Source organism: Rathayibacter sp. CAU 1779 (assembly GCF_054551755.1).
Genome location: NZ_JBTOLK010000003.1, coordinates 269536 through 384878 on the forward strand (window position 1 = coordinate 269536; position 115343 = coordinate 384878).

A 115343-nucleotide genomic window follows, 5' to 3' on the forward strand; every position below is an offset into this window, starting at 1 on the left:
GCGCTCCCGCTCCGTCGTGCGGGCTGCCGCGCCGGCTCTCGGCGATCGCGCCAGGAATCGTGGCGCGATCGCGGAAACCTGGCGCGATCGCGCGGGCGCCCGCAACGGGCTCCGCTCAGAGCGCCTTGATCGGAACCGTCGGAATACCCTCGGTGTGGCCTGCGACCGGCAGTCCTCGCGCGGCGCGGACCCGATCGAGGGTGAAGGATCCGATCGCGAGCAGCAGCCCCAGTGCCGTCAGCACGAGGCCGACCCACACGGGTGCCCGGTATCCGAATCCGGCGGCGATGACCACTCCGCCCAGGTACGCGCCGAATGAGTTGCCGATGTTGAGCGCCGAGTGGTTGAGTGCTGCGGCGATCGACTGGCTGTCGCGCGCGACATCCATCAGCCGGGTCTGGATGGCGGGCGAGATGGCCGACGCGGACGCCCCAACCAGGAACACGCCGACAGCGAGCGCGACCCAGTTCTGCGCGAGCGCACCGACACCGATCAGCGCGGCCATGAGCACCACGAAGAAGGTCAGCATGGTGCGCTTCACGCTGCGGTCCGCCATGGCACCGCCCACGAGGTTGCCGACGGTCATGCCGAGGCCGCAGCACACGAGCATGAGCGGCACCGCCCACTCCGGAAGGCCTGCGACGTCGGTCACGATGGGCGCGATGTACGTGTAGAGGGCGAAGAGTCCGCCGAATCCGATGGCACCGATCGCGAGGGTGAACCACACCTGGGGCCTCGTGAACGCCTTCAGCTCGCGGCGCATCGTCGCCTCGGCGTTCCCCGCCTGCCACGGGACGGCCAGCATCACGGCGAGGAACGTGAGCGCGAAGATCCCGGCGACGGCCAGATACGCGATACGCCAGCCCGCCTGCTGTCCGATCCACGTGATGGCCGGAACCCCGACGACGTTCGCGATCGTCAGGCCGGAGAGCACGAACGCCACGCCCCTCCCACGCTTGCCGGGACCCATGAGGGATGCCGCGACCAGGCTCGCAATGCCGAAATAGGCTCCGTGCGGAAGGGCGGCGACGAACCGCGCGACGAGCACCAGGCCGAATGTGGGCGCCACCGCCGCGGCAACGGTGCCGAGGGTGAACGTCACCAGCAGCCAGAGCAGCAGCCGCTTGCGCGGCCAGCGTGCCGCGGCGGCCGCGATCGTCGGCGCACCGACCACCACGCCGAGCGCGTATGCGGAGATGATCCAGCCGGCCTGCGCGTTCGCGTCGGCCGGATTCGCCGCGTAGAGCTGCGGCAGCAGATCCGAAGCGATGTTCGGAAGCAGCCCCATCGCCACGAACTCGGTCGAGCCGATGCCGAATCCGCCCAGCGCGAGCGCGAGCAGGGCAAGACGAGTGCGGGCCGGCGAGAGCGCCGGCCCGTCGGTGTGGTTGGCCATGTCGTCAATGCTAGGGGTCGGACGTGACATTCTCGAATCGATTCGATGACGAATGGACGTCGGGTTTCAGGTCCTCGGGCCCGGTGCGCGTGCCGCTGTGCCGGCGTCGGGTGTGCCGGAGGCCGGGCGTCCCGCGGATCCCTGGGATCCGCGGTGAATCCGTCAGTCCTGCTGGGCGTCCAGCGCCGCCTCGAGCCGGTCCACCTTGCCGGTGAGCTCGCCGGTGTGGCCGGGACGGATGTCTGCCTTCAGCACGAGCGAGATCCGCGAGCCGTAGGCGCCGACGGCATCGGTCGCGCGCTTGATGACGTCGAAGACCTCGTCCCACTCCCCCTCGATGGTCGTGAACATCGAGTCGGTGCGGTTCGGCAGGCCGGAGTCGCGGACGATCCGCACGGCCGCCGCCACGGCGTCGTGCACGGAGTCGCCATCGCGGCCGGTTCCGCTGGGTGCGACGGAGAATGCGACGAGCATGATGGGGTCCTTCCGATCGGTGGGTGAAGCGTGCAGTGTCAGTCTGCGACGGTGGCCCGGGACGGAAGGCACGTCATCCGTCCCGCTGCGCGAAACGCGTCAGAGCTGCTGCGGGAAGAGCTCGTCGGCCGAGGGGCTGACTCGGGCTGCCGGCGCCTCGACGGGCAGGTCGTCGCCGGGGGCGGCATCCGGTCGGCTCAGCGGCCACACCCGACTGTCGGATGCCTCCGCCTCCGACACGCCACCGCGCGCGGCCCGCCCGCTGCCGGTGCGCCACAGTGCCACGACGGACCACCCGAGCACGACGAACAGCATCACGTTGCGCACGGTGACGATGGTCAGGATCCAGGCGTTGAGGTTGAGCAGCTCGAGATACAGATACGGGTAGAAGAGCTGGGTGAGGCCTGCCGTCACGCCGACGAGGATCGCAGGCGTGAGGAACCGGCGTCCGGACATGAGGATGCCGAGCACGACGGGTGCCGCAAGCCACGCGATGTACTGCGGCGACCCGACCTTGTTGAAGGCGATGAGGGAAGTCACGATCGCGAGCGAGAGCTGAGGCAGCACGAGGGATGTCGGTGCCTTGCGCATCACGGCGCGCAGCCCGATCAGCACGACGACGATCACGGCCACGGCGAGCGCGATCGTCATCGCGGCGCTGGCGACGTCGATGCCACGACCCATCACCTGGAACGTCAGCAGCGTCTGGTCGTAGTAGATGAAGCTGCCGGGCACGTGCAGCGCCGCCGCCCAGAACCAGGGCGCGCTGATCGGGGCCTCGATCTGGAGTCCGCGTCCCGTCTGCTGCGTCACGAAGCTGAACAGGTCGGTCAGCCCGCCGAACGCCGCCCCGATGATCACGATCACTGCACTCGTGGCGAGCACGTATGCGAGCATGCGCCACCGGCGGCGGGATGCGATCACGACGGCGAGGATGATGCCGGCCGGCCACACCTTGATCCAGGTCGCCACCGCCAGCAGCACCGCGGCCACGCGCGGCCGTGCGGCGAGCCAGACCAGCGCAACGATGACGATGGCGACGGACACTGCATCCAGGCGTCCGAGTGCGACAGGACCGAGGAGCAGCAGGAACGCGAGCCACCACCATGCTGCGGCCGTCGCACGGCTCCGTCGGCGGGTGATGAGCACGGCGAAGGCAATCACGTCGAACACCGTCACCATGGCCAGCCAGGCCATGACGTAGTTGTCCGGTCCCGCGATGAGCGGAATGAGGATCGGAACCATCGCCACGAGCGGATACACCCACGGCGCCGTCACGCCCATGAACTGATGGCCCAGCAGCGCCTCCTGCGCCCAGGGCCGGTAGACGATCGTGATGTCGCCGAGCGGCATCCCTGCTCCGTACAGGCCGCACAGCCAGAGCACGACGTGCACGAGGAGGAACGCACCCCACTGCGCGTAGGTGTTGCGGCTCAGCCGCAACAGGGTTGCGCGCGCGCCGGGCGTCCCGTCGGACGCAGTGCCGGACGACCCCTCGGTCGCGGTGTCGGTCGCCATAGTCGTAAATGCTACCGACCCGGAGCCATCGCTCCTGACGCGGGCCGGCATGGTGTCATCGGGGAGATCACGCCGCCATCAGCCCGCCATCAGCCTCCGGCCACGGTGGGATCAGCGTGCGAGCGCTGTCCCGATCGCCGTCGAGACCGCGTCCGCGACGTCCAGGGCGGCGATCGGCCCGCCGGCCTGCCGAGAACTCGCGAGGGCAGCCGCCGCACCGTGCAGAGCTGCGGCCGTCGCTGCCAGGCGGGCCAGAGCATCCGCTCCGCCGTCGGCGACGGCATCGGCCTGGGTGGCGACGAGCGCCCCGAGGATGCCGCCGAGCACGTCGCCGCTTCCCGCGGTGGCGAGCCAGCCGGCATCCGGTCCTGTGCTGACGTCCACCACCTCGCCCGACGGGGCGGCCACGTGCGTCACATGTCCCTTGAGCAGCACGACCGTTCCGGTCGCGCGGGCGGCGCGCGCTGCCCAGGCTGCGGGATCCGCCGCGATGTCGGAGGCGGATGCCGTCACACCGCCGTCCGCGAGCAGTCGGGACAGCTCGCGATAGTGCGGGGTGACGACGACCGGACCGCGTGCCTCCGACACGAGATCCAGGGCTCCCGCATCGATGACGGCCGGAACGCCTTCGGCGAGCGCCGAGCGCAGGCGGTCGGTGGCGGCAGGGTCGCGGTGAGCGGCATCCATGCCTGATCCGAGCAGCCAGGCCTGCACTCGCCCGCCGACCGTGACGACCTCGGGCCGACGCTGCAGGATCAGCGCGGCCGGAACGTCGTCGCCGACGTAGCGGATCATTCCCACGCCCGTGCGCGCCGCCGCCTCGGCCCCGAGCACCGCAGCTCCCGGATACCGATCGGATCCGGTGACCATGCCGAGCACCCCGCGCGAGTACTTGTCGTCGTCGACGCCCGGCACGGCGATCCAGTCCCGACAGTCGTCGAGCGTCCAGCGCTGACGTGCTGACTGGCGGCCATCGTGCTCTGCGTCGGTGTCCATGCCATCACGATAGGTTTTCAACGCACGTCGACGAAAGGCTTCCCATGCCCATCTCCCTGCCAGGCCGCGTGGTCATCTTCGATTACGGCGAGGTGATCTCCCTCAGCCCGAGCGAGGCGGACCGGGAGGCGCTCGTGGAGGTGGCCGGGGTCGATCCGGACGGGTTCTGGGCGTCGTACTGGCGGCATCGCGAGGGTCTCGATCAGGGCACGGTGAGCATCCACGACTACTGGCGCCGGATCGAGGCCGACACCGGCGCGCACTGGTCGGAGAGCACGCTGCACCTGCTCTGGGTCACGGATTTCCGGGGCTGGCTGAGCGTGGATCCCGGCACGATCGACGTGCTCGTCGACCTTCGCGACGGCGGCACCCGCCTCGCGCTCCTCTCGAACGCGGGCGCCGACTTCGGCAGCTACTTCCGGCAGGGGCTGATCGGGTCGCTCTTCGAGCGCGTCTTCGTCTCCGGCGAGTTGCTGTTGGTCAAGCCGGATGCCGCCATCTTCCGCCACGCGCTCGACGAGCTGGGCGTGGACGCCGCGCACGCGGTCTTCATCGACAACAAGCCGGAGAACGTCGAGGGCGCGGAGGCGATCGGCATCACGGGACACGTCTTCACGGGGTCGGCCGACCTCCGGGCCTTCCTCTCCTCACTCGCAGACTGATCGCAGGGAACTTCCATGTCCGAACTCTTCGATCCGATCCAGATCCGCGGAACCCGACTGCGCAACCGCATCTTCACCGCGCCGATGTGCCAGTACTCGGCCATGGCACGCGACGGCGTCCCCACGTCGTGGCACCTCGTGCACCTGGGATCCATCGCAGCAGGCGGCAGCTCCCTGGTCGTCGCCGAGGCGACAGCGGTCTCGCCCGAGGGTCGCATCTCCGACCGGGACACCGGCATCTGGAACGACGAGCAGGCGGATGCCTGGCGTCCGATCGCCGCGTACGTCGCGTCCCAGGGCGCCGTGCCCGGCATCCAGCTCGCGCACGCGGGACGCAAGGCGTCGACGTGGGCGCCGTGGGGCGAGGACGGCCGACACGGATCCATCCCCGCGGAGCACGGCGGCTGGCAGACCGTCGCGCCGTCGCCGATCGCGTTCGACGGGTTCGCCACGCCGACCCAGCTCGATGCCGTTGGCATCGAGCGGATCGTGTCCGACTTCACGGATGCCGCGACTCGCGCCGTCCGCGCCGGCTTCGGCATGGTGGAGCTCCACGCCGCGCACGGCTACCTGCTGCACGAGTTCCTCTCCCCCGCCAGCAACCAGCGAACGGACGCCTTTGGCGGGAGCCTCGAGAACCGGGCGCGCCTGCTGCTGCGGGTCGTGGCATCCGTTCGGGCGGTCATCGGTGAACTGCCGCTCTTCGTGCGGTTCTCGGCCAGCGATTGGGCGCCGACGGGATGGGACGTCGACGCCTGCGCGACGGTCGCCCGCTGGTGCGCGGAGGCCGGCGCCGACTTCTTCGACATCTCGTCGGGTGGCAACGTGCAGGCCGACATCCCGATCGGTCCCGGCTACCAGGTACCGTTCGCCGAACGGATCAAGCTCTCCACGGGCCTGCCGGTGTCTGCGGTGGGCATCATCACGGAGCCGGCTCAGGCAGCGGAGATCGTGCGATCGGGGCGAGCGGATGCCGTGTCCTTGGCCCGCGAACTGCTGCGCGACCCGCACTTTCCGCTCCGTGCGGCGCACGAACTGGGGGTCGACCTCGACTACTGGCCGCCGCAGTACCTTCGCGCCCGCTGGCGGTGAGCAGCGGTCGTGCCCGCTCCCTGGCCGGACATGGCCGCACGATTCTCAGTGCGTGGAGAAACCGCCGTCGCTCTTGATGAGCTGGCCGGTGACCCAGCTCCCCTGATCCGACAGCAGGAAGCTCACGAGGTTGGCCGCGTCGTGGGGCGAGCCGAGCCGTCCCGTTGGCTGCATGGCGGTCAGGGCAGCTCGGGTCTCGTCGTCCATCCAGCCGGTGTCGACGGGGCCGGGGTTGACGAGGTTCGCCGTGATGCCGAGATGTCCGAGTTCACCGGCGGCAGCGACGACGAGCCGGTCCAGGGCGCCCTTGCTGGCGCCGTACGGCATGTTGTGCACGACGTGGTCGCTGGTCAGAGCGACGATGCGTCCCGAGACGCGCTCCAGCCTGGCGAACTCGCGGATGAGCAACCACGCCGCACGCACGTTGACCGCGAAGTGCTTGTCGAAGCTCTCCACCGTCGTGTCCAGGATCGAGGAGTCGACGCTCTGTGAATGCGAGAGCACGAGAGCGTCGAGTCCACCGAACGAGTCGGCGGCCTCGCGAACGACCCGTGCGGGGACGTCGGGATCGGCGAGATCCGCGTCGATCAGGCACACACGAGCTCCCGCGGAAGTCAGGTCGGCGACGAGGTCCGCGACGTCACGGCTGCCACCCCCGTATCCGGCGGTGTCGTCGTACCTCGTCCACGTGGTCAGCGCGAGATCCCAGCCGTCGGCCGCGAGCGTGCGGGCGATGCCGTGCGCGATGCTCGAGGATCGTCCGACGCCGGTCAGAAGCACGGAGCTGCGTGAGGTCATCACGCCAGTCTGCTGCATGCCGCTTCCTTCCCCAGCTCTCCGATCGGCTCAGCGCAGAGAGGGCTGCCGGGATCACTCTCGCCGAGTCGCGTCCTGCACCTCGCCCACGAGCTCCTCGATGATGTCCTCGAGGAACACGACCCCGACGGTCTCGCCGTCCGGGGCGACACTGCGGCCGACGTGTCCGCCGGAGCGCCGCATGATGCCGAGCGCGTCCTCGATGTCTGCGTCGGGCTCGAGCGCGATGAGCTGGCGGAACCGTTCGGGCGGGATGGGGTCGGTGTAGCCGTCATGTTCCAGGTCGAGCACGTCTTTGAGGTGGAGGTATCCGACGGGCTCGTCCGCGGCATCCACGATCACGTAACGAGAGAAGCCGTGCTTGGCGACGGCGCGCTCGAGATCGGCAGGCGTGGCCGTTTCGGGAAGGCAGACGAGCGTCTGCAGGCCGAGAGCGACATCCCGCACCTTCTTGGCGGAGAACTCGAACGCGTTGCTGAGTGTGCCGGTGCGGTCGGTGAGCACGCCCTCGCGCGTCGACTGGTCGACGATGGTGGCGACCTCGTCGAGCGTGAACGTGCTGACCGCTTCGTTCACGGGCTTCACGCCGAACAGCCGAACGATGCCGTTGGACGTGCTGTTGAGCGCGACGACGATGGGCCGGAAGACTCTGGCGACGCCGACGAGCGGCGGAGCGAGCATGATGGCAGCCCTGTCCGGCATCGAGAACGACAGGTTCTTCGGCACCATCTCGCCGAAAACGACGTGCAGGAACGTGACAAGCACGAGCGCGATCGCGAACGCGATGCCGCCGATCCAGGCATCCGAGAGCCCGGTGAGCTTCAGCGGCGCCTCGAGAACGTGATGGATCGCGGGTTCCGACACGTTGAGGATCAGCAGCGAGCAGACCGTGATCCCGAGCTGCGTGGTCGCGAGCATGAGCGTCGCGTGCTCCATGGCCCAGAGCGCCGTGCGCGCGGCGCGGCTGCCCTGCTCGGCCTTCGGCTCGATCTGCGAGCGCCTGGCGGACATGACGGCGAACTCGGCGCCCACGAAGAACGCGTTGCCGGCCAGCAGGATGACGAGCAGCAGTATCCCGATCCAGTCAGCCACGGTTACCCTCCCGTTCAGACCGTTCAGACCGTTCAGACCGCTCCGAGCGTTCCGACCGCTCCGAGCGTTCCGACCGCTCCGCGTCCGCGTCGCCCGCACGGCGCGACTCGCGGTCCGGATCAGGGGTGAAGCGGAGCGTGTCGACGCGGCGCCCGTCGAGACGCTCGACGCGCAGCACCCCGCCGTCCACGTGCACCGAGTCGCCGACGACGGGCAGCCTGTCCAGCTCGTTCATCACGTAGCCGGCGACGGTCTCGTACGGTCCGTCGTCCGGAATGCGAATGCCGGTGCGGTCCTCGAGCTCGTCGGGGCGCAGCATCCCGGAGATCGTGATGGATCCGACCCCGCGGACGATGTCCGCCTTCGTGCGGTCGTGCTCGTCGGCCACCTCCCCGACGAGCTCCTCGACGAGATCCTCGAGAGTGGCGACGCCCGCCGTTCCGCCGTACTCGTCGACGACGATGGCCAGCTGGTAGCCCTTGCCGCGCAACTCGCCGAGCAGGGTGTCGAGCGTCATCGTCTCCGGCACGCGCACAGCATCCGTCTGCAGAGCGGATGCCGGCACCAGCGCCCTGCGCTCGATCGGCACCGCGACCGCCTGCTTCACGTGCACGACTCCGACGATGTCGTCGATGTCGTCGTCGATCACCGGGAACCGTGAGAACCCGGTCTGCCTGGCGAGCGCCAGGATCTCGGTCGCCGGGTCCGACCGATGCACGCTCGCGACCCGCGGCCTCGGCGTCATGACGTCGGATGCCGTGTGTTCCGAGAAGCGCAACGTGCGTCCGAGCAGAGTGGCGGTGTCCGACTCGAGCACCCCGGCCTTCGCAGATCTGCGTACGAGGGATGCGAGTTCCTCCGCACTGCGCGCCCCCGAGAGCTCCTCTTTCGGCTCGACCCCGAACATCCGCAGCACGCCGTTCGCGCTCGCGTTCAGCACGAACACCGCCGGACGGAACACCGCGGTGAACGCGGTCTGGAACGGGATCACGATCTTCGCCGTCGCGCGCGGCAGGGCGAGCGCGAAGCCCTTCGGCACGAGCTCGCCGAGGATCATCGACACCAGCGTGGCGATGACGATGCCCACGATCGTGCCGATCGGCGGCACGGCCGCGGCCGGAACCCCGATGCCGGCGAGCGGACCGGCCAGGAGGGACGAGATGGACGGCTCCATCAGATAACCGGTGAGCAGGGTGGTCAGCGTGATGCCGAGCTGCGCGCTGGAGAGATGGGTCGAGGTGATCTTCAGCGCGGCGATCGTCATGCCGAGGCGCGTCTCACCGCGATCCCTCCGGGCCTCGAGATCCGCCCGGTCGAGGTTGACGAGCGCGAACTCGCTGGCGACGAAGAATCCCGTTCCGACGGTGAGCACGACGCCCGCTGCGAGCATGAGCCATTCGGACAGCACGGTCACCGCCCCCTGGCTGGGATGGTGGAAGACGCGGACGGCGTACTGGGAGGGTCATCCATCGTGGCACAAGGCTATACCGGGGCGACTGTGCGGAAGCGGAGCGCCTCGGTGTGAGAACGCGTGACGAGGTGCCGCCCGGATGCGATACACGGCTGACCCTCGTGACCATTCGCCAGACGTCGATATCCACGTCGCATCCCTTGACGTTGAAAATGTAGTCACGTAGACTGACGTCGATATCGGAGTCGGAGGTGGCAATGGCGTACACGGGTGCAGTGACCAGCGCCGAATCGCTCGGGCGCATCCTCCAACAAGCACGCCTTCTGGCCGGATTGAGCCAGCGAGAGCTTGCACGCCGATTGGGGACCACCCAGAAATACGTCTGGGAGCTCGAATCGGGCAAGCCCTCCATCGTCATGGAGCGGTTGTTCGCCGCCATGCGCGAAACCGGAATGACGCTGTCGGCGACCATCACGCCGAACGACGATCATGACTGAGCTCACTGTCGAGCTTTACGGTTCACAGGCCGGGGTGTTGACCGGCAGTTGGCGCGACTTCGACTTCGTCACCGCTCCGGCTGCGGTCGAACGCTTCGGGATCGACAGCCAGATGCTGTCGCTCGCGATCCCCTTCACCGCGGTGGCTGTGCGAGCGCGAAAGCAGCGGCGGCAGACATTCTTTCGTGAGCTGCTGCCGGAGGGCAGGATGCTCGCCGCGATGGCACATGAGGCGACAGTGGCTGAATACGACGTGCTCGGGTTGCTCCGGGCCTACGGCCGCGACGTCGCCGGCGCACTTCAGATCTGGGATCCTGACCGTCCAGGTGAGCCGAGACAGCCATCTATCGAACTCCTCGACGACGCCGGTGTGGGAGACATGCTTCGGCACGTACGCGCCAATCCGCTCGGCAACAAGCCCTTCGGCGGAAAGACGTCGCTTGCGGGTGTGCAGGACAAGATCGTGCTGGCCACAACCGACGCCGGCTGGAACCGGGTCATCGACGGATGGCCGTCCACCCACATACTCAAGCCGCAATCCGACGACCAGCCGACATCCATCTACGACGAAGAATTCGGCGCCCGGATAGCACGCGCGAGCGGGCTCACCGCCTACCAGACCCTTATCGAAGAGTTCGACGGCATCCCGGCCCTTGTCATCGAGCGATACGACCGGGCACCGAATGCTCCGCAGGGACGTATCCACCAAGAAGACTTCAGTCAGATCCTCGGTGCGACCGGCAACGAGAAGTACCAGAAGTACGGAGGCAGAGTGAGCCTGGAGCGGATCGCACGGGTCTTCTCGGGTCAGGGTGATCGCGAGTCGCTCGAGCGGTTGTTCAGACTCGTCGTGGTCTCGGTCGCGATCGGCAACCTCGATCTCCACACCAAGAACATTTCGGTGCTGCATCCGCTGGACTCCGCGGTGACGCTCGCACCGGCATACGATGTTGTACCGCAGTCGCATCAGCCGAACGACGGGGAACTCGCACTCGCCGTCGGTGGCGAATATCGGCACGCCGTGATCACTGCTGCACATCTCGAAGCCGAAGGGCGTAGCTGGGGTCTTGCTGACGCGGGCCGCCATGCCGCGGAGACGCTGCAGACGGTGCTCGACACCGTCCGCGACGAAGTCCCCCACCCGCGAGCACACCGCGATCTCGTCGCAGACATCGAACGATTCACCTCCAATCTGCTTGCGGGGGCGGAGGTGGGCCTTCCACTCGTGCGTCGGTGATCCGTCACGATCCTCGCGGCAGTGCACTTGGTGCGGTGTGCCGCGGATCCGGCCGTGGGCGTCGCACACTCGTCAACACCATCTGGCCCACGCCCGGCCCTCCGGCTGGCGCAATCGCCGGTGCACCCCGGCGTCGTCCTACGTCCGTGGAACGATGAAGGGATGAGCTCCGCCAACCTCACGCGCGCCGAGACCACCACCCGCTCACGCGACATCACGGTCCGTTCGTATCTCGTCGAACTCGATCTGACGAGCGCGTCGGATGCGGCGACGACCGGCTTCACGACGTCGACGACCGTCGAGCTCGACGCGAGAGTCTCCTCGACCTGGCTGGACTTCGTCGGCAGCGCCGTCGAATCCGTCTCCGTGAACGGTCGGGCGATTCCCGTTCGCTACGACGGCGCACGCATCCTCCTCGACGGGCTGACGGCGTCCAGCGCTGTGGTCATCCGGGCAACGGCCGACTACAGCCGCTCCGGCGAGGGCATGCACCGGTTCGTCGACCCCGTCGACGGCGAGACCTACCTCTACACGCAGTACGAGCCGGCGGATGCCCGTCGCGTTTTCGCCTGCTTCGAGCAGCCCGATCTGAAGGCGCCTTTCGTCTTCACGGTGCACGCCCCCGAGCCGTGGACGGTGCTCTCCAATCGGAACGCGATCGCCAGGGATGCCGCGGACGGCACGCAGACCGTCACGTTCGGCCCCACGCTGCCGATCTCCACCTACATCACGGCCGTGATCGCAGGGCCATACCACCGCGTCGAGGGCGGATGGAGTGGCAACGGTCTCGACGTTCCGCTCGGTGTCTACTGCCGGGCGTCGCTGGCCGAGCACCTGGATGCGGACGAGATCCTCGAGGTGACCCGCCAGGGCATGGACTTCTACGCGGAACACTTCGGATATCCGTATCCGTGGGGCAAGTACGACCAGGTCTTCGTGCCCGAGTACAACCTCGGTGCGATGGAGAATCCCGGATGCGTCACCTTCACGGAGCGCTACGTCTTCCGCGGCGCGGCGACCAGGGCGCAGCACGAGGCTCGCGCGACGACGATCCTGCACGAGATGGCACACATGTGGTTCGGCGACCTGGTGACCATGCGCTGGTGGGACGACCTGTGGCTGAAGGAATCCTTCGCGGACTTCATGGGCACGCTCGCGACGGCGGAGGCCACCGAGTTCACGGATGCCTGGGTCGCGTTCGCGAACCGGCGAAAGGCCTGGGCATACCTGCAGGATCAGCTGCCGACGACGCATCCGATCGTGGCGGACATCGTGGACCTGGAGGCGGCGAAGCTCAACTTCGACGGGATCACCTACGCCAAGGGCGCTTCCGTGCTGAAGCAGCTCGTCGCGTATGTCGGCAGGGACGCGTTCTTCGAGGGCGCGCGTCGATACTTCCGTGCCCACGCCTTCGGGAACACCACCCTTGCGGACCTGCTCAGGGCGCTTGAGCAGACCTCCGGTCGCGATCTCGGCGCCTGGTCGAAGGCTTGGCTGGAGACGACGGGGATGACGACGCTCGAGCTCGAACGAGACGTGCGGGATGTCCGGCTCGTGCCGTCGGACGATCGTCCGCACCGACTCGCCGTCGGCTGGTATGACGCCGACGCCTCAGGTGCGATCGTGCGTGTGCGCCAGCACGGCGTCGACCTGTCCGGCGAGCCCGTGGCGCTGAACGGCGGCGCCGAGCTCGTGCTGGTGAACGACGACGACCTCACGTACGCCAAGGTCCGGGTCGACGACGAGTCGCTGCGCACGGTGCGCCACTCTCTGAGTCGCGTGGCCGACCCACTCGCTCGGGGTCTTCTGTGGTCGTCGCTCTGGAACGCCACCCGCGACGGCGTGCTGCCGGCCGACGTCTACCTCGAGATCGTCGGCGCCCACGCGACGGCCGAGACCGATGTGGCGCTGCTGACCGCCGTGCTGGGCAACGCCCTGTTCACGGTGCAGCACTACGTGCCCGATGAGGACCGGGCGAGCCGTGCATCCGACTGGCTGGAGACGACGTGGTCGAACCTCCTGGCCTCTGCGCCGGCGAGCGACCGGCAGCTGGCGTGGGCGCGAGCGACGGCGGATGCCGCTGCCTACGACGGCGCGCACGCGCAGGACATCCGCGGCCTGCTGCTCGGCACGACGCCCGCTCCGGACGGCCTGCCGTTGGATCCCGACCTGCGCTGGTCGTTCTGGACGGCCGTCTCCGCCACCGGCGACGCGACCGAGGCGGAACTGCGAGGCGAGCTGGAACGCGACGACACGGCATCCGGGCGCACGGCGCTCACCGGCGCCCTGGCGGCACGGCCCGACCGAGACGTGAAGGATGCCGTCTGGCGCTCCGCCCTCGACGACCTCACCCTCAGCAACGACGAGCTCGACGCGACGATCGCGGGTTTCCGCGCCGGTGCGACCCGGGATCTGACCGTCGCCCACGACCCGGAGTACTACGCGTCGCTGACCGACGTGTGGGCAACCCGGAGCATCGAGCTCGCCGAACGCATCGTCGTCGGCCTGTTCCCGAGGTCGGAGTCGACGGATGCCGTCGACTCCTGGCTCGCCGACAACCAGGAGGCGCCCGCCGCGCTGCGCCGCCTCGTGCTCGAGCGTCGCGACCACCTGGCCCGCGACCTGCGGGTGCGCGCCGCGAATGCGACCGCCGGCTGACCGGCTGCTACCAGCTGACCGGGAGCGCCTTGCCCTCCTCGTAGCCGGCCGCGGACTGGATGCCCACCAGCGCGCGGTCGTGGAATTCCTTGAGCGTGCGCGCCCCCGCGTAGGTGAACGAACTGCGCAGGCCGGTGGTGATCATGTCCAGCAGGTCCTCCACCGACGGCCGCAGCGGGTCGAGGTAGATGCGCGAGCTGGAGATGCCCTCGGCGAAGAGCTCCTTGCGTGCCCTCTCGTACGGGTCGAGCCGTTCGAATCGCTGCTGAACGGCCTTCGTCGACGCCATGCCCCAGCTCTCCTTGTAGAGGCCGCCCGCCTCGTCGCTCTGCAGACGTCCCGGCGCCTCGACGGTTCCCGCGAACCACGATCCGATCATCACGGATGCGCCGCCCGCGGCGAGCGCGAGCGCCACGTCGCGCGGATACCGCACTCCGCCATCCGCCCACACGTGCGCGCCCAGCTCGCGGGCCGTCGCGCTCGTCTCGAGCACGGCGGAGAACTGCGGACGTCCGACGGCGGTCATCATGCGCGTCGTGCACATGGCGCCGGGCCCGACTCCGACCTTGAGGATGTCCGCACCCGCCGCGACGAGATCGCGCACCGCCTGCTCCGTCACCACGTTCCCGGCCACGAGCGGCACGCCGAGCCCGAGGCGCGCGACCGTGTGGATCGCGCGACGCATGCCGTCCTGATCGCCGTGAGCGGTGTCGAGCACGAGCACGTCCACGCCGGATGCGACGAGAGCGCGGGCGCGTCCCTCGACGTCGCCGTTGATGCCGATGGCTGCTGCGACCCGGAGCCGGCCGTGAGCGTCGAGGGCCGGCCGGTAGATCGTGGAGCGCAGCGCGCTGGTGCGGCCGACCGTGCCGATCACGCGACCATGGTCGAGCACCGGTGCGAAGTCGAGGTCCGCAGCGGCCAGCAGGTCGAAGGCGGCGCGGGCGTCCGGCACGTCCTCGGCGTCGATGGAGGCGAGAGAGCCGTGCAGCAGTTCGCCGAGCCGCGCGTCGGGAAGGGCTGCGGCGAGGTCGACTGCGGCGAGGCATCCGACGTATCTGTCGTCCGCGTCGTGCAACACGATGCCGTGCCCGGCCAGCGGCGGTACGACCTGAAGCGCGTCTGCGACGGTCTCGTCGGGGCTCATCACGAACGACGAATCGAAGACCACCGGCTGCGCCTTGACCCAGTCGATCGCCGCCTCGAGGTCCTGCGGGTGCATGTCCTGTGGCAGCACGCCCAGCCCGCCGCGGCGCGCGAGGGTGGCCGCCAGGCGTGGACCGGTCACCGAGTTCATGTTGGCGGAGACGATCGGGATCGTGGCTCCCGTGCCGTCCTCCGGAGCGAGCGACACATCGAGGCGGCTCGTCACGTCGGATCTGCTGGGTACGAGGAAGACGTCCGAATAGGTCAGGTCGTGCGTCGGCGCCGTGCCATAGAACTGCATGAACCCCACGTTAGAGGCGATTGGGGTGAGAGTCACCGGAGCATGCTCGGATGACCGAACCCATTGAGCGCCTGAGCGGCGCGGCCGCAACGCGACGGGCCCGACACGCTCGCATTCGCATGCGCCTCGCACGAGACGGCTCGGCCGCCCTGTTAACCCGGGTGCGCGCCCGTGCATCGCCGAGTCGGCATCGTGACCGTACCGTGACTGTCGTCGACGGGCGCTCGGATGCCATGCAGCCCCTCGTTCTCCCCCGTCGGGTCCGGTCGCTGAGGAGGTTCAGCTGCGATGTGCGGGTGACGTCAACGCCGCGCCTGACAACGGGCTTCAGACGATTCGATTAGGCTTGATGACTGGCCGGAACGGCCCATCGCCTGTGCCCTCAGCGATCCCGTCCGGCGGAGATTCCAATCAACGAAGAGAGTGGGCGAACGGCTGTGTCGAGCCAGTTGACCGGGGTAGGAACAGACGAGGGAGCATCGGGAGAGTTCGGAGCCAACGAATGGCTCGTCGACGAACTCTACGAGCAGTACGTCGTCGACAAGAATTCGGTCGACAGGTCGTGGTGGCCCATCTTGGAGGCCTACACGCCCGGCAAGGCCGAGGCCGCCAACAGGCCGGCCCCCGATGCGGCGCCGTCCGCTCAGACTCAGCCCGCTGCATCCGCTCCCGAGGCGTCCGCTCCGGCCGCGACACCGGCCGTGGTCGCTCCTGCGCCCGCAGCGCAGCCGGCAGCCGGACAGCAGGCCGCGCAGCAGCAGCCGACCGCTGCCGCCGCGGCACCCGCGTCGACGACTCCCGTGCCGCCGGCGCCCGCGGCATCCCCGGCTCAGACGGACGCCGCTTCCGCGACCCAGCCCGTCGCCCGCACCACCTCCGCCGCGCCGCGCCCCGCACCGGTCCCCGCTGACGCTCCCGTGACCTCTCCGCAGTCCGTCGTGCGCGCCGAGGAAGAGGGCGAGGAGGAGCGTCAGCCCGTCGCCACCCCGCTGCGCGGCATGGCGAAGACACTCGCCAGCAACATGGACGTCAGCCTCACGGTGCCGACGGCGACCAGCGTGCGCACCATCCCGGCGAAGCTGATGATCGACAACCGCATCGTGATCAACAACCACATGTCGCGAACGCGCGGCGGCAAGGTCAGCTTCACGCACCTCATCGGATGGGCGCTGATCCAGGCGCTCAAGGAGTTCCCGAGCCAGAACGTCTACTACGACGTCGTCGACGGCAAGCCGTCGGTGATCGCTCCGGCGCACGTCGGCCTGGGCATCGCGATCGACATCCCGAAGCCCGACGGATCCCGCGCCCTCCTCGTTCCCGCCATCAAGCGCGCCGAGTCGCTCACCTTCGGCGAATACCTGTCCGCATACGAAGACCTGGTGAAGCGCGCCCGCGGCAACAAGCTCACGGCGGATGACTTCAGCGGCGCGAGCATCTCCCTCACGAACCCGGGCGGCATCGGCACCGTGCACTCCGTGCCCCGCCTCATGAAGGGCCAGGGCTGCATCATCGGCGCCGGCGCCCTCGAGTACCCGGCGGAATTCCAGGGATCCAGCCTGAAGACGCTCACCACGCTGGGCATCGGCAAGACGATCACGCTGACCAGCACGTACGACCACCGCGTCATCCAGGGTGCGGGTTCCGGCGAGTTCCTGAAGATCGTGCACGAGCTCCTCACCGGGCAGCACGACTTCTACGAGGACATCTTCTCCGCCCTGCGCATCCCCTACGACCCGATCCACTGGGCCGAAGACATCAGCGTCGACCTGGCCAGCTCCGTCGACAAGACGGCCCGCGTGCAGGAGCTCATCAACGCATTCCGCGTGCGCGGCCACCTCATGGCCGACATCGACCCGCTCGAGTACAAGCAGCGCACCCACCCCGACCTCGAGATCGCCTCGCACGGCCTCACGTTCTGGGACCTCGACCGACAGTTCGTCACGGGACGCTTCGGCGGCGACAAACACACGATGCTGCTGCGCGACATCCTCGGCGTGCTGCGCGACTCGTACTGCCGCACGGTGGGCATCGAGTACATGCACATCCAGGATCCCGCCCAGCGCAAGTGGATCCAGGACCACGTCGAGGTGCCGTACGAGAAGCCCACGCACGACGAGCAGCTGCGCATCCTGCGCAAGCTCAACGAGGCAGAGGCGTTCGAGACGTTCCTGCAGACCAAGTACGTCGGTCAGAAGCGCTTCAGCCTCGAGGGCGGTGAGTCAACGATCGCGCTGCTCGACGCCATCCTCCAGGAGGCCGCGCAGGAGGGTCTGGACGAAGTCGCCATCGGCATGGCGCACCGCGGCCGGCTCAACGTGCTCACGAACATCGCGGGCAAGACGTACGGTCAGATCTTCCGCGAGTTCGAGGGAACCCAGGATCCGCGCACCGTCGGCGGGTCCGGCGACGTGAAGTACCACCTCGGCACAGAGGGCACCTTCACGGGTGCCGCCGGCGAGGAGATCGCGGTCTACCTCGCGGCGAACCCGTCGCACCTCGAGGTCGTCGACGGCGTGCTCGAGGGCATCGCGCGCGCCAAGCAGGATCGTCGTCCGGCAGGCACGTTCCTCACGCTGCCGATCCTCATCCACGGTGACGCCGCCATGGCGGGCCAGGGCATCGTGGTGGAGACCATGCAGATGTCGCAGCTGCGGGCGTACCGCACGGGCGGCACCATCCACGTCAACATCAACAACCAGGTCGGATTCACCACGCCGCCGAGCGAGGGCCGCACGTCGGTCTACTCCACCGACGTGGCCAAGACGATCCAGGCGCCCATCTTCCACGTGAACGGCGACGACCCAGAGGCCGTCGTGCGTGTCGCCGAGCTGGCGTACAAGTTCCGCCAGGAATTCAAGAAAGACGTCGTCATCGACCTCATCTGCTACCGCCGACGCGGGCACAATGAGGGCGACGACCCGTCGATGACGCAGCCGCTGATGTACAACCTCATCGAGGCGAAGCGTTCCGTCCGTCGCCTCTACACGGAGGCTCTGGTGGGTCGCGGCGACATCTCCGAGGCGGAGTACGAAGAGGCGCACCAGGACTTCCAGGATCGTCTGGAGCGCGCGTTCGCGGAAACGCACGCGGCGCAGACCGGGTCCATCCCCGTCATCTCCGGCGACCCGAACGCGATCAACGACCTCGAGCGTCCCGACGCTCAGCAGGATGCCGCGCGCGGCGAACTCGCGACGACCGGCGTCACCGAGCAGGTCATCCAGACCATCGGCCAGGCGTTCGACAACAAGCCGGCCGGATTCACCGTGCACCCGAAGCTGCAGCAACTGCTGACCAAGCGCGTGGAGATGACCCGCAACGGCGGCATCGACTGGGCGATGGGTGAGCTGCTCGCCCTCGGGTCCGTGCTGCTGGAGGGCACGCCGGTCCGTCTCGTCGGCCAGGACTCGCAGCGCGGCACCTTCGTGCAGCGCCAGGCCGTGCTCCACGACCGCGTGAACGGTCAGGAGTGGCTGCCGCTGGCGAACCTCAGCGACAACCAGGCGAAGTTCTGGATCTACGACTCGCTGCTCAGCGAGTACGCCGCGATGGGCTTCGAGTACGGCTACTCGGTCGAGCGTCCTGACGCCCTCGTGCTGTGGGAGGCGCAGTTCGGCGACTTCGCGAACGGCGCGCAGACCGTGATCGACGAGTTCATCTCCTCTGCCGAGCAGAAGTGGGGACAGCGTTCGTCTCTCGTGCTCCTGCTTCCGCACGGCTACGAGGGCCAGGGCCCCGACCACTCGTCGGCACGCATCGAGCGTTACCTGCAGCTGTGCGCGGAGAACAACATGACGGTGGCGCGTCCGTCGACGCCCGCGTCGTACTTCCACCTGCTGCGCCGTCAGGCCTACGCCCGGCCGCGCAAGCCGCTCGTGGTGTTCACGCCGAAGGCGATGCTCCGCCTGCGCGGCGCGACGAGCGACCTGTCGGACTTCACGTCCGGTTCGTTCCAACCCGTGCTCGACGACCCGCGCGAGGTCGACAAGGCCGCGGTGAAGCGCGTGCTCGTCATGGCGGGCAAGGTCTACTACGACGCGAAGGCGGAACTCGAGAAGAACCCGAACGACGAGATCGCCCTGGTTCGCGTCGAGCAGTTCTACCCGTTCCCGGCTGAGGAGCTGCGCTCCACGCTGGCCTCGTATCCGAATGCGGAGTTCTTCTGGCTGCAGGACGAGCCGGAGAACCAGGGCGCATGGATCTACATGGCCCTCGAGGCCGCGAAGGCGGGTCTGCCGCCGTTCGGCGTGTTCTCGCGTGCGGCATCCGCTTCCCCCGCGACGGGATCGGCGAAGCGCCACGCACAGGAGCAGACCGAGCTGCTGAAGCGGGCGACGACGCTGTAGCGCTCAGGTAGGCGGAAGGGGCCGGATGAACGAGGGTTCGTCCGGCTCCTCGTCTTTCGCCGATGGCGTTCTGAAGGCGCGTCGGCCGCCGTCCGCATCGTCGTTCCATGAACCTCGAGCGCAGCCTCATCGCGCCTGCGTCCGCTCTGGAATATGCAGTCGAGCTCGCCGTCTTCGGTCGACTCGTCGGCACCTGGCGAGTATGCAACGCATCGTTCTCCGGGGCCACCAGCAGCTCGGCGGACAGCGAGTTGAGCTGGACCTTGGGGTGGATCATTGCGGCCGAGGAGTCCAGGATGTCCTCGTCGACGCGGCGCCCTGCTCGCGTGTGCGGAGCGGGGCGCGTGCGGCTTCGCGTCGCTGCTCAGCCCAGGTGCGTCGCCTGGATGCTGCGCAGCTGTGCCAGAACCTGCACTCGAAGCTGCTCGGGGGCTGTCTCCTTGCAGGCACGCTGCACGACTTCGGTGAGCACGATCCCGACGTGCACCTCGCTCTGGCAGTCGTCACAGTTGGCGAGGTGGTCGCGGATGTCCGCCGCGTCGTCGGCCTGCAGCTCGTTGTGCAGGTATTCCTCGATGTCTTTCTTGGCCTTGTCGCAGCCGCAGTCGCTCATCTGGTGCTCCCGGTGTTCTGCACGGCGCTGACCTTCGGGTCGGCCGGTCTCGTCGACGCGGCCGCGCCGCTGTCTCGAACGGCACCGCTCTCTCGAACGGCACTGTTCTCTCGAACGGCACTGAGGCCGCGCTCGTGCGCGTAATCCGTCAACAGCTCGCGGAGCATTCGCCTGCCACGGTGCAGACGGCTCATCACGGTGCCGATCGGGGTCTTCATGATGTCGGCGATCTCCTGGTAGGAGAACCCCTCGACGTCGGCCAGGTACACCGCCAGACGGAAATCCTCCGGGATGGACTGAAGCGCGTTCTTCACGTCGGAATCGGGGAGGTGGTCGATGGCCTCTGCCTCCGCCGAGCGCGAACTCGACGAGGTGGTCGACGTCGCACCGCCGAGCTGCCAGTCCTCAAGATCGTCGATCGCGTTCTGGTACGGCTCGCGCTGCTTCTTGCGGTACGTGTTGATGAACGTGTTCGTCAGGATGCGGTAGAGCCAGGCCTTCAGGTTCGTGCCCTGCTTGAACTGGGCGAACGCCGCGTAAGCCTTGACGAACGTCTCCTGGACGAGATCCTGCGCGTCAGCCGGGTTGCGCGTCATGCGCAGTGCGGCCGCGTACAGCTGGTCCATGAACGGCAGGGCCTGCTCTTCGAACAGGGCGCCCAGATCCTGGCCTGCCCCCTGGTCTGCAGAATTCGCGGCGGGGGTGGATCCCTCGATTGGAGTCGACATCACCGCCCAGTCTAGGCCGGGCACCTTCGGGCTCTCCGAGCGGCGGATGCCCGCGGCGGCTCGTGCCGCGAGTCGGCGCGTCGACGAGGTGACGGGTGCGCTCAGCAGTGCCTGCGGCATCCGTGTGCTCCTCTCGGGACGGCATCTCGACTGGGTCTCGACTCCTGCGATGCCTCAGCCTTCCGGCCTGGTGGTCTCGCAAGATCGTTACTCTTGACAATCGATGCTGATCTCGAAATATTCCGCACCGGACTTCGATCCGTACGGTGACAATCGTCCGGAAGAGCCGCCGACGCTCTGGGCCGCCCCAACGGCCGACGCGCCGCTGCGCTCCACCCTCTCGCTTCCGGGCTCGAAATCGATCACGAACCGCGAGCTCGTGCTCGCCGCGCTGGCGGATGCTCCGTCCCTTCTTCGAGCACCCCTGCATTCCAAGGACAGTGCCAACATGGTGGGCGCCCTGCGCGCCCTCGGCACCCGCATCGAGGATCGCGAGGGATCCGGCGGATTCGGATCGGACTGGCTCGTCACGCCTGGCGAGATCACCGGCAGCACGACGATCGACTGCGGTCAAGCCGGGACGGTGATGCGGTTCGTGCCGCCGGTCGCTGCGCTCGGCCTGGGCCCGACGGTCTTCGACGCCGAGGACTCCGCGCGCGGACGTCCGATGGGCGGCATCGTGACGGCACTCCGTGCGCTCGGCGTCGACATCGACGATTCGGGTCGCGGCGGCCTTCCGTTCACCGTGCACGGCACGGGCACCGTGACCGGCGGGTCCATCGAGATCGATGCGTCGGCGTCCAGCCAGTTCGTGTCGGCGCTTCTGCTCTCCGCTGCGCGTTTCGAGAACGGCTTGCACCTGAAGCATGTCGGCGAGCGGCTGCCCAGCCTCCCGCACATCGAGATGACGATCGACGCTCTGCGCCGCCGAGGGGTCGACGTGCAGTCTCCGGCCGTCGGTGAATGGGTGGTCGCCTCCGGTGCCATCGGCGGTCGCGACGTCGACATCGAGCCCGACCTGTCCAATGCGGCGCCATTCCTCGCGGCGGCACTCGTGACCGGCGGCAGCGTGACCATCACGGGATGGCCGGATGTCACGACCCAGGTCGGCGCCGACCTCGCCGACATCCTCCCCGCGTTCGGCGCGACGGTGGAGCGTTCGAACGGATCGCTGACCGTGCGCGGCGGCGACGGCATCCGCGGCGTGGAGCTGGACCTCTCAACGGGTGGCGAACTCGCACCCACGGTGACAGCTCTGGCGGCGCTGGCGGATTCCCCCAGCACGATCACGGGGATCGGACACATCCGCCACCACGAGACAGATCGCCTGGCGGCGCTGGCCGCCGAGATCAACGGCCTGGGCGGCGAGGTCGAGGAGCTCGAGGACGGCTTACGCGTGACGCCCCGGCCGCTGCACGGCGGCGTCTGGCGCAGCTACGAGGACCATCGGATGTCGACCAGCGGCGCCCTGATCGGCCTCGCCGTGCCGGGTGTTGAGGTCCACGGCGTGGAGGCGACGCACAAGACTCTGCCTCAGTTCACCGCGCTGTGGCGTGACCTCGTCTCGGGATCCGAATCGAGAACGGCATCCGGATCCGGTCACTCCGTCGACGGGCTCGTCGGGTGAGGATCGCCGTCGCGTGAGCTGGTGGGACACCGACGACGAGGAGACGCCGTACGACGAGTACGACGAGACGTCGGTGCGCATCCGACCGAATCCCAAGGGGAACCGGCCACGCACGAAGACCAGGCCGGAGCACGAGGATGCCGTCGTCGCTCGCGTGCTCGGCGTGGACCGCGGTCGATACACCGTGCTCATCGACGAGGACTCCGCGGACGAGCATGAGGCGATCGCCGCGCGTGCCAGCGAGCTGCGCAAGCAGGCCGTCGTCACCGGTGATCGTGTCGACCTCGTCGGCGACGTGAGCGGTGAGGATGGCACACTGTCGCGCATCGTCCGCATCAGGGATCGCAGCACCCTGCTGCGCCGCAGTGCCGACGACACCGATGCCGTGGAGCGCGTCGTGGTCGCGAACGCCGACCAGATGCTCATCGTGGTCGCCGCTGCCAATCCGGAGCCGCGGACCCGTCTGGTCGACCGCTACCTCGTGGCGGCATACGACGCGGGCATCGCTCCCCTGCTGTGCGTCACGAAGACGGATCTCGCCGATCCGGGGCCCTTCCTGGAGAACTTCGCCGGGCTCGACCTGCCCGTCTTCCTCTCCACCACCGGCGGCCCCACCACGTCGGGCATCCCGCTCGATGAGCTGTATCGCGCCTTGGCCGGACACGACACGGTGGCCGTCGGACACTCCGGAGTCGGCAAATCGACGCTGGTCAACGCTCTCGTCCCCGGAGCGGATCGGGCGACGGGTCACGTCAACGAGGTCACGGGCCGCGGACGCCACACCTCCTCGTCGACCGTCTCGCTCCGGCTCCGCTCCCCCTACGGCGGCGGATGGATCATCGACACCCCCGGCGTACGCTCCTTCGGGCTCGGTCACGTGGATCCGGCCAACATCCTGCGTTCCTTCACGGATCTCGCCGCCATCGCCGAGAACTGCCCGCGCGGATGCACCCACCTGCCGGACGCCCCCGACTGCGCGATCATCGAGGCCGTTGAGGCCGGCGAACTCGGTGACCGCGGCCCGGCGCGCCTCGACTCGCTGCAGCGCCTCCTCGCCACGTTCGCCTGAGCCGCGACATTCCGACGCCGTCCTCCGCTGTCCCGTCGTGCCGCATCCGCTGTCCCATCGCATCGTTCCGCTGTCCCTTCGTGCCCCTTCGTGGCGCGCAGGCGGCACAAAGGCACAGCGGAACGATGCGGCTGGGCGCTCGGCCCAACCGATTACCGTTGAGGCATGAGCGAAACGTCTGCGACCCGGTCCCGCCTCGCCGAGGGCGACACCGCCCCCGACTTCACCCTCCTCGATCAGGACGGCAACGAGGTCTCGCTGCACGACTTCGCCGGGCGAAACGTGGTCGTCTACTTCTATCCGGCCGCCATGACGCCAGGCTGCACGAAGGAGGCATGCGACTTCCGTGACAACATCAACTCGCTGGCCTCCGCCGGATACCAGGTGCTCGGCATCTCGAAGGACGATCCGACGACTCTGGCGAAGTTCCGCGACCGGGACAGCCTGAACTTCCCGCTGCTTTCCGACACCGACCTGCGTGTGCACAAGCTCTACGGTGCGTACGGCGAGAAGTCGCTGTACGGCAAGGTCGTCACGGGTGTGCTCCGGTCGACGTTCGTCGTTGACGAGAGCGGGAGCATCCGTCTCGCGCTCTACAACGTGCGCGCAACGGGACACGTCGCCTCACTGCGCAAGAAGCTCGGTCTCGCCGCCTGACCGCGCCAGTGACGCGTCGACGGGCCTTCGTGCGCCGCCGGGTCGGACGTCAGCGCTTCGTCGCAGGCGGAGCGGTCGACGCCGACGACTCGTCGTCCGCACTCTGCGACTCCGTCTGACGCGCGGTGGCGCGCGTCACGGAGGGCGCCAGCGCCAACCCGATCCCGAGTGCGGCGACGATGATCAGCACCCATCCCGCCTCGGGAACCGCCGTCACTCCCGTGAAGGAGCCGATGGCGATCGCGAACACCAGGATGTGCAGCGTGATCGTCGACCCGCGCATCCACGAGCGGCGGCGGGCGGCGCCGACCGTCGTCAGGACCACCCACACCGCGCACAACGCCGCGATGATCAACAGCGCGAGACCCGTCGAGACGTCGGATGCCGCAGCCTGCGCCGCCTGCACGCTCAGCCAGATCACGCCCGCGATCAAGCACAACGACTCGAGGGACAGAAGCGCCACCAGGCATCCGAGTAGCACAGGAAACGACTTTTCGGGCCGGTCATCGCCACTATCGGGCTTCTGTTTCCGGTCTGTGTTCACAGCGTTATCCCATTCGAAACTCTTGATTTGGCACTACCAGTATGCGAGCATTTCCTAGTCGAGTTGACGCTCACAGGGTGGTGGGCAAGCGTCCGTCTTCCAGGATCGCGGTCCACCAGGTAATCGTTCTCCGGCGAGGTTGTACAACGACCACGTCGATCGGATCGGAACCGGTCGGTTTCGATCCGTGGAAGTCATGACCCTGAGACTCGGCGCTTACCCGAATCTGGCCTTCGGCCATGCCCGCGTCTGATGGCGCATGCAACAAATAAGGAGCACCCTCATGGATTGGCGCGACAAAGCCGCCTGCCTGACAGCCGACCCGGAACTCTTCTTCCCGGTGGGTAACACGGGGCCGGCAGTCGAGCAGATCGAAAAGGCGAAGGCCGTCTGTGCCCGGTGCACCGTTACCGAGACTTGCCTGCAGTACGCTCTCGAGACCGGACAGGACTCCGGCGTGTGGGGTGGACTCTCCGAGGATGAGCGCCGCGCCCTCAAACGTCGCGCCGCGCGAGCGCGTCGCGCCTCCTGACCCGCGAGGTCCTCATCGCCGACGACCTGCCGATACCCGATCGGCAGGCGCTCCCCCGACCGTGAGGCGGCGTCCTCCGGTCTCGCCCTGCGCAGAGAGCTCAGGCCTTGCGCAGATAGCGCAGCGGCACCTCGATGGTCACCTCGGTTCCCGAACCGACCATGGTGTGCCAATCGATCGTGCCGCTCAGTTCGCCTTGGATGAGCGTACGCACGATCTGCGTGCCGAGGCCGTCGCCGACCTTGCCTTCCGGCAGCCCTGAGCCGTTGTCCTTCACCTTGACAGTGAGCATCTCCGGCGAGCGGTCCGCGATGATCTCCACCTCGCCCGACCGACCGGCCAAACCGTGCTCGACGGCGTTCGTGACGAGCTCGGTGAGTGCGAGCGCGAGCGGTGTCGCGTACTCGCTCGGAAGCTCGCCGAAGCTTCCGGACGACTTCGGATGCACTGTCGTGTTGTGGGTGCTCGCGACCTCGGCCACCAGCAGCAGGACACGATCGAACACGTCGTCGAAGTCGACGATCTGCGCGAGGCCTTCGGACAGGGTGTCGTGAACCACCGCGATGGCCGCGACGCGCCTCATCGCCTGGCCGAGAGCATCCCTGGCCTCTTCGGAGTGCGTTCGGCGTGCCTGGATGCGCAGCAGCGACGCCACGGTCTGCAGGTTGTTCTTCACACGGTGATGGATCTCGCGGATCGTCGCGTCCTTGGTGATGAGCTCCTGCTCCTGATGGCGCATCTCCGTGACGTCGCGGCAGAGCACGATCGCTCCGGTCCGTTCGCCGTGCGTGCGGATCGGGATGGTGCGCAGTGACACCGTCACGCCGCGCGCCTCGATGTCCGTGCGCCAGGGTGCGCGACCGGTGACGACGAGCGGAAGCGACTCGTCGACGACGGAGTTCCCCATCAGCAACCGGGTCGTCACGACGGCGAGCGACTCGCCCTCCAGTTCCTCGGTGAATCCCATGCGGTTGAAGGCCGAGAGGGCGTTGGGGCTGGCGAACGTGGTGACGCCGTCGACATCGAGGCGAATGAGACCGTCGGATGCCCGCGGCGCACCCCTGCGCGGACCGGACGGAGCGCCGAGGTCGGGGAAGTCGCCGGTGGCGATCATGCTGAACAGGTCGTTCGCGCAGGCGTTGAAGGTGAGCTCCTGGCGGCTTGGCGTGCGCGCCTCGCTGAGGTTCGTGTGCCGGGTCATCACGGCGATCGGCGTCGGGACGACCTTCGCGCTGGATGCCGACACGCGCCGGAACACGGGTACCGCGCGAACCCTGGTGGGCATCTCCTCGTACCAGTCGGGGGCGTGCGAGTCGACGATCGCCCCCGTCTCGAACGCCTCGGTGGCGAGGCCTTTCCACTCGGCACGGATCGACTGCCCGACGAAGTCCCGGTAGAACAGGGTGGCAGCGCTCGACGGACGCGAGTGGGCGACGGCGATGAAGCCGTCATCCGTCGGCACCCAGAGCACGATGTCGGCGAACGCGAGGTCGGCGAGCAGCTGACAATCACCGACCAGGAGGTGCAACCACTCGATGTCCTCCGGGGTGGAACGGCCGTGCGCCACGACGAGATCACTGAGTGTTGACATCGCTTCAGTCTAGGAGCGCGCTGGAGCTTGGAGGGACGGTCCGGTGGACCGTTGCCGCGACGCCAGCGCCGGCACAGCTGTGCTGCACCGGCAGACCACCACCCTCTCGACCTCCCCGCGACACCAACGCCGCTGCAGCTGTGCTCCAGCATCTGGACCTCACCCGATCAAGCGCCCCGCGATTCGAGCCTCGCTCCCTCGACGACGGGCCGCGGCCTGGCCGCGTGGCGACGACGGCCGAGCTGCGGCTCGGGCGCCGGAGCGAGCTCTCGTTCGACGAAGCGGCGGATGGCCGCGCGAGCGGGCGATTTGGGTGCGGCATCGCGGAGCGTGCGACCGGAGAGCACGGCAAGGTCGAATCCCGCCGGGTCGTCCGGGATCAGGGCGGCGGGTTCGACTCCCCCGAACCGCCGCAGCGTCGAGGCGACCTGGGCGAACGGATTCGCGCCCACCGCGGAGGTTCGCACCCGGTTCACGATCACGTGCGGCGGCGTCTCGTGCGCTGTCTCCACCAGGTCGCCGAACGCACGCAGAAATCGCGACAGACCTACCGGATCCGCGAGCCCGACTGCGATCACGTCGTCTGCGGCCTGCACCGCCGTGAGCGTCGCCGCGTTGCGCCGGGGAGCGAACAGGTCGCTGGTGATCTCCTCGTCGGTCTCCAGGCTGAATCCCAGGTCGACCACCGTGTAGTCGACCCAGCTGCGGCACTGGGCGAGCACGCGCTCGACGCGATCCGCCGTGAGTTCCGGCCAGCGGGCGGCGCGTCCGATTCCGGTGAGCACCCAGAACGCACCCCGCGGGCTCGCGTACCGCTGCGCCACTCGGGTGAGCTCGTCGTGGCTGAGCGCATCCGATGTGGCGAGCCGGCAGGCTGCCGCGAATCCGGGAGCCTCGTCGAGGAGCCCCAGCGCGGGGGCAACGGCGCCGCCATACGGATCTGCGTCCGCGAGCACGACGCTGTGCCCGAGGGCAGCGAGCTCGGCGGCGATCGTGATCGCAACGGAGGTGCGTCCTGGCGCGCCTGCCGGGCCCCAGACGGCGATGATCCGCGACTCGTCTCTCGCGCCGATCGGGCCACCGGCACGGGACGGGATGACGCGCACCCCGCGCAGCGACGGCTCGATGGCGGGCCAGTCGGCGCCGGCATCCAGGGCGTCGTAGACGCCGACGGAGAGCGCATGTCGCCGCTCCGACTCCCCCGCCGCGAGCACGACGAGCCGCACGCCCGCCTGGTCGCAGGCCGCGACGACCTCGGCGGAGAGCCGCCCTCGAGCACCGCCGACGACGGCGACTTCGACGTCGCGTTCGGCGATCGCCGCGAGAAGCTCCTTGCCCGTCGACACGCGCGCCACGACGAGATGGCCGGATGCCGCTGCCTCCGCAGCCACCCGCTCCAGCGTCCGTCGATCCAGGCACAGTGCGACGGCGGTCATCCGGCGCTGCCCGTCGGCGTGGGCACCGCGGTCGCCGTGCGCGGTGCGGACGATGCCTCCGATGCCGCGGCCGTGGCATCCGCGCTGGTGGGCACGACCGAGATGGCCTCGCCGTCCGCGATCGCCTGAAGCACGGCGGCGACACGGCTCGCCGGCACCCGCAATTCAACAGACACGGACGACCTCCCGGACACCAGCGCATCGTCGCGCGACACGGAGACGACCACCGCACCGGACACAAGCACGAGCGGTGGCGCGTAGTTCTTGTCACTCGCCGTGTGGGCAGCCCAGACATCCGCCGTGGATCCTGCGTTCACCGATGCGGCGACAGGCCCGGATGCCGTCACGACGACGCTCGTCAGCCTCGCCTGCACCGTGTTGCTCACGGCCTTTGCCGGCACGAGTTCGCCCTCGCGCACGGACCGGGTGACGACCGCGTCGGCAGGCAGTGCGCCCTCGGCGAGGTAGCGGTCGGATGCCGGCACCCGCACGCTCGCGACCGTGAGGTCGTCGGCGTGCACGACATCGCCCTCGACGAGCGTGCTGCGAGCCACGTACACCCGCACGGTGCGGTTCTGCACCGAGAGCAGCGCCCACACCCCGACGACCGACGCGACGATGAGCACGATGCCGACGGCGAATCTCGGATCGACCCAGAATCTCCGAGGTCTCGCTCCCGTTGACCCGCTCATGTTCCTCCTCGTCGACGACAACCTGAGCGTCCGCTCAGCCACGCGAACCGGCATTCCGCTGTCGCGCGTGAGACCATCGTGCCGATCCTGGGCAAGTCGTAGGAAAGTTATCCACACCGCAGAGGCTGTCGAGCGCGTCCCGCCATAATCGAAGGCATGACCGCCGACCGTTCGGACGATGTGACGCGCTTCCTGACCGTCGCCGACGCTGCGGAGGTCCTCAATGTCGCACCATCCGACGTGATCGGTCTCCTCGAGACCGGAGAGCTGCCGGCGATCCGTGTCGGCCGGCCGGGCGCGTGGCGCATCGAGCGAATCGAACTCGAGGCGTATATCGCCGCCATGTACGAGGAGACCCGGCGCCGGGCGCTGTTCGAGCAGTCGGACCTGGCTGCCATCCCCGAGCTGTCCGGCGGCCGCATCATCTGGCACGACGAGGACTGATCGACGCCCCTGTCCGTGTGCCGAGCGTCGCGACATGGCCCGGGTGGCTCTGACCATTCCGGGTCGAAGGGGATGTGCTCCCGCACACGCTAGAGCCGCACGATCACCACGGATGCCATCGGCACGATCCGCACACCGCGCACGTTGCTGGAGCGTCGCGGCGTCCCCCGCTCATGCACTGCTAGGTCGAAATGGTCTCGTGCGACACGGTCGATGGTGCCGTGGATCGTCGCACTCCCGGTCGTCACGGACACCGCGGCGCGCCTTCGTGCCAGGTCCCGCAGAGCGAAGGGCAGCCCGAGGCGGTCGATCAGGCGAGGCGACGGATCGCCGGGACGCACGGCATCCGGGTCCGGCTCCGCGGTGAGGCTGCGTTCAAGCTGATCGGCGTCGAGGACGACGGATGCGATGGCATCGAGCGGGACGATGACACGCGGGCCGATGCCGCGCGCTGCACCGCCGCCTGCGGCATCCGTCGTCGATTCGCCGGAGACCCAGTCCCGGCCGAATGTCGCGGGACGCAGCCGTACGTCGCTGCCGTCGATCAGCCAGAGATGCACCGGATCCGGTCGTCTGCCCGCCGTCTCGGATGCCGCGCGCAAGCGGTTGCGCAGCGTCAGTCGCCCAAGGCGCAGCCGCTCCTCTTCGACGCGCAGTTCGAGGTCGTCGACGCCGAGCTCGTGCTCGAGCTGGCTCTCGAGGTCATCGAAGAGGTTGTCCCAACGCATGACAGGACACCTTAACGGCTGGCCATCACCGGCAAGCCGAGTTGTCAACAGGGCACGAACGCCGTGGACGCTCCTGTCTGGCCGCTGGTTGAGTGCATGCCGAAAGACCCCCGAAGGCGGGACACCGACCCCGCCTTTCTCGCCCCCGAGCAGAGGGAGTGCCGCGATGAGCCAGGCGTCGACACCGTTGCCCGATCCCGACCCGCGTGCGGAGGGCATCGGTCGCAGCGACGGAGCGACAGGTCGCGTTCCGTTACGCCAGGGCTTCGGCGACGACTACTTCATGGCGCAGCCGTCCCGTCGCGGCGAACTCCCCGATCCGCAACCGCTGATCGAGAACCTCGCACGCTGCATCCTCGAGGTGCTGGCGGGCGCCAGGGATCTCGAGCAGCTGATGCGCTGGGTCACCGATGACGTCTACGCCACCCTCTTGCACCGAACTGTGCTCGCCGAGCGAGCCAGGCGGGTGAAGGGCCAGGCGACCGTCCGTCCTGCGCTGAGCGTGCTCAGCACGCACCTCTGCGAGCCGCGCGACGGCGTGATCGAGGCGACGGTCATCGTTCGCAACCCCGTGCGTGTGCGGGCCGTCGCCATCCGTCTCGAGGGACTCGATCGACGCTGGCGGGCCTCGGCGATCAGCGTGTTGTAGGTCGTTCGGGGCGCGCCCGGTGGAATGTCCTCCGAGTGCACTCTGCGCAGGGCGCATCCCAGCGCAGGTCTACGGCGACGGCGCCCTGCTGAAGCGGACTCCGACGATCGCGGGGTCCGCTACGCCGATCGCACTCACCGTCGACATCACCGGCGTGCATCAGCCGACGCTGACGGTGGGCGACGCCGGAGACGGGAACGGCCACGACAACGCCGATTGGGCTGACGCCGAGATCGAGCGCACTCCCTGATGACGCTGCCACGTGAGGGTGCCCCGGCGGCGTGATCGCCGTCGGGGCACCTTCATGTCTGGTTCGTCGATGCAGCGGACCTTCTTGATCGGTCTGCGGCAGCTCTGGTCAACGACGGCGGCGCTCCTGTGCGCGTCGCTCAGCGCGGTTCTGGGGCGCGGCTTCGCCGGAGTCGTCACGCTGTCCGAACGCGCCACGCGACGCGGTCTGCTGCTGCTGAACCGACGCGTTCTCCTGCTGAGCGGCGAGCTGCCTGCGACGGGCGCGCTCCGCGCGATCGGATGCCGCGCCGTCGATCTGACCACGCTGGTTGCGCACCTCGACGCTTCCGTCGTCGCTCGGCGCCGAGTAGCTGAGGCGCTGCTGCTCGTTCGCTGCCGGGGTCAGACCCTTGGCCTCGACCTCGGTGATCTCACCCGCGGCCTGTGTGACCTCGACCTCGAGGTTGAACAGGAATCCGATCGACTCCTCGCGAATGGCGCCCATCATCTGCTGATACATGGTGAAGCCCTCGCGCTGGTACTCCACCAGCGGATCGCGCTGTGCCATGGCACGCAGACCGATGCCGTCCTTGAGGTAGTCCATCTCGTAGAGGTGGTCGCGCCAGCGACGGTCGATCACCGACAGAACGACCCGGCGCTCGAGCTCGCGCATCGCCGGGGAACCCAGCTGACCCTCGCGACGCTCGTAGGCGAGCCGCGCATCCGAGAGGATCTCCCGCTTGATGTAGTCGCGGTTGACGCGGCCCTTGTTGCCGACCTCTGCGATGACCTCGTCGATCGAGATATCGATCGGGTACAGCACCTTGAGATCGGACCACAGCGCGTCGAAGTCCCAGTCGTCGGCGTTCGCCTCTGCCGTATGCTGCTCCAGCACCTCGGAGATGACGTCCTCGAGGAACTGCTGGACGCGCTCGTGCAGATCGTCGCCCTCGAGGATGTGCCTGCGGTCGCTGTAGATCGCCTCGCGCTGGCGGTTCAGGACGTCGTCGTACTTCAGCACGTTCTTGCGGATCTCCGCGTTGCGCGCCTCCACCTGCGACTGGGCGGAGCGGATGGCGCGGCTCACCACCTTGGACTCGATCGCCAGATCGTCGGGAACGTTGCTGCGACCCATCAGGCTCTCGGCCGCACCGGCGTTGAAGAGGCGCATCAGGTCGTCGGTGAGCGACAGGTAGAACCGGCTCTCGCCCGGGTCGCCCTGGCGACCGGAACGACCGCGCAGCTGGTTGTCGATGCGGCGCGACTCGTGACGCTCGGTGCCCAGCACGTAGAGGCCACCCACGTCCACGACCTTGGCGGCCTCCTCGTTCACGGACGCCTTGACGCGCTCGAAGACCGCGTCCCACTCCGCCTCGTACTCATCGGGTGTCTCGACCGGGTTGAGGCCGCGAGCGTTCATCTCTGCGACCGCGATGAACTCGGCGTTGCCGCCGAGCATGATGTCGGTTCCACGACCGGCCATGTTGGTCGCCACAGTGACGGCGCCGAGCCGGCCGGCCTGCGCCACGATCGCGGCCTCACGCGCGTGGTTCTTCGCGTTCAGCACCTCGTGCCGCACGCCCTTCTTGGCGAGCAGGCGCGAGAGGTACTCGCTCTTCTCCACGCTCGTCGTGCCGACCAGCACGGGCTGGCCCTTCTTGTTGCGCTCGAGGATGTCTTGGGCCACCTGGTTGAACTTGGCCTCCTCGTTCTTGTAGACGAGGTCGGGCATGTCCTTGCGGATCATCGGCTTGTTCGTGGGGATCGGCACCACGCCGATCTTGTAGGTGGACATGAACTCCGCCGCCTCGGTCTCGGCGGTACCTGTCATGCCGGACAGCTTCTTGTAGAGGCGGAAGTAGTTCTGCAGCGTGACGGTGGCCAGCGTCTGGTTCTCCGCCTTGACCGGCACGCCTTCCTTGGCCTCGATGGCCTGGTGGATGCCCTCGTTGTAGCGGCGTCCGACGAGGATGCGACCGGTGTGCTCGTCGACGATCAGCACCTCGTCGTTCATCACGACGTAGTCCTTGTCGCGCTTGAACAAGGCATTCGCCTTGATGGCGTTGTTCAGGAACGAGATGAGCGGTGTGTTCGCCGACTCGTAAAGATTGTCGATGCCGAGGTAGTCCTCGACCTTCGCGATGCCCGGCTCCAGCACGCCGACCGTACGCTTCTTCTCGTCGACCTCGAAGTCGACCTCAGGCTCCAGGCGCGTCGCCAGACGGGCGAACTCGTTGAACCAACGGTTGGCCTCGCCGCTGGACGGGCCGGAGATGATGAGCGGGGTGCGCGCCTCGTCGATGAGGATGGAGTCCACCTCGTCGACGATCGCGAAGAAGTGTCCGCGCTGCACCATGTCGGACGCCTGCCACGCCATGTTGTCGCGCAGGTAGTCGAATCCGAACTCGTTGTTGGTGCCGTACGTGATGTCCGCGAGGTACTGCTCGCGACGCTCGTCGGGCGTCTGGCCCGCGAGGATGACACCCGTCGTCATGCCAAGGGCACGGAACACGCGCCCCATCAGCTCACCCTGATAGCTGGCCAGGTAGTCGTTCGTGGTGATGATATGCACGCCGCGGCCGGCGATCGCGTTGAGGTACGCCGCGGTGGTCGCCACCAGGGTCTTTCCTTCACCGGTCTTCATCTCGGCGATGTTTCCGAGGTGCAGCGCTGCGCCGCCCATGATCTGCACGTCGAAGTGCCGCATGCCGAGCGTGCGCACTGATGCCTCGCGCACCGCGGCGAACGACTCAGGCAGCAGATCGTCGAGCGACTCGCCGCCGACGTACCGCTCACGCAGCTCGACGGTCTCGTTGCGCAGCTCCTCGTCGGTGAGGGCTTGGAAGTCTTCCTCGAGCGCGTTCACGGCGCGGGCATACGCCTCGAGCCGCTTGAGCGTGCGGCCCTCGCCGACACGCAGCACCTTTTCGAGAACTGAGGCCACTGATGCACTCCAGATGGTTCGTGGGGGATGCCGAAAGCATCCATCGTCCCGGGTGGACGCGTGCCGCCCGCGGGGCGACAACGCCACCCATGTTACCGGGCTGTGACCTGAGGATGCCGGACGGCTGCTGAGCGTGCGCCACGTACGCGGGATCGCGGCTGATGCCTTGTGTCCGCCGCCCAGCCCTGGACGAGACTCTCCGATTCGAGCACTCGTCTCGGCGAACCGTTCGGCAGCGAACTATGCCGATCCCGTCGCGACGACACCATCCGGTGGGTTAGGCACGACGACGTCGCCTGCGAGAGACGAAGCCCGGAGTGAGGAGGCCCAAAGCGCCCAGCGCGATCGCGACCGCCGCCGCGAACGGAATCCAAAGCGACGTGTCGGTTCCCGTGTTGGCAAGCTCCGCAGCGGATCCGCTCGCGGTGGGCGTGGGCGTCGGAGTCGGAGTCGGAGTCGGCACAGTCGCGTACTCGTCGGTGACGGTCACTGTGGCCGTTGTCCGATCTTCGATGGTCACTTGCTCGGGATCGATGGTGGTGCCTGTGAGATCAGCACTGTCATTGGCACCGGTTGCGGTTTCGCTGAGGGTGCAGACCCATCCGGCCGGTATCGGAGAGATCACGGGAAGATCGTGCATACCGGCTGCCGCGGCGCCCGGCAGCGTGGCCGTGTACGTCTGCGATCCGCCTTCTCCCGAGCACTCCGCTGTCACTGTGATGTCACCCTGCAGACCCGCTCCCTCGCCCGCCACGTTCTTGAGGATCTGGAGCGAGCCCGCCGCATACGGGACGGCAGTGACACCGGCACGAATCGGAAGATCGGTGTTCTGCGCCAGGATCAGCTTCTGCGCAGAGTCCCGACCCGGGTTCGACCCGTCGTAGAGAAACACGGTCCCCTGCAATACGGACTGGACGGATGTCAATCGGAAGCCCTGTAGCGGGAGCATCGAAAGATACTTCATCCAGAGCTGCGATCCAGGAGTGACGGTCGCGCCGTTGGCCAGGGGTTGGGTACCCGCCGAATCCGCATACACCTGCACACCGAGTTCCTCGAGTGTGCCGAAGGCAACGGTTCCTCCGACGGTGAACGGGCCGACGAGGTCACCGGTGGTGGGAACGTTTGCACTGTTCGGCGTAATCGTGAGCGTCGGTTGCGGCGGCTCGCTGCCGGTCGCATTGGCCTGTGCGTCGGCGATGATTCCGGCCGCCGCGGACCGCACCGTGTCGTCGGAGGCGAGCACGAACTGATCGCTGAAGAACCAGATCGCGGCCTGCACTGCGGCCACCTTCTCCACCAGCGTTCCGGCCGGCGCGGTGGGCACGGTGGGGAAATAGTGCGTGAGGATGTACGTCACGTACACGAGGTTGGGAACGTTCGCCTCGGTCCAATCGCCCAGCGTGTAGTTGACACCCTGGGTCGTGTCCGTGTGCAGGTCGATGCAATACGCCAGACCTTGGATCGGACCTGTCGGGTCGTTGGAGTCACGCATCACGATCTGCGCCGTGGTCTCCGTGACGATGGCGGCGCCTGTCGGTGGTGCTGCGGGATAGGACGTGGTTCCCGTCACAGTGGAGTCCACCGCACCTCGCACCGAGCCCAGATTGAGGAAGGATCCGATAGTCGTCTCGGTGGCGATGCCACCCGAGCCCGCGCCGATCGGCCCTCCCGGACTCGGCACGGCCTGCGCTGGCAGCGTCGTCGTGATGCCGAGAGCCACGACGCCAACCAGCACCGCGATCAGACGCGACAACACGCGCGCCTTGCCGTGCGAACTTCGATTCCTCATGGTCCCCCCGGCCATCGGCTCCTGACCGATGTTCGCATCAAGAGAAGTCGAACTTCAGTTTCCTACAGAGACCGCCAGGGGTACAAGGGTGGCACAGGACCGCGCCTTCTTCGCCGCGCCGCGGATTTCAGACGCGGCGTGGGGCGCGCACCTCGCCTCCGGTACGCGCCCCACGTCGCATCGCCGCGGACAGCCGAGCGACGAACGGAGCCGTCGCCCCGCCGCGGCTCAGCTTCGTCCCAGCTTGCGCGACGCCGTTGCGACCTCCTGGAGCTCGTCCGCATCCTCGTCGAGTCCGATCACGCCGTAGTCCCAGCCCTTGCGGCGGTACACCACAGACGGACGTCCCGACTCCTCGTCGATGAACAGGTAGAAGTCGTGTCCGACGAGTTCCATGTAGTACAGAGCGTCGTCCACCGTCATCGGCACGGACGCGAAGACCTTCTTGCGGATGACGACCGGGCAGTACTCCTCTGCTTCTTCCGTCTGCTGCGCATCCTGCACCACCGGAACCCCGCCGGTACGCACCTGCTCGAGCACCGCGACGGGCGCAGGAGTCACGTCGACACGGCCCAGCCCGACGGTCGATGCCTCACGCACGGACGGCGGACGGTGCAGCCCGCGGTGGATCTTGCGGCGATCCTTCGCGCGCCGCACGCGTTCCAGCAATCGCCCGATAGCCAGGTCGAAAGCCGCGTATTTGTCTGCTGCCGTGGCCTCGGCACGAACGACGGGACCGGGTCCGATGAGCGTGAGCTCGACGCGGTCGTCCCCGTTCTGACCTCCGGACTTCTCGTTGTGGCGGGAGACCTTGATCTCCAGCGAGAGGGCGCGTTCCGCAAGCGATCCGACCTTCGCGGCCTTGTCGGTCGCATATTCACGGAAGCGATCGGTGATGCCCACGCCGAGTCCGAAGATGTTGATTTCCATGGCAACCTCCGCTTCCAGTGCGGCCGTCACCCGTTCGGAAGGGCGGCTGGACCGACACCTTTTCCCCTACCGTAGACCGGCCCACCGTGGATGTCATCAGCCATATGGAAGGTGAACGCCATGTGACGCCGCGGTGTCGCGCAATCACGGCGTGACCACGACTTTTTCCTTCGGGAACCGGCCTCTCGAATTGCCGCTCCGGCGTGTCACGCACCGCTCCGCCGAGGCGTCCTGGCGAGCACGGCGGCCCCGACGACGATGGCGCCGGCGGATGCCAGCGCCCGCCTCGCCTCCAGCAGCGTGGCCCCTGTGGTGAGGATGTCATCGACCAGCAGCATCCGCTCCCCCGCGACCGCGCGCCTCGCCTCCAGCCACTCCGATCGGTTCGCTCGCCGTGAGTCAGCGGACAGCCCTACCTGATCCGCGGCCTGTCGACGGGCGCGAAGCATCGGCTCCGCTCTGAGACCGAGATGCTGCAGCAGGAGGCCGACGGGAGAGTATCCGCGGGCGCGGCGTGCCGAGCGCGACGACGGAACGGTGACGAGGTGCAGCGACGCGGAGTGGCGTTCAGCGGACCATCGGACCGCGAACGCGATCGAGGCGGCGAGCGCAGGGGCGAGGCGGGCCGCGGCATCCGTACGTCCGCCGTCTTTGAAGGCCGCAATCGACGAGCGCACGACGCCGTCGTAGTCCAACGCCGCGGCCACCGGCATGCCGTTCAGGTCGATGGTTCTCACGGAGGGCGACAGGCTGCTGGCGCACGCTTCGCACAGGGACCGGTCAGCGGTGCCGCAACCCGCGCACGAGGTGGGGGCGACGACGGCGAGCGCGTCGAGCAGCGCGGATCGCACGCGCGGTCGGTGGTCGGGCGCGGCACGAGAGCGTGTCGAGAGGGCAGTTCGCACGGCGTCGGGAGGAACACGGAGGGAGGTTGCTTCTACTGCGGCGGGCATCTGATCAGTGTGACGTGCCAGCGAGGCGTGTCGGACGTCTTGCACAGGCATCGGTGCACTTCGGCGTTTCAACCTGCCGTGGGGAGGACGAGTGCCGTGGTGTGAAACGGTGCGATTCTCCGGGAGGCAGACCGCCACTGCCGTCGCGCGCCCGGGGCACAGTGTGCACATTCGAGACCAGAGATGCACCGACCAAGAACGGGCACTCTCGGGGAGAGAAACGGGCACCCTCGAGAGGAGAAACGGGCACTCTCGGGGAGAGAAACGGGCACTCTCGGGGAGAGAAACGGGCACCCTCGGGGGCTACTGCGGCTTGCCGAGCTGCTGGCCGATGAACTGCACACCGTCGATGCGCTCCTGCCATCCGGCGCCGCGTGGCCACTGCAGCGATCCGTTCTCGGTGAGCACCCAGTAGTAGGGGCTCGCGCCCACCGGACCGATCGATGATCCGTCTGTCGGTCCGGGCTCCGAGGTCGTCTGCCCGCCGATCGACTGCACGTCGATCGTGCTGTCGTCGCTCGACCCCGCGGCGAGAGCGGCGACCGTGTGATCGTCGAGCCACGTCAGAGAGGTGGCCGTTCCGCCCGAGACGGGACCGAGATCGATCGGCGTCGAGACGCTTTCCGGTCTGCCGGTGGCCGTGCGCACGACTCCCGCGACCTCGATGTCGACGCCGCTGTCGGTGCGCACGAGGGCCGCGAGCCGGGTGCCGTCGCGCGACATGGCGATGGCCACGATGGTCTGCGCGTCGGGCCAGGCGGCGGTCAACGTCGTCGCCGTTCCGTTGGAGCCCATGACCACCAGTTCGGACGGCTTTCCGGCGGACGCGCTCCACGCATAGTTCGACGGATCGAGCGTGGGAGCCACGAGTCCCGGTCGTGTGTCGAAACGGACCGGATCGTCACCGGTCCTGATCACCCATGCAGCGTCGGATGCCAGCACCGCCGCGCCGCGATGGTCGGCGGACAGGGTCGCCGCCGACGGCGACAGCCCCTCGACCTTGGCCGAGATGTCCGGGATCTCCATGACGCTCGTGCCGGAGAGGAGTCCGAACTTTCCGCCGCGCATCACGAGCGCGTTCCCGTCGACGCTCGGGTCGTTCGTCGGCTGCGGTGACAGCACGTTGGGCACCGAACGCTGCACGCCCTCGAACGAGATCCGCACGTCGTTGATGCCTGCGACGGAACTGAGGGACTCGGAAAGCTGCAGCTGCATGCGGGCCAGCGTGCTCTCATCCGCTGTGCCCGCCGTGCTGTTGAGGTCGACGTCCGCCTGGCCGCCGGTCACTGTGACCGAGTCTGAGGTGAGCTGTGAGCCCTGCGGGAAGGCGGTGACGTAGGCGCCGGCCAGCCATTTGGCCGGACCCTGGACCAGTTCCTTCACCACGCGTGTCTGCAGGGACGCCGGCGAGTTCGGGAACCAGCGTTGATCAGGCACCAGGAAGCTCAGGTCCGGACTGAAGAAGTACAGCAGGTGCGAGGTGAACACGTTCGTGAAGCGCGAGCTGTCGATGACGACGCCGTTGGGCGCCTTCGAGATGCGCCACTCGCCACCCTCCTTCGTGAAGGAGTACTGCTGCCGGATGTCGGTGGGCGACTCGGCGCGGCTGTAGGTTCCGTCGGCGTCCACAAACGCGACGGGTGCGAGCGTGAGCTGCTTCTGGTTCGTGTCCAGGGTGGAGTAGTCACGCTGGGAGGCCGTGTCGACCGTGACCGAGGCGTCGGGGTTCCACCTGCTCTGGAAACCCGACGTGAGGAACTCGCGCGCCACCGAGTAGTCGCCCTGGGGCGAGACCGCGGCCTGCACGAATCCCCGCAGGATGTCGTCCTGCGTTGCCCCGGTCTGCGGACCGCTCGGCAGGAAGTCGACCTGTCCGAGTCCGTCGTTCTGCTCCGTGATCGGGCCGACCTCTTTGACCGCACTGGTGCGCGGAATCTGCGCGCATCCGGCGATCAGTGCCAGAACGGCAAGCGCGGCAGCAGCGACCAAGGCGGTGTGGCGTGTGCGGATGCGATGGAGACTCATGCGTTCACCGTCCCCTCGTCAGACCGGTCGATGTGGTGACCGGACCGGTGCCGCCCTGCCCACCGGAGGAATCGCCCTGCCGACCCGACGAGTCGCCCCGGCCGCGGCGGGAGCGTCCTCCGCCACGGCGATTCCGGCCGCCGCGTTCGTCACCGTTGCCGTCGGAGTCGCCGTCGTGACGGTTGCCGATCCGCTCAATGCCGATGGGACGGCCTTCGGCGTCGCGGGGCGCATCCTCGGGGGCGAGCGGGATCGGCGACGAGACGATGGGCTCGCCCGGCGTGCGGGGCAGGGTCAGCCGGAAGTGGGACCCCTCATGAGGAGAGGACCAGACGTCGAGCCATCCCTCGTGCTGCGTTGCGTCTTCCAGCGAGATCGCCAGACCGAGGCCGGTGCCGCCGATGGTGCGCTTGCGTGACGGATCGGCGCGCCAGAACCTGTCGAACACGTGCAGCACTTCGTGCTCGTTCATCCCCAGGCCGTAGTCGCGCACGCCGATCGCGACGGCAGACTGGTTGCTGTCGACGACGACGACGATCGGTCCGCCCTCGCCGTGTTCGATCGCGTTGCCGAGCAGATTGCGCAGGATGCGGCGCACCCGCCTGGCATCCATGTCGACCTCGAAGTAACCGCCCGGCGCCTCGAGCCGGAGTTCGGATCCTTTCGTCACGGCGAGCGGCCGCATGTCGTCGACGGCGTCGTCGGCCAGGCGCACGAGGTTCGTCGGCTCCGGCTCGAGCACCACGGATCCTGCGTCGTACCTGCTGATCTCGAGCAGATCGGAGAGCAGGGTGTCGAAGCGCTCGATCTGCGTGTGCAGCAGCTCGGCCGTGCGCGCGGTGGCCGGCGGGAAGTCTTCGCGCTGGTCGTAGATGACGTCGCCGGCGAGACGGATGGTGGTGAGCGGGGTACGCAGCTCGTGCGAGACATCGCTCACGAAGCGCTGCTGCAGCTGAGAGAGCGTCGCGAGCTGCGTGATCTGCCGCTGGAGGGCATCCGCCATTCCGTTGAACGATCTCGCGAGGGTGGCGAAGGCGTCTTCGTTGGCGATCGGCATACGCACTTCGAGGTCTCCGTCGGCGAGGCGTCTGCTGGTCTGCGCGGCGATCCTGATGGGCGTGACGACGAGGCGCACCACGAGGTAGGTGATGGCCGCGATGAGCAGCAGCAGTGCGAGGCCGACGACGAGCAGAGTCCTCTGCACGAAGAGCAGCGTCTGTTCGGAGTCGGAGAGGTCGTAGCCGATGTACAGCTCGTAGTGGCCGGCCGTCGGCAGCTGGAGCTGCGAGCCGACGACGATGCCGGGGCGGGTCGTGCCGTCCGTCGCCGGCAGAGCGACCGACTGGGCGAACACCGCGTGCGGCGACGACTTCACCGCCTTGCGCATGTCGGCGGTGATGACGTCTTTGCCCGACCCAAACGTGGAGACGCCGACGGGTGCACCGGGGTCGATCCCCTGCCCCGGCACGCGGAACGAGGCGACGAGCCCGGTCGCCGTGGAGTTCTTCACATCGCCGAACACCTGGAGGAACAGGTTCTCGACGGCCTCCGGGTCGGTCGCGTCCGAGGCGTCCAGCTTCTTCTGGGCGTCGGTGGTGGCCCTGGCGGAGTCGCGATACGCCTGCTCGAGGCGCGACTGGTACAGGCCGTTGCCGACCACGAACGACACCAGCAGGCCGGCGATGAGCACGGCAGCACCGGTGAGGGCCACGGTGATCAGGATGGTGCGGAACTGCAGATTGGTGCGCCACAGGTGCGCCAGGCGGCGGGGCCACTCCCGCCACCGTCGCCAGTCGACGCCCAGGAACACGCGGACTCTTCTCAGTGGGCGCCGGTCACGGCGTCGCGCCGGCGCGGTAGCCAACGCCGCGCACGGTCATCACGATCTTCGGGTTGTCCGGGTCGTCTTCGACCTTCGCACGCAGCCGCTGCACGTGCACGTTCACGAGTCGGGTGTCCGCCTTGTAGTGGTAGCCCCACACCTGCTCCAGGAGCATCTCGCGCGTGAAGACCTGCTGCGGCTTGGAGGCGAGCGCGATCAGGAGATCGAACTCCAACGGCGTCAGGCTGATCCGGTCGTCGCCGCGTCGCACCTCGTGCGCCGCGACGTCGATCTCCAGGTCGCCGACGCGCAGTAGGTCCGTCGCCGGAGCGGATGCCGCGGGCCGCAGTCTGGTGCGGATGCGAGCCACCAGCTCCTTCGGGTTGAACGGCTTGACCATGTAGTCGTCCGCGCCGGATTCAAGGCCCTTGACGACATCCGCCGTGTCGGACTTCGCGGTCAGCATGATGATCGGCACGCCGGACTCCGCACGGATGCGCGAGCACACCTCGATGCCGTCCATGCCTGGCAGCATGAGGTCGAGCAGGACCAGATCGGGCTTCGCGCTGTGGAATGTCTCGATCGCGAGGCTGCCATCGGCGCAGAAGCTGGGTTCGAAGCCCTCGGTCCGCAACACGATGCCGATCATCTCGGCCAGTGCGGTGTCGTCGTCGACAACCAGGATTCGTGCGTTCATGCCAGTCAGGGGTCCTGATTCCTCTTCGGCGCCCGCGGAAGGCGTCCACGCGGGCGAGACCATGGCACAAGAGTAGTCGACAGGCCGGGTTGAACAGCCGCGGGAGGTGCGCCGCAGTGCGGTGAGTCGCGGGGCGAGATGGGACGGATCCGGTGTGCCAGGATGGGGAAACCCTGGACACGAGCAGCGGCAGGTCATCAACGGTGAGCGATTCCCAGAATCCGGTCGAGCCCGGCGCGAGCGAGCATGCGCCGTCGCGGCAACAGTCTGTCCATGGGGGCGACCCGTCCGACCCGCAATCGCAGGACACCGGATGGACCGCTCCGGAGTCGTGGGCGCCGCCGTCGCCGGGCGCGCAGGGCGCTTCGCAGTACGGGCAGCAATACCCTGGTGGGCAGCAATACCCGGGCCAGAGCGGATGGCAGCAGTACCCGGGTCAGCCGGGCTGGCAGTATCCCGGCCAGCCGGGCTGGCAGTACCCGGGTCAGCCGGGCTGGCAGCACCCCGGCCAGACGGGATGGCAGCAGCCGGGCGCAGGCGCCCCCGGCTGGCAGAACTGGACCCCTCCGCCGAAGCCCGGCCTCTTCCCGTTGCGTCCGATGACGTTCGGCCGGCTGTTCGGTACGCCGTTCGCCGTGCTGCGCCACAATCCGCGCGCGACGGTCGGCGGAGCCCTCATCGTGCAGCTCATCACCACCGTCGCCACGGTCGTCGTCGTTGGCGCGACGGCGGCGTTCGCCGTGCTGCGCATCGTCACGGCGAGCCAGGAGCAGTCGCGGGACCAGCAGCTCATCGCTTCAGGAAGCGTCGCGCTGCTGATCGCCGCGATCCTCGTCGGTGTCGTCATCTCCCTCATCGGCACGGCCATGGTGCAGGGCCTCGTCGCCACCGAGGTGGCGCGAGGTGCGCTCGGCGAGAAGCTGACCCTGCGCGGACTGTGGCGCTCGACGCGTGGCCGACGCTGGCGCCTCATCGGCTGGACGGTGCTGCTGGCGGCCGCCGTGGTGGCATCCGTTCTGATTCCGCTCGGCGTCGGGATCCTCACGTCAGCGGCCGGCTCGGTGCTCGTCACGGTGCTCGCCGTCGTCTTCGTCGTGCTGGGCCTGATCGCGGTGTGGGTCTGGGCGGGCACGAAGACCGCCCTCACGCCCAGCGTCATCGTTGTAGAGAAGACCGGCGTGTTCCGTGCTCTGCACCGCTCGTGGCAGCTCACCCGGCGATCGTTCTGGCGCACGTTCGGCACCCTCGTGCTCGTCTGGTTCGTCTGCTCCGTCGCCAACAGCATCGTCACCGTGCCGCTGCAGGCGATCTACACGATCCTCATCTCCGTGATCAGCCCGACGGGATCGCTGCAGAGCGGAAACGCCATCACGGTCACGATCGTCTACTACGTGCTGTCGCTCGTGGTGGGAACGCTGATCGGCTCCGTCACCTCGGTGGTGGAATCGGCGACCGCGACGACCGTCTATCTCGACCTGCGGATGCGGCGCGAGGGCCTCGACGCCGACCTGCGTCGCGTGGTCGACGACCGCGCCGCCGGCGTCCCGGATGCCGGCGACCCGTTCGCGACACCCGCCTGGGTCTACCAGCACGTCTGGGGTGTTCCATCAACACCGGGTGCATACTCTGCGCAGAGTGGTTCGACCACGCAGACCAGTTCGGCAGCGCAGAACGTTCCGTGGACGCAGGACACTCCGTGAGCGCAGCGTCTAACGCCGTGCTGATACTCCTGCAGCGTGCGCACCTGGATGCTCCGCCGCTGAGCCCGGATGGCCCGACCGCTCAGCAGTGGCTGCGGCACGAGCTGGCCAAGCCCGAGTATCAGGCCGCGAAACCGACCTGGTTCGATCGGCTCGCACAGCAGATCTCCGAGTGGTTCTCCTCGCTCGGCAGCGGGATCGGCGGCAACGCCGCCTGGATCATGGCCGGCATCGGCGTCGCCCTGCTCGCCGCCATCGTGATCGCCGCCTTCGTCGTGTTCGGAGTGCCACGGTTGTCGCGCCGGCGGTCGGCACCCTCGGTCTTCGACGCACAGGATGACCGGTCGGCCGACGAGCTGCGCCGTCTCGCTGCCTCGGCCGCCTCGGCCGGCAGGTACGACGAGGCGGTGCGCGATCTGTTCCGCGCCATCGGCCGTGCCCTCGGCGACCGAACCATCGTGCTTGTCCTTCCCGGCACGACGGCGCAGGAGCTGGCCGCAGAGGCATCCGGCGCGCTGCCCGCGTTCGCCGCACGGCTGCACGGCGCTGCGACGCTCTTCGACGGCGTCCGGTACCTCGGACGGCGCGCAATCGGCAATGACTACACCGCCCTCCTCGAGCTCGATCGCGAGCTCGCGAAGGCCAGGCCCGTGTTCGCGACGTCCGACGCGGTGGCGTCACCATGACCGCCACCGCTCCCGTGCTGTCCCGCACACCCCGGCAGAGCCTGCGAAGGGCCCGTGGCTGGATCGTGCTCGTCGTCATCCTCTTGGTGGGCGCGGGGATCGCCACGGCGATCCAGCTCTCCCTCGCCTCCAGCAGCCTGGACCCGATGGGGGCGAACAATCCGGCGCCGCAGGGTGCGCAGGCACTGGCACGCGTTCTGCAGGAACACGGGGTCGACGTGCGAACGGCCGGGACGCTGCAAGAGGCGCGGCAGGCGGCATCCGATCGCGACGACACCACCGTGCTGATCTCCGACCCGAGCGGGATCCTGGATGCCACGCAGTCGCGTTCCGTGCTCGGCCTCGGCACCGACGTTGTCGCCGTCGGCCCCGGCTTCGCGCAGTTGCAGGCCATCGCACCCGAGGTGCGGATGGCCGGACATCCCGGGCGCACGACATCGGCGGCACCGCGCTGCGGTGCCGGCGCCGCGGGACGTGCCGGATCCGTCGCGGGCGTCGACACCGCCTACCGCATCACCGGCGACGCCGTCGGATGTTTCCCGCTCGGCAATTCCTACGCGCTCGCCCAGACACGGTCGGGCGACACGACGGTGAGCGTCGTGGGCGCCGGAATTCTGCAGAACGGCGGCATCCAGAGGGCCGGCAACGCCGCACTCGCGATCGGTCTGCTCGGATCCCACGGCACGCTCGTCTGGTACCTGCCGTCGGCAGCGGATGCCACGGCATCCGGCGTCCCGACGATCGCTGAGCTGACGCCTGCGTGGCTCACGCCCGCGATCATCCTGCTGATCGCCGTTGTCGTCGTCGCGGCGATCTGGCGTGGACGCCGGTTCGGGCCCCTCGTGGTCGAAGACCTGCCGGTCGTGATCCGAGCCGGCGAGACGATCGACGGACGCGCGCACCTCTATCGCGCGGCATCCGCTCGCTCGCACGCTCTTGACGCGCTCCGGGTCGGCGCCCTGCGCCGGATCGGCCGGCTCTGCGGGCTGCCGGCGAACGCGCACGTCGACCAGATCGTGCTGGCGACGGCGGGGCTGACCGGTCGCTCGATCGCCGAGGTGCGGGACGCACTGGTGGACTCGATGCCGCGAACCGACCTCGAGGCGCTCGCGACGGCATCCCTACTGGCGGATCTCGAGCGAGAGGTGCGCAGTGCCGTGGGCGGGGCGACCGATACGCTCGGAAGGCCTGCGCCGACCGCTACGAGCACCGACCGCGACGAGGAGTGACCCGCCGATGACCGACCCGACCAACGCCACGCAGCGACCGGAGGACGCCGGCCGCGCGCAGGTGCCTCCCGCCGCATCCGCTGTAGGAGACGACCGCGCCGCTTTCGCCGGCGTGCGCGCCGAGGTGGCCAAGGCGGTCGTCGGCCAAGAGGCCGCTGTCACAGGCCTGCTCGTCGCACTCCTCACCGGCGGCCACGTGCTGCTGGAAGGCGTTCCCGGCGTGGCGAAGACGCTGCTGGTGCGCTCGCTCGCGGCATCCCTGTCGCTGGATATGAAGCGCGTGCAGTTCACCCCCGACCTGATGCCTGGCGATGTGACCGGGTCCGTCGTGTACGACGCGAAGTCGGCGGCGTTCGTGTTCCGGCACGGTCCGGTGTTCACGAATGTGCTGCTCGCCGACGAGATCAACCGAACTCCGCCGAAGACGCAGGCCGCGCTGCTCGAGGCCATGGAGGAAAGGCAGGTGAGCGCGGACGGCGAGACGCTTCCGCTGCCGGATCCGTTCCTCGTGGCGGCAACCCAGAATCCGATCGAGTACGAGGGCACGTACACGCTGCCGGAGGCGCAGCTGGACAGGTTCCTGCTCAAGCTGGTGCTCGACCTGCCGGACCGCGACACGGAGTTCGAGGTGTTGCGCCGCCATTCGGCGGGCTTCGACCCGAAGGAGTTGGCGGCAGCGGGCATCCGTCCCGTGCTCGACGCCACGGGAGTGCTGCGCGCCAGGGATGCGGTGCGCCGGGTGAGCGCCGGAGCCGACGTTCTCGCGTACATCGTCGATCTGGCCAGGGCCACGCGGCAGAGCCCGTCCGTTCGCCTCGGCGTGAGCCCGCGCGGCGCGACCGCGCTGCTGGCCGCCGCCAAGGCGTACGCCTGGCTCGGCGGATACGACGCCATCACCCCCGACCACGTGCAGGCGATGGCGCCGGCGGCGTGGCGGCATCGCCTGCAGCTGCAGCCAGAGGCGGAGCTGGAGGGCGTCTCGGCCGACGGCATCCTGCGCTCCGTGCTGCAGCAGGTGCAGGTTCCCCTCTAGGCGACGCCGGTGGCCATCAGCGGACGTTTCGCCGTGCTCCTCGCCGTGGGGCTTGTGCCGATCGTGGTGTTCGGCGCAAGCGCACCGGGTGCGTACTTCGCGCTCGTGTGGTGGGTGGTGTTCTGCTGCGCGCTGGGAGTGATCGACCTGCTTGTCGCATCATCTCCGCGGCGCGTACGCGTCGAGCGGATGCTCCCGTCCCGCGTCCGTCTCGGCGAGACCGTGACCCAGACGCTGACGGTCACCAACCTCGGCGCTCGTAGGCTGCGCGGCCGCCTGCGCGACGGTTGGCCGCCCTCCGCCGGCCTCACATCTGCCGGTCACGCGCCGGCGCGGGTGCTGTTGAACGTGCCTGCCGGCGAACGACGGATGCTCACCCTCACGCTGACCCCGCGCCGCCGCGGAACGCGTCGCGTCGAGTTCGTCGCGATCCGTTCCGCCGGCCCCCTCGGCCTGTGGTCGCGGCAGGTCACACTGCGGGCGCCGGGCGAGCTGCGGGTGCTGCCGCCGTTCCACTCGCGCAAGCACCTGGCGTCCCGGCTGACCAGGCTGCGCGAGCTGGAGGGCACGACCCCGGTGATGGTGCGCGGCGAGGGCACCGAGTTCGACTCGTTGCGCGAGTACGTCGCCGGCGACGATGTGCGGTCCATCGACTGGCGCGCGACGGCACGCACCTCCGCCGCGGCCCGATCCGGATCGGGCATCATGGTGCGCACGTGGCGCCCCGAGCGCGACAGACGCATCGTGGTCGTCATCGACAGCGGCCGCACGTCGGCCGCGCGCGTGGCCGACGAGCCCCGCCTCGACACCGCGTTCGAGGCCGCCCTGCTGCTGGCTGCTCTGGCCGATCGCGCAGGTGATCGGGTCGACGTCGTGGCATTCGACAGACGGGTGCGCGCACGCGTCGTCGGCGCCAAGGGCTCGTCCCTTCTGTCTCGGCTCGTCACAGCGCTGGCGGACGTGCAGCCGGAGCTCATCGAATCCGATTGGTCGGCGGTGCCGGCGCAGGTGCGCGCCATCACCCACAGGCACGCCATGGTCGTCCTGCTCACGGATGCCTCGGCTCCCGGCTCGGCGACCGGCCTACTTGCCGCGTTGCCGCAGCTGACGAAGACGCACACGGTGGTCATCGCATCCGTGATGGATCCCGCGATCGCGCAGACCGCGGGACAGCACGACGACATCGGATCCTTCTATCGGGCGGCCGCGGCGGAACGCGCGCTGCTGGACGGCACTCGCGTCGCAGGCGCCATCCGCCAGCTCGGAGCGGACGTCGTGTCGGCTCCGCCCGCCGAGTTGCCGCCCGCGCTGGCCGACAGGTATCTGCAGCTGAAGGCCTCCGGCCGGCTGTAACCCCATCCCCGGACAGGACGAAGCGGCCGAGCTCCATCACCTTCTGCCACGCGGCAGCGAAGTCGTTCACGAACTTCTGCTGGGCGTCATCGCTCGCGTACACCTCGGCGATGGCGCGCAGCTCGGAGTTGGATCCGAGCAGGAGATCGACGCGGGAGCCGATCAGCGTGGTGCCGTCCGCGGTGACACCGCGGTAGGCGTGACCGCCCTCGTCGAGCGGGGTCCACTCGGTGCCGAGGTCAAGCAGCGACACGAAGAAGTCGTTCGTCAGCTGCCCCTTGCGCGTCGTGAAGACGCCGGTCTCCGAACCGTCCCAGTTCGTGCCGAGCACACGAAGCCCGCCCAGCAGCACCGTCATCTCCGGTGCGCTCAGCGTGAGCAGGTTCGCACGGTCGACGAAGTGGAACTCCTCGGGCGCGCCGCCGACGACGCCGACGTAGTTGCGGAAACCGTCCTGGCGGGGCTCGAGGTAGCCGAACGACTCGACGTCCGTCTGCTCCTGCGTGGCATCCGTGCGTCCAGGGGTGAAGCCCACCTGCACGTCGACGCCTGCGGCCTTCGCCGCCTGCTCGACGCCCACGCCGCCGGCGAGCACGATGAGGTCGGCCAGCGACACGCTCGTTCCCGACTGCTCCTTGATCTGCTCGAGCGTGCCGAGGACCCTCTGCAGCTGCTCAGGACGGTTGATCGCCCAGTGCTTCTGCGGTTCGAGACGGATGCGCGCACCGTTCGCACCGCCGCGCTTGTCGCCGCCGCGGTAGGTCGACGCCGACGCCCATGCCGTCGACACCAGCTCGGACACCGTCAGATCGGATGCCGCCACCGCCGCCTTCAGCGCTGCGATGTCCGGGTCGCTCAGTGTTCCGGTCGCCGCGGGCACCGGATCCTGCCAGATGAGTTCCTCCTCCGGCACCTCGGATCCGAGGTAGCGGTCGCGCGGACCCATGTCGCGGTGGGTGAGCTTGAACCAGGCGCGGGCGAAGGCGTCCTCGAACGCCTTCTGGTCGTCCTTGAACCGGCGCGAGATCGGTCCGTACACCGGGTCGAAGCGCAGGGCGAGGTCGGAGGTGAGCATGCGCGGCTCTCGGCGTCCGTCGGAGTGCGCCAGCGGCACCATGTCCGCCCCGCCGCCGTCCTTCGGACGCCACTGCTTGGCACCGGCCGGCGACTCCATGAGCTCCCACTCGTAGGCGAAGAGGATGTGGAAGAACTCGTTGTCCCAGCGGGTCGGGTGATAGGTCCACGTCACCTCCAGGCCGGAGGTGATCTGGTCGTCGCCCTTGCCGGAGCGGAACCCGTTCTTCCAGCCGAGCCCCTGCTCCTCGAGCCCTGCGGACTCCGGATTCGGTCCGACGTTGCTGTCCGGGCCCGCACCGTGCGTCTTGCCGAAGGTGTGGCCGCCCGCGATGAGTGCGACGGTCTCCTCGTCGTCCATCGCCATGCGCTTGAACGTCTCGCGGATGTCCCTGGCGGACGCGAGCGGATCCGGGTTGCCGCTCGGGCCCTCGGGGTTCACGTAGATGAGACCCATCTGTACGGCGGCCAGCGGCGCCTCCAGCTCGTGGTCTCCCGTGTACCGCTCGTCGCCCAGCCACGTGGACTCCGGGCCCCAGTAGACGTCGTCATCCGGCTCCCACGCATCGATACGTCCGCCGGCGTAGCCGAACGTCTTCAGGCCCATCGACTCGAGGGCCACGTTGCCGGCCAGGATCATCAGATCGGCCCACGACAGCGACTTGCCGTACTTCTTCTTCACCGGCCAGAGCACGCGCCGCGCCTTGTCCAGTCCGACGTTGTCCGGCCAGCTGTTCAGCGGTGCGAACCGCTGCTGGCCGCTTCCCGCTCCCCCGCGCCCGTCGTGCACGCGATACGTTCCGGCGCTGTGCCACGCCATGCGGATGATGAGCGGTCCGTAGTTGCCGAAGTCCGCCGGCCACCACGACTGGGAAGTGGTGAGGGTGGCCAGGATGTCGGCCTTCACCTCTGCGAGGTCGAGCTTCTGGAATTCGGTCGCGTAGTCGAAGTCGGCGCCGAGCGGGTTCGCCACCGCGGGGTTCTTCGCAAGGACCTTGAGGTTCAGGCGCTCTGGCCACCAGCTGATGTTCGAGGGGCGGTTGCCGCTCGCGTCGCCGTGCGGCACGGGGCAGCCCTCGTCGGCGATGAGTGCCGTTTCGCTGACCAGTCGGTCGGAATTGTCGCTCACGATGTGATCCTTCTTCATAGCGGGATGGGTGGATGGTCATGACGGCTAAGCGCCGCGACGGCGGGCGCCGAAGCTCAGGGTGTGCTGCAGCTGGGACACACGCCCCAGAACACGACGTCGGCAGTGTCGATCACATAGCCGTGGTCGTCGTCCGGCGTGAGACAGGGGGCCTCGCCGACGACGCAGTCGACGTCTTCGACGCTCCCGCACACACGGCACACGAGGTGGTGGTGGTTGTCGCCGACGCGCACCTCGTAGCGGGCGAGCGAGCCGGCGGGCTGGATGCGACGCACGAGTCCCGCATCCGTCAGTGCATGCAGGCCGTCGTACACCGCCTGGTGCGAGACCTGTGGAAGCTCGGACCGCGCCGCCGCGAGAATCGTCTCCGTGTCGGCGTGCGGATGCGCTTGCACGGCACGGAACACGGCGACGCGCGGCTCGGTGACACGCAGCCCGCGCCCGCGCAGGGCGCTGTGCAGGTCTTCGATGGCTGTCGTCACTGTGGTCTCGCTCGTCCTTATCTTGAATAGTTCAAGATAACTTCGTTCACCATAACACTGTCGCGAAGACGACGACACGCCCCGGCGCACCTCCGCCGCTCGTTCGGGGGTAGTTATCGTGCCGAAAGGCAGGACATGCCGATTCCCGGCATATCCGCGGGTAACGTCCACACATTTCTTCGGGGGAACACCATGTCCGAGACCACCAATCCGACAGCGAAACCCACACCGACCCTGCTATCGCGCATGCTCGCCGAAGCGGTGGGCACGCTCATCCTGGTCTTCGGCGGCGTCGGCACCGCCGTCTTCGCCGCCGGATTCAAGAGCGGAGTGGGCGGGCTCAACGTCGGCTTCCTGGGCGTCGCGCTCGCGTTCGGCCTCACCGTCGTCGTCGGCGCCTACTCGCTCGGACCCATCTCCGGCGGGCACTTCAACACGGCCGTCACGCTGGGGCTCGCCGCGGCCGGACGGTTCCCCTGGCGCGACGTGGTGGGCTACGTCATCGCCCAACTCGTCGGTGCCATCATCGGATCGTCGCTGCTGTTCTGGATCGCCGCGGGAGGCCCGCGCGGATTCCTCACGAAATCGGTGGCGTCTGGCTTCGGCTCCAACGGCTACGGCGAGCACTCACCCGGCGGATTCGGCCTTGGATCGGCGATTCTGATCGAGATCATCCTCACGGCCGTGTTCCTCTACGTGATCATCGGGGTCACCAGCGAGGGGGCGGCACCAGGATTCGCGGCACTGGCCATCGGCCTCACGCTGACGCTCATCCACCTGATCAGCATCCCGGTCGACAACACGTCGGTGAACCCGGCACGCTCGATCGCCGCTGCCATCTACGGCGGCCCCGAGAACCTCGCGCAGCTGTGGGTCTTCATCTTGTTCCCGATCGTCGGCGGGTTCCTGGCCGGTTTCACGTTCAAGCCGCTGTTCGGCGGCCTGATCAAGCAGACGGCCGCCTAGGCCGGCATCGACCGCCGACATCCGGCGGACGGACCATGGCGACGGGTCCCAGGACTCCTGGGACCCGTCGTCGCGTGTTGTCGAATGCGGCGTGGGGGCCGCGACCTAGGCGGCGATGAGGCGACGGGTCGCGACATCCGCTCCATCGAGGTCGCCCGTCTCGCCGGCGAGCGCCGCCCGTCTGCCGAGCACGAGCATGTAGACGAGGAAGGCGGCAAGTGCGAGGACTCCGATCGCGATCTTCGCCCAGATCGGGAGGTCGGACGGCGTGACGAATCCCTCGATCAGGCCGGAGCAGAACAGGCTGATCGCCGTGCCGACGGCGACCGCGAACAGTGCGCGACCCTCCTGCGCGAGCGCTTGCGCTCTGGTGCGCGGTCCAGGAGCGACCCACGCCCAGAAGATGCGCAGGCCGGCCGCGGCGGCGACGAAGAGCGAGGTGAGCTCGAGCATCCCGTGCGGAAGGATGTACGAGAACATGACGTCCGTGCGCCCGAAGTGCGTGAAGATGCCGGCCGCGAGCCCGAGGTTCACCGCGTTCTGGATCAGGATGTACGGCACGTACACCCCGAGGATCCCCGTCGCGACGCTCTGCGCGGCCAGCCACGCGTTGTTCGTCCACACCTGGCCGGCGAAGGATGCCGCGGGGTTGCGCGAGTAGTAGTCGATGAAGTCGTGGTTCAGGTACTGCTTCAGGTCGACGTTGGTGCCGACGGCGGCGAGCACTTTGGGATCCGCCACGAGCCACCAGGCGGTGAGGAACGCCACGATCACCGTGCCGACCGCGACGCCCAGCGTGACCCAGCGCACCCGGTACAGGGCCGCGGGAAGGGCTATCGCGAAGAATCGCGCGACGGCACCGGCGGCACTGCCGCCTCCACCGGTGAAGCGCAGCCGTGCCCTGGCGAGAACGGTGGCGACGCGATCCGTGTACGCGCTGTCCCCGTCCGTCGAACCGAGGGCCGAGAGCTGCGTCGCCGTGGACTGGTACCCGGCGATGAGGTCGTCCGCATCCGGTCCGTCGAGCCTGCGCTGCGCGGACAGCGCGCCGAGTCGGTCCCACTCCGCGCTGTGGGCTGCGGCGTACGCATCGGCATCCATGACTGCTTAGATGGTAGCCATGACGAGCGGGGCTGCGGGCAATCCTCGCTTCGTCGACACCACGCTGAACGAGTACGCCGACGGAGACCGCCAGGTCACCGGCGAGGCCGTGGCGTTCGATGCACGTGCTGCGAGCTTCGTGCTGCGCGCTGCGGGACTGCTCATCGACGTCGTCGCGACGTACGGCGTCGTGATCCTGCTGTTCTGGGCGCTCAGCGCGGCGTCGAAAGCGCTCGATCCTGCGGCGACGGCCGCCATCCAGGTCGCGATCATCGCAGTGATGTTCCTCGTGGTGCCGACGGCGGTCGAAACCCTCAGCCACGGTCGGAGCCTGGGCAAGCTCGCGATCGGGGCGCGCATCGTGCGCGACGACGGCGGCGCGGAACTGCTGCGGCACGCGTTCGTGCGGTCGCTGGCGGGCGTCGTCGAGATCTACCTCACGTTCGGAGGCATCGCCGCCGTGACCGGGCTGCTGAGCGCGCGTTCGCGGCGGGTCGGCGACTGGCTGGCCGGCACCTATTCGCAGGTGCAGCGGATGCCCGCCCCGCCCGTCCCTCCCCCGCCGCTTCCTCCGCACTTGGCCGGCTGGGCCGTCGTCGCCGATGTCGCCGCCCTGCCGCCCCGTCTGGCGCGTCGCATCGCAGAGTTCCTGCGCCACGCCGACACTCTGACCGCGGATGCCCGCATCCGCGTCGCCACGGATCTCGCGCGCGAGGCGTCCCCGTACGTCTCGCCGCTTCCGAACACGGACGCCGAGTCGTTCCTCGTGGCGGTGTCCGCGCTCCGCCGGGATCGCGAGTACGCCGCCCTGATGGGCGAGCGCGTGCGCCTCGCCAGGGTGCAGCCGGCGCTCACCGCGCTCCCGCCGGGCTTCCCGCCCCGCTGAACCCTGGCCGCACGGCGCACACCTCACACCTCGCACGTCGATTCGGATCGTCTGGCTGGACCCGGGGCTCGAGTCTGGGTTAGGGTTACCGGAGTTAGGTAAGGCTTACCTACTGGCCGAATCGGCCGAGGAAGCCGCTCACCTCGCCGCAGCGTGCGGCACGCCACGGGCACCGTCGCCCGACCACGTCGCGGTGCGACCGGCCGATTCAACGGTGCGGTGCACTGCGGATCCGCCCGACCCGAAGGACACAATGATCACCCGCGCCCACTCCGCCTCGCCCGCTCGCCTTCTCAGGGGTCGGCTCGCCGTCGTCGCGGTGCTCGCCGCAACAGCCCTGGCGTTGACCGGCTGCTCCAGCACCGCGGCGTCGAGCACGAACGACGCGGAATCCGCGAGCGGGACCTTCCCCGTCTCGCTGAAGAACACGTACGGCACCACGGTGATCCAGTCCGAGCCGAAGCGGGTCGCCACCATCAGCTGGACCAACCAGGACGCGGCGATCGCGCTGGGCGATATCCCGGTCTCGATGTCCAAGGCCACCTACGGGGACGACGACGGCGACGGCGTGCTGCCGTGGACGGCCGCCGCACTGAAGAAGGCGGGTGCGAAGACGCCGCAGCTGAACGACGAGACCGACGGCATCCCGTACGAGAAGATCGCGGATTCGACGCCCGACGTCGTCCTCGGTGCCTACTCCGGGCTGACGAAGCAGGAGTACTCCACGCTGAGCAAGATCGCACCGACGGTGTCGTATCCGAAGGCGGCATGGGGCACCCCGTGGCGCGACACGACCCTCACGGACGGCGAGGCACTGGGCAAGAAGGCGCAGGCGCAGAAGCTGATCGCGAGCACCGAGAAGACGATCAGCGCGGAGACTGCGAAGTACCCGCAGATCAAGGGCAAGACCGTGATGTATATCTGGATCGACCCGAAGGATCTGTCGACCATCACGTACTACACGCCCAGCGACGCCCGCGTGAAGTTCCTGGGCGACCTCGGCCTGAAGAACTCGCCGTCGATCGAGAAGCTCGCGAAGGGCAGCTCGCAGTTCTTCGGCACGATCAGCAGCGAGAAGGCCGACACGCTCGACGCCGACATCGCCGTGCTGTACGTCGACGACGCAGGGTCGTACGACCTCATCAAGAAGGACCCGCTGCTCAGCCAGATTCCGGCCGTGAAGCGCGGCTCAGTGGTCGTGCTCGACGACACGACGGAGATCATGGCCTCGTCGGCGCCGTCGGTGCTGTCCATCCCGTGGGTGCTGCCCACCTACGTGCCGCAGCTGGCCAAGGCCGCCGACAAGGTCGGCTGAGCCGAAGAAGCCGAGCCGAAGGATCAGAACGCAGAGCATGACCTCCACCCCCACGTCCGCCGTTGCGGATCACGCGCCCCCGGGATCCGGGTCCGTGGGATCCGCCCGCACGACGCCGCGGCGTCGTAGCAAGGCCGTGCGCAGCTGGGGGATGGCGGCGTGCGCGCTCGCCCTGGTGGCGGCATCCGTCGCCTCGCTCGTGTTCGGTGTGCGTGACGTGCCGCTCGACCAGGTCTGGCACGCGCTGACGACGCCGGACGTGCCGGGCATCGACGCGGCGGCCGCGCTCAGCAGGGTGCCGACGACCGTGGCGGGGATCCTGATCGGCACCGCGCTCGGCGTCGGCGGGGCGCTCATGCAGGGCGTCACGCGCAATCCGCTCGCGGATCCCGGCCTCCTCGGCATCAACTCCGGTGCTGCCCTGTTCGTCGTGATCGCCATGACGTTCCTCGGCGTGTCCAGCGCCATCGGAACCGTGTGGTTCGCGTTCGCGGGCGCCGCGGTCGCCGCAGTCGTGGTCTACGCCGTCGCTTCCGCCGGGCGTCGCGGAGCCACTCCCTTCACGCTCGCGCTTGCGGGTGCCGCCGTGACGGCCGCCGCGGCGTCGATCACGACCGGCGTGCTGCTCACCAACGTCGCGTCGCTGGACTCGTACCGCTTCTGGCAGATCGGATCGATCTCCGCACCCGCATGGTCGACCATCCTCCTGCTCGCGCCGTTCATCGCCGTTGGGCTCGTACTCGCGCTTTTCCAGGGATCCGCGCTGAACGCCCTAGCGCTCGGCGACGACCTCGCAAGAGGACTCGGCCACCGCGTCGGGCTGTCGCGCGTGCTCACCGCCGTCGCCGTCGTGCTGCTGTGCGGTGCCGCCACGGCCATGGCCGGGCCCATCGCGTTCGTCGGCCTGGCCGTTCCGCACGCCGCACGCCTCGTCTTCGGCGCCGACTACCGGTGGATCCTTCCCGCCTCCGCGTTCCTCGGCGGCGTGCTGCTGCTTGTCGCCGACGTCATCGGCCGGCTCATCGCACGTCCGTCCACGATCGAGGTGGGCGTCGTCGTGGCAGTGATCGGCGCGCCGGTCCTCATCGCACTCGTGCGTCGTACGAAGGCGGTGGCCCTGTGAGCGCGACGCAGGCGAACCGAGCGGGCGGTGCGGCATCCGCTCTCGACGGCAGCGGCCTGCTGACCGCCGTGGCGGGCATCCGCTCGGCCAGGAGGGCGACCGCACATCGCGACGCGCTCGTGGTGTCGGCGCTGGCGCTCGTCGTGGTCGTGCTCATCGTGCTCACGCTCTGCATCGGCGCCACCGTCACCCCGATCGGCGACGTGCTGCGCGTGCTGTTCGGCCAGACCGTGCCGGGCGCGAGCTTCACGGTCGGCGAGCTGCGGCTACCGCGGGCGATCGGCGGGCTGCTCGTCGGGCTCGCCTTCGGGGCGGCCGGATGCCTGTTCCAGTCCGTCCTCCGCAACACCCTCGCGAGCCCTGACGTCATCGGCATCTCATCGGGCGCCGGCCTGGCGGCGGTCGTCGCGATAGCGGTCTTCGGCGCTTCCGGCCTCCTCGTCTCGGTCGCCGCACTGGGCGGCGCCCTGGTCACGGCGCTGCTCATCTTCGTGCTCGCCGCCGGCCGATCCACCAGCGGATACCGCTTCGTGCTCATCGGCATCGCCATCGGCACGGCCGCCCAGGCCGTGATCGGATACGTCATCACACGCTCCGACATCGCCGACGCGCAGCAGGCACTCGTCTGGCTCACCGGATCCCTCTCCCGCAGCCTCTGGGATCAGCTGCCCGCCGTGGCGATCGCGCTGATCGTGCTCCTGCCGTTCGCGCTGTTCTCCGGCCGCACCGTGGACACGCTGCGCCTCGGAGACGACACCGCGACGGCGCTCGGCGCGCGGGTGCAGCGGGACCGGGTGGCACTCATCCTGCTGTCCGTCGCCCTCGTCGCCGTCGGCACGTCGCTCACCGGCCCCGTCGCGTTCGTCGCCTTCCTCGCCGGGCCCATCGCATCCCGCATGCTGCGCTCCACCCGCCTTCTCGTGCCCGCCTCAGCGCTCATGGGCGCCGCCATCCTGCTCGCCGGCGACTTCGTCGGCCAGCACCTCATCCCCGGCGTCACGCTTCCCGTCGGCGTCGTCACGGGCGCGATCGGCGCCCCCTACCTGCTCTGGCTGCTCGCCCGCGGCGGCCGCCGGAGCGCCGCAACCGGAGGAGTCTCGTGAGCCAGCAGCGCACGACGCACACGCTCGCCGCCGACCACGTCACGCTCGCGTACGACGATCGCGTCGTCGTCGACGACCTCGCGCTTCAGCTGCCGCAGCAGGGCGTCACGATGATCGTCGGGGCGAACGGATGCGGCAAGTCGACCCTCCTCCGCGCGTTGGCGCGCCTCATGGCGCCCGCCAAGGGCGCCGTCCTGCTCGACGGATCGGACATCCGCCGCACGCCGACGAAGGCCGTCGCGCGCGTCGTCGGCCTGCTGCCGCAGAGTCCGGTCGCCCCTGAGGGCGTCACGGTGTCCGAGCTGGTGGGACGCGGACGGTATCCGCACCAGTCGTGGGCGCGTCCATGGAGCTCGCGCGACGACGAGGCCGTCGCGGGAGCGCTCGGATCCACCGGCATCCTCGAGCTCGCGGACCGCCGCGTCGAGGAGCTTTCCGGCGGGCAGCGGCAGCGCGTGTGGATCGCGATGGCGCTCGCGCAGGAGCCGGACATCCTGCTCCTCGACGAGCCGACCACGTACCTCGACGTTGCTCACCAGATCGACGTGCTCGACCTGCTCGTCGACCTCAGTCACCGCGGCACTGCTGTCGTCGTCGTGATGCACGAGCTGAATCTGGCGACACGCTACGCGGACCATCTCATCGCCATGAAGGACGGAGCGGTCGTCGCCGAGGGCACTCCGCGCGACATCGTGACCAGCGACCTCGTGCGCGACGTCTTCGGACTCGACGCCGCGATCGTCGACGATCCGGTGTCGGGCACTCCGCTCGTCATCCCGATCGGACGCCACCGCACGGGATCATCCGCCACGAGCGCAGCCGAGCGCGCTCTCCTCGTGGAAGAGGTGGCCGATGTCACTCGTTGAGACCCCTGCCGACCGGTCCAGCGCCGATGTGTCCAACGCCGACCCGTCCGAGGCAGTCCCGTCGAGCGCTGACGATTCCGACGGCGTCGCCGAGCCGCTGTACCGCCTGTTCGATGCGACGGTGGTCGCCACGGAGCGCATCTCCCCCACGTTCGTGCGCATCACGTTCGGCGGCCGCGGCCTCGACGATCTCGCCTGGGACGGATTCGACCAGCGCATCAAGCTGCTGTTCCCGAACGCCCAGGGCGGATATCCGTCCATGCGCGCCAAGGATCCCGCCTGGTACGCCCAGTGGTCGGCCCTGTCCGATGACGTTCGTCCGCCGATGCGCACGTACACGATCCGCGACCGGCGGGAGGGGTTCGCCGGCGTCGAGCTCGACATCGACTTCGCCTTGCACGCCGAGTCCGCCGGTCCGGGTGCCGGATGGGCGGCGCGCGCCGACGTGGGGATGCCCCTGCGCCTGCTCGGGCCCAACGCGAGATCCGAGGGCGACCGCGGCGCGATCGGCTGGATACCGCCGGCCGACACGCGACGCTTCGTGATCGCCGGAGACGAGACCGCCCTGCCGGCGATGGCATGCATCCTTCGGACGTTGCCGACGGATGCCTCTGCCACCGTCTTCGCAGAGCTCCCGCACGGCGCAGACCTCGCAGCGCTCGACGCACCGGACTGGGTCGACGTGCGGTTCGTGGAGCGCTCCGACGAGCCGGGTGCGGCGCTGGCCGATGCCGTCTGCGCCGCGTTCCCGATCCCCACCGCTTCCGTGCCTGTGACCTCGGATGTCGCGTTCGACGGATCCGCGATGCCCGCCGGCGTCGAGCCCGAGGACATCGACATCGAGGCGGAGACTCTCTGGGAGGTGCCGGGAGTGGATCCGCTCACCGGAGACCGCATCACGGACGACGACCGGCACGCCGCCAGCTATGTGTGGCTGGCGGGTGAGGCCGCGGCCATCAAGCGCATCCGCCGCCACCTCGTGCGCGACGTCGGATTCGACCGCCAGGCCGTCTCCTTCATGGGCTACTGGCGCCGCGGCCGCAGCGAGTACTGAGCGCCCGCGAGCCGCACTCGCCAGCCTTTCCCCTAGCCGCACTTGCGCCACTTGCGCATTACTGCGCCACCTTCGCCGGCGCGGGAATGCGCAAGTGGCGCAAGTGTCGAGTGCGAGTGTCAGTACCGGTAGTGGTCCGACTTGTAGGGCCCCTCGACGGGCACGCCGATGTAGGCCGCCTGCTCGGGCGTGAGCGTCGTGAGCTCTACACTCAGCGAGTCCAGGTGCAGCCGCGCGACCTTCTCGTCGAGCACCTTGGGCAGCGTGTACACACCGAGCGGATACGCCGCGAGGTTGTTCCGCAGCTCCATCTGACCCAGCACCTGGTTCGTGAACGAGTTGCTCATCACGAACGACGGATGCCCCGTCGCGTTCCCGAGGTTCATCAGGCGTCCCTCGCTCAGCACGAGCACGCTGCGGCCGTTCGGCAGGCGCCACTCGTGCACCTGCGGCTTGATCTCGACCCTCTCGACGCCCTCGAGGGATTCCAGGGCGGCCATGTCGATCTCGTTGTCGAAGTGTCCGACGTTCGAGACGATCGCGAGGTGCTTCATGGCGAGGAGGTGCTCGAGGCGCACGACGTCCTTGTTGCCCGTGCCCGTCACGAGGATGTCCACCTCGCCTACCACGGACTCGAGGCGCGAGACCTGGAATCCGTCCATCGCCGCCTGCAGGGCGTTGATCGGGTCGATCTCACTCACGATCACACGGGCGCCCTGGCCGCGGAGCGCTTCCGCAGCCCCCTTGCCGACATCTCCGTAGCCGGCGACGAACGCCACCTTGCCGCCGATCAGCACGTCTGTTGCCCGGTTCAGACCGTCGACGAGCGAGTGACGGATGCCGTACTTGTTGTCGAACTTCGACTTGGTGACCGAGTCGTTGACGTTGATCGCGGTGAAGAGGAGCTTTCCGTCGCGTTCCAGCTCGTACAGCCGGTGTGCGCCGGTCGTGGTCTCCTCGGTGACGCCGACGATCTCTGTGCCGATCCGTGTCCAGCGGTCTGCGGATTCCGCCAGCGACGTACGCAGCAGGTCGAGGATGACGCGATACTCGTGCGAGTCGCCGGGCGCGGCATCCGGAACCCGTCCCTCGCTCTCGAACTGCGTTCCGAGGTGCACGAGCAGCGTGGCGTCGCCGCCGTCGTCCAGGATCTGGTTCGGCCCGGTGAAGTCGGCGCCGGATGCCGTTGCCTCGGCACTCCAATCGAACACTCGCGAGGTGCACCACCAGTACTCCTCGAGCGTCTCGCCCTTCCAGGCGAACACCGGAACGCCCTGCGGGTCATCCACCGTGCCGTTCGGCCCCACAACGACCGCGGCGGCCGCCTCGTCCTGCGTCGAGAAGATGTTGCAGCTGGCCCAGCGCACCTGTGCTCCCAGTGCGACGAGCGTCTCGATGAGCACGGCGGTCTGCACTGTCATGTGCAGGGATCCGGCGATGCGGGCGCCGGCGAGCGGCTGGGCGTCCCCGAACTCCGCACGCAGCGCCATCAGCCCCGGCATCTCCTGCTCGGCCAGCCGAAGCTGGTGGCGACCCGCCTCGGCGAGACCGAGGTCGCGAACGCGGTACTCGAACGGCTGTGCGGCCTGCTGGCCTGCGGCCTGCTGCGTGGTGGAGAGCGAAGTCATGTGCCCCATTGTCTCAGGACGTTCGCTGCACCGGCGAGCCTGTGACGACGGCTCCTCGCACCGACTCGTCAGAGCAGTTCGCCGTGCGGCGCGCTGTCCAGCCCGCCGAGCACCTGGTGACGCACGACCTGCCATCCTTGCGGGGCCGACAGGCGATCGGCGTGGATCGCGCACAGGTCATAGGTGTGCGGCTCGTGCGCGATCGAGAGCGGCCCGAGCACGACCATCGAATCGGCGTAGTCGTACGTCAGTGTGGCCACGGCTTCCCGGGAGCACGCGACCTTGGAGCACACACGGGGCTTCATCAGGGCACAACCTTACTCGCGCGCGCATCGTCCCCCCGTGCACCGCACCCTAGGATGGTCCCCATGCCACGATCCCGACCCGTGCGGTACGCCAGCGCGGTGCGTCGCTCGGATCGGCATGGGCGAGGGTCCCGCGGCCCGGTGACGGGTCCGCACCTCCCGCTGCTGCAGGACCGGATCGATGTCTTCGAGATGACTGTCGCGGCCACGGCCGACTTCCTCAAGGGCGTCTGGCCCGACGAGCTTTCGGACATGCGCGTGCAGATCGCGGCGGCACCGTCATCCGCTCTCGGTCTCGACGAGGTGGAGCGCTGGGGCGTCGACCACACCCACAAGGCGATCACGCTCTACCGCGTGCCGATCGAACGGCTGGCGAAGCTGCATCGCAACGACGACCTGCACCGCAAGCTGCTCGTGGAGAGCTGCGTGTTCCGTGCGGTGGCCGAGCTGATGGGCCGCGACCCCTGGGACCTCGCGCCCGGCCGCTTCGGCCACTACTGACGATTGAGCCTCGGGGAAACCGAGCGAGCTCGGGTTCCCCAGGGTGATTCAGTCAGTCGAGCGGCTAGCCGCGACCACTGGCGATCGGGTCAGTCGAGCGGCAGCCGCAGCATTGATGCACCGAGCCCGTTGAGCGACCTGCTCGATCGCTCACTTCGGGTAGACATCGATGGGCTGCGCCATGGGTCCAGGCGGGTTGAGCGCGAACGACGACGACGCTCCGTCCGCCGTCAGGCTGACGGATGCCCAGAGTCCCGCCGTCCCATCGAGCTCATACGTTCCTCGTGCGCTGACCGGGACCGCGACGCCCTTTCCCCCGGCGACCGACACGTGCTGTGGCGAGCCGCTCTTGCCGGTGATCGTCACGGAGACCGAGGACTTGCCGTCGTTGAAGAGGTGCAGCGTCGGGGATTTCCCGGTCGGAACGGCCAGCAGTGCACGCTGCTGCAACGGCGCCGACGCCACGAACCAGGCGAAGTCCTGCGTCGCGGCCTCGGCCTGCGCCGTCGCGGACTCGTCTCCGGTGGCCGGGGCAACAGCGTCCACCGTGCGCGCCGCAGCGACGACCGGCCCGTCCGCTGAAACGCGGACCGTGTAGGAACCGTCGATGAGGTGCGAGAACGGCACCTCGCGCACCGTCCCACCCTGAAGCGTGATGTGCGACGTGTCCACGACGCCGGCCGTCGTCTCCGAGGTCGCCGTCACCGTGACGTGCACCGCCTCCGTGCCTGGTGCGAGCAACCGCACGCTCGGCAGCTGGGCTGCCGCCCCGTCTGCACCGCCGCTGACCCGCGCGATGTTGGCCACTGTCATCCCCGGGATGACGGACTGCTGTGCCGGCTCCGCTGTCGGTCCGACGAGCTCGACGCCCTGCGGTGACAGGCCCTGCACGCTGCTCTGCTGCAGCGACGGATAGACCCTGCCTCCCGTCGCCTGCACGTGCACGACGGATGCCTGCACGTTCGGCACGATCCCCGCCAGCGGCACCACGAGCTGCGAGTTCGCCCGCACGACGAGGCCGCGCGCGCCAGGAGCCTCCTCTCGCCCCGCCTCCGTGTACACCGTGAGATCCACCGTTGCCTGCACGGCCGTCGGATTGCTCAGCAGCACCAGACTCGTCGACCCGAGGGTCGTGGCCCCGGCGACGAGCCAGCTGTCCGATGTCGCTTCACCGCACGCCGCGGCGGCGAAGCCGGCGATGTCCGACTCCGACGCCTTCTGCGACTGCCCGCCCGCGATGAGCGGACGTCCGCCCGCGTCACCCGCCTGGGTGCTGATCAGGCGGGGCGCCGAACCGCCGCCCTGCACGCTCGGCGTGTCGAGGTCGCGCTGGGCGACCGACGTCGTGGCGCGCGTCACCACGGTCGGCGATCCGACCGACGACAGAGACGACGCGTTGCTGGCATCGTCCTGGTCGAGCAGAGGTCCTGGGCACACGCGCTCCTGATCGGCCGGAACGGGCGTCACGGTGTGCACGGGAGGATCGATGCGGAAGCTCGGCCACGGGAGCGTGGCGCCGAGCAGCGCGAGGACCGCGACGCCGGTGCCCACTACGCCGGCCACGATGCGCACGCTGCCTCGTGCGATGGCGCGCTTACTGGGCACGTCCGCCTCCTTCCGCACCTTCGTGGACCATCGAATCGGATGCGGGGCCTGGTTCGTCCGCGTCGGCGTTCGTGCCGATCCTGCCGGCATCGTTGGCGGGCTCGGAGTCCGCTTCGTCGACGGGCTCGGAGTCGGCATCGTCTGTGGGCAAGGACTGCGACAGCGCCGCATCCTCTCCCTGGTCCGAGCCCGGCCCGGGATCAGGATCGGGATCCGCGCCCGCGTCGCCTTCCGAAGGGGCGTCGGCTCCCGAGTCGGGGCTGCCGTCTCGCTGCGGATCGGCATCGGACTCGACGTCGTCTCGCGGATCAGGATCGGGCGGGCTCGGCGGCTGATCGTCCGGATGGGCGTCCGTATCCGTATCCGGCTCCGTTTCGGGAACGTCGACGCCGGCGCCCCCGGGATCCCTCGTCCCCCGCTTCGCACGCTTCTCGGCGGCTCGACGTTTCTCCGGATGCATGCCGAGCACCTCGGCTGCCGTCGGACGTCCGAGGTTTCCCCGTTCCGTTCGGCCGGTCGGGAGCGCCAGGAGCAGCGTCAACCCCATCACGATGCCGAGCACGATGAACACCAGCACGCGGATCCAGCCGCCGGCGTCCGGCGGGACGGGCACCTGGTGCTTCTGCGCGGGAACGCTCCACAGCACAGCGCCGTCGGTCGACGCCACCTGCGTCAGCAACGCATTGCCGTCCAGCGCCGTCTCGGCGCGCACCGTGGTCGCCGACGCCGGGGATACGCCGTCCCCCGCCGTCGTCTCCAGGAGCACGAACGACACCCCGAAGTGCTTCAGCAGCGACGACGCGTCGAGACCGCTCGTCGATGTGAGGTTTCCGGCCAGCACCGCGAGCTTCTTCTCGTCCGTTGTGAGGCTGCGACTGGTGGCGCTCAGGGTGCTCTGATCGTCGAGCGTCTGCCCCGTCCCGTGCACCAACTGGGCAGCGAGCGAGCCGTCGGACTGCGGAGTGAGCCGCAGGGTTCCGATGCGCGGCTTGGTCTGCGCCTGCGCCGTCGCGTACGCCGGCAGAGCGCTCGTCGCCGACGGTGACACCGCTGAGGTCTGCAGCGGCATCGCGATGGCGAGCGGTGCGACAGCCACGGCGAGGAACGCCACGACGATCGTTGCCGGCGCGATCGAGAAGCGGCCCAGCGCGACCAGCGCCATCGTCGCCGCAGCGATCAACCCCAGCCAATAGAGACTCAGTGCGGTGCCCGCATACACCGGAACGGCCTGCGATCCGGACACCGACAACGAGAGGTGAAGCGTGAGAACGGACGTTGCGAATCCGAGCAGCGCACCGACCAGGCAGAGCGTCGCACGGATGGTTCCGCGCAGGAACAGCGCAAGCACGGCGAGGATACCGATCGGCGCGATCAGGATCGGCACGGCGATCGACGGTGCTATCCCGCTGACGCCCAGCAGGCTCGCAAGCGACTGCCATCCGCCGAGGTCGCCGTCCGCGAATCCGAGTGCGACGTGGAGCGGATGCCCCTCCGTACCCTCCTGGGGCAGGCCAGGGTCGGCGAACACCGCGAACGGCGTGCCGCGCAGACTCTGCTGCACGACGAGGGGCAGGAACAACACGACGGCCGGGATCGGGATGGGCAGCATCCGTCCGGTTCCGCGGCCGGCGAGAATCACGCCGATCAACCAGATCACGAAGAGCGCGGGCGCCAGGATGGGGGCGCATGCCAGCACCGCCGCTGCGAGGATGCCCGTGGTCGCCGCCGCAGCCCACGACCGCTTCGCCGCCGTGCCCGCGAAGAACAGCCAGGGCAGCAGGATGTGCAGGATCACCGCGGCCGGCCGCCCCTGCTGCAGCGCGTCGAACAGCATCGGCGCCAGCGCCCAGACCAGCGCGAACGTGGCACGCAGCACGGGGCGATGCGTGAACCGCGTGGAGAGGAACCACGCACCGAGCGCGGCGAGCGGCATGGCGGCGAACCAGAGCAGCTCGATCGCGAACGATGGTTGCCAGAAAGTGAGCGACCCCAGGATGGCGAGCACGGCGTTGAACGGATCGGCTGCGCCCACGAAGCCGATGCCGATGTCGCGCCAGCCGTATCCGAGACCGGACCAGAGCGATCCCACGTCGTTCAGCGGCAGCAGACCACCGCCGCCGATCTGCGCGGATCCGAGCAGCGGCGAGAACAGCGCGATGCTCATCACGGCCATCGCCAGCACGACCCAGGCGCCGCCTCCGCTGAAGAAGTTCAGCTCGCGCCGCTCGCCGTGCACCCGAGTCAGACTCGCCTCGCGACGGATCGCACGCGCACGCACCACTTCGGACCGCGGAATGCGCAGCGGAGCTATCGCGCTCCACCCGACCGTGCGCGCGCGTTTCAGCGCCGATCGGGCCGGCCGGATCCGGCTTCCGCCGAACGCGGTCGCGAAGGCTGCGGCGAATTCGCCTCCGATCGATCCGGGCTGTTTGCTCAGCAGCAGGCCGAGCGAACGGAGCACGGCGAGCGGCACAAGTGAGATCCAGTGGAAGAACAGGGCGAACGCCGGTGCGTACGCCATCCTCCTGTGCAGCTGTGCGGCACGCCGTTGACGGTGCTGGCGACGCCGGCGACGCCCCTTCGGGCTGCGCTGGGGGGCACTCACGTCGTCCGCGGCGGATGCCAGGTGTGCGGTCGGGACGATCACCACGCGGTGTCCCGCGAGACGGGCCCTGACGCACAGGTCGAGACCGTCGTCGAAGACGGGCAGCGCGGGATCGAATCCGCCGAGCCGTTCCCAGACGGTGTGCCTGATCAGCATTCCTGCTGCGGGAACCGCCAGCATGTCGCTCGTGCGGTCGTGCTGCGCCTGATCGAATTCGTCCTCGACGGGCACGATGGTCGCACCGAACCTGGTCATCGCGAGGCCCAGCTCGCGCAGCACGGATGCCGCGTCCCAGTCCACGAGCTTCGGCCCGGCCACCGCGACCGACGGAGACACCGCAACGGTGTCGATCAGGCGGGCGAGTGCATCCGGTTCCGGCGCCGTGTCCTCGGCGAGGAACCACAGCCACTCGTCGTCGGATGTCGGTGGGGGCAGTGTGCGAACGGCGACCCCGATGGCGGCGCCGAACGGGATCCTCTCCTTCGATGCGAGCAGCGCCCCAGGTGCGGCAGCCGTGGCGACAGCAGTCGTCGCCTCGTCGGAGGCCACACCGATCACCACCACTGAGTCGACAGGCCGGGTTTGCGCGGCGAGTGCATCAAGGCTTCGAGTGAGGTGCTCGGCGCCGCGGTGTGCGACGACGAGTGCGGTGACAGTCGGAGGCATCGCGGCAAGCCTAGGCAACGACCCGCTCGATCCCGGGGACCAGGCTCGCGTGCGCCGGGATTTGCCCTGCTGGATCACGTCGGGCTGTGGATCTGCTTTCCCCGCTCTGGACGTGACCCGCGGACCAGGCGACGAAGCCTTGGGTGCTGCCCGAGCGCATCCGACCCTCGACGAGGCATCCGGGTCGGTCGCGGATCGTCGCGACATCCTCTCGGTCCCGTGACTACAGCATCCGCGACGATCTCACCCGGGACGGCGACGGCCGCGACCCGAGACGCAGCCCCTATCAGTCGTCGCGCGAATGTCGTCATCGATCGCGCGGCGGCCGCAGAGACCGTCGTCTGCGTACGGCGTCGGCCGAACCCGGCCTGCGGAACGGCGTAACTGGGCCGTCCGGCTCAGCCGTTCAGCTCAGCCGGCGCGTTTGCGCAGCTTGCGACGTTCCCGCTCCGAGAGTCCACCCCAGATGCCGAACCGCTCGTCGTTCTGCAGGGCGTACTCGAGGCACTGACTGCGCACCTCGCACGACGTGCAGATCTTCTTGGCATCCCGAGTCGATCCGCCCTTCTCGGGAAAGAATGCTTCGGGGTCGGTCTGCGCACACAGCGCATCCGACTGCCACGCGAGCGGATTCTCTTCATCCTCCTCGCGCGACGGAACCCCCGGCACCCCCAGCCGAACGGGATCGACGAACCAGTTTTCGGGTACCCCCGGTCGATATTCGCTATTCGCCATATCGATCTCCCCACCTGTGTTGCCACGCGCGCCGTGCACTTTCTTTCCGCGCGGGGCGTTTCACTAATTACACCGGTGTAGTTCGATCGCGTCAAGTCGCGAATCGTAAAGGTTCGAGCGTCAATCGAAGGTTCACGACGCGCCGAGATCCGACAACAATTTCGACACGCCCGGGATGCCGACACCACGATCCGCACCACCATGCGGATCGCACAGTCTCACTGCGCGGTGGCCGCCGCCTGTCGGGCGGACCAGGCGCTGCTCACCATGTCCTGCAGCGAATGGCGCATCTTCCAGTCGAGGTCCCTGGCGGCGAGCTCGCCGGATGCGACGATGCGCGCCGGGTCGCCGGCTCTGCGCGGTGCGATCTCCGGTGTGAAGGCGATGCCTGTGACATCCGCCACCGCCGACATGATCTGGCCGACGGAGACGCCGTCGCCGCTGCCCAGGTTGTAAGCGGGCTCGAGGGCGTCGCCGGCCTCGAGCCGCTGAGCCGCTGCCACGTGCGAGTGGGCGAGATCGGAGACGTGCAGGTAGTCGCGCACGCACGTGCCGTCCGGGGTCGGATAATCGTCCCCGTTGATGCGCGGCGTGCGGCCGGCCAGCAGCGCGTCGAAGACGAGCGGGAACAGGTTGTGCGGACTCGTGTCGTAGAGATCGGGGTATCCGGATCCGACAACGTTGAAGTAGCGCAGGCTCGTGTGCTTGATGCCGCGGGCAACCCCCTGGTCGCGCAGCAGCCACTCGCCGATGAGCTTGGACTCTCCGTACGGCGACTCCGGCGCCTTGGGGGTCTGCTCCGTGACCAGGTCGACGTCGGGTGTGCCGAAGACGGCGGCGCTGGAGGAGAACACGATCGTGTTCACGTCAGCCTCCTCCATGGCGGCGAGAAGCGTGGCGGTTCCCGTCACGTTCTGCTCGTACGTGTGCAGGGGGCGCTGCACAGAGACGCCCGCGTACTTGAAGCCCGCGATGTGCATGACGCCCGTGATCCGGTTCTGGGCGAAGACGCGTCCGAGAAGCTCGCCGTCGAGGATCGTGCCGCGCACGAACGGCACGCCCGCCGGTACGAACCGCTCGTGTCCGCTCGAGATGTCGTCGATGACGACGGTGTCGATGCCCGCCTCCGAGAACGCGCGCACAACATGAGAACCGATGTAGCCGGCACCGCCGGTCACCAACCAAGCCATGGCATCCAAACTACCGGGCTGTGGGTTTCCGCCCGACCGCCGTCCGCTGGTTTGAACGCGTCAAGCGGGCGTGGTCAGCGGTTCTCTGTGGCGACGAAGAGCGTCGCGTCCGGCTGGAGTGCGAAGGCGAGCGATCCCTCGTCGGGCGACACATAGACGGCCTCGCCGCGCGTCACGCCCTCGGTGCCCGAGGCCCCCGAGACGGTCGCGGCACCGGCGGTGGCCAGAACGATGGCCGGGCCGTTCAAGGTCAGTGTCGAATCCGCCGTGATGTGCGCCAATCGGAAGTCGGGAACGTCCGGCTCGAAGAGTTCGAGGGCGCCGACGCGCGACGGCGAGAGGAGCGGAGCCGGCACGGGCTCGAAATCCAGCACACGCAGCAGTTCGGGCACGTCGATGTGCTTCGGTGTGAGACCGCCGCGCAGCACGTTGTCCGAGGCCGCCATGAGCTCGATCCCGGTCCCCTTCAGGTACGCGTGGATGTTGCCGGCCGGCAGGTAGAGCGCCTCGCCCGGTGCGAGCGCGACGCGGTGCAGCAGCAGCGCGAGCACGACGCCCGGGTCGCCGGGGTAGGCATCCGCGAGCAGTCGTACGACGCCCAGTTCCGGCAGGTCGTCGCCCTTCGGGGAGCGCGCTATCGCGGTGGCCTGCGCCACGATTTCCTCAGCTGCCTCTCCGCCGCCGAGGAGGAGCCCGACGGCCGCACGCAGCGCCGACTCGTCGTCCTCCCCCGCCAGCAGGATGCCACGCAGCACGTCGAGCTCGTCGTGCGGCATCCTCTCGCTGCGGCCGGTGGCGATCAGTCGGTCGAACACGGCGATAGAGGTCGCGACGTCGCGGAATCCGCACAGGGCGTCGAAGGGCGTGACGGCGTAGATCAGCTCCGGCTTGTGGAACGGATCCTTGTAGTTGCGCTCCGGCGAGTCCAGAGGGATGCCGAGCCGGTTCTCGCGGTCGAATCCCGCACGCGCCTGCTCGGGCGACGGATGCGCCTGGAGGGAGAGCGGGCTGTCCGCGGAGAGCACCTTGAGGAGGAACCCGAGGCGCGGATGGCCGTCGTACGACTCCTCGGTGCGCCAATCAACGCCCAGCGCGCCGGCCGGATCCTCGGCGACGAGGTCGGCAAGGGTGCCGGCATCCGTCGTGGGGTGCACGAGGAAACTCGGGGATCCGGGGTGGGCACCCAGCCACAGCTCGGCCTCCGGACGGCCCGAGGCGGGACGACCGAGCAGATCCGCGATGCCGTGCAAGGAGCCCCACGCATAGTCGCGGGGAACGTTGTCGATGCGGACGAACATCGGCACCGCCCTTTCTTCTGGATAGTCGCAGGGTACCAACGCCAGGGGCCGCCGGTCGTCGAGCGCGGGCCGCTGGGCCCACCGTGAATGCTGCTCGTCGAAACGCGATGCTCCGCCGGTTGAGCTTGTCAAAACCGCACGACCGCCGGTTCAGCCAGTCGAAACCACCGCTCGTCGAAACCGGTAGGTCCCTGGTTTCGACAAGCTCAACCAGCGATGAAGCTCAGCCCGCGAGCACCGTGACGTCGCGCAGCGCGACGGCCGTCCCGCCGCGCAACGAGTTGGGCACCTCCGCGATCGCGTCGACGCGTACGACGAGCGCCTTGAGCGTCTCCTCGTCCGCGTCACCCGCCAACTCCACGTCGTACGTCACCGGATCCGAGACGGCCGGTGAACCGCTGAAGTCGCCGTCGACGGTGACCGCGACCTGTCTCAGGTGGATGCCCGCGGCATCCGCCTCCCGGAAGAGATCGTTCGAGACGCAGCCGGCGATCGCCAGGTACAGGAGCTGTCCGCCGTTGAAGCCGAGTCCGTCGCCGCCGGACTCTTGCGAGCGATCGACCACGAGCGTGAACGGTCCTGCCGCTCCGATGGATGCGCTTCGGGATGCCACGTTGCTGGTTCGCACACGGAACATGGGGCCAGGGTAGGCCCGGCGGCAGCCGGCCGCCATACGCGCGGCGCTCCGGTAGGGTCTGCTCAGGGTGGTCAACCCGTGTGCAGAGCACGCTCAGGGCACGATTACAGTGAACGCATGACACCCGAGACCCGGCCGGCGACGGCACCGCTCACCGTCCCGTCCGGCCAGGGATGGATGCTGGCGTTCGCCGGGTTCACGTTCTTCACGCTGTTCGTGGGCGACTTCTGGCGCAACAGCATCGGCTGGATCGGCTGGGGCGTCGTGGTGTTCCTCTGCCTCGTCGTCTGCATCGTGTTCCTGGTGCGCGCACGTCCGCGGGTCCCGATCCGCAAGTGGCCCAAGACACTCCTGCTGTTCCTGCTGCTCTGCATCGTCTCGATCGCGTGGTCGGCGTATCGTGCGGAGTCCGCGATCGCCGGCGTTGCCCAGCTGGCGACGGCAATCGCCGGGGCGTTCTTCGCCCTGTGCTTGACCTGGCAGCAGATCCTGCGCGCCCTCGGCGCCGCCTTCCGCTGGATCATCGGCCTCTCGCTCGTCTTCGAGCTCGTCGTGTCGGTGTTCATCCGGCACCACATCCTGCCGTTCTTCACCACGTATCAGTACCCGTCCGGCAAGCTTCCCGATGCCTTCTACTGGAGCCGCGACCTCCTCTTCCATGGCGGCAAGATCCAGGGGATCGTCGGCAACAGCGACATCCTCGGCATGATCACGCTGTTCGCGCTCATCGTGTTCGGCATCCAACTGGCCGACGCCACCGTCAATCGCACCGCCGGGATCGTGTGGCTCGTGCTGGCGGGAGTCACGTTCCTGCTGACCCGCTCCTCCACTGTCATCGCCGCCCTGGCGGTCGCCGTGGTCGTGCTCCTGTTCGCCCTGTGGGCGAGGCGGGTGGCGCAGAGCAGGCGGGTGCCCATCTACGTGACGGCGGCCGCCCTGCTGGTGGTCGGCGTGGCATCCGTCGCGCTGTTCTGGGGCACCATCACCAAGCTGCTCGGCAAGAGCGCCGACCTCACCGGACGCACCGACATCTGGGACAAGGTCATCCACCTCGCTCAGCAGCGGCCCCTGTTCGGCTGGGGCTGGATCAGCTATTGGGCGCCATGGGTCGAGCCGTTCAAGGGGCTCGCAATCAGGAACAAGGTCGAATACCTGCAGGCACACAACGCCTACCTGGACGTCTGGCTGCAGCTCGGCATCCTCGGCCTGATCGTCTTCATCCTGCTCGTGCTCTCCACCTTCGGCCGCGCCTGGTTCATGGCCGTCGACCGTGCGCCGTTCGACGCGAACGGCGTTGTGCGAGCGGATGTCCCCTACACGGCGATCACACTGCTCCCGCTCCTGATGCTGGCCGCGATGATCGCGCAGTCGTTCGCCGAGAGCCGGATGCTCATCGAGGCCGGCTTCGCCCTCCTCGTCGCCTTCAGCGTGAAGACGAAGCTGGAGCGTCCGTAGCAGCGCGGCCCGCGGTAGCACGATCCTCGACGCCGCCACCGGCCGCGCCCGCCGAGCCGGCAGCTTCCGCGACGATACGATGAAGCATGCCCGCCACGACCGCTGACGCACGCACGTCGCGTCCCGCGCGACGCCGCCGTCGGCCCGCCGACCGGTGACGGCGACGTCGTCCCGCCAGCCCCGGTGGTTCGCGCTCAGCCGGGCGCTGTTCGAATCCGCGAAGTTCTCGCGCGCGCTGTCGCTGTGCATCGTGGGATCCGCCTTCCTCACCACGGCCATCCGTGACGTCATCGGCTGGCCGGGCGTGATCGCCGTGTTCGCGACGCTGGTCGTGCTCGCCGTCGGATCCTTCATCGCGCACTGGAACGTGATCGAGTGGCAGGGCCTGCTGCCGGTGTCCTTGCTGGTGTTCGTTGGGTGGTGCGCCGTCTCCCTCGTCTGGAGCAACTACCAGTGGGCGACGCTCGCCGCCGTGCTGTACCAGTGGGTCTTCACGTTCCTCGCCATCTACCTCGCCCTCGTGCGGGATGCCATCCAGATCGTGCGGGTCATCGGCGACGTGCTCAGGGTGCTGCTCACCGCATCACTCGCGCTGGAAGTGCTGAGCGGCCTTCTCATCGACGCGCCCATCCGCTTCCTCGGAATCGCGGGCAACCTGGCGCACGGCGGACCGATCTCCGGTCTCTTCGGCAGCCGCAACCAGCTGGGTCTCGTGGCGCTCATCGCCATGGTCACCTTCATCATCGAATGGCGCACGAAGTCGATCACCACCGGGCTGGCGGTCTTCTCGGTCGTGCTCGCCGCCCTGGCCCTGGTCTTCTCCAGTTCACCGGTCATCGCGCTCGTCGTCGTGATCCTGTTGCTGGCGACCGGCGCGCTCTTCGGCGTGCGGCACATCCGCAACGAACGCTGGAAGTTCACAGTCCAGGTCGCGCTCGGCGCCCTGCTGGTCGTGCTCGCCGTGCTCGCCTTCATCTTCCGTGCGGCTGTCATCGACGCGCTGCACGGCCGATCCGTCATCACGGTGCGCTACGACGTCTGGATCCAGATCTGGCACCTCATCCCCGTCAACCCGCTGCTCGGCTGGGGCTGGATCGGCTTCTGGCGCGGATCCCTCCCGCCCTACTCCCTCATCAACGCCCTGACGGGCGCACCGCACGCCAACGGACTCAACGCCTTCCTGGACGTCTGGCTGCAGACCGGCCTCGTCGGCTTCCTGCTCTTCCTGCTGCTCCTCGGCCTCGCCATGGGACGCTCCTGGCTCCTCGGATCCAACAAGCGCAGCGTCATCTACGCGTGGCCCCCGCTCATCCTCATCGCCCTCATCTGCACGGCGATGGCCGAGAGCACGATCCTCATCGAGAGCGGATGGATGCTGCTGGTCATCTGCACTGTCAAGGCGTCGCAGGGGATGTCGTGGCGGCAGGCGCTGCCGGCGCGGGCGGGGTGAGCGGGGTCACTCCGAGTCGACACGCACGCGCTCGATGACCAGGTCGTACAGTTCGGCGACGTAGCGTCCCTCACGCCTAAGCTCGTCGATCTCCTCACGGAGTCGACGGTTCTCCTCTGTCAGCCGCTGAATGCCGTCGGCATCGACGGACTCCAGCGCCGCCTGAATACTGCCGTAGCGGGAGCGGACCTGCGCCAGATCCGACAGAGACGCAGCCGCCCCCGGTGCCACACGGCGGAACATCGTCCGCAGGAAACTCTTCACGATTTCACTCCTTCGCTCTCACGTACGATCGCGTACGCCGTTGTCCGCGCTCGTCCGCGTTCGTCCGTTCGACCCCTCGTCGACACGACCTCCGCCACCAGCCCTTCCGCCGCCGCCAACTGCCTGAAGTCATCGAGCGGGAGGTGCCAGGACGTCGGGTCGTCGAACGTGTGATCGACGGGCAGATCGGTGTCGAACGTGACCGCGGCGACGGTCCCGCCATGCAGCAGCCAACGCATCAGCAAGAAGGCATTCGCCTTCCCGTCGCCGCCGAGGCCCTCGAGCACATGCTCGAGGACGAGATTGGTCGGAGTCCCCTGCACGATGCGGTCGAGAGCGAATTCGAGGGTGCTGTGCCGGTCGTTGAGGTTGAGGAAGACCGTGCCGCCAGACGACTTCTTCTTGCCAGACGGGTGTCGTTGTGCGTACAACGCGGGGAGGCTGAAGTCGGCTGCGATCGCCTCCCAGCCTCGGTTTCTCAGCGCCGTCGCCGTCCCTGACACGCCGGCCCCGATATCCGCCACGGCGCAGCTGCTCGGTGCGTCGGACAGCGCCTTGAGCACGAATGGAAGGTCCGGGGCCCAACCGATCACGGCATCCGCATGGTGAGCTTCCCAGTAGTCGCGGTGCAGGTTGAAGGTGCCGAACCAGGAATCGAACCGTCGACGGGTGTCTTCGGGAATTTCGAACTGGAATCCGGGATCGGGGACCCGCCATCCGGGCCCATAATTCAACTCCAGCCATTTCTGGGGCACCGCGGGTGCTGCGTAGGTGTTGCCCTCGAGCTCGATGACCGAATAGGGCTCGAGGTCCTCTCTGGCGAGCTCGCCCCGGATCGAGAAGGGCTGGTTGAAGGCGCCGTCCGGGTCGAAGTAGGCGGTGAACACGTCGATGTAGTGATCGAGGTCGCCCGACTTGTGCAGGAACACGAGCTGCAGGTGGGCATGGGAATGACGCACCACCGTATATCCCCGCGACACCAGAGCGCGTTCCAGTCGCTCACTCTCGAGGATGAGCGCCGCAGGATGCTGGGTGTCTGTCACATTCCCTAGATCGATGTCGTCGTCGTGTGGCAGAAAAGATCCGTTTCGGATCGCGCCCAGGAGGGATCCGCTAGAGAGGAACGGGTGGAAGCCGAGGGACTCGAGGTCCGCCATGACGCGATGAGCGCGACGCAGGAGACGCTTCCGTGCACCCTTCTTTTGCGATTCGAGCGGCACTCCAAGGTTTCCCCACTTGTTCACCGCGAGCCAGCGGCCGCGTGAGTCGACGACAGACGTGCGCGTGTCGGAGTCGTCGAAGGTCACGGTGCCGGCGGCCACAATCTCGCCGGTCGTGGCGCGCGTGACCGTAAGCTCTGTATGGCCGATCAACGCCGGCCGCAGATTGAGCGGCCACTCGAGACGAACCACCGCCGCCCTGCCGCTGGTCACATCGGTTGACCACACACGATGACCGTCGAAGCGGACGTCGACGCTTTCGTGATCGAGGTCGATTCCGGAGATGAACGAGAGAGAGCGCTTGGAGGCTCGCTCCACTCCCCCGGCCGCCGCTCGGGTTTGCTGGCGACCATGGATCGGGGGGAAGGGCAACGTCGACTCCTGTAGAACAGCTCAGTTACAAGTGTGCAGTCGAATGTTGTACGTGCACAAACCGTCCGGATCACACGAACAGGCCTAAGTCAGCCTGCCGGGAAAGTGTCGATGTCGTTCATGTGCCGGCTTTGAGTGCGCTGTGCGACAGTCAGAAGATATCGATGGCAGTCCCCGCTCGACCGACGCCTTGATCCGGGAGCGGCCGGTGGCCACCATCCAACGGCCTGCCATACGTGCACCGCTAGATTGGTGGGTCGGAGGATCACCGTTGGCAATTGACATCATGATGCCGTTCTACGGCGACCCTGACCTGCTGCGCGACGCAGTCGCCAGTGTCCTCGCGCAGACATCGCCTGACTGGCGGCTCACCGTCATCGATGATGCCTATCCAGATCCGGCACCGGGCGAATGGGTCGCCAGCCTCGGCGACGACCGAATCCGCTACCTTCGCAATGGACAGAATCTCGGAGTCGCAGGCAACTTCCAACGTGCGCTCGACCTGTCGACCGCCGATCACCTTGTCATCATGGGATGCGACGACCTGCTCGCTCCCGACTATGTGGAACGTATGGTCGTGCTCGTCGACGAGCATCCGACCGCGTCATATATCCAGCCGGGCGTCCAGGTCATCGACGAGCACGGTGCCGCGGCCGTCCCGCTGTCGGATCGTCTGAAGGGATGGCTGCGTCCGACTGTGACGCAAGCCACGGTCATGGGAGGTGAAGGACTGACCCGTAGCTTGCTTAACGGCAACTGGACCTACTTCCCGTCCATCTGCTGGCGCCGTGCCGAGCTGGTCACTCGCGGATTCCGGGCGGACTACGAAGTGGTGCTCGACCTGGCGCTGCAGTTACAGATCCTTCTCGACGGCGGAACGCTCGTTCTCGACCCCACCGTGACCTTCCGTTACCGCCGGCACGGTGGAAGCGTGTCGTCGTGGAAGGCGACGGATGGCACCCGGTTCCACGAGGAGGCCGCGCTGTTCTCCGAAACCAGGAACCGTCTTCGCTCGCTCGGTTGGAAGCGTGCCACCAGGGCGGCGCGGTTCCACTGGACCTCGAGACTCAACGCGCTCACGCGGCTCCCTGCCGCCATCGCGCACTGGGACGCCGCGGGAATCCGTGCACTCGTTGGCCACGCCTTCGGCAGTTAGCGGCGATCGGCGGCGAGTGCTCTGCGCTGCCGTCGCCGGATCTCTCGAATCGCGCGGACGAGCATCCACCGCGCTCGGAGGACCGTGCGGACATCGCGCGGCCTCGATGGCGACGCGTTCGCGTCGTGGAGCCGCCTGAGAACGGTCGCTTCATCGGCATGCGCCATCGACCGTGCGAGATTTCCGCACAACGCGATCCACAGGTCGTGGGATTCGGAAAGGAATTCGGGGAACGGCAGGACAAGTGACCTCGCGTCGGCGCGGAAACCCATCGCACATCCGAAGTAGGGCATCGCTCCGGCAAGGACGCCCAACGTGTTGCGGACCGGATGCTGCCGCTCCTGTCGTGGCAGCCGCCAGTTCTTTCCGCCGAAGGGTGAGGGAAGCGAGCGTCCGTCGGGCAGCAACTTCAGGTTGGATGCCACGACATCGGAGTTCTCCAGTGCCGCATGAAGCACGGCAACGTGATCGTCCGACCAGATGTCGTCCTGATCGCTTAACAGGATGACCTCTCCCGACGCGTCAGCGATCGCGTCCTCGAAGGTTGCGACATAGCCACGGTTGGCCTCGTGCTCCAGAATCCTCAGCCGAGGATCGGCGAGCGCACGGATGACGTCGACAGTGTCGTCGTTCGACGCATCGTCGACCACAATGACCTCGCCGTCTGCCGGCAGCTGCGCCAGAATCGACGCGAGCTGTTCGGTGACGAAGCGCGCACCGTTGTAGGTCGCCATGCAGACGCTCAGTGACGTCCTTTCAGGTTCAGACACGCTCATCACCCTCGACCTCCGCGGCACGCTCTCTGCGCCCGATCTCGGCGCGGAGCACCGCGAACTGGTACGTCGCCACAACAGCTTCGGACAGGGCAACGGACCACGCGACCAGAACGGGCTGATGCAGCGCCGCGAAGACCACGATGAGTGGTGCGCCGACAAGGGCCCCGACCACCGTCGACCCTGCCAGCGAGCGTGCCCGACCGATCGGCACGAGACACGCGTAACCGATCACAGCTGATGTCGCCACGAAAAGAAAGGCGAATCCGAGGGGAACGCTCAAGGAGAACGGAACGACGATCTCGCCGCCCGACAACAGCCCAGCGACGGGCTGCGTCAGAGTCGCGATCAACAACCCGCCCACCACACCGAAGCACGCACCGCCGAGGACGGCGATGTTCATCCTGCGATACGACGCACGTTCACCTCGCTCTGGAACCCATCCCTGGAGGAACTGCTGGATGGGCGAGAACGCAACGTTCGCATAGCGGAAGAACCGGTCCGCGAGCGCGTAGGTCGGAACGAACGACGGCAAGAAGACCTGAATCGACAGGAGCGGAAGGTTCACGTAGAGACCGGAAGTGAGTGCGCTCGTCACAGCATGTCTCTGACCCGCGAGGCTGGACGCCACCGCGCGCGGAGCCGCGCGACCCTCCAGAACGGCCCCAGACCCGCGTAAGACGATGACAGCATCCAGAAACACAGCGATGAGACTTCCCAGGGCCTGCAAGGCGAGGTACGCGATCAGACTCCGCGTCAGGGCCGCCGCTGCGAGCCCCGCCAGCGTGCCTGCAAGAGTCGGCACGGAGTCGAACAAGAACAACCGCCACGGCCGAGCTTCGCCCACGAAATACCAGTTGGCTCCGAGGAAGGGCAGCAGGTATGCGAACGAACCGAGAACGGCGACACCGATGTCTCCCCTCGTCAGAAAGGCGAGGATGACGCTGCCGGTCGCCAGTCCGACGACGAACAGGTAACCGCGAGCGACCAACGACTCGAGGTAGAGCTGCGGTCGCAAGGCCGCGGCAGTCGAAGCGACGATGGACGGGCCGGTGGCGCCCCATCCGAATGCCACGAGAATTCCGACCAGCTGACTCGTCGCCTGCACAACGGTCAGAGAGCCCCATTCGGTCGCACCGAGATATGCCACCAGTAGGGGGATGGTGATGATGCCCAACACACTGCTGGCGGCAACGGGCGCCGCAAATCCGACGATCCGCTTTGAGATACTGATGAGCGCGCGACCGGGCACAGGCCTTCTCTCGGAAAATGGACCTCCAGAGTCTACGGGTGGAAAAGCGCACTCGACGACAGACCTCAGCCAGGAGCATCACACATGCACGACGACCGTCCAGCCATCGGCGGCGCATTCGGAACAGTGGCCATGGCCGCATATCGCCCGAACGCCGAACTCTTCGGACGCCAATTGCGATCGATACGCGACCAGAGCCATCGCGACTTCGAGTGTGTGATCTCGGCAGACGGCGAACCAGAGGAACTCGCCGCGCTCGTCCGCGAATTCGTCGGAGACGACGGTCGGTTCCGCGTGATCGGGTACGCCGAGCGTCAGGGATTCTACGGGAACTTCGAACGTGCGGTGGCGGCCGCGAGCACGGATTCCTCCTGGATCGCACTCGCCGATCAGGACGACTTCTGGTACCCGGAGAAGCTCTCCAGCCTGCTGCCTCACCTCGAGACCCACTCGCTGGTGTCCGGTCAGGCGCGAGTGGTGGAGTATCCATCAGGCAGAATCCTCACCGATGATACTCGGCGACTCGACGTATCTCCCGAGTCGTTCGTCCTCACGAACCAGTTCACCGGAAGTCTGTGCATCTTCCGCCGTGACGTGCTCGAACTCGCCCTTCCCTTCCCACGGATGTCGACGCCTTCGGAAGTACACGACCACTGGATCGCCCTCTGCGCCTCGGTCCAGGCCGGGACCGTCGTCGTGGACGACGTGGTTCAGGACTACGTCCAGCACGATGCCAACGTCGTGGGTGAAATGCTCGCAGACGACGCCCCGATCGTGCCTTCGGCATCATGGGCCACTGTGCGCAGAATCGCAGATCGGTATGAAGGATCGCACGGACCACGCGCCATAGCGCGCGCAGTGTTCAAGGTCTCCGTCGGGTGGCGACAGCTCTTGGTCGAGACGCTCGCACAGCGCATCGGCGGTACAGACGGGCTATCGCGGATTCTCGCCCTCTACGGCAGGAAGCGACGTCTCGGCCCGACGCTGAGGTTTGTCCGAGACGCCGAGCGTCGTGGCTTGGTGGCCCGTCGAAGCGTCATCGAATACGTCGGAGGCTGGGTGGCAGGATGGTTCGTCCGGGGTCGGAGGATTGCGCTGCCGCCTGCGCCCGAGGGCACCGCCGACCGCGACCCGTCATGACCGCGCTACGCGCTCCCCGCGCCAGCGCACCGCTCTGACACGGGACATCGTCGACTGGCTGATGCGGCCAAGTCGACCGCCCCGCCCGTCGCGCCATCCGACCCACAGCACACGGACGAAGGCGCCCCGCGGACGGGCGAACGCCATAGCCACTCCGAAATGCGCGAGGTCCCGGTTCCGTTCGTTTCGCAGCAGCGCCGGGTCGAGATCAAGGTAACGACGCGTGATGACCACGCGATTGCGGGCGCGGTAGTAGTACCGGAACGGCGTGCTGAGCGTGGTGCTCACGGTCCGGCCCAACATGCGCATGGACTGGATCTGGCCGAGCTCGTGCGGAAGATCGACGCCGACCGCTGCGACGGATGCCAGTCCATGCTTGAGAGCCCTGAGGTAGTACTCCACGTCCACGAGGTCGATGAAGAGTTCCTCGTCGAAGAGTCCAATTGTCTTCAGCGCCGAAGCGGTGACGAGCATTCCGGATTGGATGGGCCGCAACGCCTCGACGAATCCGGAACCGAGATCCCTGCCCGTCTGATCCACACCCGCGAACGTCGCAGGTGCAACGATGCCCGCGGGAAGGCCGGCGGCCACGGCGCGATCGAGCGTCGCCTTCAGCTGGTCGACGAATGCGTCCGGCAAGCGACTGTCCTGATCGAGTGTGATCAGCAGGTCCTGCTCAGCGAGAGAGGAGGCGCGGATGCCGGCATTCAGGGCTGCGGCGATTCCGCTGTTCTCCTCCAACGCTACGACTGTCGCTCCCGCGCCCTCGACGGCATCCAGGGTCTCTCGATATTCGGGCCCGCTCCCGTCGTCGACGACGATGACGGCATCGACCTGCCGTACCGTGCGTGCCACGTTCTCGAGGACCGTCTCGTCCGGGTGGAAGACGGACATCACGGCGAACACGCGTCGCTCAGGCGCAGAACTCATGACTCGATTGTCGCGCAGCAAGTCCACCGTCGACGTCGGCGCCCGTGGCGCACATGGTCGTCCCACTCTCGATCGATAGAATCCTGGAATGCCAACCCCGCTGGAGCGAACGCTGATCGTCATGCCCGCTCTCAACGAAGAGTCGAATGTGGGGACGGTCGTCGCGGAGGTCTTCGCCAAACTGCGGGGCATCTCCTGCCTCGTGATCGATGACGGTTCGCAGGATGAAACGGCCCGCGCTGCGGCACGAGCCGGCGCGCGTGTTGCGCAGCTGCCATACAACCTCGGCGTCGGCGGCGCGATGCGGCTCGGCTTCCGATTCGCTGTAGAGAACGGCTACGCCAATGTGGTGCAGGTGGATTCCGACGGCCAACACGATCCGGCGGCGGTACCTGAACTCGTCGCGGCACTCGACGACGCGGACATCGTGATCGGCGCCCGTTTCGCAGGCAAAGGATCGTATGACGTTCACGGTCCCCGGCGCTGGGCCATGTCCCTGCTGTCCGTGGTCATCAGCCGCATCGCCGGGACCAAGCTCGTCGACACGACCTCCGGTTTCAAGGCGATGGGGCCGCGAGCCGTTGCACTCTTCTCCTCCAACTATCCCGCCGAGTATCTGGGCGACACGATCGAAGCACTCGTCATCGCGTCGAAGGCGGGATTGAGGATCAAGCAGATCCCCGCTGAGATGCGCGAGCGCGCAGGCGGGAAGCCGTCTCACAATCCGATCAAGTCCGCTGTCTATCTGGCGAGGGCCGCCCTCGCGCTCCTCGTCGGACTGCTTCGCCCCGCGACTCCTATTCCTGGAGACGAATCATGACCACCGCCAGTTATGTGCTCGGCGTCGTTTCGGCGCTGCTCGTGCTCGTCATCGTCGTCGAAATGCTCCGGCGCAGGCGACTGCGAGAGCGACACGCGCTGTGGTGGCTTGTCGCAGGCGTGCTGGCTCTTATCGCCGGCGTGTTCCCACGCACACTCGAGTGGGCTGCGCAACTCGTAGGAGTGCAGCTTCCTACCAACCTCATCTTCTTCGTGAGCATCGCCATCCTGTTCCTGGTATGTCTGCAGCACGCGGCCGAATTGACGACAGTGGAGGCGAAGACCCGCACACTCGCGGAGCAGGCCGCCCTTCAGGAGTTGCGCATCCGCGAACTGGAACGGCAGCTCAACGGAACCGATCGCCTGACCGTGGAGCGCGACGAGACCTGAGGCTCATCGCTCCGATCGGCTTCCGCTCCGTCGCACGTTCGGTCTGCGCCCAGTCGCACAGCCTCGACCGGTAAACTCGCTCGGTCCCCACGGACGCGACGACGGCTGACATGAGCGGTCGCGCCGAGACGTCCAACACGAGCGAAGGGTTCCGGTGTGCGCGTAGTAGCGGTGGTCGTCGCCTACAACAGACGCGATTTGCTGCTCGAATGCGTCGAAGCACTTCACGCGCAATCTCGACCGCTCGACGGGGTCGTTGTCGTCGACAATGCGTCGACCGATGGCTCAGCAGAGGCCCTCGAAGCTGCCTTCCCCGACGTGGACGTGCAACGGCTCCCCATCAATACCGGAGGCGCCGGCGGCTTCACCGTCGCCATCGAACACGCCATCAGCGCTCACCATGCTGACCTCATCTGGGTTATGGATGACGACACGATCCCAACGTCGACAGCGTTGGAGTCGATGCTCGACGCGCGATCGGCGGCGCGTGAGACACCCGCCATCCTCGCGTCGCGCGTCGTGTGGACCGATGGACTCGACCATCCGATGAACACACCGCGTCGCAAGCCCCTCGTTTCCCGGCAGGAACAGCGTGATGCCGACGCCGTGGAATCGGTGCCGATTCGGTCGGCGTCCTTCGTCTCAATGCTCGTCGAGGCTGAAGCCGTGCGAGCTGCGGGACTTCCCGTTGCCGAGTACTTCATCTGGAACGACGACTTCGAGTTCACGTCTCGCGTTCTTCGTTCGCGACGCGGACTCTTCGTGCCTGCGAGCGTCGTGCTGCACAAGACCAAGGCTCGAGCAGACACGGATGCCGATCCTGGAGAACGGTTCTACTACGAGGTCCGCAACAAGCTCTGGCTCTTCCGCCGCTCCCCCGCTCTCGCCTGGTTCGAGTATCCGCTGTATGTGGGCGCCACGGCGCGACGGTGGCTAAGGACGTATCGCCGATCAGCCGATCGGTCCACGATCGCACGCACGTTCCGCGCGGGCTGGAGTGACGGGATCCGCCGGTCCCCCCGACGCAACAGTGCGTTCCTGGAGACGCTCGGCGTCGATGTCTCTCCGATCCAGGAGTTCGAGGAGACCGCACGATGACGGCTCTCCCCGGATTCTCGCTGCTCCTGCCTGTCTACAATGGGGACTCGGCCGGCTTCCTCCTTCGAGCTTTCCGTAGTTCCGTCACCGATCAATCCGTGAGGCCATCCGAGGTCGTGCTGGTTCAGGACGGACCGGTCTCGGCGTCGCTGGTGTCAGCGATAGCCGAATTGGATCGGTCGACGCCGGTTCCCCTGAAGATCGTCATCCTCCCGGAGAACCGCGGGCTCGCTGAAGCACTCACTGCAGGCTTGGAGGCCTGCGCCTTCGAAGTCGTCGCGCGAATGGACGCGGACGACGTCTCGGAGCCGCGCCGCTTCGAGGTGCAGTTGGGACTCGTCGCTCAGGGCTATGAGCTGGTGGGCAGCGGATTGCACGAGTTCTCCGAATCGGGCGGCGAGGTGAGCCTCGGTGTACGGCGAACCCCGCCGGTGGAGCCGGACGACATCGTGCGCTACGCACGGTTCCACGACCCCTTCAACCACCCGACCGTCGTCTACACGAAGTCTGCTGTGAAGCGCGCAGGCGGATATCAGCCACTGGGAATGATGGAGGACTACTGGCTCTTCGCCAGGATGATCGCCTCGGGGGTACGCGCGACCAACTCTCCCGAAGCCTTGGTACGGTACCGGATCTCATCGGGTGCCTACAACCGCCGCGGCGGAATCCGTCTGCTGCGCAGCGAATGGATGTTGCAGCGCGCATTCCGTAGGAGCGGTTTCACCACACGAACGCAGTTCATCCGCAACATCGTGGTGCGCGGCGGCTACCGGCTGGTTCCGGAACCGCTTCGTCGCCGGGCGTACCGCAAGTTGATCGTCGGCGACCAGGGCCACCACGCCGCGAGCGTCGGGCGCTGACCTCGGCGCTGCAGCGATCGTGGATTGCCCTGGACGCCAGTCAGTTGCAGCCGGTGATTCGATAGAGCGCGGCGTCGCCTACGTGGTCAACGAGTGCGACCGCCGCCGAGGTACTCAGATGGTGTACGCCAGGGTACTGATCGGTGTGACCGAACACGCCCTTCGTACCGAAGTCCAACGCGTACGTCACACCTTCCGCATGGACCGCCCGACAGACGGCAGAGTCGGGTTTCGCGCTTCGCAGGGACTGCAGGATCAGGTTCTCCGCGTCGCTTCTGGCACCGTAGATGTGCGGGGCGATCACCCTGCGATCCGCCAGAGCCCACGTCAACGCCGTTCCGGTCCATGGATCCCCGGCGATCACGGCATCGGCTGGCACTTCACCGGGGAGACGCTCGATGAGCGCTCGCTCGTCGGTGGACAGTAGGCGCGCTTTGGCGGTCAGCGCGTAGTTGTGTTTCGCCCATCCCGTGGCTGCCACCATCGACCGTTCCAGCTGGGCCGCCCCGCCGAGCACCACGACGAGCACGACTGTCACGATAGCCACAAGCCGAGGAGCCGACGCCCGGTCTTTGAACCGGGCCGACTTGCGCAGCAACTGCGCCGCAAGCTCCCCCAGCCAGATGACCCCGACCGTGGCGAGTGGCGCCAAGACGAGCGGGAATAGCGCAATGATTCGGTAGATGTCGCTGTACCAGGTGCCTGTGAAGATGAGCCTGAGGTGGCCGAGCGGAAGCGTCGCCGTCAGGTAGAAGAGCAGCTCGACGGCTGCGGCTGAAATGACCAGCCACCGGTTGCGTCGCTTGACGAAAGTGGCGACCACGCCGACGATGGCCAGGGCGGTGACGACGAATGCCGGTATGTCACCGTACTCGGCATTGAGGAGACCCATGTAGAGAGCGGCCTTGCGTCCTTCAATAGGCCCCCAGGTCGCCGCGGCCGAAGGCGGCCGTACCAGCCAGAAGACGATGAGCAGTACGGCGGCTCCGACGACTCCGGATGCGATGCAGACGATCAGCCGCCGCCGACCCGTTTCCCGCAGAGTCCACCGCAGCCATCTCCACCAGCCGATGGCAATCGGCGGCATTCCGACGACGAGCAGCGACACCAGTGCGTTCGGATGCGCCAGCGCGATTCCGGGCAACAGTGCCACGAAGGCGATCCAGCCCAGCACGGGGCCGAGCACGGCATCGGCGGCGAGCTTATTCGCAAGCACCAGCGTCCCGAGTCCGGCCGGAACGAGAGCGAGACCGAGGAGGTTGGGATAGAGCACGCCCCACGAGACGAGCGTGAGCGGGAAGGCAGCCAGACCGATGGACATGACGCCGCCAGCCAGCAGTGCAAGCGGACGTGGGCCCATGACCTGCCGGATAAGGAACACACATGAGAGCGGCCAGATGACACCACCGATCACGATGCTGAACGCATTCGCCGTGACGGGTACCGACGCACCGCTCAGTTCAGCGATGAGCGCCGCGACGGCGTGCCAGAGATTCGGATAGAACGACCCGAAACCGTGGAATGCGTACTGCAGGTCCGAGAACGTAAGTGGACTCGCCTCGCCGGTGTCGATGATGTATCGCATTCCGTTGAGGTGGAAGTTGTTGTCGAACGTCTGCGAGATGCCATCCGGCGCGGCGAACACGTACGCGAAACGGATCGCGACAGCGAGGAACGCGATGACCGTTGCACCCGAAGCAACCCAGCCGACCGTCCGGGGGTCCCTGGCAAGAGGAGCGACCCCGAATCGGCGCGTCAGCCATCGGGTCACGAGTGCGACAACGGCTACTACGACGACCACGCCCAGGGTGACCGTGCCGAGATTCCACGTCAGGTGCGGCACGCCGTATATGAGAGCGAGCACCGTGTACACGGTCATCGAGAGTCCCGGTGCGAGCCCCCACGCCGTGATGCCCCGCGCGGTCGCCGCATAGGCGATGACCAGACCGGGGATCATCACCAGGGCTATCCCCGCGGCGATAGGCGGGACGAGCACCCACCAGCTCATCGGAAGTCCGCGTCGTGAGAACTTTGTCCACCACGAGTCGAGGACACGCAGGACGTCGGGGGGCGATGCACGCCGGAAACCCTAGCATCGGCACTACCCGACAACGCTCAGACAACGCCCGAGCGTCGCGCCTCGCATTCTCGGGGGCTGTGCCGGACTCCCAGTCGCCGTCCCGTACACTTGATGGCTGGTCAAGGTGCTGTCACATCGTCGACCCCGCTCACCTGAAAGACAGGCATACGTGAACCCAGATCTCATCGTCGTCGGCTCCGGTTTCTTCGGGCTCACCGTCGCAGAGCGTGTGGCCGACGACCTCGGGCTCAAGGTGCTGGTCATCGACCGTCGCTCGCACATCGGTGGAAACGCCTACAGCGCTTCCGAGCCGGAGACCGGGATCGAGGTGCACCAGTACGGCGCGCACCTGTTCCACACGTCGAACGTGCCCGTCTGGGAGTACGTCAACCGCTTCACGAAGTTCACGTCGTATGTGCATCGCGTGTACACGAATTACCGCGGCGAGGTCTACCCGCTCCCCATCAACCTCGGCACCATCAACCAGTTCTTCCGTTCCGCGTACGCGCCCGCCGATGCACGCGCGCTCGTCGCCGAGCAGGCATCCGAGTTCGACACGCACAATGCCGAGAACCTCGAGCAGAAGGGCATCGCGCTCATCGGACGCCCCCTGTTCGAAGCGTTCATCCGCGACTACACCGCCAAGCAGTGGCAGACACCGGCGGACCAGCTGCCTGCGGAGATCATCAGCCGGCTGCCTGTGCGTTACACCTACGACAACCGGTATTTCAACGACACGTTCGAGGGTCTCCCCGTCGACGGATACACGGCGTGGATCGAGCGGATGGCCGACCACCCGAACATCGAGGTCCGGCTGAACACGGACTTCTTCGACGAGTCGCAGCCCATCAACAAGCAGGCCGTCGTCGGGCAGATCCCCGTCGTCTACACCGGTCCGGTCGACCGGTACTTCGACTACAGCGGCGGCACGCTGTCCTGGCGCACGCTCGACTTCGAGCAGGAGGTCTTGCCGATCGGCGACTTCCAGGGCACCCCGGTGATGAACTACGCGGATGCCGCGGTGCCGTACACGCGCATCCACGAGTTCCGGCACTTCCACCCCGAGCGTGAGTACCCGGACGACAAGACCGTGATCATGCGCGAGTTCTCGCGTTTCGCGAACCACGACGACGAGCCCTACTACCCCGTAAACACCGCGGACGACCGGCAGAGCCTGCTCAGCTACCGCGATCTTCAGGACGGCGAGCCGAACGTCTTTTTCGGTGGGCGTCTCGGCACGTACAAGTACCTCGACATGCACATGGCGATCGGGTCGGCCCTGTCGATGTACTCGAACAAGCTCCAGCCGCTCCTCTCCCGTACGGCGGCCTGAGTCCCATGTCTCGAACCATGGCGAGTGGGACCCGCGAGGATTTCGTGCGCCCCGGACACGGAGCAGGTCTCCTCGACGTCTTCCGCAAGCGGTATCTGCTGTCGCTGCTCGTGCGCAAAGAAGTCCAGGTCCGGTACCGCGGATCGGTACTTGGGTGGCTGTGGTCCTACGTCAAGCCGCTCACGCAGTTCGCCGTCTTCTTCCTCGCTCTCGGAATCTTCCTCCAGCAGAACCAGAGCATAGAAAATTACCCGATCTACATGTTCAGCGGCCTCGTCGTCGTGAACCTATTCAGCGAGGCGTTCAGCAACGGCACCAAATCACTTGTCGACAATGCGCCGCTCATCAAGAAGATCTACCTGCCCCGCGAGATGTTTCCGGTCGCATCCACACTGGTCGCCTTCGTGAACTTCCTTCCCCAGGTGATCGTTCTGTTCGGCGTGAGTCTGATTGTCGGGTGGCATCCGGACGGGGTGCAGGCGTTCGCCTTCATCGTCGGCATGGTCATCATCGTGCTCTTCGCGACCGGCCTCGGCATGTTGTTCGGCTCCGTCAACGTGCTGTTCCGCGACGCCCAGAATTTCGTGGAACTGATCGTGCTCGTCGCCACCTGGGCATCCCCGGTTCTGTACCAGTGGCAGATGGTGGCGAAGGTCCTGCCACCCCCGCTGATGTTCGTCTACCAGATCAATCCGCTGACCGCCGCGGTCGAGTTGTTCCATACGTCTTTCTGGTATCCCACGACGCGCGGAGGTTCGACGATGCCACCTGATCTTCCGTTGTTCGCGGTCATCGCCCTCGTCATATCCATCGCCACGCTGCTCATCGGGCAGCTGGTGTTCCGTCGCCTGGAGAATCGCTTTGCCCAAGATCTCTGAGCCTCCAAGGGACACTCGCGTCGTCATCGACGACGTGCGCAAGACCTTCAAACTCCGCCACACGCATTCCCTCAAGGAGACGTTCATCGCGGCACTGCGGCGTCGTCAGATCTCGACGATGTTCAATGCTCTGGACGAAGTCTCTTTCACCATCGGAGAGGGCGAATCGGTCGCGCTCCTCGGATTCAACGGATCCGGCAAGTCCACGCTCCTCAAGCTCATCTCGGGCGTCTTCCAGCCCGACTCGGGACGTGTGCTGACACGGGGACGCGTTGCCGGCCTGATCGAAGTGGGTGCCGGATTCCATCCGGATCTCTCCGGTCGCGAGAACGTCTTCCTGAACGCCGCCATCCTCGGCATGTCCCGCAAGGAGATCGAAGAACGATTCGACGAGATCGTGGAATTCTCCGAGATCGGCGACTTCATCGACACCGAGGTGAAGCACTACTCCTCTGGCATGTTCCTGCGCCTGGCCTTCTCAGTTGCCATCCACACCGAGGTCGACGTTCTTCTCGTCGACGAGATCCTCTCCGTCGGCGACGAGCCCTTTCAGCGCAAGTGCCTCGCCAAAGTGAGGGAATTGCACGCCAACGGCAAGACGCTCGTCGTCGTGAGTCACGATTTGGACATGGTCGCCGACCTCTGCGAGCGTGGAATCCTCCTCAGACGCGGTCGGATGGTCTTCGACGGCCCGTCTCATGAGGCCGTCGCACTGATGCGGGCGAACGAGGATTGACGCGAAACGAACGGAAGAGCAGATGAGCGACGAATCCACCGAAACCATCCTGCAGAGAGTCATCTTCCCCGAGCACGGCGATCCTCAGGCGCTCCCCCTTTTCCTGGATCCGGAAACCTGGACGTGGTCGAGCAACCGTGAATCGGACGCCGACTTCATGGCCAAGATCCGAGGCGTCTTCAACGAGGGGCATGACCGTGAGCCTTTGCGGCTGACCAATCGTTCCGGTCTCGGCTGGCTTCGCGGGCGGAGGGGGGTTCGCGTGCCGTCCTTCCGCAGCGTTTCCCTCGCAACCTATTTCAACGCTTTCCCCGCCAGTTACTGGGTTGCATGGACCAACTTGACTGCGGTCACGCTTCGTGTGCAGACCAAGGGCACGGGGCGCATCGTGGTCTTCCGTTCCAACGCCCGCGGCGTCGTCCAGCGCGTCGACGGCGTCGAGGTGGGAGGCCGTGCGACGACCTCGACGTTCGATATCCCACTCACGTCCTTCCTCGACGGCGGATGGCTGTGGTTCGACTTGGTGGCAAGCGAGGACGCCCTCGAACTCGTCCAGGCGGATTGGCTCGCCCCTGAGAACACCGTCGCCGTCACGCACGGCACCGCCACAGTTTCGATCACCACCCTCAACCGAGGCGAATACTGTTCCCGGCTGCTGAGCGAGATCGGCAAGGACAAGGAGGCCTCCGCCCTTCTCGACCGCGTGCTCGTGGTCGACCAGGGATCGCAACTGCTCACGGACGACCCGGGCTTCCCTGAGGCGCGGGAGAATCTCGACGGCAAGCTCACGGTACTTCGGCAGGCAAACATCGGCGGATCCGGTGGCTTCTCGCGCGGCATGCTCGAGGTCGTCGAACGCGGCGAATCCGACTACGTCATCCTCCTCGACGACGACGTGGAGATCGAACCGGAGAGCATTCGCCGTGCGGTGATGTTCGCCAACTTCAGCACCCGTCCGGCGATCGTCGGTGGGCACATGTTCGACATGTACGACAAGGCCCGCCTCCATGCATACGCGGAGGGTATCCGCTGGAAGCCGTTCATGTGGGGGCCGTTCACGCCCGATCGCCACGATTTCGGGCAGTCGAACCTCCGCCAGACACCATGGCTGCATCGTCGATACGACGTCGACTACAACGGCTGGTGGATGTCACTGCTCCCCGTCTCCGTGATCAAGGAGATCGGCCTCTCCTTGCCGGTCTTCATCAAGTGGGACGACGCGGAGTTCTCTCTTCGCGCGCGCGAACACGGGGTACCCACCGTCACGCTCCCCGGAGCTGCCGTCTGGCACGTCTCGTGGGTCGACAAGGATGACTCGCACGACTGGCAGGCGTTCTTCCACGCCCGCAACCGCCTGGTCGCCGCCCTTCTGCATTCACCGGAAAAACGCGGCGGCAAGCTGTGGCGAGCGAACCTCGCCGGCGATGTGAAGAATCTTCTCACCATGGACTACTACACGGTCGCGATGCGCATGGAAGCGATCCGGAACGTCTACGAAGGTCCCGGCGGACTTCACCGCGACATGCTGGACCGACTGCCTCGCGTCCGTGAGCTGGGAAGACGCTTCAAAGAAGCGACCATCATCAAGGAAACGGCCGACATCCCTCACTTCTCCGCTCGGGAGATCATGTCGGTGACGACCGGCAAGTCGGATCCCGGTCCCCGCGGCGTCGCCTTCGCCGTGTGGATGCTCCGTCAGGTCGCACGACACAGTCGCAAGGTGACGACGGATGTGAGCAAGCCCCACGGTCATCTCGCCTATCAGGATGCCCGCTGGTTCGAGGTCCCCGATTGGGACAGTGTGCTGATCAGTCGTGCGGAGGGCTCCGGCGCCACGTGGCATGTGCGCGACCCGCGCAAGTTCCGCAAGCTGCTGCGCGAGTCGATCAGGCTCAACCTGCGGTACCGGAGGGAGTGGGACCGCCTGGCACATGAGTATCGCGCCGCGCTCCCGCAGATCACATCCCTCGAGACCTGGCGTACAACGCTCGAGGGCGCCCGCATCGAATCGCCGAGCGACGCTCACACGAACGCATAGCCAGTCGTCCGACGGAAAGGGCTGCGGTGGTGGAATCACCACATCAGCCCTTTCCGAGTCAGCGGTCTCCCGCTTCGCACACAGCGTGTGACCCGGCCGTCACTCGGCCGTGACGAGGTTCTCCAGGTAGGCGCCGTACCCGCTCTTGACAAGTGGCGCGGCCAGTGCGAGCAGCTGTTCCGTGTCGATCCACCCCGCTCTCCACGAGATCTCCTCGATGCACCCGATCTTGGTGCCCTGCCGGTCTTCGATCACGCGGACGTACTCCGAGGCCTGCATCATTGACTCGAACGTGCCCGTGTCGAGCCACGCCGTTCCGCGATCGAGCACCTGCACATTGAGCGTCCCTGCCTGCAGATACCGTTCGTTGACGGTCGAGATCTCCAACTCGCCGCGCGCGCTCGGCTCGATCGTCTTCGCGATCTCGACGACGTCGTTGTCGTAGAAGTACAGCCCCGGCACCGCGTAGTTGCTCTTGGGCTGCTCCGGCTTTTCCTCGATCGATACGGCCTTGAAGTCATCATCGAACTCCACCACGCCATATGCACGCGGATTGCTCACGTGGTACGCGAAGATCGTGGCACCGGCGTCGTTCGTCACGTGCCGGAGCGCGGTTCCGAGCCCTGTTCCGTGGAAGATGTTGTCGCCGAGCACGAGGGCTACCGATTCGTCACCGATGAACTCCTCGCCGATGATGAATGCCTGCGCGAGCCCGTCCGGTGAGGGCTGAACCGCGTATTCGAGACGCAGTCCCAGGTCCGATCCGTCACCAAGCAAAGCCTGGAACTGATCGTTGTACTCCGGGGTCGTGATGATCAGGATCTCGCGGATGCCCGCCATCATCAGCGTCGACAATGGGTAGTAGATCATCGGCTTGTCGTAGATCGGCATCAGCTGCTTCGAGATGCCCTTGGTGATCGGCCACAGACGCGTGCCGGATCCGCCGGCCAGGATGATGCCCCGCATGTCAGTTCGCTCCGTTCAGCGAGGCGTAGAACGCCTTCGCAGCGCCGTAGTCGGGCAGAAGACCCTGCTCGCGGGCCTCGGCGAGGGTGGGTGCGCCCGTGTCCTTGGGCGAGAGCAGCAGCTCCCCCGCCGGGAGCGGGAACTCCAGGGCGAGTTCGGGGTCGAGGGGGTTGATGCCGTGCTCGCGTCCCGGGTTGTAGACGTCCGTGACGAGGTAGCTCACCGTCGCGTCGTCGGTCAACGCCACGAAGCAGTGACCCAGTCCCTCGGGGACGTAGATGGCGCGACGGTCGACGTCGTCGAGGAGGACGGTGTCCCAGGTGCCGAAAGCGGGTGAGCCGGTGCGGATGTCGATCGCGAAGTCCAGGACGGCGCCGCGGGTGCACGTGACGTACTTCGCCTGGCTCGGGGGGATGTCCGCGAAGTGGATGCCACGCACGGAGCCTTTGCGAGACACCGAGGTGTTCCCCTGGCGGAGGTTCAGCGAGTGGCCGACGACCTCTTCCAGCCGGTCGAACCGGTACCACTCCAGGAACACTCCGCGGTCGTCCGGGTGCTGCACGGGGGTGATCTCGTAGGCGTCGGGCACGGTCAGCTCGCGGATTTGCACCGGGAGAGTCTACCAATGGGCCTTCGGTAGACTCGGCCGCAGTCTCTCGACCAGAAAGCCTCCGCACATCGCATGAAGATCCTCGTCACCGGCGGTGCCGGTTTCATCGGCTCGAACTTCGTCCACTATCTGATCGACAACACCGATCATCGTGTGACGGTGCTCGACAAGCTCACCTACGCGGGCAACCTCGCCTCGCTCGACGGCCTCCCCGCCGGCCGCTTCACCTTCGTGAAGGGCGATATCGCGGATGCCGAGCTCGTCGACGGCCTGTTCGCGGATCATGACGCCGTCGTGCACTACGCGGCCGAGAGTCACAACGACAACTCGCTCTCGGATCCCGAGCCGTTCGTGCACACGAACCTCGTCGGGACGTTCACGCTGCTGGAAGCGGCCCGCAAGCATGGCATCCGCTACCACCACATCTCCACGGACGAGGTCTACGGCGACCTCGAGCTGGACGATCCTGCGAAGTTCACGGAGTCGACGCCGTACAACCCCTCGAGCCCCTACTCGTCGACGAAGGCGGGAAGCGACCTGCTCGTGCGCGCCTGGGTGCGTTCGTTCGGGGTCAAGGCGACCATCTCCAACTGCTCGAACAACTACGGTCCCTATCAGCACGTCGAGAAGTTCATCCCCCGGCAGATCACGAATGTGCTGGGCGGCGAACGCCCGAAGCTGTACGGATCGGGCGAGAACGTGCGGGACTGGATCCACGCCGACGACCATTCGTCAGCAGTGCTCACCATCCTCGAGAAGGGCCGCATCGGCGAGACCTACCTCATCGGCGCCGACGGCGAGAAGAACAACAAGGAAGTCGTCGAACTGATCTTGACCGAATTGGGGCAGCCGGCGGATGCCTACGATCTCGTCGCCGACCGGCCCGGCCACGACCTGCGCTACGCGATCGACTCGACGAAGCTGCGCACGGAGCTCGGCTGGACCCCCCGCTACGGCGACTTCGCCGCGGGTCTCGCAGCGACCATCCAGTGGTACAAGGACCACGAGAACTGGTGGGGACCGCAGAAGAAGGCCACCGAGGACCGTTACAGGACGCAGGGGCAGTAGCGGCATGCGCTACCTGATCACGGGCGCATCCGGGATGCTCGGTCACGATCTGCAGTCGGCTCTTGGCGACCGTGAGGTGACCGCCCTCTCCCGTGCCGAACTCGACGTCACTGACCGCGCGGCGGTGACCGCGGCGGTCGCTGGGCACGACGTCGTCTTCAACGCATCCGCTTACACGAAGGTCGACGACGCGGAGACGCACGAGGACCTCGCCTATGCGGTCAACGCCCTCGGCGTCGAGAACCTCGCCATCGCGTCACGGGATGCCGGCGCTCGACTCGTCACGATCTCGACGGACTACGTCTTCCAGGGCGACGCTCTCGCCCCGTACGCCGAGGATGCTCCGCGCGACCCGCTGAACGCGTACGGACGCACGAAGGCCGCCGGTGAAGAACTCGCGTTGGCCGCGCATCCCGAAGGCACGTCCATCGTTCGCACCGCCTGGCTCTATGGCTCCTACGGGCCGAACTTCGTGAAGACGATGCTCCGTCTCGCTGCGTCGCACGAGACGGTGAGCGTCGTGGACGATCAGGTGGGCCAGCCGACCTGGACGGCAGATCTCGCTGCGCAACTCGTGCATCTGATCGACTCCGAGGCCCCGGCAGGTATCTATCACGGCACGGCGAGCGGCGAGACCACCTGGTTCGGCCTCGCCCGTGCGGCGTTCCAACGTTCCGGGCTCGATCCCGCGCGAGTGCAGCCGACCACGAGCGATGCCTTCGTCCGCCCGGCGCCCCGCCCTGCATATTCGGTTCTCGGTCACGACGCGTGGCAAGCGGCCGGTCTGCCGGTGATGCGAGACTGGCGTGACGCGCTGGCCGACGCGTTCGATCGAAAGGTGTTCGATGACAACCCTGAGGGTGATCGTTGACGATGTCCTCAGCGACGTGCCTGATGGAGCGTCGCGGTACAGCCTGGAACTGACCAAGCAGCTGATCGCGACCGCGCCGCGCGGATGCGTTGTCGAGGGCGTGATCGCCGCGCACGATGAGGCGGACCGTCGACGCCTCCAGGAGCTCCTGCCCGGCCTCGCCGAGGTGCATTCGCTGCCCGTCGGCTCCCGTGAGGTGGCGCTGGCATGGCAGATGGGGGTCAAGCTGCCGATGGGCGGCGGGCTGATCCATGCTCCGAGCCTTCTCGCGCCGCTGTTCCGTCATGACACGGACGACCTGGACCAGACGACCGTCACCGTGCATGATGCCTCGGCGTGGACGTCATCCGAGAAGCTCGGCCTCTCCCAGACCGCCTGGCAGAAGGCGATGTTCAAGCGCGCACGCAAGTTCGCCGACGCCATCGTCGTCCCGACCCACGCCGTGGCCGATCAGCTGGAGGATGTCGCTCACCTGGGTGACCGCATCCGAGTGATCGGCGGTGCGCCCTCGGACTCGCTGCGGGTACCGGCGGATGCGGATGCCCGCGCAGCCCGCCTGCGCCTGCCCGAGCGGTACGTCGCCACCGTCTCGAGCCTCGATCCGCGCAAGGGCCTCCGCGAGCTGCTGAAGGCGATGAGCCATCCGCTGCTGAACGGGATTCCTTTGATCGTCGTCGGCCCCGAGGAGTTCCGTGGCGAGACGATCAGCACCGTCGCCATGGAATGCGGGCTGCCGGAGGGGCGCGTGCATGTGCTCGGCACGCTCGGCGACGAGGATCTCGCCGTGGTGCTGAGCCGCGCGAGCGTCTTCGCGTATCCGAACCTGGCATCCGGATTCGGTCTGCCCGTCATCGAGGCGATGCGCTTCGGCACGCCCGTTGTGCACTCCGACGACCCCGCCGTGCGCGAGGTCGCGTTCGGGGCCGGCATCGCCGTGCCGCGAGAGGACGTGAAGGGATATCCCGAGCGTCTGGCGCAGGCGATTGCTGCGGTGCTTGCCGATCCGGGCGTGCAGGAACGGTTGCGGTTCGCCGGGATGGATCGTTCCGCAGCATTCAGCTGGCGCGATTCCGCGGAGCGTGTCTGGTTGCTGCACGCCGAACTCTAAGCCTCTCGCGGCCCATTCAGAGACGGCTGGCTAGACTGCCGTGTCAGCCGAAACACACCGGCATCTCGCACCCGCCACGTGCCTCACCCCCAGGATCTCGCTTGACTGCATTCCAACCCCGCCTCGTCGCCTTCGACCTCGACGACACGCTCGCGGCATCCAAGTCCCCGCTCGACCCCGCGATGGCACGCCGCCTCACCGCCCTGCTCGACGTCGTGCCGGTGTGCGTGATCTCCGGCGGACAGTTCGGGCAGTTCTCGGCACAGGTGATCGAGAAGCTGGCGGATGCCTCCCCCGCCGCCCTCGAACGCCTCCACCTGATGCCCACCTGCGGCACCCAGTACTTCCGCTTCGTCGAGGGCACATGGACGAAGATCTACGCGCAGGACCTCAGCGACGATGAGAAGCAACGCGCGCTGGATGCCGTCGAGTCCGAAGCCCGCAGGCTCGGCTACTGGGAGTCGGAGACCTGGGGCCCGATCCTCGAGGACCGCGGATCCCAGATCACGTTCTCCGCGCTCGGCCAATCCGCGCCAGTGTCGGCGAAATCCGCATGGGATCCATCCGGCGAGAAGAAGAACACGCTGCGGGCGGCCGTGCAGGAGCTGATCCCCGACCTCGAGGTGCGCTCCGGCGGGTCCACCTCCGTCGACATCACCCGGCGCGGAATCGACAAGGCGTACGGCATCGGACGGCTCTCCGAGCTGACCGGCATCCGCCTCACCGAGATGCTCTTCATCGGCGACCGACTCGACCCCGACGGCAACGACTACCCGGTGCTCGCGATGGGTGTTCCCACCCTCGCCGTGCGCGGGTGGGAACACACCATCGAGGTACTCGACGAACTCATTCCGTCACTGGCCACACCCGTCGAATAGCTGCCGAACTGCCCGAAGTCGGCAGGACGCCGACGGCGGCCTGCCCTGTTGCGAGGCGCGAGTCGGAGCGGGCCCGTGCCGACGCGAGACGCGAGCCGGCGAAGGGCCGTCCCGAGGCCAGCCGCAGGCCGCCCGCGACGCACGCCGCCCCGATCACACCGCCGACGATCGTGAAGCCCGTGACCAGGATCACGACCACCCCCGCGATCGCCAGCAGCGCCGCCGCGGATGCCGCACCCCGCCCGACCGAACGCGTCCGGTCGGCGGGAGCTGCTGGCGCGGTCTCCCATCGCGACGCCGCCGCGACAACCAGCGCCACAGCAGCGAACACGCAGGCCAGCCACAATGGGCGCGTCGCCCACCACTCGCCTGAGCGCAGAGCGGGCAGCTCCGTGCCGCCGACGATCCCGGCGCCGCTCGCCACGAGGACGAGCACGCCCGCAAGGAGCACGAGCACCAGCATGTGCCAGAGGTAGACGGTCATGGCCCTGGCGTTGACCCAGCCGGCGACGGCGTTCACGGGTCGCAGGGCGTGCATCCGTCGCAGGACAGGGGCGAACAGTCGGAAGAGAGCGAGCTGGCCGACACCGAGCAGGACCAGTGCTAAGCACGGCGGGTTGAGGTCGGAGAGCAAGTCGAAGGAGAACGCACCGAACGCACACAGGATCGCGAGACCTCCGTACGCTGCGAACGCTAGGGCGGCGAGGGCGGTGCGGGAGCGCGGCATCCGCTCCTCGGCGAGCCAGAAGCCGAGCTGCTGCACGAGCAGCCAGACGAACGCAAGGTTGAGGAAGCCGATCCCGTCGGTGCCCGTCGCCGATCGTACGATGTCGACGGCGGTGACGAGCGCGGCGAGGGTGCCGAGCGACGTCCACGATGCGCGGCGGTGCGCGGCGAGAGCCAGCGGCACGAGCGCGGTGGTCAGCGTGTAGACACCGAGGAACCAGAGCGGCTGGCTGAGGCGGAATCCGGCGACCGCAACGATGTCCGGAGGCGTTCCGAGCAGTGTGAGCACAGCCAGCACGAGCACGATTGCGGCGATGGCTGCTGCAGCCGGGCGCAGCAGGCGGCGCATCCGCAGAGCGACGTAGTCGGCCGCCGTCACCCCTCGTGCGTGCAGCGCCGTGAACTGGATGTGGGCGGAGAAGCCGCCGAGCACGAAGAACAGCGGCATGATCTGGGCGAACCAGGTGAACGGGGCGAAGCCGGCCCATCCCTCGAGGGCGTTCTCGAGCACGGGTCCGCCCGCGCCCATCGTCACACCGACCATGAGCGCATGCATCACCACGACCACGGTGAGGCACCACGCTCTCGCAAGGTCGACGGCCCCGTCGCGCGTCCGGCCGCGCGCAGAAGCGGGAGCGGATGCCTGGGTCGCCGGCCCAGCACCCGACGTCCGATTGTTCCTGGCGCGAGGCTGCAGGTCTCGCGGATCGGCCGGTTGGGCCGCGAGTGGGATGTCGACGGACACGATGCTCTCTCTTCCCGGTCGGCTCTGTGTGGCCGCCGGCATGAAGGTACGAAGCGGACGCATCGCGCCGCGTCACCGCACAGAGCCATTCCGCTCCCCTACCGAGGTAGGGGTCGCGCGACAGGGCAGTGGGTGGCGAGCGGAGACGGAAACGTGCACCGTCGCGAGCTGTCACGTGCCGACTCGGACGCGGTCACCTGCACGGTCGCGTGCAGTCACACCCGCACGGTCGGACACAATTGCCTGCACGGTCGGACGCGGAGTCGTACAGGGTTCGCACGACGAGTGGACACCGTGGCCGGCGTCAGGACGCGGGCTCCACCAGCCCCGTGTCGTACGCCAGGATGACCGCCTGCACGCGATCCCGCACGCCCACCTTCGTGAAGATGCGGCTCACGTGGGTCTTCACGGTCTGCTCGGCGATGAACAGCTCGGCCGCGATCTCCGAGTTGGAGTATCCGCGGCCGATGAGCACGAGGATCTCCCGCTCCCTCTCCGTCAGCGAGTTCAGCTGCACCGCCCGTCGCGGCGAGGCCGGGCGCTGCGTCGTGAATCTCTCGAGGAGTCGCCGCGTCACGCTCGGGGCGAGCAGGGCATCCCCGTCGGCGATGATCCGCACGGCGCGAACGAGCTCGTCGGGTGCCGCATCCTTGAGCAGGAACCCGCTGGCGCCCGCGGCGAGCGCGTCGTACACGTAGTCGTCGGCGTCGAACGTGGTGAGCACGAGCACACGCGGCACGTGCGGTTCCCCCCGACTCGGATTCACCAGCTCCCGCGTGGCGTCGATGCCGTTCAGGTTCGGCATGCGCACGTCCATCAGCACGACGTCCGGCCGAAGGGTGCGCGCCAGCGCGATGGCCTCGACGCCGTCGGACGCCTGACCCAGCACGCTGATGCCCTGCTGGGCGTCGAGGATGGCGGCGAATCCGGCGCGCACCATCGCCTGGTCGTCCACGACGAGCACGCTGATCGTCATTCCACGCCTTTCGTGTCAGCCGAATCGCCCGGTTCGTTCTGACCATTCAACGGGATGGCGGCGCGCACGACGAACCCGCTGTCATCCGTCGGGTGCGCCTCCAGCGTGCCGCCGAGCAGCGTGACCCGCTCGCGCATGCCGCGGATGCCGTTGCCGCCGGCATCCGCAGCGGGGGCGTCTCCCCCACCGTCCGCCGCCGGCCCGTTGCGGACCTGAACGAAGAGTCCGACGTCGCCGAGCTCGATCGTCACGAGTGTGTCCGCGCCCGTCGCGTGACGTGCCACGTTGCTCAGGGATTCCTGCACGACTCGGTAGAGCGTGAGCGAGACGACCGGGTCGAGCGCGGCGCGCTCGACATCCGTGAGCCGGTCGTCGAGTTCGATGCGCGAGCCGGAACGCACGGCAGCGGCGACCAAGCCGGGCACGTCGTCGGCCGTGGGCTGCGGGACGCCTTTGCCCGTGGCATCCTCGCTGCGCAGCACCGCGAGCAGTGCCCGCATCTCCCGCATCGAGGATCTGGCCAGACCGGCGATCTCATCGAACTCGGCAACAGCAGTCTCGGACAGCCCGGGAATCCGATACCGCGCGGAGGATGCCTGCACCTGGATCGCGCTCATGCCGTGCGCCACGACGTCGTGGAGCTCGCGAGCGAGCTCGGTGCGCTGCTCCACGGCCTCCCGACGAACGAGTTCCGCCGCCGACACCGCTCGTTCCCTCAGCAGCTGGGCTCGAACAGCCGACCACTTGCCGATGAGGAGACCGATCAGCCAGGCGCCGACGGCGATGGATGCGAAGACGATGAGGTCGGCCGTGGCGGCTCCCCTGACATCCGTCGTCATGGGACTCGCGATCGCGATGACCATTCCGCCGAGACCCGTGACGAGGAAAGCGATCAGGCCCACGAGCCACCGCGTTCGCGAGACGAGGAGCACGACCACCGCCAGAGCAATGATCGACGGGACCATGATCGGCCACGGACCGGACGGCGAAGTGACCAGCGCGAAGCCGAGCACGGCGACCACGACGAGAACCGCCGCGAGCGCAGGCCGCACCAGGCTGAGGACCATGGCACACGCTAGGCCAGCGGCGAGGATGAGGGCGAACACGACCGGGACGCCGAACGCCGCGGCCGGAAGCGCAGAACCGACGGCCAGGATGGCGACGGCGCCGAGAATGACGATCGTCCACAGGCCGATGCGTCCGAGATCCAGACGTTTCAAGTCGGGCCGGTTCCGATCGGGACGCGCGTGATCGGTGCGTGTTCGATCGGGCTGAGCCGGGTCGCCCTCCGGCTCGCGTCGCCTCTCCGCTTTCGTCATTCCACCCCGATGCACTCTGACTCGCGGCGCTCGGGATCCTGCAGGTCCGGCTTCGTGGAGCCTCGGGTCGCCGCGCGGCGGGCCGCGAGCCGCATGACCAGGTCGACCACCACGCCCGACACGATCCCCCCGACGATTCCGACGAGCATACCGAGCAAGGCGTTGCCGTGGAGCAGATGGCCGGCGAGCAGTCCGATCGCGACCGAGTACGTCGCCCACGTCACCCCGGCCACGATGGACAGCAGGAAGAACGTGCGGCGCCGGAATCCGGAGGCGCCCGCCACGAGGTTCACGGCGACTCGGCCGACGGGGACGTACCGCGCGCTCATCAGGAACACGGCCGGTCGCCGTGCGATGCCGCGGCCTGCGGACTCCAGGGCGGCGCGCATGCGGGGGCTGCGCATCCAGGCGAAGCGCTCCAGACCGACCGATCGACCGATCGTGAAGGTGAGGTTGTCGCCGATGATCGCACCCGCTGCGGCGCAAGCCACGACAAGCACGAGGTTCGGCTGACCGAGCGAGACGGCCGCCGCCGCCGATGCGATGACGAGCGACTCGCTCGGCACGGGCGGCAGGAAAGCGTCCACGAGCACGAACAGCGCGATCACGAACGGCACCCACGGCGTGGACACCACGCTCGCGATGAAGGCGTTGACGGTATCGATGATGGTCCCCCTCGTTCGACCCCTGCTTCGTGCACAGTCGGATGACCGTGCTTCTCCAGCCTGTCCGTCGCCCTTGTCTCACGCGTCACTCGCAGGTATCCGCGACCCCCTACCACGGTGTGATCTTCGTGACGGCGCTGGCATGGGTTCGTGGCTGGATACGCTGGTGCGATGGACGTCGAGGTACGAGACGGCATCGCCGAGCGGATGTCGCGGATGGCCCGCATCCCCACCGTCTCGGCGCACGTGGAGACGGCAGGCTCTGGTCCGTTCCACGACTTCGAGCAGCTGCTGGGCAAGCTCTATCCGCTCGTCCACGCGCGCCTGGAGCTCGAGAAGATCACGGAATTCGGCCTGCTGTTCCGCTGGCCGGGCCGCTCGACCGGATCTCCGGCCCTGCTCATGGCCCACTACGACGTCGTCCCGGTCGGCGACGAGAGCGCGTGGAGCCGGCCTCCGTTCGGCGGTGTCATCGAGGATGGCGTGGTCTGGGGCCGCGGCACGCTGGATGACAAGGGTGCCGTCTGCGTGCTGCTGGACGCGGTCGAAAACCTGCTCGCCGCCGACTTCACTCCGGCACGCGATCTGTATGTGTGGCTCGGCGGCAACGAGGAATCCCACGGAGCAGCGGCTCGGACTGCCGCCGCGGAGTTCCAGCGCCGGGGCATTCACCCATGGATCGTCATCGACGAGGGCGGCGCGGTCGTGGACGAGCCGCTGAAGGGCATCCGGCTGGATGCCGCCATGGTCGGCGTCTCCGAGAAGGGTCTCCTCACGATGACCCTGACGGCACGCTCGGACCCCGGCCACGCCTCGGCCCCACCGAAACTCACCGCCACCGACCGGATCGCCCGCGCCGCCTCACGCCTGCGAGCGCACCCCTTCCCCGCACGGATGCCGCGGGTCACGAGAGACATGTTCCGCCGCTTCGTCCCGGCGACACACGGCGCGATGAGCGTGGCGTTCCACATCGTCGTGGCGGTCCCGTGGCTCGGCGCGAGGATGCTCGCCGCGATGGGCGGCGAAGCCGCCGCGGTCGTGCGCACCACCGTCGCCGTCACCATGCTGGGCGGCGGAACGGCGGCGAACGTGCTGCCCGAGGAGGCGACGGCTGTGCTCAACGTGCGGATCGCGCCCGGCGAGACGGCGACGACCGCGATCCGCCGCGTGCGGCGCGTCATCCGCGACAGGGGCGTCACCGTGACGGCGCCGGAGCAGCACGATCCGTCCCCGATCTCCCCGGTCGACGGCGAGCAGTTCCGCCTGCTCTCCGCCGCGGTGTCGGATGCCTACGACGGCATCCCGAGCATCCCCTACATCCAGATGAGCGCCACCGACAGTCGCTACTTCCACGTCTTCAGCCCTGCGACGTACCGCTTCTCACCGCTGAAGATGACCGGTGCGCAGCGGGAGAGCATCCACGGAATCGACGAGCACGTCACGGTGGACGCCCTCGAGCGTGGCGAGCGGTTCTACCGGGCGCTCATCGAGGGGATGCCTGCGGCTAACTGACCGAGAGTCAGTTAGGCTACATCGTCACCCGAAGCGGCGAAGGAGCCCCATGTCGTCGGTCACGTCCACCACGCGCATCAGCATGCGCTCGATCACGGCCGTCATCGGCTTCCTCGCGTTCGTCGAGTTCACCTCCGGAATCATCCAGGGCTACTACACGCCGCTGTACCACGACATCGCACGCTTCCTCGGAGTCACCGACCCTGAGCTCAACTGGCTGGAGGCGGCCCAACTGGCGGCCTCGGCGATCGCCGTGCCCGCGTTCGCCAAGCTCGGCGACATGGTCGGCCACAGACGCATGCTGCTCATCTCGACGGCCATCACCGCATTGGCGACGATCACCGTTGCGTTCTCCGGCGTGTTCTGGCTGTTCCTGATCGCGTGGGCTGTGATGGGCTTTTACACGGTCTGGCTGCCGCTCGAGATCGCCATCGTGTTTTCGCGCAGCCAGGACCACGCGACCCCGTCGGCACTCACCCGCCGTGCGGCGGGCATCCTCGTCGGCGCGCTCGAGGTCGGCGCGATCGCCGGCGCCCTGACATCGGGAGCACTGGATGGCGCGTTGCCCGTTCAGGGCCTCCTCCTGATCCCGGCCATCGCCGTCGTCGTGTGCTTCTTCGTGGTGCTCTTCGGAATCAAGGAGTCCGCGGATGCCGTCGCCCGCCGCGCGATCCCGTCACGCTTCGACACCGGCGGCCTGGTACTCGTGGCCCTTGCCCTGCTCGGGCTGACGGGCGGACTCAGCCTGCTGCGTCTGAACGGTCCGGGATCCGTCTGGCCGTGGGTCGTCATCCTGCTGGGCGTCGCGCTGTTCATCCCGTTCTCGTTCTATGAGCTGCGTCATCGCGATCCGCTCGTCAACGTGCGGCTGTTCCGCTCGTCATCGCTCTGGCCGGTCTTCGTCACCGCCGGACTCTTCGGAGTCAGCGTGCTCGGCGCCCAGGTACCGCTCTCGACGTTCGCGCGAACGGATGTCGACAAGTACGGCTACGGCCTCGGAGCCTCGTCGGGGATGACGTCGATTCTCATCGGCATCTACCTCATCTCCCTGGTCGCCGGCGCGCTACTCCTTCCGGTCGTGACCCGCTGGATCCCGCCCCGCATCGCCCTGATCGGCGCGAGCCTCCTCGTCGCGATCGGATACCTGCTCTTCCTGCCGTTCCACGGGGACTATCTGCAGGTCGTGGTCAACATGCTGATCGCCGGCCTGGGATCCGGAGCGCTGGTTGCGGCGCTGCCCGCGGCGGCAGCGTCCGCAGCTCCGCTCGACCAAACAGGTGTGGCAACAGGGCTCACGAATTCGGTCAAGACGGTGGGCGGCGCCATCGCATCGGCGGTCTTCGGCATCGCGTTGGCGAACCCGTTGGCCTCGGCCACGGATACCGCCGGCACGCTCAGCGGGTACTACACGGTCTGGATCGTGTGCGGGCTGACTGCGGTCCTGTGCGCGGTGCTGCTGCTGTTCGTGCCGAGGCACGCGTTCGGGGACGGCGCTCGCGGCTAGAAGACCGCCCCAATCGGGCGACAGACCTGTGTACATAGCACTGTCTCCGTGCCGTTATCCTTGACTGGCCCCTCCCCAAGACGAGAATCGATCGGAACTGCCATGGCGAACACATTTGAGAACGACGTCGTTGTCATCGGTGGTGGCGGACACGTCGGTCTTCCCCTGGCGATCGCTCTCGCCGATCGTGGTTCGAAGACCGTCGTTTACGACATCAACCAGAAGACCGTTGAAACCATCCTTCAGGGAACTCTTCCCTTCAGCGAACCGGGCGCAGAGCCCGTGCTCCGCAAGGCGCTGGAGGCCGGCAGGCTGACCGCCTCGACCGATCCGAGCGTCGTTGCCTCGGCGCGGAACGTCGTGGTCGTCATCGGCACTCCGGTCGACGAGCACCTGAACCCCGACCCCAACGCCATCCCGAAGGCACTCCTCGGTTCGAGCGACTACTTCCGCGACGGCCAGCTTCTGATTCTGCGCAGCACCGTGTACCCCGGCGTGACCGCCCTCGTCGAGCGCACTATCGCCGACCTCGGACTCGACATCGAGGTGGCGTTCTGCCCGGAGCGGATCGCCGAGCACAAGGCGATGGAGGAGCTGTTCTCCCTCCCGCAGATCGTGTCGTCCCACTCCGACGAGGGCCGACGTCGTGCCGCGGAGCTCTTCTCGACTCTCACGGACGAGATCGTCGATCTCGAACCGGAAGAGGCCGAGCTGGCGAAGCTCTTCACGAACACCTGGCGCTACATCAAGTTCGCTGCGGCGAACCAGTTCTACATGATGGCCAACGACCGCGGACTCGACTTCGAACGCATCCGCCAGGGATTGACCCACAACTATCCCCGGGCCAAGGATATGCCTGGCGCCGGCTTCGCCGCTGGACCGTGCCTCTTCAAGGACACGATGCAGCTCGCGGCCTTCAGCGACAACAAGTTCGCGCTCGGTCACTCGGCGATGCTCGTCAATGAGGGCCTTCCGCTGTACGTCGTGACTCAGCTCGAGAAGGCCTACGACCTTCCCAACCTCACCGTCGGCATTCTCGGTATGGCGTTCAAGGCCGGATCCGACGACATCCGGTCCAGCCTGTCCTACAAGCTGCGCCGGGTGCTCAAATTCAAGGCGAAGGCTGTCATCGCCACCGACCCGTACGTGACCGAAGACACCGACGACACACTGCTGCCCCTCGATGCTGTGCTGCAGAAGGCCGACATCCTGGTGATCGCAACGCCGCACCCGGAGTACCGCGGACTCCGCACAGAGAAGCCCGTCGCCGACATCTGGAATCTTCTTGGCGACGGAGTCCGGGTGTGACGGAGACTGCCACACCGCGGGTCTCGATCGTCATCCCCGCGTACAACGAGGGAGATGCGATCCTTTCCGGCCTCGAGCGAATCGTCGAAGCCGTCTCTCTGGACTACGAACTGTTGGTGGTTGTCGACACGCCGGCAGACACCACTGTTGAGCACGTCAACCGCTTCCACGAGGAGCATCCTCGCGTCTCGATCGTGGTCAACGACTACGGCCGCGGACCCGCGAACGCCATCCGATACGGCATCGACCACGCTGCGGCGCAGACGACCGTCGTGACCATGGCGGACGGATGCGACGACCCGCGTCAGATCGACGATCTCGTCAGGCTCGTCGAGCGTGGAGTGGTCGTTGCCGCGGCGTCCCGCTACATGGCAGGCGGACAGCAAGTGGGGGGGCCTCGTCTGAAGTCCCTCCTCTCGCGCACCGCTGGCAAGTCGCTGCATTTCTGGTGCGGAATCGGTACCCGCGACGCGACGAACTCCTTCAAGGCGTACAACAGCGAATTCGTTCGAGACGTCGGCATCGATAGCCGTGACGGATTCGAAATCGGCCTCGAGCTGACGGCGAAGGCGAAGCGTCTTCGCCGTCCGGTCGCGGAGATCCCCACCATCTGGCTCGACCGCACCGTCGGCGAGTCGAATTTTCAACTCGGCAAGTGGATACCGAAGTACCTCCGTTGGTACCGCTTCGCCTACGGCCCCCAGCTCACACTCGACGAGTTGAAGGCCAAATCCAGGAACGTCGAAACAAAGGACAACAAGTAATGGCGAAAGTGCTGGTCACCGGCTCGAGCGGATTCATCGGCGGTTACATCGTCGAGGAGCTCCTCTCCAAGGGATACGAAGTCGTCGGAGTCGACAACTACTCCAAGTACGGCGAGGTGAAGAAGTCGTACGACGACAACCCCAACTACAAGCTGGTCGTCGGTGACGTGCAGGACACCGCCCTCATGACTGAGCTGCTCGGCGATGTAGACCACTTCATCGCCGGCGCAGCCCTCATCGGCGGCATCTCGTACTTCCACACGTACGCGTACGACCTCATCGCCCAGAACGAGCGCATCATCGCCTCGTCCGTGGACGCCGCAATCGCCGCCCGCAAGGCGACCGGCCGCCTTAAGAAGGTGACCTATATGTCCTCCTCGATGGTCTTCGAGTCCACGGATCGCTGGCCCAGCAAGGAGGGCGACGAGCGACTCGTTCCGCCGCCCCTCTCCTCCTACGGCTTCCAGAAGCTCGCTGTCGAGTACTTCGCGCGCGCCGCATGGGACCAGTACGAGCTGCCTTACACGATCCTGCGCCCGTTCAACTGCGTTGGAATCGGTGAGTCCCGTGCACTTGGCGACGTCGAGATCAACTCGGGCAACGTCAAGCTGGCGATGAGCCACGTGGTTCCCGACCTCGTGCAGAAGGTGCTCAAGGGTCAGGACCCGCTCCACATCCTCGGTAGCGGGGATCAGGTGCGCCACTACACGTATGGAGGCGATCTCGCCCGCGGAATCGTCCTGAGTCTCGACCACGAGGCCGCGTACAACAACGACTTCAACATCTCCACGGCCGAGGGCCACACGGTGATCGAACTCGCCGACGTGATCTGGCGCAAGATCAAGGGCGATGACGTTCCTCTCCGCTATGTCAGCGACCCCGGCTTCGAGCACGACGTGCAGAAGCGTGTCCCCGACGTGACCAAGGCGAAGGACGTTCTTGGCTTCGAGGCGACGACCACGCTGAGCGACATGCTCGACGAGGTCATCCCGTGGATCAAGAACGCCGTCGCCGAAGGCACGATCTAATAGACCGTCAGACCGCGCTCATGCGCGGCGTTCTCGGAGGCTCTCTATGAGTGTCATCGAAGCCGAGGCTTCGAAGCCCGCCCCCGCATCGCGAGGGCGGGCTTTCCTGAGGTGGTCGTTCGGCTACCGTGGCGTGCACTATCTGGTGCTCGTTGTTGCTGCGCTCTTCCTTCTGTTCGAATCACGCCGTCAATGGCTCTATTTCGATGACTGGTCGTTCGTCATCCCCTCCCACGCCGGCCTTCTCGAACCACATGTCGGCCACTGGAGCACGCTCCCGATGCTCCTGTTCCTTGGAATCAGGAACGTCTTCGGTCTGGACCACTTCCTTCCATTTGCGATTCCAGTCATTGCAGCGCAACTGGGAGTGGCAACCGTCACCTGGCGTGTGATGTTGCGAGTCGGGGTGGCACCGTGGATCGCCACGGCAGGAAGCGCCGTCATCTGTTTCATGGGTGCCGGAGACGAAAATATCCTCTGGGCATTCCAGGTCGGATTCATGGGCGCGATGGTCTTCGCGCTGCTGGCAATGCTGCTTCTCACCCGTCCTCGCTTCGGACCCTGGACCGGGATCGGCGTGATCGCCTGCTCGTTGGTTGCCCTCGCGAGTTCCGGTACCTCTTTGCCGATTCTTGCGGGCGCCGGGATCGTCGCGCTGGTCTATCGCGGGTGGCGTCAAACCATCGCGCTCTTCGTCCTGCCTCTCGTTGTATATGCGTCCTGGTACTTGCTCATGGCCAGGTCGGGCACCGGCATTAGACCTGCGTCTTTGGGTGAACTGATTTCCAGCGGCCCCGAATATGTCCTGAGCATGCTGGCCGGTGGCACCGGGATCCTTGTCGGCGTGGCTGCGGTTGGTGCCGTGATCTTCTGCGTGGTTATCGGCTGGGCAGTCATTCGACTGCCACGTGCACCAAAAGAGTGGACGATGGCGTACGCCTGCACAGTGGCCGCGGTTCTCTTCGCTTCTCTTACTGCATATTCTCGATTGACACTGGGCGTCGAGGCCGCAACATCCGGCCGCTATGTCTTCATGGCGATGAGCCTGTTCCTGCCTCTCGCGTTGCTGGCATTCACGATTCTCCACGAGCGTATGCATGCTCCGATTGGAGGGTTCGTCGCCATCGTGGTCGTCGTGGCACTCTTCAACGCCACACTCATCTTCCCGGCGCTACGTGAGCGGCAGATTCTCACCGATCAGACACGCACCGAGCTCTCTGCCGGCATCGCCATTATCGACGCGGGCGACCCATACGACCCAGACTCCCAGCCGTCGCCTACCCGCGCACCTGATGTGACCATGCGAGACCTCAAGGTGATGTCCGAGAAGGGTTGGCTGCACAACACGGGCTACACCGAAACCACGCTGCTTTCCGTAGAGACTCGAACGCTTGTCACGGTCAGCCCGAGTTCCGCGCCTGAATCTGACGAAGAGTGCCGAACTCTTCCGCCGGGCCTCAACCCCACGCCCATCCCCGCAGATGCACTGATATACGCCAAGTCCGACGTGGTTCTCACGATTGATGCTGTCGAGGGCAAGTCGACTGGGGCGAATCGTGCGCTAGACCTCAACTCCGGATGGACACATCTGTCATCTGCGGTCGATGGAACTCTCCGTGTGGTCGAGACCACCGAAAAGGTGGAGATCTGCGGGTGACGACCCAGACAGCAGATCCGGACGCAAGGGACAACGCAGACTCTCGACGGCCCTCCGCACTGGTAGGTCTAGTCGACCAGTTCACGTCGTCAGTCATTCGGGACAGCACGCTGTCGTGGCGGCGTTTCGTCTACTACAGCGTCCTGCTGGCGATTGGATCGGTCGTTGCATACCTTCGCTACCCGGCAACTTCACGAGCGAGAATGTGGTCCGAAGACGGCAATGTCTTTCTCGGACAAGCACTCCAGCATCCCCTCTCAGAGACACTCTTCACGCCATACGCTGGCTACGGCCATTTGGTACCGCGGCTCGTCGCATGGCTTGTGACACTCTTCCCCATTGGCTCTGCTCCTGCTGTCACCTCCGTGGTGATGGCGGTGGCGACGGGTTTGCTCGGCATTTCCGTCTTCTACCTCGCTGGTGCGCACTTGCGTGGGTCCGTGAGCAGACTGCTCCTTCTGTTGCTTGTCGTTGCGGCACCTTCCGCTGGACTGGAAGTCGCATTGAGTTCAGCCAATTTCCAGTGGTACCTGCTCATCGGCGGATTCATCGTCATCTTCACTCGACGAAGCGGCTGGCTGGGGGCAGCCGTTGGGTCCATCGTGCTCGTCGCAGCAGTCGGATCAAGCGTTTTCGCACTGGGCCTCTTCGTCCCATTGGCGTTGGCGCGAGCCATTATTCTTCGTCGTCGGTCCGACCAAGCGATCGCGATTGCCGGCGTGCTGGGCGGCTGCTTCCAAATGGCCGTAATGATCCATGGAACTCGACAACTCCCAAGCCCGCCCGGATTGTGGCCCGCAATCAATACCTACGTATCCAACGTGATGTTGAACGGTTGGATAGGTCCCGCGTGGACCCGAGCGCTGGAAGCGGCAGAGATCAACACCATCGCGGGCGTACTGTGCCTCGGAGCAACCTTTACGATCGCGTTCTTGCTTCGCCGCTGGTCCCTTCTGGCAATCGCCGCATTCGGGGTCGGTGCCGCCTATTTTGCGGCGGCCACGATTCTCACTGGCTACGCGTATGTTGCACCCGCGCAAATGATCGACGTCGGGGTCGGCAGCCGCTACTTCTTCTTCCCGATTGCCATGGTCACGATCGTCATCATCGTCGCCGTCGACAAGTTACTGGCAACTCGACGCGTTCTCCCGTTGATCGCTGCGCTCGCTCTCGTCGGCCTGATCATGACGACAGTCTTCATCAACTACCGAGCGTTCGACCCGAGAGCGAAGTACCTTGCCTATTTGCCGACATGGTCGAGCGAATTGACCGCGGCTCGGACTCTGTGCGCGGAGGATCCATCAGCGAAGCCTTACTTGGCCGGTTCGCCAAGAAGTCTCGTGTTCGACCGGCTTCAAGTTTCTTGCGACGTCGTTGAATGATCTCGTTCAACCGAGCTTGGTATTGTTCGTGACCAAATTCGTCGCCTCGATCCCATGCAAAGACGTTCCGTGAAGCACGTTGTCCGCACCATCAACGGCTACGGCTTCGGCGGCGCCACCGCCTTCTGCACCATCGAGTGGATCTGGTCGAAGTTCGGATCCGTAGGATCCACTGTCGGCGGCACGAGCTCGAGGTTCTGCACCGGCAGCTTTCGGGTCTTCATCCCGAGGTCGACGAAGTAGCCGAGCATCGACTGCGGTATGTCAGTCTTCATCACCTGCTGACCGGCCTTGGCGATGTCCTGGAACTTCGTGACGACATTGACGGGCGTCACCTGCTTGAGGATCGCGTTCTCCAGCTCGCGCTGCCTTGCCATGCGGTCGTAGTCGCTGGTGGATTCGCGCGAGCGTGCATACCACTGCGCCGTGTAGCCGTTCATGTGCTGTACGCCTGGCTCGATCCATCCGGTGACGCCGACGAGGTTCTCATCACCGCCGATGGGCAGCTTCTCCTTGACGTCGATGGTCACTCCGCCGAGGGCATCCACGAGCTGCGCGAAGCCCTCCATGTCGATGAGCACGTAGTACTGGATCTTCAGGCCGGTGACTCCTTCGAGCGCGTCGCGCATGGCCTCGATGCCCGGTTCACTGTTCTCCTTGCTGGCGTCGGGATACAGCTTGGACTTGTAGAGCTCGACCTCGGTGTAGATCGAGTTCAGCTGGCAGACGTCGACGTCGCAGTCGTCGTCGTAGCCATAGCCGTCCGGGTAGAGCTTCTGCATAGGTGAGCCGTCGCTGAACGGCACGGGATCGAGGTCACGGGGCACGCCGATCGAGACCGCTTGACCTGTCGAGGCGTCGATGCTCAGCACGGACATGCTGTCCGGTCGCATCCCGTCGCGGTCGGGTCCGGAGTCTCCGCCGAGCAGCATGATGTTGTATCGTCCGTCCACCGGCGGCTGCGACGGCCCCGCCGAGAAGATTCCGGACAGCGCTCCGCGAGCGCTTCCGGCGACCACGGCGCCGTACGCGGCCGTCCCAGACACGCCGACCAACAGCACGATGGAGAACGCCGCGATAGCGGCGCGAGCCGACGGCCGCGCCTTCACCAGTCGCACCAGACGCAACGTGTCGAGCGTGAGCCAGACCCACAGCACGGCGTATCCGAAGAGAAGAATCTGCAGCACCCAGAGCGCAAGCGTCTGCGTGAAGATCGCATACAGGATGCTCGGGTCGAGCAGGTAGACGACGAACGCGGCGATCGCAGCCGCCCACAGCACGAACGTGGTGACCAGCCCGAACCGACCGATCTTGCGGTTGCCGGCGAGCACCTGCGCGCTGCCCGGCATGATCACGTTGAACGCGACCAGCCACCAGCCGCGCCGCGTCATCACGTCGCTGGAGCCCTGGTTCGGGTACCGGATGGGATACCGGGTCGGCTTGACGATACTCATAGCGATGCGATGAGGTCAGCGTTCTTCTGTTCGACGAGTTCGACGAGTCCGGCGGCGTAGTCCGCAAGCCGGCTGGTGAGCGCTTCATCGCTCGTGGCGAGGATGCGGGCGGCGAGGATCCCCGCGTTCTTGGCTCCGCCGATGGCGACGGTGGCGACCGGGATGCCGGCCGGCATCTGCACGATCGACAGCAGCGAATCCATGCCGTCGAGGCGCGATAAGGGGACAGGCACGCCCACGACGGGCAGCGTCGTGACAGATGCCAACATTCCCGGGAGCGCTGCCGCTCCCCCCGCTCCGGCGATGATGACCTTGATGCCGCGGGAGGCGGCATCCTTGCCGAAGGCGATCATCTTCTCCGGCGTGCGGTGGGCTGAGACCACCTCAACCTCGTACGGTACGCCGAACTCGGCGAGCTCATCGGCCGCGGCCTTCATGGTCGCCCAGTCGGAATCCGACCCCATCACGATGGACACGAGCGGGGATACGGCGGACGGCGAGGTGGCCGGCGGCTCAGTGGAGTTCACGCTGGGCATGCAATCCAGGCTAGATGTCACTGCTGGAAGAAGGCCGCTGCGCCACGCGCCTGGTACGCCACCTCGTCGAGGTCGTCGCCTGAGACCGTGACGTGGCCGACCTTGCGCCCGGGACGCGACTCCTTTTCATAGCTGTGGAACTTCGCAGTCGGATGCTCGCGCATAGCGCCCGCATACCGGTCAGGCATGGTCGCACCCTCCGGCCCACCCAGCACGTTGATCATCATCGACCAGGGACGCAACGTGCCTGTTGCACCCAGCGGAAGGTCGAGCACCGCGCGCAGGTGCTGCTCGAACTGGCTCGTCGTGGATCCGTCGATCGTCCAGTGCCCGCTGTTGTGCGGACGCATAGCGAGCTCGTTCACGAGCACCCGGTCGTCAGTCGTCTCGAATAGCTCGACCGCGAGCATTCCCGTCACGCGGAGACCTTCCGCGATCCGCACGGCGATATCCTCGCTGAGCTCAGCGACATGTCCGGCGGATGCTGGCGCGGGCGCAACGACTTCCGCGCAGATCCCGTCGCGCTGCACCGTCTCCACGACCGGCCAGGCGACGATCTCTCCAGACGGACGGCGCGCCACCTGCTGCGCCAACTCACGGCGGAAGTCGACGAGCTCCTCGACAAGCAGCGCTCCCCCGTTCCCGTCCTCGGCGAGGGCGGTGAACCAGTCGTCTACATCGGTGGCGGCGTTCACGACGCGCACGCCCTTGCCGTCGTATCCACCGCGGGCGGTTTTGACGACCGCGCGGCCGCCGTGCTCGTCCAGGAAGGCGGCCAGCTCGGTGGGCGTCTCGACAGCGGCCCAGTCCGGCACAGGGAGGCCGAGCTCGGACAGCTTGGCCCGCATCACCAGCTTGTCCTGCGCGTACTGCAGCGCATCCGGACCCGGATGAACAGGGATGCCCTCGTCGACGAGCGCCCGCAGCACGTGCTGAGGAACATGCTCGTGGTCGAAAGTGACAACGTCGACGGTACGAGCGAAAGCGAGTACCGGCTCGAGCTCCCGATAATCGCCGACCGCGGATTCAGCGATCTTGGCCGACGTCCCTGGCGCTTCCGCCAGCACATTGATGCCCACGCCCAGCTCGAGCGCTGCGGGGATCATCATCCGCGCCAGCTGTCCGCCACCGATCACACCGACTGTCTTGACCACTCGGAAAGCCTATCCGGCGCGCGAGCAATGCTCGGGGGCGCGTCTGTGGTAAGGAACCTTCCCGCTCGAACGTAGAATCGTCGAGGCAACCCGACAGAACGGCATCCGAGTGCGAATCATCAAGTACGTCTACGACCGACTCGTGCGCTACGCACTGAAGTTCGGAGTCGTCGGAATCATCGGCTACGTCGTAGATGTCGCGATCTTCAACGCCTTGCGTCTCGGTGCCACTGGAACCGACCATTTCTTCCAGAGCCCGCTGGGCGCGAAGATCGTTTCCGTCGCCGTTTCCACCCTCGTCACCTGGTTCGGGAACCGATACTGGACGTTCCGAGAGCACCGCCGGAAGAACTTCATGCTGGAGCTCCTAGAGTTCACGGTGATCGCTGTCGCTGGCCTCGGCATCAGCCTGCTCTGTCTGTGGATCTCCCACTACGTGCTCGGATTCACGTCCCTTGCAGCAGACAACATCTCGGCGAACGTCATCGGCCTGGTGTTGGCCACACTGTTCCGCTTTCTCATGTACCGCTACTGGGTGTACGGCCACCACCGCAAGGATGGGCTGACCGCGCGTCGTGAGCGCGAGGCAGAGGCTGCCGCCATGTCCATCTTCGAATCCGACGAATCAGCATCGAAGGACGCAGCCAGCCTCGGTTGAACGGGGGTGAGGATGCGAGGCTATCGATCGGTTCGGTGACGCCTGCGTGCCCGCTCAGCCGTTCTGCCTGAACGCTGAGACGACTCACCACAACCTCGAATAACCTCGTGCCGGACGCGCAAGTACACACAGCCCGTGATGGGAGCGAATGCGATGACAGCAGACACGGGGAACAACCGCGTCGATCGTGGCCGCCGCTGGCTCCCTCAGGTGGCACAGTTGATCAAGTTCGGCGCCGTCGGGGGCGTCGGCGTCGCGGTCAACGTGGCGGTCTTCAATGGGCTGTGGCTCACGGTCTTCAACCCGGAGCGGATGCCGCACGGGCCGATCCTTGCCACCATCGTCGCCACTCTCGCGGCCATCCTGGTCAATTGGCTGGGCAATAGGTACTGGGCATTCGCCGCTGAGCGGCAAGGCAACACGGCACGCGAAGGACTCGAGTTCCTGCTCGCGAGCCTCGTCGGGATGTGCGTCCCCTTGCTCTGCATCGCCGTCTCCCGCTACGTGCTCGGATTTCACACGCTCCTCGCCGACAACGTCGCAAGCAACGTAGTCGGCCTTGCGCTGGGAACATTGGTGCGTTTCGTGCTCTACAAGTTCTGGGTCTATTCCCCTCGGCGCTCTGCCCGTCGCGACTCGCTTGCGACCTCGGGTGCACAAGAGCCGGGATCCGCAGCTACCGGTGGCGTCGCGGTCGTGACCGTCGACGACACGATTGACTGAGAGTCGGATTCCGGGCGCTGAACGATGCCGGATTCCGGGAAGCAACCCGCTGCGAGTCAGTTCGTCTGTTCCGTCGACGCGTAGATCGGGCCAGTCGACCACGGCGACGGGTACATCCGCTGGCTGTTCTCCATCAGGTCGTGCAGAGCTTCGGACACGATCTTGGCGTGCGGTACATCGTGCAGCCGGGCGAGGGTCGGCTGCTCCGGCACTTCGATGGTGATCGTGCCGCTCCGGAACAGAGCCTGCAACCACGAGCTCCGAAGCGTGACCGTGTAGCCACGACTGTGCAACATTTCGCGCCGCTCACGTGAGAAGAGGCCTCGTCGCACGATCACTCGCCGAGTGGTGATCGTGTATCTCGTCGTCAGCCATTTTCCCAAAGGGAGAAGGAATACGAGGACGGAGAGAAGGGCAGCGCCGCACCAGATGGCGAGTGCGATCCACCCGCCGAACGCGGACGCGAAATACGCCGCCGTCCCACAGATCACAACCAGTGCCAAGGATGGCCAAAACAATCGGCGGGCGTGTTGACGGAGCCGCGCCACCACCCGTTCGGCGGGTGGCGCGGTGAACCCGTCGGTCAGTGCCATAGGGCCATTAATACCGCAGGTGTGTCACATCTCCCGCGGAGACCGCCGTGCGCCGCCCATCGGCATCGATGAGCAGACGACCGGTCCCGTCGATGTCGACGGCGACTCCCACCAGATCTGCGGCTCCGGGGAGTTGTACCCGCACACGCTGGCCGAGAGTCGTGCAGGCCGCCCGCACCGCGTCTCGAATTCCGCTCGCGTCGGCATCGCCGCCCGCCCCTGCGAACGGGGAGAACGTGCCCTTCAATACGGCCAGATACCTGGAG

The 115343-nt window shown here is 67.3% G+C and carries 100 protein-coding genes and 2 pseudogenes (1 of these 102 running past the window's edge); 52 read left to right on the top strand and 50 right to left on the bottom strand.

Translation table 11 applies throughout. The features are described 5' to 3' along the window. Positions 1-115: 115 nt before the first annotated feature. The 4 genes from ACX9R5_RS15420 to ACX9R5_RS15435 form a co-directional block, all read right to left on the bottom strand. Complete coding sequence (locus ACX9R5_RS15420) at positions 116-1396, bottom strand: MFS transporter (protein WP_459409930.1); 1281 nt, start codon at positions 1394-1396, stop codon at positions 116-118. Positions 1397-1558: 162 nt separating this feature from the next. Then, positions 1559-1870 (bottom strand): thiamine-binding protein, encoded by a 312-nt coding sequence (locus ACX9R5_RS15425; protein ID WP_459409931.1) that lies wholly within the window; start codon positions 1868-1870, stop codon positions 1559-1561. A 99-nt stretch (positions 1871-1969) separates the two neighbouring features. Further along, positions 1970-3388, bottom strand: coding sequence for a glycosyltransferase 87 family protein (locus tag ACX9R5_RS15430; RefSeq protein ID WP_459409932.1), 1419 nt, complete (start codon positions 3386-3388; stop codon positions 1970-1972). 111 nt (positions 3389-3499) lie between these two features. Further along, positions 3500-4384, bottom strand: coding sequence for an ADP-dependent NAD(P)H-hydrate dehydratase (locus tag ACX9R5_RS15435; protein WP_459409933.1), 885 nt, complete (start codon positions 4382-4384; stop codon positions 3500-3502). Positions 4385-4428: 44 nt separating this feature from the next. Here ACX9R5_RS15435 and ACX9R5_RS15440 point away from each other — a divergent pair, with 44 nt between their 5' ends. Beyond that, complete coding sequence (locus tag ACX9R5_RS15440) at positions 4429-5046, top strand: HAD family hydrolase (protein WP_459409934.1); 618 nt, start codon at positions 4429-4431, stop codon at positions 5044-5046. Positions 5047-5061: 15 nt separating this feature from the next. Continuing rightward, on the top strand, positions 5062-6138 hold the full coding sequence (locus ACX9R5_RS15445; RefSeq protein WP_459409935.1) for an NADH:flavin oxidoreductase/NADH oxidase: 1077 nt from the start codon (positions 5062-5064) through the stop codon (positions 6136-6138). Between the two features lie 45 nt (positions 6139-6183). On the opposite strand, the gene ACX9R5_RS15450 is transcribed toward ACX9R5_RS15445, so the two are convergent. The 3 genes from ACX9R5_RS15450 to ACX9R5_RS15460 all read right to left on the bottom strand — a co-directional run bounded on the left by ACX9R5_RS15450 (position 6184) and on the right by ACX9R5_RS15460 (position 9451). After that, a complete protein-coding gene (locus ACX9R5_RS15450; protein WP_459409936.1) occupies positions 6184-6936 on the bottom strand; it encodes an SDR family oxidoreductase in 753 nt (250 codons plus the stop codon). Positions 6937-7008: 72 nt separating this feature from the next. Next, positions 7009-8046: a hemolysin family protein gene (locus ACX9R5_RS15455; RefSeq protein ID WP_459409937.1), complete on the bottom strand. Its 1038-nt coding sequence runs from the start codon at positions 8044-8046 to the stop codon at positions 7009-7011. After that, positions 8039-9451 carry a hemolysin family protein gene (locus ACX9R5_RS15460; protein WP_459410104.1) on the bottom strand — a complete coding sequence of 471 codons (1413 nt, stop codon included), beginning with the start codon at positions 9449-9451 and terminating at the stop codon, positions 8039-8041. The genes ACX9R5_RS15455 and ACX9R5_RS15460 overlap by 8 nt, the downstream gene beginning before the upstream one ends. Before the next feature lie 281 nt (positions 9452-9732). Here ACX9R5_RS15460 and ACX9R5_RS15465 point away from each other — a divergent pair, with 281 nt between their 5' ends. The 3 genes from ACX9R5_RS15465 to pepN all read left to right on the top strand — a co-directional run bounded on the left by ACX9R5_RS15465 (position 9733) and on the right by pepN (position 13849). After that, complete coding sequence (locus tag ACX9R5_RS15465; RefSeq protein WP_459409938.1) at positions 9733-9954, top strand: helix-turn-helix domain-containing protein; 222 nt, start codon at positions 9733-9735, stop codon at positions 9952-9954. After that, on the top strand, positions 9947-11191 hold the full coding sequence (locus ACX9R5_RS15470; protein WP_459409939.1) for a type II toxin-antitoxin system HipA family toxin: 1245 nt from the start codon (positions 9947-9949) through the stop codon (positions 11189-11191). The genes ACX9R5_RS15465 and ACX9R5_RS15470 overlap by 8 nt, the downstream gene beginning before the upstream one ends. 162 nt (positions 11192-11353) lie before the next feature. After that, on the top strand, positions 11354-13849 hold the full coding sequence (gene pepN / locus ACX9R5_RS15475) for an aminopeptidase N (RefSeq protein ID WP_459409940.1): 2496 nt from the start codon (positions 11354-11356) through the stop codon (positions 13847-13849). Positions 13850-13856: 7 nt separating this feature from the next. Here pepN and guaB1 read toward each other — a convergent pair whose 3' ends face one another. Next, the gene (gene guaB1 / locus ACX9R5_RS15480) at positions 13857-15296 is read right to left on the bottom strand and encodes a GMP reductase (RefSeq protein WP_459410105.1); all 1440 of its coding nucleotides are present in this window, start codon (positions 15294-15296) and stop codon (positions 13857-13859) included. A gap of 437 nt (positions 15297-15733) precedes the next feature. Here guaB1 and ACX9R5_RS15485 point away from each other — a divergent pair, with 437 nt between their 5' ends. Then, entirely contained in the window at positions 15734-19639 is a 3906-nt protein-coding gene (locus ACX9R5_RS15485; protein WP_459409941.1) for a multifunctional oxoglutarate decarboxylase/oxoglutarate dehydrogenase thiamine pyrophosphate-binding subunit/dihydrolipoyllysine-residue succinyltransferase subunit, read from the top strand. Positions 19640-20003: 364 nt separating this feature from the next. Here ACX9R5_RS15485 and ACX9R5_RS15490 read toward each other — a convergent pair whose 3' ends face one another. After that, a complete protein-coding gene (locus ACX9R5_RS15490) occupies positions 20004-20252 on the bottom strand; it encodes a zf-HC2 domain-containing protein (RefSeq protein WP_459409942.1) in 249 nt (82 codons plus the stop codon). Beyond that, the gene (locus ACX9R5_RS15495) at positions 20249-20980 is read right to left on the bottom strand and encodes a sigma-70 family RNA polymerase sigma factor (protein ID WP_459410106.1); all 732 of its coding nucleotides are present in this window, start codon (positions 20978-20980) and stop codon (positions 20249-20251) included. Before ACX9R5_RS15495 ends, ACX9R5_RS15490 begins: the two co-directional genes overlap by 4 nt. Before the next feature lie 223 nt (positions 20981-21203). Between ACX9R5_RS15495 and aroA the strand changes: the two genes are divergently transcribed. The 3 genes from aroA to bcp all read left to right on the top strand — a co-directional run bounded on the left by aroA (position 21204) and on the right by bcp (position 24333). After that, the gene (gene aroA, locus ACX9R5_RS15500; RefSeq protein WP_459409943.1) at positions 21204-22607 is read left to right on the top strand and encodes a 3-phosphoshikimate 1-carboxyvinyltransferase; all 1404 of its coding nucleotides are present in this window, start codon (positions 21204-21206) and stop codon (positions 22605-22607) included. Between the two features lie 13 nt (positions 22608-22620). After that, complete coding sequence (gene rsgA, locus ACX9R5_RS15505; RefSeq protein ID WP_459409944.1) at positions 22621-23676, top strand: ribosome small subunit-dependent GTPase A; 1056 nt, start codon at positions 22621-22623, stop codon at positions 23674-23676. 165 nt (positions 23677-23841) lie between these two features. Then, positions 23842-24333: a thioredoxin-dependent thiol peroxidase gene (bcp, locus tag ACX9R5_RS15510; RefSeq protein ID WP_459409945.1), complete on the top strand. Its 492-nt coding sequence runs from the start codon at positions 23842-23844 to the stop codon at positions 24331-24333. A 49-nt stretch (positions 24334-24382) separates the two neighbouring features. Here the strand turns inward: bcp and ACX9R5_RS15515 are convergent, their stop codons facing one another. After that, positions 24383-24796 carry a hypothetical protein gene (locus tag ACX9R5_RS15515; RefSeq protein WP_459409946.1) on the bottom strand — a complete coding sequence of 138 codons (414 nt, stop codon included), beginning with the start codon at positions 24794-24796 and terminating at the stop codon, positions 24383-24385. A 364-nt stretch (positions 24797-25160) separates the two neighbouring features. On the opposite strand from ACX9R5_RS15515, the gene ACX9R5_RS15520 reads away from it, so the two are divergent. After that, positions 25161-25409: a WhiB family transcriptional regulator gene (locus tag ACX9R5_RS15520; protein WP_146322482.1), complete on the top strand. Its 249-nt coding sequence runs from the start codon at positions 25161-25163 to the stop codon at positions 25407-25409. Positions 25410-25509: 100 nt separating this feature from the next. Here the strand turns inward: ACX9R5_RS15520 and ACX9R5_RS15525 are convergent, their stop codons facing one another. The 3 genes from ACX9R5_RS15525 to ACX9R5_RS15535 all read right to left on the bottom strand — a co-directional run bounded on the left by ACX9R5_RS15525 (position 25510) and on the right by ACX9R5_RS15535 (position 29128). Then, positions 25510-27000, bottom strand: a complete 1491-nt coding sequence (locus tag ACX9R5_RS15525) for a sensor histidine kinase (RefSeq protein WP_459409947.1) — start codon at positions 26998-27000, stop codon at positions 25510-25512. A 167-nt stretch (positions 27001-27167) separates the two neighbouring features. Beyond that, a complete protein-coding gene (locus ACX9R5_RS15530; protein ID WP_459409948.1) occupies positions 27168-28436 on the bottom strand; it encodes an AAA family ATPase in 1269 nt (422 codons plus the stop codon). After that, positions 28433-29128: an SAF domain-containing protein gene (locus ACX9R5_RS15535; RefSeq protein ID WP_459409949.1), complete on the bottom strand. Its 696-nt coding sequence runs from the start codon at positions 29126-29128 to the stop codon at positions 28433-28435. The genes ACX9R5_RS15530 and ACX9R5_RS15535 overlap by 4 nt, the downstream gene beginning before the upstream one ends. Positions 29129-29284: 156 nt before the next feature. Here ACX9R5_RS15535 and ACX9R5_RS15540 point away from each other — a divergent pair, with 156 nt between their 5' ends. Continuing rightward, entirely contained in the window at positions 29285-29572 is a 288-nt protein-coding gene (locus ACX9R5_RS15540) for a helix-turn-helix domain-containing protein (RefSeq protein WP_459409950.1), read from the top strand. A gap of 89 nt (positions 29573-29661) precedes the next feature. Here the strand turns inward: ACX9R5_RS15540 and ACX9R5_RS15545 are convergent, their stop codons facing one another. Continuing rightward, entirely contained in the window at positions 29662-30300 is a 639-nt protein-coding gene (locus tag ACX9R5_RS15545) for a hypothetical protein (protein WP_459409951.1), read from the bottom strand. Between the two features lie 166 nt (positions 30301-30466). Here ACX9R5_RS15545 and ACX9R5_RS15550 point away from each other — a divergent pair, with 166 nt between their 5' ends. Next, entirely contained in the window at positions 30467-30949 is a 483-nt protein-coding gene (locus ACX9R5_RS15550; protein ID WP_459409952.1) for an Rv3235 family protein, read from the top strand. Between the two features lie 19 nt (positions 30950-30968). Beyond that, a complete protein-coding gene (locus ACX9R5_RS15555; protein WP_459409953.1) occupies positions 30969-31199 on the top strand; it encodes an NPCBM/NEW2 domain-containing protein in 231 nt (76 codons plus the stop codon). Between the two features lie 108 nt (positions 31200-31307). Here ACX9R5_RS15555 and secA read toward each other — a convergent pair whose 3' ends face one another. The 7 genes from secA to mtrA all read right to left on the bottom strand — a co-directional run bounded on the left by secA (position 31308) and on the right by mtrA (position 42340). Further along, on the bottom strand, positions 31308-34124 hold the full coding sequence (secA, locus tag ACX9R5_RS15560; protein WP_459409954.1) for a preprotein translocase subunit SecA: 2817 nt from the start codon (positions 34122-34124) through the stop codon (positions 31308-31310). Positions 34125-34401: 277 nt separating this feature from the next. Beyond that, positions 34402-35913, bottom strand: coding sequence for a DUF5979 domain-containing protein (locus ACX9R5_RS15565; protein WP_459409955.1), 1512 nt, complete (start codon positions 35911-35913; stop codon positions 34402-34404). A gap of 228 nt (positions 35914-36141) precedes the next feature. Beyond that, a complete protein-coding gene (gene hpf, locus ACX9R5_RS15570; protein ID WP_459409956.1) occupies positions 36142-36843 on the bottom strand; it encodes a ribosome hibernation-promoting factor, HPF/YfiA family in 702 nt (233 codons plus the stop codon). Positions 36844-37049: 206 nt separating this feature from the next. Beyond that, positions 37050-37580, bottom strand: coding sequence for a ComF family protein (locus ACX9R5_RS15575; RefSeq protein ID WP_459409957.1), 531 nt, complete (start codon positions 37578-37580; stop codon positions 37050-37052). A gap of 519 nt (positions 37581-38099) precedes the next feature. Next, positions 38100-39821: a GerMN domain-containing protein gene (locus ACX9R5_RS15580; protein WP_459409958.1), complete on the bottom strand. Its 1722-nt coding sequence runs from the start codon at positions 39819-39821 to the stop codon at positions 38100-38102. A 4-nt stretch (positions 39822-39825) separates the two neighbouring features. Next, positions 39826-41631 (bottom strand): MtrAB system histidine kinase MtrB, encoded by a 1806-nt coding sequence (gene mtrB / locus ACX9R5_RS15585; RefSeq protein ID WP_459409959.1) that lies wholly within the window; start codon positions 41629-41631, stop codon positions 39826-39828. A gap of 25 nt (positions 41632-41656) precedes the next feature. Then, positions 41657-42340 carry an MtrAB system response regulator MtrA gene (mtrA, locus tag ACX9R5_RS15590; RefSeq protein ID WP_459409960.1) on the bottom strand — a complete coding sequence of 228 codons (684 nt, stop codon included), beginning with the start codon at positions 42338-42340 and terminating at the stop codon, positions 41657-41659. Positions 42341-42543: 203 nt separating this feature from the next. Here mtrA and ACX9R5_RS15595 point away from each other — a divergent pair, with 203 nt between their 5' ends. From ACX9R5_RS15595 to ACX9R5_RS15615, 5 genes and pseudogenes are all read left to right on the top strand, one after another. Continuing rightward, the gene (locus tag ACX9R5_RS15595; RefSeq protein ID WP_459409961.1) at positions 42544-44040 is read left to right on the top strand and encodes a hypothetical protein; all 1497 of its coding nucleotides are present in this window, start codon (positions 42544-42546) and stop codon (positions 44038-44040) included. Next, on the top strand, positions 44037-44726 hold the full coding sequence (locus ACX9R5_RS15600) for a DUF4129 domain-containing protein (protein ID WP_459409962.1): 690 nt from the start codon (positions 44037-44039) through the stop codon (positions 44724-44726). Before ACX9R5_RS15595 ends, ACX9R5_RS15600 begins: the two co-directional genes overlap by 4 nt. Next, entirely contained in the window at positions 44723-45955 is a 1233-nt protein-coding gene (locus ACX9R5_RS15605) for a DUF4350 domain-containing protein (RefSeq protein WP_459409963.1), read from the top strand. Before ACX9R5_RS15600 ends, ACX9R5_RS15605 begins: the two co-directional genes overlap by 4 nt. A 7-nt stretch (positions 45956-45962) precedes the next feature. Further along, on the top strand, positions 45963-46988 hold the full coding sequence (locus tag ACX9R5_RS15610; protein WP_459409964.1) for an AAA family ATPase: 1026 nt from the start codon (positions 45963-45965) through the stop codon (positions 46986-46988). Between the two features lie 579 nt (positions 46989-47567). Further along, a pseudogene (locus ACX9R5_RS15615) lies at positions 47568-48080 on the top strand (DUF58 domain-containing protein); the annotation flags it as partial. Positions 48081-48114: 34 nt separating this feature from the next. Here the strand turns inward: ACX9R5_RS15615 and katG are convergent. Both katG and ACX9R5_RS15625 read right to left on the bottom strand, forming a co-directional pair. Then, the gene (gene katG / locus ACX9R5_RS15620) at positions 48115-50562 is read right to left on the bottom strand and encodes a catalase/peroxidase HPI (protein ID WP_459409965.1); all 2448 of its coding nucleotides are present in this window, start codon (positions 50560-50562) and stop codon (positions 48115-48117) included. Positions 50563-50618: 56 nt separating this feature from the next. Continuing rightward, positions 50619-51044, bottom strand: a complete 426-nt coding sequence (locus ACX9R5_RS15625) for a Fur family transcriptional regulator (protein WP_459409966.1) — start codon at positions 51042-51044, stop codon at positions 50619-50621. A 192-nt stretch (positions 51045-51236) separates the two neighbouring features. Here ACX9R5_RS15625 and aqpZ point away from each other — a divergent pair, with 192 nt between their 5' ends. Beyond that, on the top strand, positions 51237-52010 hold the full coding sequence (aqpZ, locus tag ACX9R5_RS15630) for an aquaporin Z (RefSeq protein ID WP_459409967.1): 774 nt from the start codon (positions 51237-51239) through the stop codon (positions 52008-52010). 105 nt (positions 52011-52115) lie between these two features. Here aqpZ and ACX9R5_RS15635 read toward each other — a convergent pair whose 3' ends face one another. Continuing rightward, complete coding sequence (locus ACX9R5_RS15635; RefSeq protein WP_459409968.1) at positions 52116-53111, bottom strand: stage II sporulation protein M; 996 nt, start codon at positions 53109-53111, stop codon at positions 52116-52118. A gap of 19 nt (positions 53112-53130) precedes the next feature. Between ACX9R5_RS15635 and ACX9R5_RS15640 the strand changes: the two genes are divergently transcribed. The 6 genes from ACX9R5_RS15640 (at position 53131) to ACX9R5_RS15665 (ending at position 59458) form a co-directional block, all read left to right on the top strand. Further along, on the top strand, positions 53131-53997 hold the full coding sequence (locus ACX9R5_RS15640; RefSeq protein WP_459409969.1) for an RDD family protein: 867 nt from the start codon (positions 53131-53133) through the stop codon (positions 53995-53997). 253 nt (positions 53998-54250) lie between these two features. Then, positions 54251-55312, top strand: coding sequence for an iron-siderophore ABC transporter substrate-binding protein (locus ACX9R5_RS15645; protein ID WP_459409970.1), 1062 nt, complete (start codon positions 54251-54253; stop codon positions 55310-55312). Between the two features lie 37 nt (positions 55313-55349). After that, positions 55350-56435 (top strand): FecCD family ABC transporter permease, encoded by a 1086-nt coding sequence (locus tag ACX9R5_RS15650; RefSeq protein ID WP_459409971.1) that lies wholly within the window; start codon positions 55350-55352, stop codon positions 56433-56435. Continuing rightward, positions 56432-57538, top strand: coding sequence for a FecCD family ABC transporter permease (locus ACX9R5_RS15655; protein WP_459409972.1), 1107 nt, complete (start codon positions 56432-56434; stop codon positions 57536-57538). The genes ACX9R5_RS15650 and ACX9R5_RS15655 overlap by 4 nt, the downstream gene beginning before the upstream one ends. Further along, positions 57535-58404 (top strand): ABC transporter ATP-binding protein, encoded by an 870-nt coding sequence (locus ACX9R5_RS15660; protein WP_459409973.1) that lies wholly within the window; start codon positions 57535-57537, stop codon positions 58402-58404. Before ACX9R5_RS15655 ends, ACX9R5_RS15660 begins: the two co-directional genes overlap by 4 nt. Next, the gene (locus tag ACX9R5_RS15665) at positions 58391-59458 is read left to right on the top strand and encodes a siderophore-interacting protein (RefSeq protein WP_459409974.1); all 1068 of its coding nucleotides are present in this window, start codon (positions 58391-58393) and stop codon (positions 59456-59458) included. The genes ACX9R5_RS15660 and ACX9R5_RS15665 overlap by 14 nt, the downstream gene beginning before the upstream one ends. A gap of 119 nt (positions 59459-59577) precedes the next feature. Here ACX9R5_RS15665 and ahcY read toward each other — a convergent pair whose 3' ends face one another. Together ahcY and ACX9R5_RS15675 are read right to left on the bottom strand one after the other, a co-directional pair. After that, complete coding sequence (gene ahcY, locus ACX9R5_RS15670) at positions 59578-61086, bottom strand: adenosylhomocysteinase (RefSeq protein WP_459409975.1); 1509 nt, start codon at positions 61084-61086, stop codon at positions 59578-59580. 68 nt (positions 61087-61154) lie between these two features. Then, positions 61155-61391 (bottom strand): DUF3499 family protein, encoded by a 237-nt coding sequence (locus ACX9R5_RS15675; RefSeq protein WP_170026367.1) that lies wholly within the window; start codon positions 61389-61391, stop codon positions 61155-61157. 63 nt (positions 61392-61454) lie between these two features. On the opposite strand from ACX9R5_RS15675, the gene ACX9R5_RS15680 reads away from it, so the two are divergent. Further along, on the top strand, positions 61455-61892 hold the full coding sequence (locus ACX9R5_RS15680) for a metallopeptidase family protein (RefSeq protein WP_459409976.1): 438 nt from the start codon (positions 61455-61457) through the stop codon (positions 61890-61892). A gap of 150 nt (positions 61893-62042) precedes the next feature. On the opposite strand, the gene ACX9R5_RS15685 is transcribed toward ACX9R5_RS15680, so the two are convergent. From ACX9R5_RS15685 to ACX9R5_RS15710, 6 genes are all read right to left on the bottom strand, one after another. Further along, positions 62043-63497: a DUF5719 family protein gene (locus ACX9R5_RS15685; protein ID WP_459409977.1), complete on the bottom strand. Its 1455-nt coding sequence runs from the start codon at positions 63495-63497 to the stop codon at positions 62043-62045. Then, positions 63487-66768 carry a glycosyltransferase gene (locus ACX9R5_RS15690; RefSeq protein ID WP_459409978.1) on the bottom strand — a complete coding sequence of 1094 codons (3282 nt, stop codon included), beginning with the start codon at positions 66766-66768 and terminating at the stop codon, positions 63487-63489. The genes ACX9R5_RS15685 and ACX9R5_RS15690 overlap by 11 nt, the downstream gene beginning before the upstream one ends. 411 nt (positions 66769-67179) lie before the next feature. After that, positions 67180-67503 carry a WhiB family transcriptional regulator gene (locus ACX9R5_RS15695; RefSeq protein ID WP_459409979.1) on the bottom strand — a complete coding sequence of 108 codons (324 nt, stop codon included), beginning with the start codon at positions 67501-67503 and terminating at the stop codon, positions 67180-67182. A gap of 218 nt (positions 67504-67721) precedes the next feature. After that, positions 67722-68693: a UDP-glucose 4-epimerase GalE gene (gene galE, locus ACX9R5_RS15700; RefSeq protein ID WP_459409980.1), complete on the bottom strand. Its 972-nt coding sequence runs from the start codon at positions 68691-68693 to the stop codon at positions 67722-67724. A gap of 74 nt (positions 68694-68767) precedes the next feature. Beyond that, complete coding sequence (gene manA, locus ACX9R5_RS15705; protein WP_459410107.1) at positions 68768-69991, bottom strand: mannose-6-phosphate isomerase, class I; 1224 nt, start codon at positions 69989-69991, stop codon at positions 68768-68770. A 223-nt stretch (positions 69992-70214) separates the two neighbouring features. After that, on the bottom strand, positions 70215-70628 hold the full coding sequence (locus ACX9R5_RS15710; protein ID WP_459409981.1) for an OsmC family protein: 414 nt from the start codon (positions 70626-70628) through the stop codon (positions 70215-70217). Positions 70629-70745: 117 nt separating this feature from the next. On the opposite strand from ACX9R5_RS15710, the gene ACX9R5_RS15715 reads away from it, so the two are divergent. Both ACX9R5_RS15715 and ACX9R5_RS15720 read left to right on the top strand, forming a co-directional pair. Continuing rightward, positions 70746-72083, top strand: coding sequence for an O-antigen ligase family protein (locus ACX9R5_RS15715; RefSeq protein ID WP_459409982.1), 1338 nt, complete (start codon positions 70746-70748; stop codon positions 72081-72083). 154 nt (positions 72084-72237) lie between these two features. Further along, positions 72238-73533, top strand: coding sequence for an O-antigen ligase family protein (locus ACX9R5_RS15720; protein WP_459409983.1), 1296 nt, complete (start codon positions 72238-72240; stop codon positions 73531-73533). Between the two features lie 6 nt (positions 73534-73539). On the opposite strand, the gene ACX9R5_RS15725 is transcribed toward ACX9R5_RS15720, so the two are convergent. Both ACX9R5_RS15725 and ACX9R5_RS15730 read right to left on the bottom strand, forming a co-directional pair. Next, the gene (locus ACX9R5_RS15725) at positions 73540-73797 is read right to left on the bottom strand and encodes a hypothetical protein (RefSeq protein ID WP_459409984.1); all 258 of its coding nucleotides are present in this window, start codon (positions 73795-73797) and stop codon (positions 73540-73542) included. Next, positions 73794-74954 carry a LicD family protein gene (locus ACX9R5_RS15730; RefSeq protein ID WP_459409985.1) on the bottom strand — a complete coding sequence of 387 codons (1161 nt, stop codon included), beginning with the start codon at positions 74952-74954 and terminating at the stop codon, positions 73794-73796. The genes ACX9R5_RS15725 and ACX9R5_RS15730 overlap by 4 nt, the downstream gene beginning before the upstream one ends. A 706-nt stretch (positions 74955-75660) precedes the next feature. On the opposite strand from ACX9R5_RS15730, the gene ACX9R5_RS15735 reads away from it, so the two are divergent. Then, positions 75661-76545: a glycosyltransferase family 2 protein gene (locus ACX9R5_RS15735; protein WP_459409986.1), complete on the top strand. Its 885-nt coding sequence runs from the start codon at positions 75661-75663 to the stop codon at positions 76543-76545. On the opposite strand, the gene ACX9R5_RS15740 is transcribed toward ACX9R5_RS15735, so the two are convergent. Together ACX9R5_RS15740 and ACX9R5_RS15745 are read right to left on the bottom strand one after the other, a co-directional pair. Continuing rightward, complete coding sequence (locus ACX9R5_RS15740; RefSeq protein ID WP_459409987.1) at positions 76542-77315, bottom strand: glycosyltransferase; 774 nt, start codon at positions 77313-77315, stop codon at positions 76542-76544. The genes ACX9R5_RS15735 and ACX9R5_RS15740 overlap by 4 nt on opposite strands. Next, a complete protein-coding gene (locus tag ACX9R5_RS15745; RefSeq protein ID WP_459409988.1) occupies positions 77308-78468 on the bottom strand; it encodes a polysaccharide biosynthesis protein in 1161 nt (386 codons plus the stop codon). The genes ACX9R5_RS15740 and ACX9R5_RS15745 overlap by 8 nt, the downstream gene beginning before the upstream one ends. A gap of 234 nt (positions 78469-78702) precedes the next feature. Between ACX9R5_RS15745 and ACX9R5_RS15750 the strand changes: the two are divergent. Next, positions 78703-79020 (top strand): annotated as a pseudogene (locus tag ACX9R5_RS15750) (glycosyltransferase); the annotation flags it as partial. A gap of 27 nt (positions 79021-79047) precedes the next feature. Continuing rightward, a complete protein-coding gene (locus ACX9R5_RS15755) occupies positions 79048-79710 on the top strand; it encodes a glycosyltransferase family protein (protein ID WP_459410112.1) in 663 nt (220 codons plus the stop codon). Here the strand turns inward: ACX9R5_RS15755 and ACX9R5_RS15760 are convergent. Further along, a complete protein-coding gene (locus tag ACX9R5_RS15760; protein WP_459409989.1) occupies positions 79705-80640 on the bottom strand; it encodes a glycosyltransferase in 936 nt (311 codons plus the stop codon). The two genes, ACX9R5_RS15755 and ACX9R5_RS15760, sit on opposite strands and share 6 nt — an antisense overlap. A gap of 88 nt (positions 80641-80728) precedes the next feature. Between ACX9R5_RS15760 and ACX9R5_RS15765 the strand changes: the two genes are divergently transcribed. The 4 genes from ACX9R5_RS15765 (at position 80729) to ACX9R5_RS15780 (ending at position 83807) form a co-directional block, all read left to right on the top strand. Continuing rightward, complete coding sequence (locus ACX9R5_RS15765; RefSeq protein ID WP_459409990.1) at positions 80729-81460, top strand: glycosyltransferase family 2 protein; 732 nt, start codon at positions 80729-80731, stop codon at positions 81458-81460. Continuing rightward, the gene (locus ACX9R5_RS15770; protein ID WP_459409991.1) at positions 81457-81849 is read left to right on the top strand and encodes a DUF2304 family protein; all 393 of its coding nucleotides are present in this window, start codon (positions 81457-81459) and stop codon (positions 81847-81849) included. Before ACX9R5_RS15765 ends, ACX9R5_RS15770 begins: the two co-directional genes overlap by 4 nt. Before the next feature lie 156 nt (positions 81850-82005). Beyond that, positions 82006-82947: a glycosyltransferase family 2 protein gene (locus tag ACX9R5_RS15775; RefSeq protein WP_459409992.1), complete on the top strand. Its 942-nt coding sequence runs from the start codon at positions 82006-82008 to the stop codon at positions 82945-82947. Then, a complete protein-coding gene (locus tag ACX9R5_RS15780; RefSeq protein WP_459409993.1) occupies positions 82944-83807 on the top strand; it encodes a glycosyltransferase in 864 nt (287 codons plus the stop codon). The genes ACX9R5_RS15775 and ACX9R5_RS15780 overlap by 4 nt, the downstream gene beginning before the upstream one ends. Before the next feature lie 40 nt (positions 83808-83847). On the opposite strand, the gene ACX9R5_RS15785 is transcribed toward ACX9R5_RS15780, so the two are convergent. Continuing rightward, on the bottom strand, positions 83848-85815 hold the full coding sequence (locus tag ACX9R5_RS15785; protein ID WP_459409994.1) for a DUF6541 family protein: 1968 nt from the start codon (positions 85813-85815) through the stop codon (positions 83848-83850). Positions 85816-86056: 241 nt separating this feature from the next. Between ACX9R5_RS15785 and glf the strand changes: the two genes are divergently transcribed. The 4 genes from glf to ACX9R5_RS15805 are packed head-to-tail and all read left to right on the top strand — an operon-like array spanning position 86057 to position 90872. Continuing rightward, positions 86057-87220, top strand: a complete 1164-nt coding sequence (glf, locus tag ACX9R5_RS15790) for a UDP-galactopyranose mutase (RefSeq protein WP_459409995.1) — start codon at positions 86057-86059, stop codon at positions 87218-87220. A 17-nt stretch (positions 87221-87237) separates the two neighbouring features. Further along, positions 87238-88098, top strand: coding sequence for an ABC transporter permease (locus ACX9R5_RS15795; RefSeq protein ID WP_459409996.1), 861 nt, complete (start codon positions 87238-87240; stop codon positions 88096-88098). Next, the gene (locus ACX9R5_RS15800; RefSeq protein WP_459409997.1) at positions 88082-88834 is read left to right on the top strand and encodes an ABC transporter ATP-binding protein; all 753 of its coding nucleotides are present in this window, start codon (positions 88082-88084) and stop codon (positions 88832-88834) included. The genes ACX9R5_RS15795 and ACX9R5_RS15800 overlap by 17 nt, the downstream gene beginning before the upstream one ends. 22 nt (positions 88835-88856) lie before the next feature. Next, positions 88857-90872, top strand: a complete 2016-nt coding sequence (locus ACX9R5_RS15805) for a glycosyltransferase (protein WP_459409998.1) — start codon at positions 88857-88859, stop codon at positions 90870-90872. 99 nt (positions 90873-90971) lie between these two features. Here the strand turns inward: ACX9R5_RS15805 and rfbA are convergent, their stop codons facing one another. Next, positions 90972-91838, bottom strand: coding sequence for a glucose-1-phosphate thymidylyltransferase RfbA (gene rfbA, locus ACX9R5_RS15810; protein WP_459409999.1), 867 nt, complete (start codon positions 91836-91838; stop codon positions 90972-90974). A gap of 1 nt (position 91839) precedes the next feature. After that, a complete protein-coding gene (locus ACX9R5_RS15815) occupies positions 91840-92448 on the bottom strand; it encodes a dTDP-4-dehydrorhamnose 3,5-epimerase family protein (protein ID WP_459410000.1) in 609 nt (202 codons plus the stop codon). 72 nt (positions 92449-92520) lie between these two features. On the opposite strand from ACX9R5_RS15815, the gene rfbB reads away from it, so the two are divergent. From rfbB to ACX9R5_RS15835, 4 genes are all read left to right on the top strand, one after another. Continuing rightward, entirely contained in the window at positions 92521-93516 is a 996-nt protein-coding gene (gene rfbB, locus ACX9R5_RS15820) for a dTDP-glucose 4,6-dehydratase (protein ID WP_459410001.1), read from the top strand. A gap of 4 nt (positions 93517-93520) precedes the next feature. Then, positions 93521-94387 (top strand): dTDP-4-dehydrorhamnose reductase, encoded by an 867-nt coding sequence (rfbD, locus tag ACX9R5_RS15825; protein ID WP_459410002.1) that lies wholly within the window; start codon positions 93521-93523, stop codon positions 94385-94387. Beyond that, positions 94362-95495: a glycosyltransferase family 4 protein gene (locus tag ACX9R5_RS15830; RefSeq protein WP_459410003.1), complete on the top strand. Its 1134-nt coding sequence runs from the start codon at positions 94362-94364 to the stop codon at positions 95493-95495. The genes rfbD and ACX9R5_RS15830 overlap by 26 nt, the downstream gene beginning before the upstream one ends. Positions 95496-95596: 101 nt before the next feature. Next, a complete protein-coding gene (locus tag ACX9R5_RS15835) occupies positions 95597-96373 on the top strand; it encodes an HAD-IIB family hydrolase (RefSeq protein ID WP_459410004.1) in 777 nt (258 codons plus the stop codon). Here ACX9R5_RS15835 and ACX9R5_RS15840 read toward each other — a convergent pair. From ACX9R5_RS15840 to ACX9R5_RS15855, 4 genes are all read right to left on the bottom strand, one after another. Further along, positions 96342-97844 (bottom strand): acyltransferase family protein, encoded by a 1503-nt coding sequence (locus ACX9R5_RS15840; protein ID WP_459410005.1) that lies wholly within the window; start codon positions 97842-97844, stop codon positions 96342-96344. The genes ACX9R5_RS15835 and ACX9R5_RS15840 overlap by 32 nt on opposite strands. Positions 97845-98148: 304 nt before the next feature. Beyond that, positions 98149-98820: a response regulator gene (locus ACX9R5_RS15845; protein ID WP_459410006.1), complete on the bottom strand. Its 672-nt coding sequence runs from the start codon at positions 98818-98820 to the stop codon at positions 98149-98151. Continuing rightward, positions 98817-100040 carry a sensor histidine kinase gene (locus tag ACX9R5_RS15850; protein WP_459410007.1) on the bottom strand — a complete coding sequence of 408 codons (1224 nt, stop codon included), beginning with the start codon at positions 100038-100040 and terminating at the stop codon, positions 98817-98819. The genes ACX9R5_RS15845 and ACX9R5_RS15850 overlap by 4 nt, the downstream gene beginning before the upstream one ends. Before the next feature lie 95 nt (positions 100041-100135). Continuing rightward, a complete protein-coding gene (locus ACX9R5_RS15855) occupies positions 100136-100774 on the bottom strand; it encodes a DedA family protein (protein ID WP_459410008.1) in 639 nt (212 codons plus the stop codon). A 201-nt stretch (positions 100775-100975) separates the two neighbouring features. On the opposite strand from ACX9R5_RS15855, the gene ACX9R5_RS15860 reads away from it, so the two are divergent. From ACX9R5_RS15860 to ACX9R5_RS15890, 7 genes are all read left to right on the top strand, one after another. Beyond that, entirely contained in the window at positions 100976-102316 is a 1341-nt protein-coding gene (locus tag ACX9R5_RS15860) for a M20/M25/M40 family metallo-hydrolase (protein ID WP_459410009.1), read from the top strand. 49 nt (positions 102317-102365) lie between these two features. Continuing rightward, positions 102366-103820, top strand: coding sequence for an MFS transporter (locus tag ACX9R5_RS15865; RefSeq protein WP_459410010.1), 1455 nt, complete (start codon positions 102366-102368; stop codon positions 103818-103820). A 102-nt stretch (positions 103821-103922) separates the two neighbouring features. Beyond that, the gene (locus tag ACX9R5_RS15870) at positions 103923-105128 is read left to right on the top strand and encodes a nucleotide sugar dehydrogenase (protein ID WP_459410011.1); all 1206 of its coding nucleotides are present in this window, start codon (positions 103923-103925) and stop codon (positions 105126-105128) included. Then, positions 105125-105892 carry a glycosyltransferase family 2 protein gene (locus ACX9R5_RS15875; protein ID WP_459410012.1) on the top strand — a complete coding sequence of 256 codons (768 nt, stop codon included), beginning with the start codon at positions 105125-105127 and terminating at the stop codon, positions 105890-105892. Before ACX9R5_RS15870 ends, ACX9R5_RS15875 begins: the two co-directional genes overlap by 4 nt. Beyond that, the gene (locus ACX9R5_RS15880; RefSeq protein ID WP_459410013.1) at positions 105892-106920 is read left to right on the top strand and encodes an NAD-dependent epimerase/dehydratase family protein; all 1029 of its coding nucleotides are present in this window, start codon (positions 105892-105894) and stop codon (positions 106918-106920) included. Before ACX9R5_RS15875 ends, ACX9R5_RS15880 begins: the two co-directional genes overlap by 1 nt. A 46-nt stretch (positions 106921-106966) precedes the next feature. Beyond that, a complete protein-coding gene (locus tag ACX9R5_RS15885) occupies positions 106967-108577 on the top strand; it encodes a hypothetical protein (protein ID WP_459410014.1) in 1611 nt (536 codons plus the stop codon). Beyond that, complete coding sequence (locus tag ACX9R5_RS15890; RefSeq protein ID WP_459410015.1) at positions 108574-109959, top strand: hypothetical protein; 1386 nt, start codon at positions 108574-108576, stop codon at positions 109957-109959. Before ACX9R5_RS15885 ends, ACX9R5_RS15890 begins: the two co-directional genes overlap by 4 nt. A gap of 98 nt (positions 109960-110057) precedes the next feature. On the opposite strand, the gene ACX9R5_RS15895 is transcribed toward ACX9R5_RS15890, so the two are convergent. From ACX9R5_RS15895 to ACX9R5_RS15905, 3 genes are read right to left on the bottom strand one after another with little or no spacing between them, the layout of a single operon-like run. Beyond that, on the bottom strand, positions 110058-111413 hold the full coding sequence (locus ACX9R5_RS15895) for an LCP family protein (RefSeq protein ID WP_459410016.1): 1356 nt from the start codon (positions 111411-111413) through the stop codon (positions 110058-110060). After that, a complete protein-coding gene (gene purE / locus ACX9R5_RS15900) occupies positions 111410-111949 on the bottom strand; it encodes a 5-(carboxyamino)imidazole ribonucleotide mutase (protein WP_459410017.1) in 540 nt (179 codons plus the stop codon). Before purE ends, ACX9R5_RS15895 begins: the two co-directional genes overlap by 4 nt. A 17-nt stretch (positions 111950-111966) precedes the next feature. Continuing rightward, positions 111967-113103 (bottom strand): 5-(carboxyamino)imidazole ribonucleotide synthase, encoded by a 1137-nt coding sequence (locus ACX9R5_RS15905; protein ID WP_459410018.1) that lies wholly within the window; start codon positions 113101-113103, stop codon positions 111967-111969. 109 nt (positions 113104-113212) lie between these two features. Here ACX9R5_RS15905 and ACX9R5_RS15910 point away from each other — a divergent pair, with 109 nt between their 5' ends. Next, entirely contained in the window at positions 113213-113761 is a 549-nt protein-coding gene (locus tag ACX9R5_RS15910; RefSeq protein WP_459410019.1) for a GtrA family protein, read from the top strand. A gap of 153 nt (positions 113762-113914) precedes the next feature. Beyond that, positions 113915-114484, top strand: coding sequence for a GtrA family protein (locus tag ACX9R5_RS15915; RefSeq protein ID WP_459410020.1), 570 nt, complete (start codon positions 113915-113917; stop codon positions 114482-114484). A 56-nt stretch (positions 114485-114540) separates the two neighbouring features. Here the strand turns inward: ACX9R5_RS15915 and ACX9R5_RS15920 are convergent, their stop codons facing one another. Together ACX9R5_RS15920 and ACX9R5_RS15925 are read right to left on the bottom strand one after the other, a co-directional pair. Beyond that, positions 114541-115077: a PH domain-containing protein gene (locus ACX9R5_RS15920; RefSeq protein WP_459410021.1), complete on the bottom strand. Its 537-nt coding sequence runs from the start codon at positions 115075-115077 to the stop codon at positions 114541-114543. Between the two features lie 7 nt (positions 115078-115084). Continuing rightward, positions 115085-115343: the final stretch of a biotin--[acetyl-CoA-carboxylase] ligase gene (locus tag ACX9R5_RS15925; protein WP_459410022.1), read on the bottom strand. 518 nt of this gene lie beyond the right edge of the window; 259 of the gene's 777 nt are visible here — the last part of the coding sequence; the start codon falls outside the window, past its right edge; it ends in the stop codon at positions 115085-115087.

Coding starts and splice junctions, on each gene's coding strand:
- ACX9R5_RS15420 (WP_459409930.1), bottom strand. CDS start 1,396: ATGGCCAACCACACCGACGGGCCGGCGCTCTCGCCGGCCCGCACTCGT.
- ACX9R5_RS15425 (WP_459409931.1), bottom strand. CDS start 1,870: ATGCTCGTCGCATTCTCCGTCGCACCCAGCGGAACCGGCCGCGATGGC.
- ACX9R5_RS15430 (WP_459409932.1), bottom strand. CDS start 3,388: ATGGCGACCGACACCGCGACCGAGGGGTCGTCCGGCACTGCGTCCGAC.
- ACX9R5_RS15435 (WP_459409933.1), bottom strand. CDS start 4,384: ATGGACACCGACGCAGAGCACGATGGCCGCCAGTCAGCACGTCAGCGC.
- ACX9R5_RS15440 (WP_459409934.1), top strand. CDS start 4,429: ATGCCCATCTCCCTGCCAGGCCGCGTGGTCATCTTCGATTACGGCGAG.
- ACX9R5_RS15445 (WP_459409935.1), top strand. CDS start 5,062: ATGTCCGAACTCTTCGATCCGATCCAGATCCGCGGAACCCGACTGCGC.
- ACX9R5_RS15450 (WP_459409936.1), bottom strand. CDS start 6,936: ATGACCTCACGCAGCTCCGTGCTTCTGACCGGCGTCGGACGATCCTCG.
- ACX9R5_RS15470 (WP_459409939.1), top strand. CDS start 9,947: ATGACTGAGCTCACTGTCGAGCTTTACGGTTCACAGGCCGGGGTGTTG.
- pepN (WP_459409940.1), top strand. CDS start 11,354: ATGAGCTCCGCCAACCTCACGCGCGCCGAGACCACCACCCGCTCACGC.
- guaB1 (WP_459410105.1), bottom strand. CDS start 15,296: ATGCAGTTCTATGGCACGGCGCCGACGCACGACCTGACCTATTCGGAC.
- ACX9R5_RS15490 (WP_459409942.1), bottom strand. CDS start 20,252: ATGAGCGACTGCGGCTGCGACAAGGCCAAGAAAGACATCGAGGAATAC.
- ACX9R5_RS15495 (WP_459410106.1), bottom strand. CDS start 20,980: ATGTCGACTCCAATCGAGGGATCCACCCCCGCCGCGAATTCTGCAGAC.
- aroA (WP_459409943.1), top strand. CDS start 21,204: ATGCTGATCTCGAAATATTCCGCACCGGACTTCGATCCGTACGGTGAC.
- bcp (WP_459409945.1), top strand. CDS start 23,842: ATGAGCGAAACGTCTGCGACCCGGTCCCGCCTCGCCGAGGGCGACACC.
- ACX9R5_RS15520 (WP_146322482.1), top strand. CDS start 25,161: ATGGATTGGCGCGACAAAGCCGCCTGCCTGACAGCCGACCCGGAACTC.
- ACX9R5_RS15525 (WP_459409947.1), bottom strand. CDS start 27,000: ATGTCAACACTCAGTGATCTCGTCGTGGCGCACGGCCGTTCCACCCCG.
- ACX9R5_RS15530 (WP_459409948.1), bottom strand. CDS start 28,436: ATGACCGCCGTCGCACTGTGCCTGGATCGACGGACGCTGGAGCGGGTG.
- ACX9R5_RS15535 (WP_459409949.1), bottom strand. CDS start 29,128: ATGAGCGGGTCAACGGGAGCGAGACCTCGGAGATTCTGGGTCGATCCG.
- ACX9R5_RS15540 (WP_459409950.1), top strand. CDS start 29,285: ATGACCGCCGACCGTTCGGACGATGTGACGCGCTTCCTGACCGTCGCC.
- ACX9R5_RS15545 (WP_459409951.1), bottom strand. CDS start 30,300: ATGCGTTGGGACAACCTCTTCGATGACCTCGAGAGCCAGCTCGAGCAC.
- ACX9R5_RS15550 (WP_459409952.1), top strand. CDS start 30,467: ATGAGCCAGGCGTCGACACCGTTGCCCGATCCCGACCCGCGTGCGGAG.
- ACX9R5_RS15565 (WP_459409955.1), bottom strand. CDS start 35,913: ATGAGGAATCGAAGTTCGCACGGCAAGGCGCGCGTGTTGTCGCGTCTG.
- hpf (WP_459409956.1), bottom strand. CDS start 36,843: ATGGAAATCAACATCTTCGGACTCGGCGTGGGCATCACCGATCGCTTC.
- ACX9R5_RS15580 (WP_459409958.1), bottom strand. CDS start 39,821: ATGAGTCTCCATCGCATCCGCACACGCCACACCGCCTTGGTCGCTGCT.
- mtrA (WP_459409960.1), bottom strand. CDS start 42,340: ATGAACGCACGAATCCTGGTTGTCGACGACGACACCGCACTGGCCGAG.
- ACX9R5_RS15605 (WP_459409963.1), top strand. CDS start 44,723: ATGACCGCCACCGCTCCCGTGCTGTCCCGCACACCCCGGCAGAGCCTG.
- ACX9R5_RS15610 (WP_459409964.1), top strand. CDS start 45,963: ATGACCGACCCGACCAACGCCACGCAGCGACCGGAGGACGCCGGCCGC.
- katG (WP_459409965.1), bottom strand. CDS start 50,562: ATGAAGAAGGATCACATCGTGAGCGACAATTCCGACCGACTGGTCAGC.
- aqpZ (WP_459409967.1), top strand. CDS start 51,237: ATGTCCGAGACCACCAATCCGACAGCGAAACCCACACCGACCCTGCTA.
- ACX9R5_RS15635 (WP_459409968.1), bottom strand. CDS start 53,111: ATGGATGCCGATGCGTACGCCGCAGCCCACAGCGCGGAGTGGGACCGA.
- ACX9R5_RS15640 (WP_459409969.1), top strand. CDS start 53,131: ATGACGAGCGGGGCTGCGGGCAATCCTCGCTTCGTCGACACCACGCTG.
- ACX9R5_RS15645 (WP_459409970.1), top strand. CDS start 54,251: ATGATCACCCGCGCCCACTCCGCCTCGCCCGCTCGCCTTCTCAGGGGT.
- ACX9R5_RS15650 (WP_459409971.1), top strand. CDS start 55,350: ATGACCTCCACCCCCACGTCCGCCGTTGCGGATCACGCGCCCCCGGGA.
- ACX9R5_RS15665 (WP_459409974.1), top strand. CDS start 58,391: ATGTCACTCGTTGAGACCCCTGCCGACCGGTCCAGCGCCGATGTGTCC.
- ahcY (WP_459409975.1), bottom strand. CDS start 61,086: ATGACTTCGCTCTCCACCACGCAGCAGGCCGCAGGCCAGCAGGCCGCA.
- ACX9R5_RS15675 (WP_170026367.1), bottom strand. CDS start 61,391: ATGAAGCCCCGTGTGTGCTCCAAGGTCGCGTGCTCCCGGGAAGCCGTG.
- ACX9R5_RS15680 (WP_459409976.1), top strand. CDS start 61,455: ATGCCACGATCCCGACCCGTGCGGTACGCCAGCGCGGTGCGTCGCTCG.
- ACX9R5_RS15690 (WP_459409978.1), bottom strand. CDS start 66,768: ATGCCTCCGACTGTCACCGCACTCGTCGTCGCACACCGCGGCGCCGAG.
- ACX9R5_RS15695 (WP_459409979.1), bottom strand. CDS start 67,503: ATGGCGAATAGCGAATATCGACCGGGGGTACCCGAAAACTGGTTCGTC.
- galE (WP_459409980.1), bottom strand. CDS start 68,693: ATGGCTTGGTTGGTGACCGGCGGTGCCGGCTACATCGGTTCTCATGTT.
- manA (WP_459410107.1), bottom strand. CDS start 69,991: ATGTTCGTCCGCATCGACAACGTTCCCCGCGACTATGCGTGGGGCTCC.
- ACX9R5_RS15710 (WP_459409981.1), bottom strand. CDS start 70,628: ATGTTCCGTGTGCGAACCAGCAACGTGGCATCCCGAAGCGCATCCATC.
- ACX9R5_RS15715 (WP_459409982.1), top strand. CDS start 70,746: ATGACACCCGAGACCCGGCCGGCGACGGCACCGCTCACCGTCCCGTCC.
- ACX9R5_RS15730 (WP_459409985.1), bottom strand. CDS start 74,954: ATGGCGGACCTCGAGTCCCTCGGCTTCCACCCGTTCCTCTCTAGCGGA.
- ACX9R5_RS15760 (WP_459409989.1), bottom strand. CDS start 80,640: ATGAGTTCTGCGCCTGAGCGACGCGTGTTCGCCGTGATGTCCGTCTTC.
- ACX9R5_RS15765 (WP_459409990.1), top strand. CDS start 80,729: ATGCCAACCCCGCTGGAGCGAACGCTGATCGTCATGCCCGCTCTCAAC.
- ACX9R5_RS15770 (WP_459409991.1), top strand. CDS start 81,457: ATGACCACCGCCAGTTATGTGCTCGGCGTCGTTTCGGCGCTGCTCGTG.
- ACX9R5_RS15780 (WP_459409993.1), top strand. CDS start 82,944: ATGACGGCTCTCCCCGGATTCTCGCTGCTCCTGCCTGTCTACAATGGG.
- ACX9R5_RS15785 (WP_459409994.1), bottom strand. CDS start 85,815: ATGAGCTGGTGGGTGCTCGTCCCGCCTATCGCCGCGGGGATAGCCCTG.
- ACX9R5_RS15795 (WP_459409996.1), top strand. CDS start 87,238: ATGGCGAGTGGGACCCGCGAGGATTTCGTGCGCCCCGGACACGGAGCA.
- ACX9R5_RS15805 (WP_459409998.1), top strand. CDS start 88,857: ATGAGCGACGAATCCACCGAAACCATCCTGCAGAGAGTCATCTTCCCC.
- rfbA (WP_459409999.1), bottom strand. CDS start 91,838: ATGCGGGGCATCATCCTGGCCGGCGGATCCGGCACGCGTCTGTGGCCG.
- rfbB (WP_459410001.1), top strand. CDS start 92,521: ATGAAGATCCTCGTCACCGGCGGTGCCGGTTTCATCGGCTCGAACTTC.
- rfbD (WP_459410002.1), top strand. CDS start 93,521: ATGCGCTACCTGATCACGGGCGCATCCGGGATGCTCGGTCACGATCTG.
- ACX9R5_RS15830 (WP_459410003.1), top strand. CDS start 94,362: ATGACAACCCTGAGGGTGATCGTTGACGATGTCCTCAGCGACGTGCCT.
- ACX9R5_RS15845 (WP_459410006.1), bottom strand. CDS start 98,820: ATGACGATCAGCGTGCTCGTCGTGGACGACCAGGCGATGGTGCGCGCC.
- ACX9R5_RS15860 (WP_459410009.1), top strand. CDS start 100,976: ATGGACGTCGAGGTACGAGACGGCATCGCCGAGCGGATGTCGCGGATG.
- ACX9R5_RS15865 (WP_459410010.1), top strand. CDS start 102,366: ATGTCGTCGGTCACGTCCACCACGCGCATCAGCATGCGCTCGATCACG.
- ACX9R5_RS15870 (WP_459410011.1), top strand. CDS start 103,923: ATGGCGAACACATTTGAGAACGACGTCGTTGTCATCGGTGGTGGCGGA.
- ACX9R5_RS15880 (WP_459410013.1), top strand. CDS start 105,892: ATGGCGAAAGTGCTGGTCACCGGCTCGAGCGGATTCATCGGCGGTTAC.
- ACX9R5_RS15885 (WP_459410014.1), top strand. CDS start 106,967: ATGAGTGTCATCGAAGCCGAGGCTTCGAAGCCCGCCCCCGCATCGCGA.
- ACX9R5_RS15895 (WP_459410016.1), bottom strand. CDS start 111,413: ATGAGTATCGTCAAGCCGACCCGGTATCCCATCCGGTACCCGAACCAG.
- purE (WP_459410017.1), bottom strand. CDS start 111,949: ATGCCCAGCGTGAACTCCACTGAGCCGCCGGCCACCTCGCCGTCCGCC.
- ACX9R5_RS15915 (WP_459410020.1), top strand. CDS start 113,915: ATGACAGCAGACACGGGGAACAACCGCGTCGATCGTGGCCGCCGCTGG.
- ACX9R5_RS15920 (WP_459410021.1), bottom strand. CDS start 115,077: ATGGCACTGACCGACGGGTTCACCGCGCCACCCGCCGAACGGGTGGTG.